The sequence below is a fragment of the Paenalcaligenes hermetiae genome (assembly GCF_039543645.1).
GTDB classification, from domain to species: Bacteria; Pseudomonadota; Gammaproteobacteria; order Burkholderiales; family Burkholderiaceae_B; genus Paenalcaligenes; species Paenalcaligenes hermetiae.
In genome coordinates this window covers 288,358-401,984 of record NZ_BAABKD010000002.1, presented here as the reverse complement: position 1 = coordinate 401,984, position 113,627 = coordinate 288,358, and the positions used below count along the sequence as shown (strand labels likewise).

The window sequence follows — 113,627 nt, the reverse complement described above, 5'->3', positions numbered from 1 at the left end:
TCTGGGTGTTCGCGTCGCCATGCCAGTTTTACGAATTCGTTATCACTGGAGCCGCCTAAAACTACTGCGTCCCGCTTTTGAAACTCGGGGCCTAGTGCATTAAAACGCGTGATTTCGGTTGGGCATACCGTAGTAAAATCTTTAGGATAAAAGTAAACGATTTTCCATTTGTCTGGAAACGAGCTTTCTGTGATGTCCTCGAAAGCGGAGATCCCGTTTTCTTGGGGGTCATTAAACCCTGGTTTAACCCCTATGACTTTAAAAGGCTCGATTTTATCGCCAACGGTTTTCATATGTATCCTTTATACTCTAAACATAGAGTAGATTCTACGCGAATCACACCGTTTTTCTAGCACTTTCACGGACTTTTAGCTTAGGGATTTCGATACGTGCTGTTAGACCTTGGCCTGGAGGCGAGCGTAGCTCTAAACGCCCCCCAATGGGCTGTAAAAGACGTTCTACAATTGCTAAGCCCAAGCCTGCACCATTGACACCTGTACGGGCAAGCTCACCACGAGAAAAAGGACGTAGTAGACGCTGCACTTCGTGTTCCTCGATGCCTTTGCCTTGGTCTTGGACTTTAATTTCTATCATGTTGCCTTTGGAGTGTGCGCTCAGATGAATATAAGCTCGGTCGTCGGTTGGACTACGTCCATAGCGTCGTGCATTTTCAATGAGGTTGCTTACAATACGTTTTAAATCATTGGCGTCTATACGAGCAAAAAGGTGGGGCACAATATCTGCTGTTAGCTGTCCACCAAGACTTTCTGTATGGCTGCGCTCACGATCAAAAAGGTCTGTTAGGACCTGACTGATATTGATCCCTTCATCTGGGGCTTTGGCGGCTGGGCGAGCATATTCCATTAATTGCGCAATACTGCGATCTATTTGAGCTAAGTCTTCATCAATAGCTTGGCGTGTCTCCTCGCTAACATTTGAGAGTTCGATCTCTAAGCGCATGCGGGCTAGAGGGGTTCGTAAGTCGTGAGAAATCCCCGCAAGCATGATTTCCCGATCTGCTTCGGCCTGTCGGATATCACGGGTCATGCGATTAAAAGCCACATTCATGTTACGGATTTCTGCTGGGCCTTTTTCGGGTAAAGGGGATGGCGTTTCGCCACGAGCGAGTTGTTGGGTGACTTGTGCTAGTTGAGCAAGGGGACGGTTTACAAAACGTACGCTGACGGCAGCGCCTAAAAAAGATAAAAGCAATGCTGAGAGAATCCATCCTATCCACTCTGCGCCTGCTATCAGACTTAGCTGTTCTCGGTCAAAGACCAACCAGTATTCATCTCCCTCTAGATCGAAAGAGACCCAGATGCCAGGCGCTTCATTAACGGACCACATAATTAGTGTTTGGCTACCTAAGCCATTACGTACCTCTTCTGAAACACGTTGCCAATAAGGTGATCGTAGAATAGGCTCGAGGATGTCTTCTTCTTCGCGGGGTTGTACGCGTAGGCCTTCTTGGGTGGCAAGATCTAGTAGTAACGCTGGACGCTGCTCTAGTGGGGCGTAGGTTAGCGCAGAGCGCGTAATACTAACAGAGGTAATAACGCGGTGTGCCATCTGTACTGCGCGTGGACCGGACTCCATGGAGAAAAAAGTTTGAAGCCAGATACCAAAGCTGACGCCCATTAGCCCTAAGAGTAAGAAAAAGGTGCGACTAAAAAGCCCCATTTTAAAAGGGGGCTTTTTAGAGACTGTAGAGATTGTTTTGGCGGTTTTCATGCCATGATCATACCGTTAATGGCCACCATCTGGTACAAAAACATAGCCTAAACCCCACACTGTTTGAATAAAAACAGGCTTAGATGGGTTGGGTTCGATCAGTTTACGTAAACGAGAAATTTGTACATCCAAGCTGCGGTCAAAAGCTTCGTATTCGCGACCACGTGCTAATTCCATTAGTTTGTCGCGAGACAAAGGAATTTTTGGATGGCGCGCAAAGACTTTTAAGACAGAGAACTCGCCCGTGGTAATGGGCACCACTTCTTCGCCTTTTAGTAAGGTGCGAGTCGATAGGTTTAGGGTGTAAGGCCCAAACTCAATGGACTCATTTTCCTGACTAGGGGCGCCGGGGTGTTCTTCTGTGCCGCGGCGACGTAAAATGGCATTGACTCGCGCTAAGAGCTCGCGCGGGTTAAATGGCTTAACTAAATAGTCGTCTGCACCCATTTCTAAGCCAACAATGCGGTCGATTTCCTCGGCCTTTGCCGTTAGCATAATAATAGGTGTGTTATCGTGACCACCACGTAAACGACGACAAATTGATAGTCCATCTTCGCCTGGCAGCATTAAATCAAGGACCAGTAAATCAAAGTGTTCGCGTTGCCAGAGTTTGGACATCTCTTTGCCATCTTCTGCAACAAAGACATTAAAGCCTTGTTCTGAAAGATAGCGACGCAATAAATCGCGTAAACGTGGGTCGTCATCGACGACGAGTATTTTTCTGGTAAGGGGCTGATTTTGTGTGTTCATGATTAAAATGTAACAGGCAAAAAGGTGGTCGTACAGGCTCGTAGAAAAATTTTACATTTGATGCTTTTTTCTGGATGGACACCCTGTAAAAAACACATATAGATACAATCTGTTACCTTTTTGGTGTAAAAAATACGGTCATTGCTTGACGCAAAAGCGTACGATAGGTGCTTTTTTATCTGGATGCGAGCAGCATTTGTTGGGATGGAAATAGGATGAAAGTAAATATTCTAGCTCTCGATAGTGCGAGTGCAGTCTGTGGTGTGGCTTTGCTTTGTGTCCATCAGAGTCAGCGTCAGCATTATGTTGTAGAGCATCATGGTAGTACAGAGCATGCAGAGCGTATGTTGCCGCTTATTGATCAGGTGTTAACGCAAGCTAATCTAAAGCGAGCGGATCTGGATCTGATTGCTTTTGCGCAAGGGCCTGGGGGGTTTACTGGCTTACGTGTGGCGTGCGGTGTTGCTCAAGGCTTGGCTTATGGGCTGGGCTTAAAAGTAGCAGCGGTGCCTTCATTATTGGGCGTAGCAGCTCAACAGGCGCAGCATGATATAGAAACCATTGAAATTGTTGTGGCGGATGCGCGTATGCTGGAGCTATATGTGGGGGCATATCAACAAACCACCACAGGCGCTTGGTATGCTCTACATAAGCCCATGTTAATTCATCATTCTCAAGTTTTGCAGTATATCCAACACCTTTTAGCGCAACAACAAAGCTTTAAAAAACCGAGTGTTTTACGTGTGTCGGGTGATGGCTTAGTGGCTTTTCCTGATTTGTTAGCCTCTTTACAGGCTTTACCTGTACACCTAGGTGGCACTGAGCTGCCTAAAGCAACGACGATTGCGGACTTAGCCTGGTTGCAATACCAACACCAGCAGTTGATTGAGCCTGCGTTGGCAGCACCGCTTTATGTGCGCAATCGCGTCGCATTTACGACGGCGGAGCGAGAAACCGGTTTAGGTGGTAATCCTAGCTCGACGTGGCAAGCCACGCATATCCGCCCGGCAGTAGCGACGGACTTAGCCGAAGTAGCAGCTCTAGAGGCGGAGTTACAGTTTGCGCCTTGGTCGCAATCAGCTTTAGAAAGTAGTATGGCGAGTGGGCATGTGCTATGGGTGGCTTTACAGGCAGATAAGGTCGTGGCTTATGCGATGATGATGCCAGCGCAAGAGGATTGGGAGCTCTTGCTTATTGGGGTGGCGCCTGTCGCCCAACGGCAGGGGGTTGCTCAACAGCTTCTTTGTTATGCAGAACAACACGCACGAGCCCAAGGTGCGAAAAAAATACATCTTGAGGTGCGAGCGTCGAATCAGCCTGCTATTGCCTTGTACGAAGGGGCAGGTTATGTTCAGGTGGGTATCAGAAAAAATTATTACGCATTGCCTGAGCAGCAGCGCGAAGACGCGGTGCTCTATACAAAAATACTGGCTTAATTACCTATGCCCATGCCTTCTCTTCAATTATCTGCTTTACAAACAAGTTGGCTCCAAGAAATTGGTGTTGCCTCTCCGTTTCTAGCGCCTTATCGTAAATCAGTGTCGGCACCCGCCCAGATGAAATCCGTCTCGGCACCTGTGATGACTTCTTCTTCGGTTGTACCTATTCAGGCGAAAGAAGCTTTAGCTCAAGCCAAGGCCTTATTGACGCCGGAGACGACACCGTCTGCTCTCCCTAAGGTGACGCAGGATACGGTGTTAACGAAACGCGTGGGGGCGACCACGGATGTATCCCAAATCGATGTAGAGCAAATGGGCTGGGAGCAATTGCACGCTTATGTGCAGCAGTGTCAACAGTGTGCTTTGCATGAGCAGCGACAACAAGTGGTTGTGGGGGCAGGGCAGCAACAACAACCGGATTGGTTGGTGATTAGTTCTGCTCCGAGTAGCTACGAAGAGCTAGCAGGCTTACCGATGCAGGGTAAAAGTGGGGAGTTATTTGCAGCACAAATGCAAAGCATTGGTATTGTGCCTTTTGAGCAGATGTACATGACGCAGTTATTAAAGTGTCGCTCTGTTGGTCAGTCGCAAACGGAATACATACAGGCCTGTTTTGGTGTGTTGTTGCGGCAAATAAAGCTTTTACAACCAAAGCGTTTATTGTTATTGGGATCGAAGGCCACGGCGATATTTTTACAAGGGGATTTTGAGGCTTTGCGTGGGGAAGTTCACCATTGGAAAAGTCCCGAAGGTATGACGCTGCCTACAATTGTGAGTTATCACCCTGCATCTATTTTATTACGCCCACAGTTAAAAGCCCGCGCGTGGGCAGATTTGCTACTATGTAAGCGCTTAATGACAACATAAAACACAGGAATGAGGAGACAAGATGGCCCATTATTCTCCGCAACTACCCACCATTGCGCTTCATTTAATCTAACTGGGCACCCAGCCATATCCATACCTTATGGGCGAGTTGGGGAAAATTTGCCCATAGGGTTACAATTGGTTGGAGCACAGCTCAATGAACGTTTGTTATTACAGGTGGCGTATGCTTATGAATCGGCTTATCTAAACGATTTTTATATGCAGCGTAAGCAGTTAGCACTCTTGTAATGCTTTGCCGTGACCCTCTTCGCCAATACACTGTGAAAGAAGGGGGTCGCGTTTATGATTTTGTTTATTCCAGTAAATAAACACCAGCATCATAGTAGCCACGAGTAACCCAAAAATCATAATGATGACATTAATGGGTAAGCGTAACCACAACAGTAAGCTATAAAGGCTTAACATAAAAAGAATATTCAGCTGTTCGTTAAAATTCTGCACAGCAATCGAGTGCCCAGCAGACAAAAGCACATGACCGCGATGCTGTAAAAGAGCATTCATGGGAACAACAAAAAAGCCAGAAGTAGCGCCAATTAAAAGTAATAAGCTATGCACGGCCCACGTGCTTTTGACAAAAGGCATCAGTAGCACCACTAGCCCCATAGCTACCCCCATAGGCAATACAGATAAGGCTTTTTTCAGAGGAACTTTACCGGCTAAATAGGCGCCTACAATTGTTCCTAGGGCTGCGACCCCCATTAAAATTGAGGCTTGATCTAAACGGTAGCCGAGCTGTTGCGCGCCCCACTCAATAACGATGAATTGCAAGGTGGCACCAGCACCCCAAAAAAGGGTGGTGACAGCAAGCGAAATTTGGCCTAGCTTGTCTTGCCAAAGCACACAGACATAGCCTTTAAAATCATGAATCAAGGCAAAAGGATTGGTTTTTTGCTGGGGGTAGTGAACATGGGTTTTAGGAATGAGTAAATTGCAGGCTGCCGCCGCAAGATAAATAAAACCAATGATTAAAATGGCGGCCTCGGTTCGATTGGTTGCCATTTGATTGATACCGGGCGTGTTTTGGAGGGTGGGGCTAATATCGGGGTGGATTAAAACGCCGCCTAATACCGTCCCTACAATGATAGAAAGCACGGTTAGACCCTCGATCCAGCTGTTGCCTTTGACTAAGAGTTCAGGTTTGAGCATCTCGGTGACAATACCGTATTTAGCCGGTGAGTAGGCCGCGGCACCAATGCCGACCAGTGTGTAGGCAAAAAAGATGTAAAACAGTTGCATGTCTTGGCTGCTAGCCAAAGTATGCAAATTAAACATCAAGGCGCAGCCGATAAATTTGATGCCATTGGTGATAAACATCACACGCCCTTTAGGGAATGCATCGGCAAAAGCGCCTACAAACGCCGCTAAGGCGACATAGGCCAAAGCAAACCACCATTTCATAAGGGGAACCATCCAATCGGGCCCGCTTAGGTCGGCGATTAAAGCGATGGCGGCGATCAATAATGCGTTATCAGCAACAGAAGACAGCGCTTGCGCTGCCATAACTAGATAGAAACCTTTATTCAAAACGTATCTCGATGAAGAGGTGGGATGAAAATCCCCACGTAGGTGATTTTGATTGGATGTAACTCAGTATAGCCTTATGTTATTTTTCTGGCTAAAGGAACACGTTTGCGAAGCGACTGCGTTATCATACGAAAGCTGTAACTATTTTGCCTAGTGGGTTTTTAGTGCGTCTAACACAAATTAAATTATCGGGTTTTAAGTCGTTTGTCGATACGACGGTGATTCCTACCCCAAGCCAGTTAGTGGGGGTCGTAGGGCCAAATGGCTGTGGTAAGTCAAATATTATTGATGCAGTACGTTGGGTGCTGGGGGAAAGCCGTGCCTCGGAGCTACGTGGTGGCTCCATGCAGGATGTAATTTTTAATGGTTCGGATCAGCGTAAGCCTGCAGCACGTGCTTCGGTAGAGCTAACTTTTGATAATGCCGAAGGGCGCATTACGGGGCAGTGGGGTGCTTATACCGAGATAGCGGTACGTAGAGAGCTGACTCGCGATGGAACCAGCGGTTATTTTATTAACGGCCAGCAAGTACGTCGTCGAGACATCAATGATATGTTTCTTGGTACGGGGCTAGGGGCGCGTGGTTATGCCATTATTGGTCAGGGAATGATTAACCGGCTTATTGAAGCCAAGCCAGAGGAGCTACGTGTTTATTTAGAGGAAGCAGCGGGCGTTTCCCGTTATAAAGAGCGACGTAAAGAAACCGAGAGTCGGCTACGTGATACGCGGGAAAATCTGACGCGTTTAGAGGATATTTTGCAGGAGCTTGAGCAGCAGTTAATACGCCTAGAAGCTCAAGCCGAAGTGGCTAAAACATATCAGGCGCTGCAAGCCGAAGGCGAAAAAAAGCAACATGTGCTGTGGTGGCTGAAAGAAAACCAAGCTCGTGAGGAGCAAAAGCGACATTTTTTAGCTATAGAGCAGGCTCAAAACGAAGTGGAAGCAGCCATGGCGACGATGCGCAATACCGAGGCTCGCATTGAGCAATTGCGACAACAGCATTTTGATGCCACAGAGCAGGTACAAAAAGCGCAAGGGGGCCTGTATCAGATCAACGCAACAGTGAGCCGAATTGAAGCCGATATTCAACACGCGAATACGGCGCAAACGCGTATGGAGCAACGCCAGCAACAACTTGAGCAGCAAAAAAAAGAATGGGAGCAGCTGCATCAGGACAGCGCGGCCGAGCTAGAGCAAAAGCAGCTGGAGCTTGAAGAGTTGGCAGGGCAAATAGAAGAAAGCTTGATGCGTATTGAACAGATGCAAGAGCAGCTAGAGCCAGCAGAACAACAGCAGCATCAACTTCAAGCCAAGCGTGACCAGTTGGTGCAGCAACAACAAGAGGCGAAGCATCAGGTAGCGTTAGCAGAACAAAGGCGACAGTCATTGCAACAACAGCAAGAGCAATTATTGCATCGCCAGCGACGTTATCAGGAGGAGTGGCAGCAGCTGCATCAGGCCCAGCCGCAGGAGATCGAGAGGCTGCATGAGCAAGCGACTGCGGCGGAGCAAAAAGCCCATGCCTCCCAGCGGCAGTTACAAGAACTAGAGCAGGCTTTAGATGTTGCACGCGAGCAGCAGCAACAAAAGCAAAAATTATTGCATGAGCAGCAACAGCTATTGACACAAATTGAAGCGCAACTGACTGCTTTAGAAAGCGTGCAGCAGCAAGTGCAGCGACAAGAGGAACTAGAAGGGTGGTTAAGTACTCATGGTTTCGCTCGCAAGTCACGTTTGTGGCAGATGTTGCAAGTAGAGCCAGGGTGGGAGCAAGCGGTCGAGGCTGTGCTTGGTCAGCGTTTACAAGCTTTGGTGTTAAAAGACTGGAGCGAGTTAACATCTATGCAGGCTAGTCCGCCGGCGCGTGTTGGGTTTAGTAAGGCTGAGCAGGAGCTATCCTTGTCACCGGCAACGAATGCCGTGGACTTTGCTGAGCCTTTATTTAATAAGATTCGACTTAAAGATTCAGCTTGGGAGACCACCCTAGCAGCGATGCTAGCTCATGTGTATAGTGTTCCTACTTTTTCTGAGGCTTTGGCTCAGCGAGCAAAACTACCTGCCGAAGCGATGTTGGTGACTCCCGAAGGGCATATCGTCCAAGCCTATCAGGTTTTATTGTACGCTGCCGACTCAGAGCAGGCCGGTGTGCTCGCTAGACAGCAGCTGATCGAGGAGCAAAAGAAAGCAGCGAAAGCACAGCGCTTACATGTAGATGTGGCACAAACACAATTTGAGCAGGCTCAACAACACGTGGAGCAAACGCGTTTAGTGGTGCAACAACAGATAGAGCAGGTGCAAACGAGCACGCAACAAATGCATGAGCAGCGTTTTGTTTATCAGCAGGCGTTGCAGCTCCAGCAGCAAGCACAACAACGCAAGCAACAGTTAAAGCAAGAGATCGAAGAAATAACAGAGCAGTTGGATACCTACCGGTTACAGAGCGAGGAGATTGCTTTACAGCAAGAAGAGCTCGCATGGCAAATCGAAGAGCTCAATGAGCACATCGAGCAGTATCAGGAGAAGTTAACGGATATTGACGATATCTGTCAGCAATTACGACAGCAGTTGCGTGAAATCGAACAGCAACATCAGCGCTTACAATATAATAAAAGCTTAATAGAGGTTCGTGTTGATGAGCTTTTACGTAGTCAGCAGCAAGCATTCGATTTGGCTCAGCGTACGCAAATGGAGCTTGCTGGTTTAGAGAGTGAATACGAGCATATCGATGTGGATGAACTACATGCGATGTTGCAAGAGGCTTTAGAACAGCGCGTAGAGCAAGAGGATCAGGTACAGCAGCAGCAAAAACATTTAGCAGAGCTTGCGATGCAGCTGCAAGACTTAGAGCAAAATCGCCATCAGACTGGGGATGGAATCGAGCCTTTACGTCAACGAGTCATTGAGCTGCAGCTTGCAGAGCAAGCGGCTCGTATGACCGTAGAGCAATATGCTGAGCAGCTAAACGCTCAGCAGGTGGACCGGCAGGATTTAGCGGCTTTTATGCAAGACCAACCGGAAAGTTGGCATAAAGTCACTTGGCTACAGACAGAAGTGCAGCGCGTGAACCGAGCGATCACAGCACTGGGGGCGGTTAACTTGGCAGCCCTAGAGGAGCTCCGTTTGGCTCAAGAGCGCCAACAGTATCTCCAGTCGCAACATGATGATCTGACCCAAGCCATAGAAACCCTAGAAAATGCGATTCGAAAAATTGATAGAGAAACGCGAGCATTACTACAAAGTACTTTTAACGAAGTTAATCAGCATTTTGGTAATCTATTTCCACAACTTTTTGGTGGGGGGGAAGCCAAACTGATGATGACAGGGGATGAAATTCTTGATGCAGGTGTTCAAGTCATGGCTCAGCCACCGGGTAAGCGTAATAGTACAATCCAACTGTTATCGGGTGGAGAAAAAGCATTGACAGCAACGGCTTTGGTTTTTGCTTTTTTTAAACTAAACCCCGCACCATTTTGTTTGCTGGATGAGGTCGACGCGCCTTTAGATGATGCCAACACAGAGCGCTATGCCAATTTAGTTCAGAGTATGAGTGATCAAACACAGTTTTTATTTATTTCTCACAATAAAATTGCTATGCAAATGGCCAAGCAACTGGTTGGAGTGACCATGCAAGAACAGGGGGTTTCCCGTATTGTTGCTGTAGATATGGCTGCTGCAGTCGAAATGGCGCAATAATATTGTCATAATATCGTTAATATGTTTAGCCTAAAAAAGGGTCGGGTCGCATAATGAGTGATTTGCAAATAGGGTTGGTGGCGCTGGGGGCGGTACTGATTTTGCTGGTCGTAGTGTTCAACTGGTGGCAAGATCGACGTATCCGCCGCAAAATGCAGGGGAAATTTCCCGAAGTACCTGCTGATCCACTGATGGCACAGCTAGAAGCGGATAAGGAGCGGCGTGAGCCAACGGTACGTATAGCGGAAACATTAGCCGAGGATAAAGCGGAACCGGCTATTCCGGCCGAAGAGATAGATCCCACTACAGAAGCTGTGATCGATGTGCATTTTCCCCAGCCCGTGCCAGGGGGTGAGCTCATCGATTTGTTGCGGGCTTATTTACGTGTGGATACGAAGCCCGTACGACTATTTGCTACAGCGGTTAATGGTGAGCATCATGCTTACCCTCATGATCAAGAAGCCTATACTTCGATACAGCTGGTTGTTTTATTGGCGAACCGTCGTGGTCCTCTTACGGATATTGATTGGTCTCGGTTATGGATGGCGGCCCAAAATTTAGCTCAACAGCTAGATGGCACAGTAGATGGGCCGGAGCAGGCTGAAGTCGTGGCACAAGCACAGCAGTTAGATCAGCTGTGTGCGAGCCTAGATGCTCAGGTGGGTTTAAGTTTGCGCTTGGCAGAGCCCACCCCTACGGAAACCGTGCGCCAAGTTGTAGTGAGTGCTGGTTTTATGGAGTATGGCCAGCAACTGGCATGGTTAGCAAGCTCAGGCTTGCCGCGTTTTACCTTATTGTTTAATGGTAAGCCTGCTTTAGCTATGTTGTCAGCTTCGGTTGAGCGTTTGGATTTTCTATTGGACTTACCAAATAGTCCTAAAGATGAGCAGGCTTTCAGTCGTATGGCGACAGTAGGGCGGGATTTGGCAGCTCGTTTAGGTGGTGAGCTGGTCGATGATCAGGGACAGCTGTTAACGGATCATTTTGATGATGAAATTGATCAACAGCTTTATCAAATGTATGAACAAATTGAGCAAGCTGGTTTTTATGCCGGCGAGCCACGTACACAGCGGGTTTTTGCGTGAAGCAGCGTTTAGAAGCATTAAAAAAAGAACTGCATTATCATAACTATCGGTACTATGTGTTGGATGACCCGCTCATTGCGGATGCGCAATATGACGCTTTGTTGCGTGAGCTCCAGCAACTGGAAGCGGAGCATCCGGAGTGGGTGACAGCCGATTCGCCTACACAGCGTGTAGGGGCTACACCTTCTAGCGCTTTTAGCCCTGTTGCTCATGCGGTACCCATGTTGTCATTAGGGAATGCTTTTGCTGAGGACGAGTTAATCGCCTTTGATAAGCGGGTTACAGACAGTCTAAAACAGCAGGGGTTATTAAAAGCCACCGAATCCTTATCCTATAACGCAGAATATAAATTTGATGGTTTAGCGGTTAGCTTGCGTTATGAAAAGGGTGTGCTTGTGCGAGCTGCTACACGAGGTGATGGCTATACCGGTGAGGATATTACGGCTAATGTACGTACGATTAAATCCATTCCTTTGCAGTTGCAAGGGGAGCCCAGCACTTGGCCTTTGGTGCTAGAGGTACGTGGCGAGGTCTTAATGCACCATGCGGATTTTATCGTATTAAACCAGCAGCAGCACCAGCGAGGGGAAAAACCTTTTGCTAATCCACGCAATGCGGCAGCGGGCAGCTTGCGCCAACTTGATCCGAAAATCACAGCACAACGCCCTTTGCGCTTTTATGCTTATGGCTGGGGGGCGATAGAAATGCCATCGGGAACTCAAGCGGATCTGTTTGCTGGGGACACGGACCAAGCTGAGCCTTTTTCGACCCAGTCTGACATGTTAGATTGGCTGCAGCAGTTTGGTTTCCCTGTGGATTCGCATCGAGCGGTGTTACAGGGGGTGCAGGCTTTAATGGATTTTTATCAACGAACCATGGCCGAGCGCGAAGCCTTACCGTATGAAATTGATGGCGTGGTGTATAAGGTAAACCATTTAGCCTGGCAGCGCGCTTTAGGCTTTGTGGCACGAGCCCCGCGCTTTGCAATTGCGCATAAATTTCCAGCTCAGGAAACCACGACGAAGCTACTCGCTATCGAGGTACAAGTTGGGAGAACGGGTGCCATAACACCGGTTGCTCGCTTAGAGCCAGTCGAAGTAGGCGGGGTTACTGTTACCAATGCGACCTTGCATAATGAAGACGAGATTCGACGTAAGGATGTGCGTATCGGTGATACCGTAATTGTACGTCGTGCTGGGGATGTGATTCCCGAGGTAGTGGCTCCGGTATTAGATTTACGGCCAGCGCATACACAGCAGTTTGTGTTCCCTACAGAATGCCCCGTCTGCGGTTCTGCGATTGAGCGCCCCGAAGACGAGGCCATTGCTCGTTGTACGGGGGGGCTGGTCTGTGCGGCGCAACGTAAGCAGAGCTTGGAGCATGCGGCCAGTCGTAAGGCGCTGGATATCGAAGGCCTCGGCACTAAGCTCATAGAGCAACTGGTCGATAGTGGTCGTGTGAAAAACCTAGCAGATTTATTTACTTTACAAACCCTGGAGCTGGCGGCTTATCCGCGTATGGGGGCGAAGTCGGCTGCAAATGTGGTTCAGGCGATTGCTGCGGCTAAAACCCCGCCTTTAGCGCGTTTGATTTATGCATTGGGAATTCGGCATGTTGGTGAAGCCACAGCCAAAGCGCTGGCTGAGCATTTTGGAACACTCTCGCATCTTATGCAGGCAACGCAAGAGCAACTGCTACAGGTTAATGATGTAGGGCCGGTTGTGGCGGCATCTATTGCTCATTTTTTTGCCGAACCGCATAACATTCAGGTCCTAGAGCAGCTACAACAGGTTGGGGTACAGCCTCAGTCTCCGGCACAGACAGCAGTGACGACTGCTAGTGCGATTGCCGGTAAAACCTTTGTATTAACGGGAACTTTGCCTAACTGGACACGTGACGAGGCCAAAGCACAAATTGAAGCAGCTGGTGGTAAAGTCACAGGTTCTGTTTCAAAAAAGACGGATTATGTGGTGGCAGGAGCAGAAGCAGGATCGAAGCTAACGCGCGCCGAGCAGTTAGGTATTACGATTTTAGACGAAGCGGGCTTGCAGCAGCTACTGGTCTCTTGATATATGCTCTGTAAGTAAAAAAAGCCCCAACGGGTAAACTGGTTGGGGCTTTTTTGTGGGTTTAATTGATTTTTGCTTTTTTCATCAACGACTCTTGGTACTCGGTCAATTGTTTTTGACGGAGCATCTCCTCGAGTTGTGGTTTGACTTCTTCAAAGCTAGGGAAGCTCATATCACGCACATCGTTGACTTGGATAATGTGCCAACCAAACTGAGATTGAACGGGAGCGGCGCTGAGCTCGCCTTTTTTCTGCTTTTCTACTGCTTGTGCAAATTCGGCCACATAGATGGTATTAGGTGCCCACCCAAGGTCTCCGCCCTGAGCGCCGCTACCGGAATCAATGGATTTTTGTTTGGCGGCGTCGGCAAAGCTGATTTTTTTCGCTTTAATATCGGCTAATAGCTGTTTGGCTTCGGCTTCGTCTTCGACCAGAATATGGCTTACTTTATATTCCTTTTTGCCAGCCTCGGCCTTTTTTAGCTGTTCGTATTCGTCTTTTAGGGCTTTGTCACTTAAGGGGTTTTTTTCAATATAGTCGTTGAGTAAAGCACGCACTAAAATCCCTTGGCGAGCGAGCTCTAGTTCTTGGGCGACTTCAGATTTTTTGTTGAGACCAAGTTTTTCTGCTTCTTGAACAGCGACAAGGCGAATGGTCATTTCTTCTTTAACCTGATTGCGTAGCTCTGGGCTGTCTTGCGCCCCTTGTTTGACAAGTAGGCTAACGAACTCGTCCAGTTGTTGTTGGGTAATGGCTTGGCCATTGACGGTAGCGACGTTCTGAGCAGCCAACGGTGCAGCTAACGCACAGCTTAGGGTTAGTACAGCAAGTCTTTTCATGAAAAATCCTTTTTTATTTCAGTTCGATAGCAAGAGCATGGATAGGGTGAGGGATTAGGTCTTGGACATGCTCGTAAATCAGGCGGTGTTTGGCCAAGGTTGTGAGCCCCTCAAATTGGTCAGAAGCAATAATTAAGCGAAAATGGCTTGCCCCGTCTTTAGCGCCGGCGTGCCCAGCGTGCAAGTGAGATTCATCGATAATTTCAAAATGGGTTGGGTTTAGCGCTTGTAAGCGTTCAGTAACTAAGCGAATGCGATCTAAAGTAGACATAGTCGTTGTGAATTTTACTGGTCAGAGGTGTCTTTAAGGTATTTACCTAACCACAAGGATTGTAAAATAACAAAAATAATCAAAAGCACTAAAGAGCCAAACACCTTAAAGCTCACCCATTGGGATTCGGTAAAATACCCCGAAAAAGCAATGAATAGATTTAATGCACCTGATAGGATAAAAAAACCAGCCCAGCTGTAATTTAGTTTATTCCAAGCAGCCTCTGGCAAAACCAGCTGTTCTCCCATTAGCTTACGCATGAGATTGCGGCCCAAAAAAAGCTGGCTACCTAATAAAATCCCAGCAAATAGCCAGTAAAGCACAGTAGGTTTCCATTTAATAAATGCATCGTTTTGGAAAAATAGCGTTGCTGAGCCAAAGACCACAATCACCCCTAAGTTGATCCAGTGTGTGGTTTCGATGATTTTTTTTCGGATTTTTAGCCAGAGAATTTGGCCTACAGATGCGACCATAGCCACAGCGGTAGCGGTATAAATGTCAAAATAGCGGAACGCAATAAAAAATAAAACGAGAGGGAAAAGGTCAAAAAACAGTTTTTTCATGCGGGTTCAAATTGAAGAGCAACTGAGTTAATACAGTAACGCAAACCAGTAGGAGCTGGGCCGTCAGGGAAAACGTGCCCCAAGTGTGCATCACAGATATTACATAGAATTTCGGTGCGCACCATACCATGACTGTAGTCGGCTTCTTCGCGTACATTATCTGGGTTAAGGGGAGCAAAATAACTGGGCCAGCCACAACCAGCATCAAATTTAGTATCTGAGGCAAACAATGGGGTTTGACAGCATACGCAACGATAAATTCCCTTTTCGTTGTGATCGTTATATTTACCACTAAAAGGGCGTTCAGTCCCGCTTTGGCGCGTGACGTAAAAAGCCTCGGGGCTGAGCTGTGCTTGCCATTCTGCTAAGGTTTTTTGCACTTTTTTCATCATAGGGAGCCATCAAAAATGGAGAAACTAACAGTGTAGCCTTGTTCGCGATCAACGCAAATAGTTAGAAAACCTAAAAACAGGGTAAGCCCTAAAAGACGAGTAGGTACGTAATTTTAGATAATAGCCCCCTTTACCTTGCGGAATTCATTTAGGCTTCGGCAATTTAAGGTTAATACCTATATGGTTTTTACCTTCAATTTGATACGTTTACGCTGTATCTGTTGTAAAAAATGTATAACAAATGAGCTGTTTTAACACTGCAGCTCAACCCTTCTTTCGGAGACAAACTATGCAGCTATCCCCTTCTTTAAAGCGTACGGTTTTAGCTGGAGCGCTGGCTTTGACGTTGCCGATGAGCGTACTGGCCCAGATCAAAGTCGGCGTCACTGTTGCTTCTACCGGTCCTGCTGCTTCACTAGGTATCCCTGAGCGTAACACAGTGGCGTTATTGCCCACTGAAATCGCCGGACAAAAAGTGGAGTACTTGGTGTTGGATGATGCCACGGATACCACAGTTGCTGTACGTAATATGCGTAAATTAATCACCGAAGACAAAGTCGATGTGGTGATTGGCACCTCTGTGACCCCAGGCTCTTTGGCCATGGTGGACGTGGCCGGTGAGACTAAAACTCCTATGATCAGTGTGGCAGCGAACGCACGCATTGTAGAGCCTGTCGAAGGGGCGCGCGAGTGGGTATTTAAAACCCCTCAAAATGATCAGTTGATGGCTGCGGCTTTAGCTGACGCTATGGAAAAGCAAGGTGTTAAAACACTGGGCTTTATTGGTTTTAATGATGCGTATGGGGATGGCTGGTTAGATGTAATGAAAGCAGCTGCTGAAGCCAAAGGCATCAAAATGGTAGCAACAGAGCGCTATAGCCGTAGTGATACCTCTGTTACCGGCCAAGTATTGAAACTGACCTCGGCTAATCCAGATGGCATTTTAATTGCTGGCGCTGGAACACCGGTCGCTTTGCCACAGGGCGAATTAAAGAACCGTGGTTATAAAGGCATTATTTATCAAACACACGGGGCCGCAAATAACGACGTACTACGTGTGTGTGGAAAGGACTGTGAGGGCATGTTCTTACCGGCTGGACCCTTGCTCGTAGCGGATCAGCTGCCCGATGACAACCCAGTTAAAGCCTCGGCATTGGAATATAAAAACCTCTACGAGGCTAAGTATGGCGAAGGCTCTATCAATACCTTCGGTGGTCATATGTGGGATGCCGCCCTTCTAGTGCAAGATGCGATTCCTCGCGCTTTAGAAACCGGCGCTAAACCAGGTACCCCCGAATTCCGTGCGGCCATGCGTGATGCCATTGAGCAGACCAAGGACTTACCTGCCTCTCAAGGTGTATTTACGATGTCTGATAAGGATCATGCGGGGATGGATGAGCGTGCTCGTGTGATTGTTAAGGTCGAAAACGGTAAATGGACCTACCAACCTGACCTGTAATGATAAGAACGAACGGGGCGATGCCTAGCTCGCCCCTCTAACTGCTGGTTGATAAGGTGGCTAGCCTTTCTTTTTATGTTGTGGTGGTAGATCCGATATGGATTCAACAATTGTTTTGATTCTGTTGCAGGACGGCTTGCTAAACGGGGCGATTTATGCCTTGTTGGGCCTAGCATTAGTGCTGATTTTTGCCGTAACGCGCGTTATTTTTATTCCTCAGGGCGAGTTTGTCACTTTTGGTGCGCTAACACTGGCTTTCTTGGTCAATGGTCGTGTACCGGGGACATTGTATTTACTGCTCATTGCGGGGAGCTTGGTTTTTCTTTTAGAGTGTGTCTCCGCTATACGTAATAAGCTATATGCTGGATTATGGCGCACGGCGTTATGGGCCTTAGTGTTGCCGATCGCCCTTTACTTAATGTTGCCCTTAGTCATGCATCAAGATACCCCTCTATGGGTCAGTGTTTTGTTTTCCATGGCATTGGTCGTACCGTTAGGGCCTATGATTTATCGCTTGGTTTACCAACGGGTAGCCGAAGCCAGTGTATTGGTGCTACTGATTACTTCTGTAGCGGTGCATTTTGCTTTGACCGGCTTGGGTTTGGTTTTCTTTGGAGCAGAAGGCTGGCGTACTCCTCCCTTTATGACGGGGCAGGTTAATTTGTTAGGCATGGCCTGGTCTGCACAAACACTCTTTGTCCTAGTGGCCGCTGCTGTATTGATTGGCGCACTGTGGTTGTTTTTTGGGGGCACGCTATATGGGCGAGCGTTACGCGCTACAGCGGTGAATCGTCGTGGTGCGCGCTTAGTGGGGATTAGTACCATCATGTCTGGGCGTATTACGTTTACGCTGGCTGCGGCGATCGGTACCTTATCCGGGATGCTAATTGCTCCTGTTACCACTATCTATTATGACACTGGGTTTTTAATCGGGCTTAAAGGTTTTGTGGCGGCGATTGTAGGTGGTCTCGCTAGCTATCCCTTAACTGCGGCTGGAGCGATTTTTGTCGGGATTTTAGAAGCCTTTTCCTCTTTCTGGGCAAGCTCTTACAAAGAGGTCATTGTGTTTACATTGATTATTCCCGTATTGCTGTGGCGCTCTTTTGGCGCACGTCATATTGATGATGAGGATTAAGGACATGAATCGCTTGCTTTTAGTTGTTGTGGTGGGCGGGTTGGCCTTATTGCCACAGCTGCATGTAGTACCTGAGTTTTGGATTACGCAGTTAAATTACATTGGGCTCAGTAGTCTTGTAGTGCTGGGTCTGGTGTTACTTACTGGGGTGGGGGGCTTAACTTCTTTTGGGCAGGCCGCATTTGTGGGTATTGGTGCGTATACCACCGCATGGTTAACCACGCGATTGGGTTGGTCACCATGGCTGACGCTATTTATGGCGTTGGCGTTAACCTTTATTTTTTCGTCTTTAATCGGCGCGATCACCCTACGTTTGTCCGGACACTACTTGCCCTTAGGGACGATTGCTTGGTCGCTATCCTTGTATTACTTGTTTGGTAATCTCGGGTTTTTAGGCCAGCATGATGGGATTTCTGGTATTGCACCTTTGTCAATTTTTGGCATTTCTCTAGGGATAGGGCGCAATATGTATTATCTCATTTGGCTATTTGTTTTAGGTAGCCTATGGCTGACATATAACCTATTGCACTCACGCCCTGGTCGCGCTATTCGTGCTTTAAAAAACGGTAGCAGCATGGCGGAGTCTTTTGGCGTCAATATGGCTAACTACAAAGTGATTATCTTTGTGTATGCCGCTCTATTAGCTTGTGTGTCGGGTTGGTTGTATGCACACTTGCAGCGTGCAGTGAGCCCAAGTCCTTTTGGTTTGAACTACAGCATTGAATACTTATTTATGGCTGTGGTTGGTGGCGCTGGTAGCGTGTGGGGGGCGGTAGTGGGATCGGCGTTAATTTTAACGTTAAAAGATCAGCTGCAGAATTTGCTTCCCCGTATTTTTGATACCAATGCGAACTTTGAGCTCATTGTATTTGGTCTATTAATGATCTTTATCTTGCAATATGCAGGCAATGGGATTTGGCCATTATTGGAGCGGATGTGGACGGCCGTAACAGGGGGGGAAAAACAACGACGAATGGAACCTCCAGCTCAGGCGGCGACCTTAGAGCAACGTCCTCGCCCTGAAAAAGGCAGCTTAGTTTTAGAACTAGACAAAGCGCGCAAAGAGTTTGGTGGTTTGGTCGCGGTAAATGACATCAGTTTTAAGCTGCATGCAGGTGAAATCATGGGTTTAATTGGGCCTAACGGTGCAGGTAAATCCACGACCTTTAACCTAATTACTGGGGTATTGCCTTTAACAAGCGGTGATATTCGCTTCCAAGGTCAGCGGATTGATAATTTACGTGCTCGAGATATTGCCCGTCTTGGTATTGGGCGTACGTTCCAGCATGTACAGCTGATTCCTACCATGACGGTATTAGAAAACGTAGCCTTAGGGGCGCATTTACGTCGTGATGTGGGGGTGGTTTCTGCGGCTTTGCATACAGATCGTCGCAGCGAAGCGGAACTGCTGCACGAGGCCGCTGTACAGTTAGAGCGCGTAGGCTTAGGCGACTATCTCTATGAGGAGGCCGGAAACTTAGCGCTTGGACAACAGCGCATTTTAGAGATTGCTCGTGCTTTGGCCGCTGACCCTGTGTTGTTGCTTCTTGATGAGCCCGCCGCTGGCTTGCGCTATAAAGAAAAGCAAGAACTAGCACAGGTGCTAAACCAGCTCAGTGCCGAAGGCATGAGTATTTTGCTGGTTGAGCATGATATGGATTTTGTGATGAACTTGACGGATCACTTGGTGGTGATGGATTTTGGTACCAAGCTAGCCGAAGGTAAGCCCGCAGAGATTCAACAAAACCCAGCGGTGTTACAAGCCTATTTGGGCGGTATTGATGATGATTTTGATGAAGACGAGTTGGCGGGTGTAGCCCCCACAAAGGAGGCGGTATGATGGAGCCACTTTTAGCCGTAAAAAACTTACATGCCCAATATGGCAAAGTGAGCGCATTAAATAATGCCAATATCGAGGTCAAGCCCGGTAGCATTGTTACCGTCATTGGTGGGAATGGGGCGGGGAAATCAACCATGCTTAACGCCATCATGGGTAATTTGCCCGCTACGGGTCGTAGTGATGGCGAGGTGATCTATGATCGGCGCTCGGTCAGTAGCTGGCAGGTGGAGCGTCGTGTGGCCGAGGGTTTATGCTTGGTCCCTGAAAGCCGTGAGCTTTTTGCGAGCATGTCTGTTGAGGACAACCTATTATTAGGTGGCTTTAGATTGTATCGACAGCGTGTAAGCGGCTGGCGCGACACCATGGACGAGGTTTATGAGTTGTTTCCACGTTTAAAAGAGCGTCGACAGCAACAGGCAGGAACCTTATCGGGGGGGGAGCGTCAAATGCTTGCGGTTGGGCGTGCGTTGATGTCCAGACCTAAGGTTTTGATGCTTGATGAGCCCAGCCTAGGCTTGGCCCCGCGTGTGGTGCGTGAGATCTTTTTAATTATTGCGCGTTTACGTCGTACGGGTGTGTCTATTTTATTGGTAGAGCAAAATGCCCGAGCGGCTTTACAGGTAGCCGATTATGGTTATGTGTTAGAAACTGGGGAAATCATTTTAGAGGGTGCTGCGGCGGACTTAAGTGACAACCCCCGCGTGATTGAAAGTTATCTAGGTCTAGGCAATAAAGACCAAGATTAAATGGCTTTCTTTGTTATGTTGTAGCACGGTGCTTAGCGCGCCGTGCTTTTTTTACGCTGAAATAGGCGGGGTTTGGTGATGGACTTGCGCCAACTGAGCGGTGGCGTTTTGAATGTAATACATTTTGTCGGCCACGGTAGCTGCAAAGGGGCGATTTGACTCATTTAAAATGAGGGTATAGCCACGTTGTTTGAGTTGTTGTAGTAGCGTCATGGCGAGAGGGTGAATGGCAGGGCAAAAATCATGGTACAAGTCATGGAGCACAATAATATCTACGCCGGTGCGCAGTAGGCGTGCCAAAGCCAGCAACTGCTGTTCACCTGGACTCAGTTGCGTGCAGGGTGCATCCTTGTGCTGTTTGAGTGTGGGAAATAGTTCGTAGATCTCGGCTAAGGACAAGCCCCCTCCTAAGCTATGATCGGCTAGGGGAAGTAGTAGGTTTTCTTCGCAACTTAACCCAAAAATCAACCCATTTTCTTTAGAGGATAGTGCCATGCCTAGATGGGGCACATGCTGAGCAGACAGATGGATGGCTTCGGTTTGATGAATACGAATAGAGCCTGTGCGGTTGGGGTTATGACCTAAAAGACTATCCAATAAAGAGAGCTGGCTTTGTTTGCAGTTTGAAACCAAAGCGATAAGCTCCCCTTGTTTGGCGCATAAATTTAAATTTTGAATAATAGGGGTCTGATGATGCCAAGCGTGCAGATCACGGATTTCTAGCGCGGTTTTACCCATAACCATTTCCTTAAAAAGGATTAGAGGCTGTATATGGCGACATTATGCAGCGCAACAAATAAAACAGCTATGGGGGTTTGTCTTAGCTGGGGTTAGCGCGTAGTTTTCTCTTTATATTCGCATAGATCTGCTATACCGCACTCAGGGCATTTAGGTTTGCGTGCTACACAGACATAACGACCATGTAATATAAGCCAGTGGTGCGCATCGAGTAAAAACTCTTTTGGCACTAGTCGCATTAACTTGTCCTCTACTTCGCGCACATTTTTGCCTTTGGCTATGCCGGTGCGATTAGAAACACGAAAAATATGGGTGTCCACAGCCATAGCGTATTGCCCAAAAGCAGTATTAAGAACCACGTTTGCAGTTTTACGCCCTACGCCGGGTAGCGATTCTAGCTCCTCGCGTGTATTGGGAACCTCGCCATTGTAGTGCTCAAGTAAAATTTCACAGGTACGAATGACATTTTTTGCTTTGGTTTTATAAAGCCCTATACTTTTAATGCACTCAGTCAGGCCCTCTAAGCCTAATTCTAAAATACCTTCTGGTGTGCCGTGAGTGGGGAAAAAACGCCGCGTAGCGATGTTCACGGATACATCAGTGGCTTGAGCAGAAAGAATCACCGCGATCAGCAGCTGAAAAGTGGTTTCATATTCCAGCTCTGTGGTCGGGTGAGGGTTAGCTGCTTGAAAGCGTTTAAAAATTTCTGTACGGATTTCGCGATTCATAATTAAGCCGTATTAAGAAGATTGGCGCCGTGCACGAGCTTTGGCGAGCACATCGGCCAAAGTGGCTTTTTTATAGCTTTCTGATTCGGCCAAGGGACTGATTTTTGGTTTGTTAGCTAGAACTTTGGCGGCCACTTGGATCGTTTCGCCATGCTTCTGTTGTAAGCGTTGTTGACGCTGCTGAAAATGAGCACGTGCTTGTTGTGCGCGGGTGCTATCCCAGACACGTTCTGTAGGAACCATATGAATGCAGTCTACGGGGCAAGGAGCAACGCAAAGATCACAGCCCGTGCAGCGGTCGGTAATTACTGTGTGCATGAGCTTATTGGCACCGATAATAGCATCTACAGGACAGGCCTGAATGCAGAGGGTACATCCAATACAATGTGCTTCGTCAATGATAGCAACCGTAGGCTGGGTAAAGCTACCACATTCAGGATCTAAGTCTTGAATGGGTTGCTGGGTGAGTTGAGCTAATGCCTGAATGCCTTCGGGCCCACCTGGCGGGCAACGGTTAATGGCTTCATTATCTAAGGCGATAGCTTGGGCGTAAGGCAAACAGGCATCATAGCCGCAACGAGTGCATTGTGTTTGCGGCAGTATGGCATCAATGCGTTGAATGAGTTCAGAGCTGTCCATAAATAAAAAAGGGGGGCGTTGCCCCCTTGGTATGGTTTAGGCGTGTTGGTAAATAAAGTCTTTGACCAAAGGGTAAATTTGATTGCGCCAACGGCGACCAGAAAAAATCCCGTAGTGGCCACTACCTAAGGCGATATGATGCTGTTTTTTGTCTTCAGCAAGATTCGCACATAAATGATGTGCTGCGCGGGTTTGATTTAGGCCTGATATATCATCAAGCTCCCCTTCGATAGTAAAAAGAGCCGTTTTTGTGATGGCGGCGGGATTTACCAGTTCACCGTCTATCTCCCAGGTGCCTTTTGGTAGAGCGTGCTCTTGGAAGACGATTTTAATGGTGTCTAAGTAGAATTCTGCCGGCATATCAAGGACGGCATTATATTCATCATAGAAACGTCGGTGAGCCTCCGCGTTGTCATCTTGTCCTTTTACTAAATGATTATAAAACTCATAGTGTGAGGACATATGGCGGTCAGGGTTCATCGCGACAAAGCCAATGTATTGTAAAAAGCCCGGATAAACACGACGACCTGAGCCTGGATAGCGAGCGGGGACACGGTGAATTAAGTTATTTTCAAACCAGCTATATGGTTTAGTGGTGGCTAGACGATTGACTTGAGTAGGAGATTCTCGTGTGTCAATAGGGCCTCCCATTAAAACTAAGCTCTTAGGGATATAAGGGTTCTGACGGGCAGACATCAACGATACCGCCGCCAATACCGGCACAGTAGGCTGGCACACAGCAACTACGTGGACATCCTTACCTAAAAACTCAAGAAACTGCTCTACATAACGCACATAGTCATTAAGATGAAAAGGGCCAGCGGATAAGGGCACCATGCGTGCATCTATCCAGTCAGTAATATAAACATTGTGATCTATGAGCATGCTACGTACGGTGTCTCGTAGCAGGGTTGCATGGTGACCAGAGAGTGGCGCCACAATTAAAACCGTTGGTTCTTTAGTGGTTAGGTTTTTACGTTCAAAGTGCACCAGATTACAAAAAGGTAACGAGTGTGCGACCCGGGTTTGAATTTCGATGGTTTTGCCATCTTTTTCAATGGAGTGGATATCCCACTGGGGTTTTTCATATTCTTTTCCCAAACGGTGCAATAGCTCGTAGCCTGCCGCCAATTGTTTGGAAACGGGCGTGTAGGCCCATGGGCTATAAGGATGGGTAAAAAGCTGTGCACTGGAGCCGGAAAAAGCGGCCAGTGGTGCAAGAAACGAACGTTGGAGCTCGTGTATGTCATACAGCATGGTTGCGCCCTTGTATAGAAGAAAGAGGTTAGCGCTCTAAGTATTGCAATTTATCTGCTACCCCATTCCAATCGTCCGCATCAGGTAAGGGGTCTTTAGAACGATTAATCATGCCAAATATTGGGGTAAGCTCGGCATTAAGCTCGATGAAATGAACCTGGTCTGCAGGGACATCTTCTTCGGCAAAAATGGCATTGGCTGGGCACTCGGGAATACAGACCGCACAGTCGATACACTCATCGGGGTCGATAACGAGAAAATTTGGCCCTTCGCGAAAGCAGTCAACCGGGCAAACATCCACGCAATCAGTAAATTTACATTTAATACAGTTTTCGGTGACGACGTGTGTCATGAGAGGCTCCAGCGTAATTCAATACAAAACGATAACAAGAGAAATAGAAAGTAGCATACATTAAACAGGCAAGGCTATGGCCAGTTTAAAAGGATGCCAAAGAGGGCTATTTTAGCCAAAATACAGAGGGATACGAAATAAAGGCAATAAGATTAGAGTGTTAATCTCGTCACATGTTCCCTATATCTGACGAGTTTACTGCTATTCAGGTAAGGTGGATAAAACAACATATAATAAAAGCTACCGGATAGGGTAGTCATTTTTTGGACTGGCAGCGCAATGATCATTACTTCTTTACTTGATACTGACCTTTATAAATTTTCTATGATGCAAGTGGTGCTGCATCACTTTCCTGCTGCGCAGGTGCAATATCGTTACCAATGCCGCACACCAAATATTGACTTGCATCCTTACATCGATGAAATCCGCGACGAGGTCAAAGCGCTTTGTCAGTTGCGGTTTACAGAAGACGAGCTCAACTATTTGCGTCAGCTTCGTTTTATCAAAAGTGATTTTGTGGACTTTTTGGGGTTGTTCCATTTACCGGAGCGTTGTATCTCCATCGAGTATGGCGATAAGCCCGGAGAGCTTGCAATCGAGGTTGAAGGTCCTTGGCTACATACTATTTTATTTGAAATCCCCGTTCTGGCCATTATTAACGAGGTCTATTTTCGTAACACGCAGCCTGAGCCGGACTGGGCAGAAGGGCGTCGTCGTCTTCAAGAGAAAATGCGTTGGGTTACTGAAGACCCCGAGCTAACGGATTTTAAAGTGGCGGAATATGGTACACGCCGTCGTTTCTCCAAAAAATGGCATAACGAAGTGGTCGTCACCATGAAAGAGCAAATGGGTAATCACTTTGCGGGCACAAGTAATGTCTGGCTAGCAAAACAACACGAAGTACTGCCTTTAGGGACGATGGCACATGAATATTTACAAGCCTGCCAAGCGCTGGGGCCTCGCTTACGCGACTCCCAAGTTTTTGCGTTTGAGACGTGGGCTAAAGAATACCGAGGGGATTTGGGCATTGCTTTATCTGATGTCTATGGCTTAGATGCCTTTTTAGCCGATTTTGATATGTATTTTTGCAAGTTATTTGATGGAGCAAGACATGACTCGGGAGACCCCTTTGTTTGGGGGGAACGTCTCTTAGCTCATTACCAGCAAAATCGCGTCGACCCCCGTACAAAAACGTTAATTTTTTCCGATGGTTTGACGATCCCTAAAGCGATAGAGCTGGCAAAGCATTTTGCGGGTCGCTGCAAGGTATCTTTTGGCATTGGCACGAATCTTACCAATGACTTGGGCTACGAGCCTTTACAAGTGGTGATGAAGATGGTGCGTTGTAATGGGCAACCGGTAGCTAAGGTCTCCGACACACCAGGAAAAACCATGTGTGATGACCCAGCGTACTTGGCTTATTTGCGTCAGGTCTTTCATCTGCCTGAGCATGTTGAATCGGAATAATCGCCTAGTCCAGCGCTAAGGTTAGTTGGGCTGCTAGCACGCCTCCTAGCTCCTCAGCTTGATGTAGCTGTTCTGGTGAGAGTTGTTTAGGCGCCCAAATGCTTTCTGCGGTATCCGCACCGGTCAATACAATAAGTGGTGCTTGTACAAGCTGGAGCCGCCAACCTGTGCAAATACGTTGGACTTGCTTGGCGGCACCTTGGCCATCTGTACCAGCGCTAATAATCGTGCCATATGGCCGGCCGTTGATCTGGTTTAAAAGCGCATAATAATGCCGATCAAAAAACGCTTTCATTTCTCCGCTAAGACTAGCTAGGTTTTCTGGAGCACAGAACAAAAAAGCATCGGCAGCGAGCAGCTGAGGTGCTGTGGCTTGCTCAGCCGGAATACAATTTACACCAATACGAGTATGGCTTTGTAATTGCTCTAAGGCCTTTTTCGCACCCTGATGCGCAGAAAAGGCCAGTTGTTTGCTGGCAGTAGTGCGAGAATGCCATACAATAAGTAAGTTTGCAGTAGTATCCAGCATATTGATATGTGCTTTGGTAATTACCTGCTAGGTAGTATAACTGTTGTACCGATTTCTTTTTCTATAGCGCTGTTATGTCTAGTTTTATTCCTGCTCAACCTCAATCAGCAATGACGACGCAAAGCCCGTTTACAGCGGACTGGCTCGCGCGTATGAGCGCTGATCTGCCACGCTCTCAACAAGAGAAATTAGCCTTGGCAGTGCGTCATGTAGAGCCGTTGATCCATGGGTTAACTACCCCAGCAGGAGAGCCTTTGGATTCGCATTCTGCAGCTGTCTTAGAAATATTGCAAAATCTGAACGCGGATGCTTCAACGCGAATTTGTGCTTTATTGGCTGTGCTAGATCAAAAAGATCAGGTTAAGCACGAGGAGCTAAAAAAAGAATTTGGTGATCAGGTAGCCACCATGGTGGGGGGAGCGCGAGCTCTCTATCATATTGGGGCGCTTGCAGCTAAGGCCCATGATCAAGCCGCTACGGGCACAGATCAAAAAGAAATGAAGCGTAAAATGCTTTTAGCGATGGCTGTTGATTTGCGCATTGTCCTTGTCCGGCTAGCCTCGCGGTTGCAGTCGTTGCGCTGGTTTGTGCACAGTAAAACGGTATGTCCTTATGACTATGCTAAAGAAACCATGGAGCTATATACGCCACTAGCAAATCGGCTTGGGATTTGGCAGCTAAAGTGGGAAATGGAGGATCTGGCTTTTCGTTTTTTGCAGCCGGATACTTATAAAAAAATTGCGAAACAGCTAGAGGAAAAGCGTGCGGAGCGAGAGGCTTTTATTGCGCATATCGTAGAGCGTTTAATACAAGCCTTAAGTGAAATTGGAGTAGATGCCCAGGTCAATGGCAGGCCTAAACACATCTATAGCATTTATAACAAAATGCGCAATAAAAACCTGCGTTTTGATCAGTTGTATGATATTCGAGCTCTACGCGTTATTGTAAAAGACGAGCGCAGCTGCTATAGCACCTTGGCGTTGATTCATGCAATGTGGACACCTGTAGCCAACGAGTTTGATGATTATATTTCTCGCCCAAAACCCAATGGTTATCGCTCATTGCATACTGTCGTGGCGGATGACCAAGGGCGCACCTTTGAGATTCAAATACGTACCGAGGAAATGCACCACTATGCCGAGTTTGGTATGGCGGCACATTGGCATTATAAAGAATCTGGTGCTAAGGGCGGGCAAACCAAAGTCTCCGAAGAGGAACAAAAAATAGCATGGATGCGTCAGTTACTGGCTTGGGACCATGAGGAATCCCAGGCGCAAGCGGATCATCCAGAGAGCACACCAGAGCATATTTATGTTTTAACACCGCAAGCACGGGTGATTGAGCTACCTTATGGAGCGACGCCGGTCGACTTTGCTTATTATTTACATACGGATTTAGGGCATCGTTGCCGGGGCGCTAAAGTAGACGGGCAAATGGTGCCACTGCTGACTAAGCTAAAGACAGGCCAAACTGTAGAGATCATTACGACAAAATCAGGTGGGCCGTCGCGTGATTGGTTAAATCCCCAGCTTGGCTTTTTAGCAAGCCCGCGCTCTCGCGCCAAGGTACGAGCCTGGTTTAATGCGGTTGAGCTACAGCAGCGGATTAGCCAAGGCCAAACTATGGTAGAAAAAGAGCTGCAGCGCATTGGTCGAACTGCGGTCAACCTGGAGCAGCTTGCACAGAAATTAGGTTTTGCTCGAGCCGATGATTTGTATATCGCAGTAGCTAAAGATGAATTTAGCTTGCGCCAAATCGAAAACAGCTTTAAAGCTCCTGTTGCCACCGAGACTGAGCCCCAAACAAAGGTGTTTGATGCTAACCGGAGTAGCGTTACGCGCACGGGTCGTAGTGGTGTGCTGGTGGTAGGTGTAGACTCACTAATGACACAACTAGCGCGTTGTTGTCGTCCTGCTCCACCGGATGGTATTAGTGGCTATATTACTAAAGGGCGTGGGGTCTCTATTCATCGTAGTGATTGCAAATCCTATGCTGGGCTAATCGCTGCTCAACCTGAGCGCGCGATTGAGGTGGATTGGGGAGATACGGGCGAAGCGTTATATCCTATTGATTTATTAATCATCGCTTCAGAGCGACCTAACTTGTTGCGTGATATCTCCGAAGTTTTTGCACGATTACGTGTTAATGTAGTGGGAGTGAATACCCAAAGTCGGCGTTCTTTAACCCAAATCGTTTTCACCATCGAGGTGCAGCACGGTGATCAAATCCAACGTACCATTAGCGCTCTTCAGGAAATTCCTGGTGTGCAAGCGCAACGCTGTTGATAGGTGCTAATTCTAATTCGCCTCCACTCGTGCTTTGCCCTGAAACTGGTAAAATGCTTTTTTTACACGATCGTCGTGACATGATTACATACAGAGAGTAATAGCCTTGACAACCTATAACTACCCCGATCAACAAGGCCATTTTGGGCCGTTTGGTGGATCTTTTGTAGCGGAAACCCTTGTTCATGCCTTGGACGAATTACGGGCTGCTTACGACAAATATCGTAATGATCCGGATTTTCTTCAAGAGTTTCATTATGAGCTAAAGCATTTTGTAGGTCGCCCATCTCCTATCTATCATGCTAAGCGATGGTCGGAAAAACTCGGGGGCGCGCAGATTTGGTTTAAACGCGAAGACCTAAACCATACGGGGGCACACAAGGTCAATAATTGCATCGGACAGATCTTATTAGCGAAACGTATGGGTAAACCCCGTATTATTGCTGAAACCGGTGCTGGCCAGCATGGTGTTGCCACGGCAACGGTTGCCGCTCGCTATGGTATGCAGTGTGTGGTTTATATGGGCAGCGAGGACGTAAAAAGACAGGCCTCGAATGTCTATCGTATGAAACTGTTAGGGGCCGAAGTCATACCGGTTTCCTCTGGTTCGCGTACCCTTAAAGATGCGCTGAATGAAGCCATGCGTGACTGGGTGACGAATATTGAAAACACGTTTTATATTATTGGTACCGTGGCGGGTCCACACCCTTATCCAGCTATGGTGCGAGATTTTCAGTCCGTTATTGGTAACGAGTGTTTGGAGCAAATGCCGGCTGAAATCGGTCGGCAGCCTGACTATATTGTGGCAGCCGTTGGGGGCGGCTCAAATGCTATGGGCATTTTCTACCCTTACTTAGATCAAGCGGATGTCAAGCTGATCGGGGTCGAAGCAGGCGGCGAAGGGCTGACCACTTTAAAACACTCTGCTTCTTTGAATGCGGGGCAGGTAGGGGTGTTACACGGTAACCGTACATACGTACTACAGGACGAGGCCGGTCAGGTTCAGGCCACGCATTCCATATCTGCTGGGTTGGATTATCCCGGTGTTGGTCCCGAACATGCTTGGTTAAAAGATTCACATCGTGCGCAATATGAAATCATTAACGATGATGAAGCACTACAAGCATTCCACGATTGTTGTCGTATCGAAGGAATCATGCCTGCCTTAGAGTCGTCACATGCGATTGCACAAGCCGTTAAGATGGCTCCTTCCTTGCCAAAAGATAAGGTGATTTTGGTGAACCTGTCAGGGCGTGGCGATAAAGATATGCATACTGTAGCCGAGTATAGTGGTATTAGCCTTTAACTTATGGGTGTTTTTTATGTCAAATCAATCCAATCCACGCTTAAAGGCTGTGTTTGAGCGCCTAAACGGGCGTGCGGCTTTAATTCCTTATATTACGACTGGTGACCCGGCTGTTGAGGCGACCGTGCCTTTGATGCATGCTTTGGTTCAAGCCGGAGCCGATGTGATCGAGCTTGGGGTGCCCTTTTCTGATCCGATGGCAGATGGTCCAGTGATCCAGCGGGCGGCAGAGCGTGCCGTTGCTCGTGGCGTCTCGTTGAGAACGGTTTTAGATATCGTTAAAAGCTTTCGTGAAGACGATAGCACGACGCCGGTGGTGTTGATGGGATATGCGAACCCAATCGAAGCCATGGGGCAACAGGAGTTTGTGCAAGCTGCGGCCCAAGCAGGGGTAGATGGGGTTTTAACCGTAGATTACCCGCCTGAGGAGTGCGAGTCATTTGCACAGGATTTATCCTCTCATCATATCGACCCTATCTTTTTGTTAGCACCTACGTCTACAGATCAACGTATCCAACGTATTGCTGACATCGCTCGTGGTTATGTTTATTATGTGTCCTTAAAAGGTGTGACCGGCTCGTCCTCATTAGATGTCGAGGACGTCACAAAGCAACTACAGCGTATTCGTCAATATGTCACAATTCCCGTAGGGGTTGGTTTTGGTATTCGTGATGCCCAAAGCGCAAAGCAGGTCGGGCAGCATGCGGATGCCGTGGTGATAGGTAGCAAGCTGATCGAAACCATGGAAAATCATGTGAATGAGCACGACGGTGATATTCCGGGTGCTATTCAAGCAGCGGCGGACTGGTTGGCTACGGTACACCAAGCCCTAACGGATTAGTTTTCTTTTTAATCATAATTAGGTGCTTATGATCAGCACCTAATTCTTTACGGTCTAACCTGATTTAGATCAGATGAACAGGATTACCCAATGAGCTGGATCCAAAAATTATTGCCTCCTCGAATTAACCGCAATCATGGTGCGAGCAAACGTGTGCCTGAAGGGTTATGGGTTAAATGCCCGTCATGTGAGTCGGTGCTATATAAAGAGGACCTACAAAATACGTTAAATGTTTGTCCTAAGTGTAATCACCATTTACGTCTTAAAGCCCGTGCGCGTATTGATGCGTTATTAGACGCTGATCACCGTGTTGAAATTGGTGCGGCGATTCGTCCGCTGGACCCACTTAAGTTCCGTGATACAAAAAAATACCCAGACCGGGTAGCGCAAGCTGTAAAAGATACGGGCGAATCCGAGGCGATGGTGGTCATGGCAGGTACGATTTTATCGATGCCAGCCGTGGTAGCTTGCTTTGAGTTTGAGTTCATGGGTGGTTCCATGGGTTCTGTAGTGGGAGAGCGTTTTGTACGAGGAGTACAAGAAGCGATTCGCACACGCTCGGCATTTATTTGTGTGGCGGCCTCGGGTGGTGCGCGCATGCAGGAAAGTTTGTTTTCTCTGATGCAAATGGCAAAAACCAATGCCATGTTGGTCCAGTTAGCCGAGGCAGGTTTACCATTTATTAGTGTATTAACTGATCCCACAATGGGTGGTGTGTCAGCAAGCTTTGCGTTTATGGGCGATGTGGTCATTGCTGAGCCCAATGCGCTGATTGGTTTTGCTGGGCCACGTGTGATTGAGCAAACAGTACGAGAAAAATTACCAGAAGGCTTCCAACGAGCGGAGTTTCTGCTCGAAAAAGGCGCCATTGATATGGTGGTGGATCGCCGTGAGATGCGCCAAGAGTTGGCTGCTTTGATGGCGATTTTAATGCGCCAGCCGGCAGAGGCTGTGCAGCCGCGCTAAAGCTACCAGTGAGGACGAGCGGCTTATATTAGACTCAGATCACGACCTCATTAATAAAAAGGACTGTGTTCGTATTAAACGAACCAGTCCTTTTTTGTATTTATATACCGCTAAAAATAAGCGATTGAAAAAAGAGTAATACGAAAACGCTGCCCTCTGTAAAAAGAGGGCAGCTAAATAGATTACAGCTTCGTTTCAATCTGTTCTAAGACTTCATTTTCCACCTGCGGGCTCGCTTTGCGTGGACGGCCTAGGGGGATGCTTTCGATTGCAGTGCTTAGGTCTGCTGTGGCGCCTGCGCGCGTCTGCACTAATTCTAGGCCGGCTTGCTCTAGCATAGGTTGCAGTAGATCCGGATTAAAAACAGCCTGTGAGGGGAGAGCAGGTGATACTGATACGGTCTCTACCTCGGTAATGTTGGAGGCTGTTTCCTCTGGTTCTGGGTTTTCACCTGTTTCAACCTGTACGAGTGGCTCGTGGTTGATGGGCTCTGCCCAGCGTGAGCGCGCAGCACGTCCAGCGGTTTGCTCGGGCTCGGGCGTGGTTTGCTCCGCAGGAGTGGCACTAGTTTGTACTAGCTCCAAACCAGCTTGAGCTAAATGAGCTTGAAGTTGATCCACGGAGGGTAAGAAATGTTCTTCTATCACCTCTGTGGCGGGTTTTATGGGCTCAGCAACAGGAGGTTCGCTCACTTCGATAGAAGGGCTAGACGTGGACTCCTGAGCTTCAGTCACAGACAGGTCAGGGGTAGGATCTGTTGCTGCTGGACTAGCCTGCTCAGCGCTAGATGTTTTTTCCGCCGTATGCTCAGGCTCTGGGCTCGTTGAGGTTGGCTCAGCTGCGTTGGTTTCTTGTTCCAACACACTGGCATCAAAGCGTGGCGTTTCGTGGGTAATGATTTTAGGGCTGTCTAAGTCGCCTTCTTCATCCTCCACGGTGACAGTGCTGATTTGTTCCGCTTCATTGGGGCGACGGCTACGACGATTACGACGTCGTCGGCTACGACGTCGCTCATTAGGCTGCTCATCATCAGCAGAGCTGATGGGCTGATCAGTATTGGTTACTTGCTCGGCCACGGCCTGATCTTTTGTGTCGCTAACCGGTGGAGCTATGCTAGCATCGGCTTTTGGCTCAGCTGTAGCAGCTGGGTCGATTGTTACAGAGTCGTCCTGCTGTTGCTGCTGTTGCGCTATATCCTCGTGAGTCGCTGTTTCACGACGACGATTACGTGGACTACGGCGGCGACGACGATTTGGTTGCTCTTGAGTTGACTCATTGTCTGTTGCAGGAGCAACGGCAGAGCTCGCGGCTGTTACTGTGGTAGCAGGTGTCCCTTTTGCTTGTTGGCGTCGTACACGCGCGTTGCGTGCTGTTTCTACGACGGCAGCTTTGGGGTCTGTAGGATCTGGGCGTCGCTCTTTTTTGTTGCGGTTTTGGCGCTCGTTAGGTGTGCGACGGTCCTGTTTTTGGCGCGCAGACCGCTTTTGAGGGGTTGAGGGTTGATTTTCTGGGGCCTTGTCCTCGTTGGCCGCTGGGGTAGCAACAAGGGATTTAAACCACGCCCCTAGACGGGAGAAAAAGCTAACGGTTGGCGCTTTGTCTCCATTGGAGCCGGGGGCGGGTTGTGCAGGAGTAATACCTTTCACAATGGCCTCGGGGCGTGTTTTGATTTCGTGGGTGCGATGAGGGGTTAACGTGGTTTCCTCTTCCACTTTGACTTGTTGATAGCTAGAGCGCAAGTCTTCTAGACGAGGGTCGTCGTGGCGTAAGCGCTCAATAATATGGTGTGGGGTCTCTAGGCCTTTATTTGGGATAAGGGTCAAATTGACATTGAGGCGAGACTCGATTTTGGTAATGTCATTACGCTTTTCATTCAAGAGATACGTAGCGACATCTACTGGCAACTGCGCATGGATAGCTGCTGTGCCTTCTTTCATGGCTTCTTCTTGGAGCAAGCGTAAGACATGAAGAGCGCTGGACTCGGCATCACGAATAACACCAGTACCAGTACAGCGTGGGCAGGTCACGTGAGAGCCTTCATTGAGCGCAGGGCGTAAACGTTGGCGTGACAGCTCCATTAAACCAAAACGGGAAATCTTACCCATCTGCACGCGCGCTCGATCCACATGCAGTGCATCACGTAAACGTTGCTCTACAGCACGCTGGTTTTTATTGTCCTCCATATCAATGAAGTCAATAACAATCAGACCACCTAAGTCACGTAAACGTAACTGACGGGCGACCTCATCGGCGGCTTCTAAGTTCGTACGCAGGGCGGTTTCTTCAATATCAGCACCACGTGTAGAGCGAGCTGAGTTGACATCAATAGCGACTAAGGCTTCGGTATGGTCAATGACGACGGCTCCGCCAGAGGGGAGCTGAACCGTGCGGGAGTAAGCCGTTTCAATTTGGTTTTCGATTTGGAAGCGCGAAAATAGTGGGATATCATCGCGATACATTTTGACCCGATTGACGTTGTCAGGCATGACCACATTCATAAAAGCTGTGGCTTGCTCGTAAATGTCATCGGTGTCGATAAGAATTTCGCCAATATCTAGCGAGAAGTAGTCGCGAATAGCCCGAATAACTAGACTGGATTCAAGATAAATTAGGATGGGAGCAGGGTTTTCTTTAGCAGCACCATCAATGGCGGACCAAAGCTGCAAAAGATAATTCAGGTCCCATTGGAGCTCTTCGACGCTGCGTCCAATCCCTGCTGTACGCGCAATGATGCTCATACCCTGAGGGACATTAAGCTGATCCATGGCTTCACGTAACTCTTGGCGCTCCTCGCCTTCGACACGGCGCGATACGCCACCGCCTCGAGGGTTATTAGGCATCAGCACCAAATAACGTCCAGCTAAAGAAATAAACGTGGTTAAGGCAGCGCCTTTGTTGCCACGTTCTTCTTTTTCAACTTGGATGATGAGTTCTTGGCCTTCGACCAAAGCATCTTGGATACGAGCATTCCGAACATCAACACCGTCTTTGAAGTATGAGCGTGCCACTTCCTTAAATGGCAAAAAGCCATGGCGCTCTTCGCCATAGCTTACAAAACATGCTTCTAAACCCGGTTCAATGCGGGTGATGACTCCCTTGTAAATGTTGCCTTTACGCTGTTCGCGTCCGGCAGATTCAATGTCGAGGTCGATAAGTTTTTGACCATCGACAATCGCAACACGTAGTTCTTCTTGGTGTGTTGCATTAAACAACATGCGTTTCATGAGTGTTATTCTCCGTTGTCATTGCGCGCAGACAATCGGCGCGCGACCGCGGGTCACTCGGTGTGGGACACTGCTTTGGCTGCAAGAAGTGGGCAAGGCTTACATGATGCCCACGCTTTGTCGAATGGGCACAGTGCGCATGGTAGAGCGCAGTTCAGTCAGCAGACGGGTCATATTCACAATAGTGTTATAGACGATTCAATATATTGCTGGAACCACCGTTGTATGGTTTATATACAACGGGTGCTAAATTCTGTATACAGCGACAACTTGGCAGATAACTCAGTGCCGCACGCGGGTGACAACACAAAAGAGAATGCGGGGCAATGTTAACCGCGTCTTTGTTTTTGTGTGGTCCCGGCGACCTTATGACCCCGGAAACTGTGCACAATACGTATTACAATAAATACTTTTACGGCTAGCGGAGACGCACCTTGCATCTCTACGTCTAGCGGTGTCACAGTTCCCATAGGCTGAGGCGATTATATGCCTCTTTTAAGTATGAGAAAACCATTAGCAGCGAAAAAGACCATACCGCAAGTGCGGTTTATTGAAATAAGTGCCGAATGGGCCGGACAACGTTTGGATAATTTTTTAGTACGAGAATGCAAAGGCGTACCAAAAAGCCACATCTATAAAGCCATTCGTAGCGGACAAGTCCGTGTCAATAAAGGACGCACTAAAAATGAATACCGGCTCCAAGTCGGTGATCTGGTAAGGATCCCTCCCATGCGTATGCCAGATCCAGAAGCGGCACCAGTGGTTCCCGCTGCGCAGTTTCCCATCGTCTTTGAGGACGACTACCTCCTTATTATAAACAAACCCGAAGGGATTGCAGTGCATGGGGGCAGCGGTGTGGCATTTGGAGTGATTGAACAGCTGCGCGCCGCGCGCCCTGAGGCCAAATTATTAGAGCTAGGACATCGCTTGGATCGGGATACTTCAGGCTTATTAATAGTTGCCAAGCGCCGTAAAGCACTAGTAGCGATTCATGATATGTTTAGACAGGGGCATATTGATAAATATTATCAGGCCTTGGTGGAGGGTGATTGGGTTAATGATAAACAGCATATTAAAGCGCCGCTTTTACGTTGGTTGACGGTCTCTGGTGAGCGCCGGGTGCGAGTAGACCCCAGTGGCAAAGCGGCGCATACCATTGTGCGCTTGCTACAACGTTTTGGGCAATACAGTCTGATCGAAGCAGAGCTGAAAACAGGGCGCACCCACCAGATTCGTGTGCATTTAGCGCATACAGGCTTTGCGATAGTCGGCGATGATAAGTACGGCTCAGACCAGGTTCGTGCCGATTTTGCTCAACGTGGTTTTAAGCGCATGTTTTTACATGCGTCGCGCTTGATCATGCCGCACCCTGTGACGGGGGAGCGCTTACACATCCACGCCCCTTTGCCCGCTGCATTTAATCAGGCTATTCAATTCTTGGAGAAATCACATTGAAACACTATGATGCCGTTATTTTTGATTGGGACGGTACGTTAATGGATTCCACGCACTCAATTATCGAGTCGATACAGTTAGCGAGTGCAGATTTAGGTTTGCCTGTGCCTCCAGCGATGAGAGCGAGCTGGATTATTGGCTTATCTCTAGAAACAGGGTTATATAAAGCCGTTCCTGAGTTGACCGCTGAGCTTATGCCACGGTTTTTAGAGCGTTATCGTCACCATTTTTTTCAGCGTGACACATCCATTAAAATGTTTGATGGGGCTGTTGCTATGCTGGATAGTTTACGCGAGCGAACCGTACCGATTAGCGTGGCAACAGGGAAAAGTCGAGTTGGATTAGATCGGGTTCTTAAAGCGGTCAACTTGACGCATTATTTCAATACCACACGTTGTGCGGATGAAACCCAAAGTAAGCCGGATCCACAAATGTTGCACGAAATCATGTGGGAATTAGATCTAACACCAGAAAATGTGTTGATGGTGGGCGATACCACGCATGATATTTATATGGCGCATCACGCCGGTATGGACAGTTTGGCTGTGACCTATGGGGCGCATGATGTGCCCACCTTAGAAAAATCCAACCCTACGCATATGGTTGAGTCGGTAGCAGAAATGCAGGATTGGATCTTGTGCCGTTTAAAATAAACCGCTCATCATAACAGGGCCTTTAGGCCCTTTTTTTATAGGGCTAGTTTTTTAGCGATGTGTTGGGCGCAAGCGATCACAGCTTGGGCGGCAAGCTCGGTATTGAGCCCCTCCATAGCGACAACGCCTACACTGCTTTCGGGAATTAAAGCGGGGGATGGGCGGGGGATGGGGGCGAGTTTCCTCGCTGGACGCCGGGTGCGCACATTGATCTGATTTTTGCAGATTACAGCCGTAAATATTCATTATGTGGTGACCGAAATTAGTCTTATCACCCCACCCGTTGGGATGAATGTATTTGTATTAAGTGCGGTACTAAAAGACGTCAAAACCGGTACGATATTTAAAGGGATCCTACCTTTTTGGGCTTTTGATATGTTGCGGCTGTTATTAATAGTCAGCCTCCCACCTTTAGCGCTGTACTTACCACAACTGCTTTATCATTAAGAGAGAGCACAGCGTGGTCACTCGCGTAGTGCTTTCAAAATACCAAGGGTTTGGGCGTCGGGGAGACCATCATAGCGACTGGGTCTATAGTGCATTTGAAAAGCAGCTAAAACATTTTGCGAGGCCCGATCCCATTGGCCATGCTCTGGCACGGCATAACCCGCTTTTTTTAATAGCTGTTGTATTTCCAAATACGAGGGTAAGCCATTATCTAAATAGTATTGTTGCCATTGTAAAGCTTGTTGTGCGTTATACCAGCGCCCGATGCCATGAGCAGCTAATTGCTCCCAGGGGAAAAGTGGGCCTGGGTCGATTTTACGCTGTGGGGCAATATCACTATGACCAACAATATTAGCGGGGGTGATGCCGTGGCGCTGAATAATATCTTGAGCAAGAGTGATCAGTAGCTCAATTTGTGCTGCCGTATAAGGTGTCCATTGGTCTTCAGCTTGCTTGCCTGCATTGACGATTTCGATGCCTATAGAGCTCGTGTTTAAGTCCTTATAGTGATACCACTGGCTGACTCCAGCATGCCAAGCGCGCTGGCTTTCATCGACTAGACGGTAGAGACGGGGTGGGGTCTCATCTGTGATGAGATAGTGACTACTTACGTTTTTTTGACTGAGTACACGGAGCGAGGTAGGGGTATCAGCTGATGTATAGTGCAGCACAAGATGGCGAACACGACTATTTTGCCCAATCGCTTCTATATCTGTGATGACAGGATGGCCACCAATGCGAGGGGCGGTGCTGCAAGCCGTTAAAATGAATGGGATAGCAAGAAGGGCTAAACGGAAGTAATTACGCATAAGCCTGAAATAAAAATAAAGTTGGTAGTTTATTAAGCTCAGGGGGAGGCTGGTTACGCCATTGGCTTACCGTATAGGTTTTAACCCATTCCTCTTCGGTGGTTAACGCTCTTGCTACACAGAGCCGGGTTGAGGGCTCAAGGGTTCTCACCAAGGCATCAAATAAAGCGGGGTTGCGATAGGGGGTTTCGATAAAAATCTGGGATTGCTGGTGTTTTTTAGACTGTTGCTCCCAGAGTTTTAGGGTGCGGACTTGCTCATCTGACTGCTTAGGCACATAGCCATGGAAGCAGAAATTTTGTCCATCCAAGCCGCTGGCCATCAGGCCAAGCAAAATAGAAGAGGGCCCGACATGGGCTTTGACTTGAAAACCTAGCTCATGAGCCATAGTCACCACAACAGCACCGGGGTCGGCAACCGCAGGACAGCCAGCTTCAGACATCAGCCCTATGCCCTCGGAAGCAGCCGGGCTTTGTAGCCATTGTTGTATTTGCTTTTTTGGTGTGCCCCGTTTATCTAGTTGGTAGAGCGTGATGTCTTGGATAGCATGTTCAGTGCCCATTTGTTTTAAAAAAGCACGCGCGGTTTTTGCATTTTCTACAATAAAACAGCGTAACTGGCTGGCTTGTCGTTGCACAGAAGCAGGGAGCCAATGAGCATTATCGCTTTGGCCAAGTGGCACAGGGATTAAGTGTAAGGTTTTAGACATGAGCTAAGGATACTGGGGCGGTGAGGGGGTTAATGCCAAAAGCGCGTAATAAGCGGCACAGTTCGATCATGGGCAGGCCAATAATGGCAGTTGGATCATCGGACTGCATGGATTGCATCAGCGCGATGCCTAGGCTCTCTGCTTTGGCACTACCCGCAGTGTCGTAGGGCTTCTCGCGCAGTAGATAGCTTTGGATTTCTGCTAGGCTCAGCTCGCGAAAATGGCACGTGGTAAGCACGTTGACGGTGTGGAACTGTGTGTTTTGTGCCACGCATAAGGCTGTATGAAAAACCACTTTTTGGCCACTGAGCTGCTGGAGTTGTTTGGTCGCTTGCTCATGGGATCCTGGTTTACCTAAACAGAAATGCCCCAGCGCTGCCACCTGATCCGAGCCGATTACAATGGCTTCAGGGTGAGCTCGAGCTATTTTCAAGGCTTTTGCTTGAGCTAAGCGTTGTGCGAGCTGATCGGGGGTTTCATCAGGAAGCGGGCTTTCGTCCACATCCGGAGAAATCACATCGAAGGGGAGTTGAAGTCGTTCGAGTAAAGCCCGGCGATAAACCGAGCCCGATGCCAGAATAAGACGCATAATGATTTTGTGGTGTAAAATGGGTGAATTGTTTGACGAGCTTGCCGTCAACGCGTTATTATCACTCTTTTTCTTCGTTATTGGAAACATCTGCCTTGCAGCAAACACAATATCTCATAGATACTGCCGTGTTTACACGTAACGGTCAGACTATACAGGCGCAAAGCCCAATTTCTGATTTTGTTCGTGCGCTAGAAGGCTTACCGGCACAACACGATCAATTGTTACAGTGGTCTATTCAGGGCTTAACAGATCGTGCGGGACAATCTTTTCTTCGGGTTCAGCTCAAAGGCAGTGTGGTGTTAAACTGTCAGCGCTGCTTAAAAGACTTTGACTATGCCATCCAGGCAGACACAACGGTGTTGGTGGTCGAAGACAAGGCCGAGCTGGACGTAGATATTGATGATCCCGATACGCCCGAACGCATTTTGGCATCACGTCAACTGAATGCGTTGGAGCTCATCGAGGACGAACTGATTCTCAGTCTGCCCTACGTGCCGCGCCATACCGAATGCCCCGATTTACCGGAAGCATTACAACACCAAAGCGAAGAGGCCGAAGACGAAAAACCCAATCCTTTTGCCGTCCTCAGCCAATTAAAAAAATCGTAACTTTATTTTTTCATTTACGGGGCTGGTCATTGTTGATCTGCTCTGTGTACAGGAGTCATCATGGCTGTTCAGCAAAATAAAAAGAGCCCGTCTCGTCGTGGCATGCGTCGTTCTCACGATGCCTTAACCGGTCCTGCTACCGCAATCGAGCCAACCACTGGCGAATTGCACTTGCGTCACCATATCAGCCCTAACGGTGTTTACCGCGGTCGCAAAGTGCTACAAACAAAAAACGACGATTAATTTACGTAATCAGTCTTCGTTTGTTGCGCCGTAGCATTTCTCATGTCAAAACAATCCGTTCGTATCGCCATTGACTGTATGGGCGGGGATATCGGCTTAGCCGTCACTATTCCCGCTGCGATACAGTTTGCCTCGCAATATGATGATGTGTATTGCTTATTAGTGGGCGATGGGGCTCGTATAGCTGAAGCCTTAGCTAGCCATGGCTCCATAAGTCGTGACTGGTATCAAATCGTACACGCCTCAGAGATCGTTACTATGGACGATGCGGTAGAGGTCGCGTTACGGCGCAAAAAAGATTCTTCTATGCGTGTAGCAGCGCAGCTCGTCAAAGACGGGCAGGCTGATGCATGTATCTCTGCCGGAAACACCGGCGCGTGGATGGCGATTTCTCGCTATGTGTTGAAAACACTCGATGGAATCAGTCGTCCTGCCATTGCTACCTCTATCCCCAACCAAAAGGGCGGTGCTACTCTCATGCTCGACTTAGGAGCAAATGTAGACTGCACAGCAGAGCATTTGTTGCAGTTTGCCATGATGGGTTCAGCATTAGCTTCGATTGTGGATAAACATCCTAGTCCTTCCATCGGTTTGCTTAATATCGGCGAAGAAGTCATCAAAGGCAACGAGGTCGTAAAACAGGCTTCAGAGCTCCTGCGTCATAGCGGTTTGAACTTCTATGGTAACGTAGAGGGCGATGACATCTGTAAAGGTACTGTGGATGTCATTGTATGTGACGGTTTTGTCGGCAATGTGGTTTTGAAATCCCTAGAAGGGCTAGCCAAAATGGTCGCCTCGATGTTACGAGAAGAATTCACGCGCAACAGTTTATCTATGGCGGCCGGCTTAGTGGCAAAACCCGTTTTAAATCGCTTAGGCGACCGTGTCGATAACCGTCGTTATAACGGAGCCGCTTTGCTCGGCTTGCGTGGGATTGTAATAAAAAGCCACGGCTCAGCGGATGCTTATGCGTTTGGATATGCTTTGCAGCGCGCTCGTGATGCCTCGAAACATGGTTTGCTAGCAGGTATCAACGAGGCCATTCAAAATCTACGGCTTCGCCTCGAGGCCCAAAACGACGAGACGGTTGCTGTCGATCCGCACCCTGAATCCGCGCTCTAAGCATCTTCAAGGACTACTTGCTATGCCATATACCAAAATAATCGGGACAGGGGCTTATTTACCCCCTCGTGTTGTCTCTAATGATGATCTTGCTGCGCAGCTAGCCCAGCAGGGGGTGGAGACCTCGGACGCGTGGATTACAGAACGTACGGGTATTCGTCAGCGTCACTTAGCGGATCGTGGTGTCACTTCTAGTCAGCTGGCGACGCATGCAGCGCGAGCAGCGATTAACGATGCCGGTATCCATGCCGCAGAGGTAGACTTAATCATTGTTGCTACTTCAACCCCAGATCATATTTTCCCTAGTACGGCATGTTTGGTTCAGAGCCAATTAGGTATATCTGGTGGGGCAGCTTTTGATGTACAGGCGGTTTGTAGTGGTTTTGTATATGCGTTAACAACAGCGGATGCTCTGATTAAAGCTGGGGTGGCGAAAACAGCATTAGTCATTGGTGCCGAGGTGTTTTCCAGCATATTGGACTGGAAAGACCGAGGCACATGCGTGCTTTTTGGCGATGGTGCGGGGGCGGTGGTGCTTACCCAGTCATCAGAGCCGGGCTTATTAGCTGCTAAGCTTAATGCCGATGGGAGCCAAAACCATATTCTTTGTACGGCGGGTAATGTTTCTTATGGTGAAGTCATAGGAGACCCTTTTTTACGTATGGATGGCCAAGCCGTATTCAAGTTTGCGGTGAATGCACTGACTAAGTCAGCGCAAGAGGTAGCCGAGCAAGCCGGTTTGACCTTAGAGCAAATCGACTGGATGGTGCCGCACCAAGCGAATGTGCGCATTATTAACTTCATTGGGCGCAAATTAGGTATGCCCTCTGAAAAAGTGGTCATAACTCTAGATAAACATGCCAATACTTCAGCAGCCAGTGTGCCGCTGGCCTTAGATGCCGCACGTAAAGATGGGCGCATTCAAGCGGGTCAGGTGGTGCTGATGCAGGGGGTAGGTGGTGGTTTTACTTGGGGTTCTATCCTAGCGCGCATGTAGTTTTTTTGTGTTAGGCTTGACGGCAACTTCATTCATTCACAATAACACTATGAAAATCGCATTTGTTTTCCCAGGACAAGGTTCGCAAACGGTAGGCATGCTCGATGCATGGGCAGACCATACCGTAGTGCAGCAGGCCATTACAACCGCCAATCAGGCTTTAGGGCAGGATTTAGGCGCTTTAATTGCTCAGGGTCCCGACACAGATTTAAATCTTACAACAAATACTCAGCCTGCCATGCTTCTGGCTGCAGTAGCTATGTTTAGGGCATGGATAGAGGCTGGTGGGGCTTTGCCGGACATGGTAGCAGGGCACAGCTTAGGGGAATACTCTGCGCTAACCGCGGCTGGCGTGTTTGATTTAGCCGATGCGGTTAAGCTTGTTCGTATTCGTGCTAATGCTATGCAGGACGCTGTACCCGTAGGGGTTGGGGCAATGGCTGCGGTTTTGAATCTTGATGATCAACAAATTCAAGACGTATGTTCGCTGGCAGCCCAAGGCCAAGTCGTAGAGCCAGTTAACTTTAATGCACCTGGGCAGATTGTGATTGCAGGGCACAAAGAGGCCGTTGAGCGTGCTTGCGAAATCGCAAAGTCTGCGGGAGCAAGGCGTGCTATGTTATTGCCTGTGTCTGCCCCCTTTCATTCCAGCTTAATCGAGCCAGCGTCAAAAATACTTGAGCAAGCCCTAGATCAAATTCAAATGCATAGTCCTCGTATACCGGTCATCAATAACGTGGATGTAGAGATGCCCGTAGAGATCGATGCGATTAAGTCGGCTTTAGTGCGCCAAGCATGGCAACCTGTACGCTGGGTGCAAACCATTCAGAAAATGCGTGATCAGGGAGTGACTCATATTGTAGAATGTGGTCCCGGCAAGGTGCTATCTGGGCTAATTAAGCGCATAGACAAAGAAATTCAGGTGTTCTCTATTCAGGACCCCGCCTCACTTGAACAGACATTTAATCAGTTAAACGCATAATATGACAACTACCCCATTAGCCGGAAAAATTGCTTTAGTGACAGGGGCCTCCCGTGGTATCGGTCAAGCCATTGCTTTGGAGCTGCAGTCGCTAGGTGCTCAGGTTATTGGCACAGCGACCACGCAGGCTGGTGCTGATGCAATTACCGCTTATTTAAACAGTGAAACAGGGCGCGGTGTACAGCTTGACGTAAACGATGACCAAGCTTGTGATGACTTAATTGCCCAATTGTCTAAAGAGGGTGGTCCTCATATACTGGTAAACAATGCAGGGATCACTCGTGATAACCTTGCTATGCGTCTCAAAGACGACGATTTTGATGCGGTACTTAACACTAACCTACGGGCTGTATTCCGCTTAAGTCGTGCGGTTATTCGTCCTATGATGAAAGCCCGCTGGGGTCGTATAATAAACATCAGCTCAGTGGTTGGCTATAGCGGCAACCCTGGGCAAGCCAACTACGCGGCGGCTAAAGCTGGTGTAGCTGGGATGTCGCGTGCTCTGGCGCGTGAATTGGGCAGTCGCAATATTACGGTCAACTGTGTTGCTCCGGGTTTTATCGATACCGATATGACGCGTGCACTTTCAGAGGACCAACAAGCCGCTTTACTTACCCAAATCCCCCTAGGGCGTTTGGGGCAAAGCCAAGATATTGCGAATGCTGTAGCCTTTTTGGCTGGTCCTCAAGCCGATTACATTACAGGGACTACCTTGCATGTTAATGGTGGTATGTATATGTAAAGGGCTTGGCGAAAAGCTCATCTAAGGTTAAATTACGTACTTTACTATTTTTTAAGGGGCATATCAGTTTGCCTTTGAACTCAAAGACAACCGATATTGCCGTTTTTGGTCATAGCCTGCACCCTTTGTGTTTGTTTGGCTATAATTTGTGGGAATTAACCCCCAATTTGGAGAATCTGCATGGAAAGCATCGAACAGCGCGTCAAGAAGATCGTCGCTGAACAACTTGGCGTCAACGAAGCCGAGATCAAGAACGAATCTTCTTTTCTTGACGACCTCGGTGCCGACTCGCTCGACATGGTCGAGCTCGTGATGGCGCTCGAAGACGAATTCGAAACCGAAATCCCAGACGAAGAAGCTGAGAAAATCACGACGGTTCAGCAAGCTGTTAACTATATTAACGCTAACAGCGAGCAGTAATTTCAAACCTGGGTGTGGGCAGGCTTAGTTTCTGCTTGGCTTGCCCCTTAGCTCAAGGCGGTTTACAGAGAATGATACACTAGCCCCTTTACCTATCTTTAGGAGCATAGCGTGGGTCATTCGCTACGAACCGCTTTTTTTGTATTTAGGAGTCATCCGTGAAACGACGTGTCGTAATTACCGGTCTGGGTATTGTTTCCCCTGTAGGCAACGATATTTCCACCGCATGGGATAACATCGTTAATGGGCGTTCAGGCATCGGGCGTATTACGCGTTTTGATCCCTCGGCTCTCACAGCCCAAATTGCGGGTGAGGTTAAAGATTTTGATGTCACGCAGTACATCTCAGCGAAAGAAGCCAAACAAATGGATACTTTTATCCATTATGGTATTGCTGCTGGGGTACAGGCGTGGCGTGATGCTGGCCTAGAAGTCACCGAGGACAACGCCGACCGTATTGGTGTGATTGTTGGCTCGGGGATTGGCGGTTTACCTCGTATCGAGGCCACACAATCCGATTACCTCGAACGTGGCCCGCGCCGTATATCCCCTTTCTTTGTGCCAGGTTCTTTGGTGAACTTGGTGTCAGGGCAGCTTTCTATTCTTTTAGGGCTAAAAGGTCCTAGCTATGCCGTAGTGTCAGCATGTACCACTGGCTTACATTCTATTGGTGATGCAGCGCGCTTGATTGAATACGGCGATGCCGATGTGATGGTAGCTGGGGGGGCTGAGGCGACCGTATCCCCACTGGGAATTGGTGGTTTTGCTGCCATGCGTGCGCTGTCTACGCGCAACGATGACCCAGAAACGGCTTCGCGTCCTTGGGATACCGATCGAGACGGTTTTGTAATGGGCGAGGGCGCTGGGGTCTTGGTGCTCGAGGAATACGAGCATGCGAAAAAGCGTGGCGCTCGCATCTATGGTGAGTTCGTTGGCTATGGCATGAGCTCGGATGCGCATCATATTACAATGCCTGATAGCGATGGCCCACGCCGTGGTATGCTGAATGCCTTACGTAATGGTGGGATTAATGTGGACGAAGTCGATTATATTAACGCCCACGGAACCTCTACCCCACTTGGTGATATCAATGAAACCGTAGCGATTAAACTCGCTCTGGGTGATCACGCCAAAAATGTGATTGTTAACTCCACCAAATCGATGACTGGGCATTTGCTCGGCGCAGCGGGTGGGATCGAAGCTGTTTTCACAACACTGGCTTTATACAATCAGGTTTCCCCCCCTACCATTAATATTTTTAATCAGGATCCTGAGTGCGATTTGGACTATTGCGCCAATCAAGCACGAGAGACCAAAATCAATGTGGCCGTCTCCAATTCGTTTGGGTTTGGAGGCACAAACGGCACCATGGTGGTGCGTCGTCTGGATTAAGCCATGCGCTTATTATCCCAGCACAGCTTCACGGGTATTTCTTTACGCGTGATCGTGCTGGGATTGCTCTTTTATGGGCTAGTGCTCACTGTTTGTGGTTGGCTTTGGTTGCGCTGGGGTTATGCTTGGTGGCTGTATGCAATAGTTGCCGCATGGGTGTTGAGCGCAGGTGCTTATCTTTTGTGGCGCCAACAGCATGCACTCACTTTACAAAATCTAGATCCTTCTCTGGCATTTCTTCTTTCTTCAAATAGCCCTATTGTTGTGACGCACGTCTGGTATAGTCCAGTTGTAGTTCGATTTCAATATAGGTATCGGACCTTTCCGCACAAGACACACTACTTCACGCTTTGGCGTAGTGCTGTAACCCCAGAAATATGGAGGCAAGCGCATATCCATTTACGCTATTATCAGCTTCTTAATCAACAGGCCTCTTTGGCAGATCCTATATGAGTCATGATGTAGATAAAGATTTGGTCCATCAGGTACAGCAAGGCAATAAGCGTGCTTTTGATTTGCTTGTTTTAAAATACCAACGACGTATTATGCGCTTGCTTGCTCGTATGATTAGTGATCCTGCCGAGGTCGAGGATGTGGCACAAGAAACCTTTATTAAAGCGTATCGTGCTCTACCGCAGTTCAGAGGGGATAGTAATTTTTATACATGGTTATATCGTATTGCGATTAACTCCGCACGCAATTGGCAGGTAGCTAATGGCAGGCGCCCCCTGTTACTCAACGAATATCAGAACGAGGATGGGGAAACTTTTAGTGCTTTAGACACTCTAACTGATATCAATACCCCTGAGTCAGAATTAGTTAGCCGTCAGGTAGCGAGCGCAGTGAAAACAGCAATTAACGAGTTAGCACCTGAATTACGTACGGCTATATTATTGCGTGAAATCGAAGGTCTCAGCTACGAGGATATCGCACAGACGATGGATTGTCCTATTGGTACGGTGCGCTCACGCATTTTTCGGGCGCGTGAAGCGATTGCAGAGAAACTACGCAAGGTTCGAGAAGGGACTAACTAAGGAAACAGCATGCAGGCGAAAAAACACCACAACCAAGATGAGTTTAAGCAATATAGTTTGGAGGAGTCGGTCTCGTTGTGGATGGACGGGGAGCTGCCCTCCGATGTTGACCAGCTGGATTCTCCTTATGGACGCCAGCTTTGGGAAAATTACCATTTAATTGGTGATGTGTTGCGCAGTGAGGATTTAGCCGTAGAGCCTTCTGATTTGTTTTATGCGCGCGTAGCGAAAGCAATTGATGAGGAACCGATTGTATTTGCGCCTAACGCCCTAAAAATCACAAAATGGAAACGTTGGGGCTTGCCTGCAGCGGCCATTAGTGCGGCGCTGGTGGCTTCTTTGTGGGTCCTACAACCCGAACCCATCGACGAGGTAACGCCGGTGTTAGCGAGTGCAGATGAGCTGTGGGCTGATTATATTGATGCACATCGCTCATTAGCAGGAGCCGGGCCGGCGAGTTATGTATCGTATTCGGTAGGGCAGTAGCATGAAAGTATTTTTAGCTTGCCTAGGAGGGGTACTGTTAGCGTTAACGGCGCAGGCAGAGCCAGTGTCGGTGAGCGATATTTTACGACAGGTCCAGCAAGCCGCTCGCCAGCTTGATTATTCGGGTGTCATTAGTTACAGCAATCCCTCTGGTACGGAGTCTATGCATTTGGTGCATGTGATTGATGGCACGGGTGAACATGAGCGCTTAACAGTCTTAGACGGGATTGAGCGTGAGTTTATTCGGGTGAATGATGTAACGCAGTGTTTAATTCCCGAGCAAAAAACCATTATTCTCGAAAAACCTAAAAATGACCGTTTTCCTGCGTTGCTCACAGCAGAGTCCGCGTCAATCGAAGACTTTTACCAATTTCAAAAAGGCGATATTCAACGAGTCGCAGGGCGTGAGTGCCAAGATTACTTGTTAATACCGGTTGATCAATGGCGGTATGGGTATCGGTTTTGCGTAGATAAAACGCATCATTTGCTCTTGAAATCTCAGACCATTGCCACCCATATAAATAACAAAGTCATCAATCAAGTCAGTTTTGCGAGTGTGCAGATTGGTCAAAATGTCGAGGTAGATGCACTGCAGTCCTCTTGGAAGTACAATGACTGGAAAGTGATTGCTGCTCATATGGAGAAAACCGATCTGATGGCTCAGGGTTGGCGTATTCCTTATCCGGCAGGTTTTGAGCCGGTAACGCAAATTACACGTTTTATCCGTAGTGAGCGTCAGGTGGCTCAGCTTGTGTTGTCTGATGGGTTAGCGTCTATTTCTGTTTTTATTGAGCCTGTAGATGCATTTAGTCAGCGACTGAAAGCCGATCCGGGCTCCCGTAAAGGTAGTATTCATTTGTATAGAAAACGGATTGGTGATTTTTGGTTAACTGCCACGGGCGAGGTCCCTTTAGAAACTTTACATTATCTCGGGAACAATACTGAATTTGTTCCAGTTGCTAAATAAAAACAACTCACGGAGTGCATCTAATGCAAATTCGCACTAAACGTTTATCGCGTGTTTTAAGCAGTTTATGCGTGGCTGTAACACTGGGCTTGGGTATGCAGACACCAGCGATGGCACAAGCGGCGGCCCCAGCTGTGGTGTTACCTGATTTTAGTCAGATCGTAGAAAAAACAGAAAAATCTGTTGTAAATATCCGTACTACAGAAAGCATTCCAGTGCGTTCCCCTATGGGTAGTGGGGATCCATATGATTTATTTCGCTGGTTCTTTGGGCCAGACTTTATGCCAGCGCCTAGTAACCCTCATCGTCGAGCCCCACAAGCCGAAGAGCGTGTGGTGCCACGAGGGGTCGGTTCTGGCTTTGTCATTTCCGCAGATGGTTATATATTGACGAATAATCATGTGATTGCGGATGCCAAAGACATTTTTGTCACGTTGGTGGATGGCAAAGAGTACAAAGCAAAGGTTATTGGCGCCGATGAACGTACGGATATTGCTTTAATCAAAGTTGATGCTAAAAATCTATCGCCACTTAAAATTGGTAGCCCCTCTAATTTAAAAAAAGGGCAATGGGTGATGGCAATTGGATCGCCTTTTGGTTTGGATTCCACTGTTACAGTAGGGGTGGTGAGTGCTATTAATCGAGATACCGGGGATTATCTGCCTTTTATTCAAACCGATGTGGCGGTGAATCCTGGAAACTCCGGCGGACCGCTATTAAATTTATCAGGAGAAGTGGTTGGGGTTAACTCCCAGATCATTTCACGTAGTGGCGGCTTTATGGGGATTTCTTTAGCTATCCCTATTGATGAGGCCATGAATGTCGTGGATCAGTTAAAATCCCACGGTAAGGTCACTCGCGGTAGAATAGGGGTGCAAATCACGGATGTAAGTGAAGACGTGGCTAAAGCCTTAGGTTTACCCGATAATAAAGGGGCCTTAGTTAGCAATATCGAAGAAAACGGGCCTGCCGCCAAAGCCGGTATTCGTAATGGTGATGTGATCTTGCGTTTTGGTGACAAAGAGATCAAACAAATGAGCGATTTACCGCGCATTGTTGGTGCGGCAAAACCAGGCTCTAAGGTTGATGTCGAGGTCTGGCGCAAAGGAAAATCCATTACCCTAAAAACCGAAGTTGGCGAGCTCACCACAGGTACTAGCGTTGCTAAAGCCCCAGAAGCAAAAACGGATGTTGATCGCTTGGGACTGGTAGTTGAAAACTTATCTGATGCAGATAAACAACGCTTAGGGGTAGATTCGGGTATCAAGGTAAAAGCGGCGAGTGCGCCGGCTGCCCAATCCGGTATTGCCGAAGGTGATATTATTTTACAAATTAATAATCACGATGATTTAGATGCCAGCAGTTATCAACGCATTGTAAAATCGTTATCAGCAGGAAAAAACGCGGCACTTTTAGTTGTTCGTGGTAATAATGCCCAATGGGTATTGGTAAAACCAACCAAATAACCCGTACAAAAAGGCTAAATCACAATTTAGCCTTCTAGGGGCGCCCAGAGCGCCCCTTTTTTGTATTTTCAGCTGGCTCCGATTAACCGGTTGTTTTTTTATTTAGGTCTATGGATCTTATCCGCAACTTTTCTATTATCGCTCATATTGACCATGGTAAATCTACCCTGGCCGACCGCCTAATTCAGCGCTGTGGGGGGCTAGAGGATCGTGAAATGTCCACTCAGGTTTTAGACTCGATGGATATTGAGCGTGAACGTGGGATTACGATTAAAGCACAAACCGCTGCCCTTAAATATAAGGCCAAAGATGGTAAAGAGTATCGTATCAATCTTATCGATACTCCTGGGCACGTGGACTTCTCTTATGAGGTGAGTCGTTCACTGCAAGCGTGTGAGGGCGCGTTATTGGTGGTGGATGCATCACAAGGGGTAGAAGCTCAAACGGTTGCGACCTGCTATACCGCATTGGAACAAGACTTAGAAGTCATCCCCGTATTAAATAAAATTGATTTACCATCGGCCGATCCAGATGCAGCTCGCCAAGAAATTGAAGACGTGATTGGTATTGATGCCTCTGAAGCCATCGAGGCGAGTGCTAAAACAGGTCAGGGCATTGATGATATTTTGGAAGCCATTGTGACGCATATCCCTGCTCCTGAAGGAGATCCCGATGCGCCGTTACAAGCATTGATTATTGACTCATGGTTTGATAACTATGTGGGCGTGGTCATGTTGGTGCGTATTGTCAATGGCGTACTGAAACACCGCGATAAAATCCAACTCATGTCGAATCACTCACAGCATATTTGTGAGCAAATCGGTATGTTTACGCCAAAATCCACTCCTGTCGAGCAATTGGCTGCAGGAGAGGTCGGCTTTGTCGTCACTGGGATTAAAGAGCTAGAGCAGGCCAAGGTAGGGGATACGATTACGCACAGTGGTAATAAAGCGGCTGATACTCCTTTACCAGGCTTTAAAGAGGTCAAACCACAGGTTTTTGCAGGGGTGTACCCTGTTGAAAGTAGTGAGTACGATCAGTTGCGTGACTCCCTAGAGAAACTAAAGCTCAATGATGCCTCATTGATGTTTGAGCCCGAGGTTTCTCAAGCGCTAGGTTTTGGTTTTCGTTGCGGATTTTTGGGACTGCTGCATTTAGAAATCGTGCAAGAGCGCTTAGAGCGTGAGTTCGATATGGATATCATCACCACCGCGCCTTCGGTGGTTTATGAGGTACAGCGCAATGATGGCGAAGTGCTCATGATTGATAGCCCTTCACGGATGCCCGAGGTAGGCCAAATCGCTGAAATACGTGAACCCATTGTTGAGGTCACTCTCTTGATGCCGCAAGAATATGTGGGGCCCGTGATGACGCTTTGCAACCAAAAGCGTGGGGTGCAGCTTAATATGACCTACTTAGGGCGTCAGGTCAGTTTGGTCTATGAGATCCCTTTAGCTGAGATTGTGTTGGATTTCTTTGACCGTTTAAAATCGGTGTCGCGTGGCTATGCATCGATGGATTATGAATTCCTTGAGTATCGTGCTGCGGATGTAGTCAAAGTGGATCTGTTAATTAACGGGGACCGTGTCGATGCTCTATCGATGATTGTGCACCGTCAAAGTGCACGTTATCGTGGGCGCGAGGTGGTGTCTAAGATGCGTGGCCTCATTCCACGTCAGATGTTTGATATTGCGATTCAAGCCGCTATTGGGGCCGAGGTAATTGCTCGTGAAAACGTTAAAGCCTTGCGTAAAAACGTACTCGCCAAGTGTTATGGTGGTGATATTTCACGTAAGAAAAAGCTGCTTGAAAAACAAAAAGAAGGTAAAAAACGCATGAAGCAAGTCGGTAATGTGGAGATTCCACAAGAGGCTTTCTTAGCGATTTTACAAGTCGAAGACAATTAATAAACGGTGCCACTTATGCGTTGGGACTTTTCCCTCATTTTATTTATTTTGTTGGTGATTACTGGAATTGTTTGGTTCTGGGATCGATATTCATTAGCTGCAAAGCGGCGTCAGCGCGCTGAGGCGGCCGCTGCGAATGTCCCTTATGTGCCGGGGCTCAGCACGGAGCAGCAGCAACAACTTAAAGAGGAAGCCCGCGCAAAAGCTGGCAAAATGCCTTGGTGGGTAGAGTACGGGGTGAGCTTTTTCCCCGTTATTCTCTTTGTCTTTGTATTACGCTCTTTTATCTTTGAGCCGTTTCGCATTCCCTCAGGTTCGATGCTTCCTACTTTACAAAGCGGGGATTTTATTTTAGTTAATAAGTATCAATACGGTATACGTATACCTGTCATAAACAAAAAGGTGATTCCTTTGTCAGATCCCAAAGCAGGGGATGTACTGGTATTTCGTTATCCTGTTGATACCAGTATTGACTATATTAAGCGTGTAGTAGGTGTGCCTGGAGATGTAGTGCGCTACGAGGGCAATCAGCTGTATGTGAACGATCAAGCGGTTAATTTAACGCCGTCTGGGCAGTATTTTGAGCCGGATCGCCATAACTATGTTGCTCAGTATACGGAGCAGCTGGGTTCTCAGCCCCATCAGGTTCTAGTCAATACACAGCAAAACCAAGACTACATGCCTATCGTACGTTTTCCTTATCTAGATAACTGTGACTACGGGCGCCAAGCAATACAGTGTGTCGTGCCTGAAGGCCATTATTTTGTCATGGGGGATAATCGTGACAATAGTTTAGATAGTCGATATTGGGGTTTTGTTCCAGATGAAAATGTAGTGGGTCGCGCGTTTTTTATCTGGATGAATTTTAGCGAACCCGGTCGTATAGGACGATTCCACTAATGGCAGCACGGTTATCTCGTTTAGAAGACGCCATCGATTATCATTTTACTACTCCTGCTCTGTTAGAGCAGGCGGTGACGCATCGTAGTCATAATGCCAAGCACAATGAGCGTTTAGAATTCCTTGGGGATTCGGTACTGAATTTTGTGGTGGCTTCTTTGTTGTATAAGCAGTTTGATCGTATCGATGAAGGTGATTTGTCGCGGATACGAGCCAATTTAGTCAAGCAATCAACTCTGGCAGAAATTGCCCAAAAATTAAACTTATCGGATTTTTTACGTCTGGGCGAAGGCGAACTGAAAAGTGGTGGATTTAGACGGCCATCTATTTTATCGGATGCGCTGGAGGCTGTTTTTGGCGCAGTTTACTTAGATGGCGGGTTTGAGGCGGCTGCCTATGTGATCAGTCGTCAGTATGAGCCAATTTTGTTAACTGTTGACCCTAAAACACTAGGTAAAGATCCTAAAACCTTGCTCCAAGAAATGCTTCAAGGGCGCCGTTTGGATTTGCCGGTGTATTTAGTGGTAGCAACACATGGTGCTGCACATAGTCAGGTGTTTGATGTTGAGTGCCGCATCGATAAACTCGATATTGTGGTGCAAGCCAGTGGCAATAGTCGCCGTGCTGCTGAACAAGCCGCCGCCTTACAAGCGATTGAGCGTGTAGAAGCTATTGAGCCTTTAAAAACCTCGCGCTCTGCCCGCCGACGTCATTGATCATTTAATTACTATGACTTTTACTACTGATTATAAATGTGGATTTGTGACCATTGTCGGGCGTCCGAATGTGGGAAAATCTACGTTAACCAACGCCTTGGTTGGCGCTAAAATTTCTATTGTGTCACGCAAAGCGCAGACGACACGACATCGGATTAATAGTGTATTAACACGAGAAAACGAGCAGTTTGTTTTTGTTGACACACCGGGTTTTCAGACGCGCCATGGCGGGTTGATGAACCGCATGATGAATCGAGTGGTGACCCAGTCTTTAACCGATGTGGATGTGGTGCTACATGTGGTCGAGGCCGGTAAATGGAACGCGGGTGACGAACAGCTGCTCCCGCTTTTTCCTAAAGATGCCAACGTGATACTCGTGATCAATAAGGTAGACCTGCTGAAAAATAAAACTGACTTATTACCTTATATTGCGCAATGCGCAGAAAAATACCCCTATGCGGCGGTGATACCTATTAGTGCAGAGCGGCATATCCAGTTAGATGCTTTGCTAGATGAGGTGGCTAAATACCTACCCGAGAATGAGCCCATGTTCGAAGAGGACATGATTACAGATCGGTCCATGCGTTTTATTGCCGCCGAGCTATTGCGTGAGAAAATCTTCCGTTTAGTGGGCGATGAGTTGCCTTATGGCTGCGCGGTGATGATCGAACAGTGGGAGGAAAATGAGCAGGGGGCGCGGATTTCGGCCTGTGTGTTAGTAGAGCGTGAAAGCCACCGTCCTATTTTGCTAGGCGCAAATGGGATGCACATGAAGCGTATTGCTTCGGAGGCACGTCAAGATATTAAAAACCTTTTAGACAAACCGGTGTTTTTGGATGTCTATGTCAAAGTACGCAGAGGCTGGACAGAGCGAGAGGCAACTCTACGTGAACTAGGGCATGAGTAAAAGGCAGCGAGTTAACGAAGCCGCCAGTTATCTTTTACATGCGACGCCCTGGAAAGAAAGCTCGCTCATTGCTCAAATGTTCAGTCGTGATTATGGGATCGTATCACTGGTGGCTAAAGGTGCTAAGAGACCTTATTCGGCGCTAAAGCCAGTATTATTAAATTTTCAACCACTGCTTTTGTCTTGGAGCGGTAGTAACGAGGTAAAAACCCTAACGCGAGCCGAATTAGCTGGCTTACACCCTATATCGGGGCGCGCGTTGATGTCAGCGTGGTATATGAATGAGCTTATATTACGCCTTTTACCCAAAGAAGACCCCCACCCAAACTTGTTTGATCAGTATCGACAAGCGCTAACACAGTTGGCTCAGGGGCAACTTACCGCTGCGACGATTTTACGCGAGTTTGAGTGGGTGCTTTTACAAGAAACCGGCTATGGGCTTGATGAAGCCATGCCGGATTTTTTCGATCTGGAGCAGGAGCCCGTGCTTCGACAACGCTTACGCGAACGGATTGATTATCTGCTGGGTAGACCCTTGCGTACGCGCACTGTGCTAATGGAGTTACAAGAATATGGGCGCGGTTAGTCCTTTGCATGGGATGGTGGTGCTAGATACATGCATATTGATTTCAAATGTATTGCGTTATCTGTGTTTTGCTCTTGCTGAGCAGGGGTTATATCAGCCAATTTGGAGCGCCAAAATTCGAGATGAGTGGTTACGTAATGCTTCACGCCTATGGTCAGTACCGGTTGAGCAACTAGCGTTGGATTGGGATGAGTGGGAGCATCAGTATCCGCTTGCGGATCAAGGCATAGTGAAGGCGTGGGAGCTGGGGTTGCAATATAGTGACCCTAAAGATTGGCATGTGATTGCAGCGGCACGTGCAGCACAAGCTCGTTTTAAAACGCGTTATGTGCATGTGCTCACGCGTAATAGCAAAGATTTTAATCGTAGTGAATTACGCCGGCTGGCCTTAAGTCGTTGGGAACCAGATGGTTTTTTATGTGTGCTGTGGGATGAGGGGGGCGCGGACTGGAGTAAGCTGTTGGAGGCTATGCCTGCTGCGGTGACGGCGCCGGATAAACCATTGCTTTCAGTGACAGCGTTACTCAAGCGCGAGCGTTTGTTTAATTTGGCCAAACGCTATGAAAGCAGAGAAAACACGTGATGTGGATAGGATAATTTTTAAGTAGACGGAGCCATTATGGGGCAGGGTATTGCTTTTTCAGTCAGCGCTTCTTTTTTGTTTGCGGTTATTTATTATTATGCCACCGTGCTTGAGCCGCTAACAGGGGGGGAGGTCTTTGCGTGGCGTATTGTATTAGGGATTCCTGCGCTGGCTTTAGTGATCACACAGCTAAAACGCTGGGATGAGGTCAAAGCAGTCACACACCAAGTGCTTACTGATTTTCGGTTTTTTTTATGGCTGCTATTGAGCGCGGTGTTGTTTGGTACACAAACGTGGCTATTTGTTTGGGCCCCCTTACATCAAAAGGCGTTGGACGTTTCTTTAGGCTATTTTCTATTGCCTTTGATTATGGTGCTGGTGGGACGGATTTTTTATCAGGAAAAGCTAAGCGCATGGCAGTGGTTAGCGGTGGCGTGTGCTGCTGCTGGGGTATTGCATGAGTTTTGGCGTGTGTACTCATTTTCGTGGGCAACGGCATTGGTGGCATTTGGTTATCCACCGTATTTTATGTTGCGGCGTTATTTGCGGATAGGGGCTTTAACCTCGCTTTGGTTTGATTTTCTCTTTCTACTCCTTCCCGCATTCTATGTATTGTTGTCTCAAGAAGTGACGTTGGCACAACGATTTTTGGAGCAGCCGCGCTTTTTTTGGCAAGTACCATTATTTGGTCTGATTAGCTCCATTGCTTTAGTTGGCTATCTAAGCGCAAGTCGTTTGCTGCCTTTAGGGGTTTTTGGTTTATTAGGGTATGTAGAGCCGATCTTGTTATTTTGGGTGGCTTTTTTGCTTTTGGATGAGCCAATCGCTGCGCAAGAGTGGTGGACCTATATTCCGATTTGGACGGCGGTGGCGCTGATGACGGCTGAAGGGGTTTGGCGGGTTTACCAAGACAGTCGGGCAGGAAGATTAAAATAAAAAATATCGCAGCGTGATGCTGCGATATGGAGAAGTGAAAATTTAGTCGCGATCGCCGCCTAACACACCTAATAACATCAATAGGTTACTAAAAATATTATAAAGGCTGAGATACACGGCAAGGGTGGCGCTAATGTAGTTGGTTTCGCCACCGTTAATGATACGCTGCAAATCGACCAGTAGAAAAGCAGAGAAAATACCGATCGCCATCACAGATAGGGTGAGCATCAAGGCTGGGATCTGTAAAAAGATATTGGCCAGTGATGCCACAATGAGAATAACAGCACCGATAAACAGGAATTTTTGCATACCGCTAAAATCACGTTTTGTGGTGCTAGCAATAACTGACATGGTGCCAAATACTGCGGCGGTTCCACCAAAGGCCAACATAATGAGTTGACCGCCATTGCCCATACCCAGCACAAACCCGAGTAGGCGAGAGAGCATGATCCCCATAAAAAAGGTAAATGCTAAAAGTAGCCCCACACCGGTGGCACGGTTTTTATTGCGTTCAATTAAAAACATCATGCCAAAAGCACCCGCTAAAAAGACAATAGCGCTTAAGCCAGGGCTAGAGCCAAAGACTTGGGTAATACCTGTTTTTAGGCCTAGCCAGGCACCTAAGACGGTAGGGATCATGGAGATCGCTAATAATAGGTAGGTATTGCGTAAGACGCGATGACGTACAGCTAACTGTTGGGTTTGACCCAAGCTAGAGGGAGAAAGATCAGGACGAGATGTATTCATAAACGTTCCTTTACCGCAAAATAGATAATAGCTAAAGAATAGCTGACAAATAGCTGACGAATCAAGTCTAAGTCGCCTATGAGTAATTGAGCTTATGCCCGCGTACGTCGTAGTTTAGCTGCTGATATTGACGCCATCGTTGCCGTGCAGCTTGCCTGTCTTTTTCATTTTCAGAAACGATCTCTAATATACGCTGAAAGGGCGTAGGTAGAGGCGGACAAGAGGGAGCGAGATTCAGTAGCCATGCTGCGTCAGCAGGGCTTTGTGGATGGGGTTGTGGCGGTTGAGTACTTAACCAAATAGGGGTTTGTGGGGCAAGAGGATCATCCACAAAGACATGGGGAATAAAGGCGGTGGGCTCAAACCCCCACAACATACGATCAAAGCGTTGTAGTTCGCGTAGTTCGGGATGGTAGATAATCAGTTTGCGCCCAGCTAAATAGTGTTTGCGCACCACATCGCAAGCGGTGCGCAAACGGTTGGGCGCGCCGAAAGCAAAATCGACGCGAGTTGTCATGGTTTAAGCATTTACGGTTTGGTTAATTAGGTACTGGACAAGCAAGGGCACAGGACGGCCTGTTGCGCCTTTGTTTGCTCCACTATTCCAAGCGGTACCAGCAATATCTAAATGCGCCCAAGCGTAGTTTTCGGTAAAGCGAGCCAAAAAGCATGCCGCTGTAATTGAACCCGCACCGGGGGTGCCAATGTTTGCAATATCAGCAAAATTAGATTTCAGTTTGGCTTGGTACTCGTCAGAAATAGGTAGCTGCCACACGCTATCGTTAGATTGCTGGCTTGCCTCTTTAAGCTGTTCAGCAAGCGCATCATCGTTACTGAAAAGACCGCTATTGATATCGCCCAGAGCCACAACGCAAGCACCGGTCAAGGTGGCAATATTGATCACAGAAGCGGGTTTAAAGCGCTCGGCATAGGTTAAGGCATCACATAGTACGAGACGTCCTTCGGCATCGGTGTTGAGAATCTCAATGGTTTTGCCAGCCATGGAGGTGACGACATCACCGGGCTTGTTGGCTTTGCCGCTAGGTAGGTTTTCGCACGCCGCAATAATACCAATGATTTCACGGTTGAGTCCTAGTTCGGCCACAGCACGCATGGAGCCCAACACACTGGCTGCGCCCCCCATGTCGTATTTCATTTCGTCCATGTTGGCGGCAGGTTTTAAGGAAATCCCGCCCGCATCAAAAGTTAAGCCCTTGCCGACTAAGACCAAAGGGGCTTCATCGGTGCTGTTTGCTGGACTGTGTTTTATCACAATAAAAACGGGGGGTTCATCGGAGCCTTTAGCCACCGATAAGAAAGCACCCATTTTTAAGGCTTCTATCTGTTTGCGTTCTAAGACTTCGACTTTGATCGAGTCAAACTCATCGGCGAGTTTTTTCGCGGTATTGGCCAAATAGGTGGGGGTACAGATATTGGGTGGTAGATCCGCCAATAGGCGAGTGAGGCTCACCCCATTCGCTATGGCTTGGCCTTGGCTCAGGCCGGTTTGTGCTTCGGCTGCCTGCGTTGGCGCGCACCAAAGCGAAAACTGAGCAATAGCTTGGCTTTGGTTCTTTTTTGATAAGGTGGCATCGTAGTGGTAGTTAGCGGCCCCAACAGCTTGTGCCGCGGCTCGGGCGCGGTCTGTTAGGGTGTTGTCTGTTGTATCAATGCTGGCAAGGGTGGAGACCGCCTCGGTAAGCGAAGCCGATTTACAATAGTTGGCAAAGGTGTTTTCGGCAGCAGCATGCGCTTTGGCGTTATACTTTTTTTGTTCTCCTAAGCCAATTAAAACGACACGCTTGGCTTGTACACCAGGCAACTGGCGTAAAACCAAATGGGTTTTAGCATCGGCTTTGAATTCATGAGCGAGTACTTCACGCAGTGCCCCTGCGCTGGCTTGGTCGATTTGCTCGGCGGCTGGGCTTAATTTTTGCTCTTTAAATACACCTACCGCCAGGGCTTCTGTTTGAATTTGGGCTAAATCTGTTGTTGTTTGTGTGCTAAATTCCATAATCATTCCCTAAAAAATTGGCGAATTGCCACGATACCTGTCTATTGTCTCATATATGTCTTTATTTAAACGCACCGTTATTTCTGAAATACTCAGTCATGCTGGGGTTGTTTTGTCTACACTGCTTATTGTATGGCTAAGTGTATTGCTCGTGCGCTTATTGGGCGAGGCCGCAGGTGGAAGCATCGGGCCCGAGGTTGTATTGAGCTTAGCCGTCTTTTCGAGTTTAACGGCTTTACCGGTTATTTTAACGGTTTCTTTATTCATTGCAGTGCTAAGCACGGTCACCCGCAGCTATCGAGAATCGGAGATGGTGGTGTGGTTTACTAGTGGCTTATCTCTGCGGGATTGGGTGCGTCCGGTTTTATTTTGTGTGGTGCCGGTGGCGTTGCTTATTTTGTTGCTGACATTTTATGCCTCACCTTGGGCATATCGTCAAATGTCAGAGTATAGACAACGCTATGAGTTACGTTCCGACTTAAGCAAGGTTACCGTCGGGCAGTTTATTGAAACTGAAAATGGGCAACGGGTGTTTTTTACCGAGTCCCCTGAGTCTGCCGATGATGAGCTCGGCAAAGTCGTGGCTCGAGTCATCGATGAAAATGGTTGGGTGAGTGTTATCACCGCAGATAGCGCGCATGTAGAAACACAAGCCAATGAAGATCGGTTTTTGGTGTTAAGTCAAGGTCAGCGTTATGATGTGCGTCCCGACGATGCACAATTACGGCTCGTGCATTTTGAGAACTATGGGGTACGCTTGGAAAGCAAAGACGATCAAAGCCACCCCGATGCCATTCGCGCTAAAGCAGAACAACAGATCAAAGGTCGACCAACCGAGCAGTTAATACAGGATCAAACAGATAAAGCTCGGGCACAGATTATGTGGCGTTTAGCGATGCCGTTGGCTATTTTAAACTTATGTTTGTTAGCTATACCGCTAGGCGCGGTTAATCCACGTTTAGGTAAATCGGGTGATGTATTATTTGCTGGGCTGATTGGTCTGTTGTATATGAATCTGATCAATTTATCCCGAGGCTGGATTGCGAATGGGGTGCTCGATATGTGGCTTGGTGGGCTAGGCGTGCATGCGGTATTTTTTGGTTTTATGCTGTGGATGTTTTGGTTACGTTTACGAATAAAAGCACCTAAAAATACAGTGAAATCTAGTTAAAAAAACAGTAAGCATATAGCTAAATTGCATAAAGTTTTATATCTATATTCTATATAATAAGATGATAACTAGGGGGATTTGATATGAATCTACAGCAATTTCGCTTTGTGCGCGAAACCATTCGGCAAAACTTTAATTTAACCGATGCCGCTCGATCGTTGTTTACCTCTCAGCCTGGTGTCTCTAAAGCCATTATCGAGCTAGAGGATGAGTTAGGGATACAAATTTTTGAGCGCCATGGTAAACGTCTTAAAGGCTTGACTAAGCCTGGGGCAGCTGTGGCTGAAGTCATTGATCGTATTATGCGCGAAGTGGATAACTTGCGTCGTGTGAGTGATGATTTTGCGCGCCATGACGAAGGCGCTTTAGTTATTGGCTGTACCCATGCGCAAGCGCGTTATTTATTGCCCAAAGTCATTCCGGCGTTTCGAGAGCGTTTCCCTAAAGTTCATATGTCCTTAGCCGAGGGTAGTCCCCCGGTTCTAGCACAAATGGTTTTGCATGAAAAAGCGGATCTAGCTATTGCGACGGAAACCTTATCTCAAACCCCAGGTCTGATCACGTTACCTGTCTATTCTTGGCAGCATACGGTGGTGGTGCGACCAGATCATCCTTTAGCTGACTTGCCTTCTAATCGTGCCGAAGCATTAAGCCTAACCGAGCTGGCTAAATACCCCATTGTTACCTATGACCATGCTTTTTCCGGTAGAACGGCGATTGATGAGGCGTTTGCTAACGAGGGCCTAACCCCGGACATTGTATTAGAAGCCATTGATGCGGATGTGATCAAAACATATGTTGATGTGGGGTTGGGTATTGGTATTATTGCTGGAATGGCATTTGACCCGCGCCGTGATAAAGGCTTGGTGGGGCTGCCGGCTGGCCACTTGTTTGGTACACATCAGACAAGAGTCGCCGTTAAAGAGGGCATGTTTATCCGCGATTATTTGTATGTATTGCTGGAAATGCTTAACCCAGACTTAGGGCGCGATGTGATTGAAGCCGCGCTTAACGAAAATAATTAATAACAATTTAGAGCACAGCCCAATCAGCGCTGTGCTTTTTTATGCTGATTTGGTCTACGCTTATTCGTATAAGATCGTTTGACAATCTAAATGAGAATGATTATCATTTAGTTGAAATCAACCAGTGGAGACTTTGTTATGTCACAACGTATCAGTGCTGTTATTGTAGGAGCAGATCGTCTGGGGAATATTCCAGCGTTGTTAAATACACATAACATAAAAATAAAACAACATATTAGCGGCAGAGAACCCTCACACCAGAAAAAAAACTTGGCTTTGCCCTCGGGTACAGAGCTATTGATTTTGTTGACTGATTTTCTTGGACATAATGTGATGAAGGCATTTCGATCTGCGGCTCAACGGGGTGGGGTAAAGGTGGTTGCGTGTCGTCGGTCTATATGCAGTGTAAAGGCAGCATTAACTCAAGAGGGATTCTGTGAGGATTGTCCCTATAAACAGTAAGCTCAAATCATAAAAAAAGCCGCTCAAATTTGAGCGGCTTTTTTATTATTTTGCGCTGGCTAAGCGACGAGCGCCGTTATAGCGTTTTTTCCAGTAATTGATATTCATGTCCTCGATACGAACTACGGAGCCGGTGCTGGGAGCATGTACAAACTTGTTGTCGCCTAAATATATACCAACATGGGAGAAACGTTGGCCACTGGTATTGAAAAAGACCAAATCTCCTTTTTGTAGCTCATGGCGTTTGATGCTTTGACCAAGACGTGCCATTTCGGCCGAGCGGCGAGGAAGTTTCAAACCTAAGGATTTTTCTGCTACATAGCTGACCAAACCGCTGCAATCAAAACCACTGGATGGGGCGCTGCCACCAAAACGGTATTTCACACCTAAATAATTTAATGCGGTAGATGCAAGACCGTGATTGCCTTTGGGGCTGTGATCGGCAGCAGTATGAGCACTATAGGTGGTGATGACATCGGTTTTACCACGGTTAGCGAGGTAAGCGCCGAGCGGGTCGGATTGGGTTTCGTAGGCGTATTCTTGGTTGAGTTGATCAAGAAGAGCTTGAGCATCGGCGGTGTCGGGGCCTTGGGTTGTGGCACAACCAGTTAAAAATGCTATAGCACATGCGATCCCAATACGCGCGGGCGAGAGTAAACGTGATAATGAGGACATAATTTGTTATTTGTTATGGCTTGCTAATGTGGGTGAGATCACAACTAAGATAACAGGAGATGATGACAAAATCGGGTAACTATCCCCTGAAATCTAGCAAATTGAACAACATCAAGCTAGAAGTTTACCTAAGCTGTTAAGGAAGGTAAACCGTAAAAGCCCGCGCTGTATAAGAGCACAGTGGTTTAAGATGGCATGGGGATCATATTAAAAAATGGTTTTTAGCAGAGATAGATTGCTATAGGTATTTTTTTAATAAAAATCACGATTTCATAGATATAAAAATGGTTATGGGGTAAGAATTAGGAAGGTTGCAACAAAATAATGTGAATGGTATCAAAAAGTGATGTTGTTTTTTTGCAGCCATTAGATAATGGAGAAGAAAAAACCCCACTATGAAGTGGGGCAGGAAGTGAGTTATTTACATACCTGAGTAGACAGGACCTTCCCCTCCCTGAGGGGATATCCACACAATATTCTGAGTAGGGTCTTTGATATCACAGGTTTTGCAATGCACGCAGTTCTGTGCATTGATTTGTAGCTGGTCGGCACCAGTATCGTCTTTAATGAACTCATAGACACCGGCAGGACAATAACGGCTTTCTGGGCCGGCGTATTCAGCTAAGTTAACACGTACCGGAACACTGGAGTCTTTAAGGGTAAGATGGATAGGTTCATCTTCTTCGTGGTTCGTGTTGGACAAATAAACGGAGCTCAGCCGGTCAAAGGTTAAGACGCCGTCGGGTTTAGGATAATCGATGGGGGCACACATAGCCGCAGGCTGTAGGTAAGCATAGTCAGGCTTGGTGTTTTTAAGTGACCAAGGCATTTTACCTTTAAAAATCAATTGCTCTATACCTGTCATTAAGGTGCCAACAGTACGTCCTTTTTTGAACCACTGCTTAAAATTACGAGCCTTGTTTAATTCATCATATAGCCAAGAGCGTTCAAAAGCATGGGGGTAGGCATTGAGCTCATCCTGTTGGCGACCAGAGCGGATCGCTTCAAAGGCGGCTTCTGCTGCTAACATGCCGCTTTTAATCGCAGCGTGGCTCCCCTTAATGCGGGAAGCATTTAAAAACCCAGCTTCACAGCCAACCATAGCGCCACCTGGAAATACGAACTTAGGCAAAGCCAATAGCCCACCCGCGGTTAAAGAGCGGGCACCGTAAGCGATCCGTTTGGCGCCCTCAAACGTGGGGCGAATGGCGGGGTGAGTTTTATAACGCTGAAACTCTTCAAATGGGGATAACCACGGGTTGGCATAATCCAAGCCCACTACTAAACCTACGGCTACTAGGTTGTTATCTAAGTGGTATAAGAATGCGCCACCATAGGTGTCGGGGTCTAATGGCCAGCCGGCAGTGTGCATGACTAAACCGGGTTGAGCGCGTGAAGGATCAATTTCCCAGAGCTCTTTGATACCAATGGCGTAGCTTTGGGCGTTTCTCCCTGCATCGAGTTTGTATTTTTCGATAAGTTGCCGACCTAAGTGACCGCGAGAGCCTTCTGCAAAAATAGTGTATTTAGCCAAAAGCTCCATACCCGGCTGGTAGTCGGGCTTATGAGAGCCATCGCGGGCAACCCCCATATCTCCCGTGACAATGCCTCGTACCGCGCCATCATCGGTGTAGAGCACTTCAGCGGCAGCAAATCCTGGGAAAATGTCGACTTCTAGAGCCTCGGCTTGCTCTGCTAACCATTGAGCAACCTCGCCTAAGCGGACCACATAATTGCCTTCGTTTTTAAAACAGTCCGGTAACATCCATAAGGGAGTGCTACGAGCCTTGTCCTCGCTAAGGAAAAGAAACTGATCTTCGGTGACCGCTACGTGTAGCGGTGCGTTCTTCTCTTGCCAGTCGGGGATAAGTTCTGTCAAAGCGCGTGGGTCCATGACGGCGCCAGATAAAATATGGGCTCCTACCTCTGCTCCTTTTTCTAGCACACAGACGCTTAATTCTTGATTTTGCTCTGCGGCAAGTTGCTTTAGACGTATGGCGGTAGCAAGCCCCCCTGGCCCAGCCCCCACGATGACCACATCGTATTCCATCGATTCGCGTTCAGACATGGATAGTTTCTCCGTGATAGTTGTTGATTAGGCAGCGGCAATGAGGCTGCATAAGGAGTGAATGCTCTTAATTGTATGGCAGATCGGATTAAGGGATAGAAAATTGAGGGAATTCCCTTGTTATTTCCCCACTCAAACCTACGAGAGATCGCTATACTTATAACTAATCAGTTGTCTTTGCTCTTCTGTTGTAGCAGGAACAAAATAAGAAAACAATAATGACTCATGACGTATACTTTACGTTAACGTCAATTTTTATAGGAGCTGTCACTATGGATAAGGTATATGCCAGTGCGACCGAGGCCCTCAAAGACCTCGTGGCAGATGGACAAACCATTGGGGTTGGAGGTTTTGGGCTATGTGGTATTCCAGAGGCTCTGATCGCGGCACTGCGTGATTCGGGTGTAAAAGATTTGACGTGTGTTAGTAATAATGCTGGGGTAGATGGGTTTGGCTTAGGCTTATTGCTGGAAACCCGCCAGATTAAAAAAATGATTTCTTCCTATGTGGGGGAAAACAAAGAGTTTGAACGGCAATACCTTGCTGGCGAGCTTGAGTTAGAGTTTACCCCTCAGGGTACCTTAGCCGAACGCCTACGTGCTGGCGGAGCGGGTATTCCTGCTTTTTTTACGGCCACTGGGGTCGGAACCATTGTGGCAGAGGGCAAAGAGGTGCGCGAATTTGATGGTCAACAATACATCATGGAACGTGCTATTGTGCCGGATGTTTCTTTAGTTAAAGCACATATTGCCGATCGTAGCGGTAACCTGATTTTCCGTAAAACGGCTCGTAACTTTAACCCTAATATTGCGCAGGCTGGCAAGGTGACAGTGGTAGAAGTAGAGAAAATCGTGGAGGTGGGCGAATTAGATCCCGATCAGATTCATTTACCCGGTATTTTTGTTCACCGTATTGTTTTGAACGAAAACCCAGAAAAACGCATTGAGCAGCGTACCACACGATAGGAGGTAATCATGGCTTGGACTCGAGATCAAATGGCAGCCCGTGCGGCACAAGAACTACAAGATGGTTTTTACGTTAACCTGGGGATTGGTATGCCGACCATGGTAGCTAACCACGTGCCCGAGGGCATGCAGGTCTGGTTACAATCCGAAAACGGATTATTAGGTATTGGGCCTTTTCCGCGCGAGGACGAGGTAGATGCAGACCTAATCAACGCAGGCAAGCAAACTGTTACCACCTTGCCAGGCTCGTCTTTCTTTTCTTCGGCTGACTCCTTCGGCATGATTCGAGGTGGTAAAATTAATCTAGCCATCTTGGGGGCGATGCAGGTTTCTGAAAAAGGGGACCTTGCGAACTGGATGATCCCCGGCAAAATGGTTAAAGGCATGGGCGGGGCCATGGATTTGGTCGCTGGAGTGGGGCGAGTGGTGATTTTAATGGACCACGTGGCGCGTGCTAAAGACGGTACCGAATCCTTAAAAATCTTGCCCGAGTGTACTTTACCTTTAACCGGGGTGGGAGTAGTCGATTTAATTATTACTGATCTAGGGGTGATAGAGGTCACACCGAATGGATTAAAATTACTGGAGCTGGCCGATGGCGTGACGCTAGAGGAAATCCAATCCAAAACGGGTGTCCCTTTAGATGTGTCTGCAGTGGCCTAGATTGTTAATATAATCATGAAACAGGCACGCTGGGTCGTGCCTGTTTTCTTTTGGGGTAGTCAATGTCGGTTTATGATTCTCGTCTTCAGCAGTTGCGTCAGGCTATGCAACAAGCTGGAATTGATATCTATGTAATATTAAGCTCAGATCCGCACTTATCTGAATATCTGCCCGAATATTATCAAGCTCGTGCATGGTTAAGCGGCTTTACTGGCTCGGCAGGGTCGTTGGTGATTACAGCGGATTTTGCAGGGTTATGGACAGATAGCCGTTATTGGGTACAGGCGCAGCAAGATCTGGCGGGCACGGCGTTTATTTTGATGCCCTGGGGCGATCCACAAACCCCAGATATGCTGGAGTGGGTGGCGCAAACGGCACAAGCTGGGCAGGTCATAGGCATAGATAGTCAGGTGATGCCACAAAGCCAGTTTGCCCAATGGCAAAATATGGCGCAAGCCCATCAGTTATCCATACAGGGGCAATGGGATTTAATGACGTCGATTTGGGTGGATCGTCCCGCCTTGCCCCAAGCTCCTATTTATGTGCATGAGCCCCCGTTTGCGCTACGTGATGTAAAGCAAAATATTCAACTAGTGCGTCAAGCAATGGCCGAGCAGCAGGTGCAGTCTCATTTGCTATCGAGCTTAGATGATGTGGCGTGGTTACTTAATTTACGTGGGCAGGATGTGCAATACAACCCCGTTTTTTTAGCCCATGTGTTATTTACTGAAGAGGCTGTGACCCTATTTGTTGATATGGCCAAAGTGTCTGCTAAAGTAGCTCAGCATCTATATCAACATCAGGTTGATGTTCAGCCTTATACGTACCTAGCACAAGCATTAGCCGCTTTACCTGAGCACAGTCGTTTATTAGTTGATCCTAATACTGTCACCGCAGGGGTGTTGCAGCATGCAGCCCAAACGCAGTGGGTGTTCGCGCCTAATCCTTCTACTGGAATAAAAGCGTGTAAAACCCCTGCTGAGCTTGAGCATGTACGTCAGGTGATGGCGTATGATGGCGCTGCGTTATGTGCGTTTTTTGCGTGGTTTGAGGACACCGTCAAGCAGCGGCCTATAGCGGAAACGGAAATCCACGAACAAATTACAGCGGCACGTGCGCAACAGCCACATTTTGTTAGCCCTAGTTTTGGCACGATTGCTGCTTTTGGTGCAAATGCAGCTATGCCGCATTATCAAGCCACAGAGCAAGCACATGACATGATCACTGGGAATGGTCTGTTATTGATTGACTCTGGGGGGCAGTACTTGGGGGGAACAACTGATATTACGCGTGTTGTGCCTGTGGGTACGCCCACTCCAGAACAAAAGCGGGATTACACCTTAGTGTTAAAGGGGATGATTGCTTTATCCCAAGCCGTTTTTGCCAAAGGGGTTACTGGTCAGCAGCTTGATGTGATCGCGCGGATGCCATTATGGCAGGCAGGGGTGGATTTTGGTCATGGTACAGGTCATGGCGTGGGTTATTTTATGAATGTTCACGAGGGTCCCCAATCCATTTCTTGGCGGCGCCGGGCTGATGCCACTCCTGTGCCGATGCAACCCGGTATGATAACCTCTAATGAGCCCGGCCTTTATCGTGCCCAACAGTGGGGGATACGGATTGAAAACCTGATCGCTTGTGTGGAAAAAGAGCAAAACGACTTTGGTCATTTTTATGCTTTTGAGAGCCTAACACTTTGTCCCATTGATGTGCGTTGCATTGAGACCACGCTATTAAATTCTGCGGAAATCGATTGGTTAAATGCTTACCATAAACAGGTCTATGAGCGCTTGAAACCGTTGGTTTCCGGCTCGGCCTTACAGTGGTTAGAGCAAAACACTCAACCTTTAGCAACAACAAATTGTTCCAACTAAGGCGCGGTAAACGGTATAATTCAAATTTCCAGTTCTTGCCTGATTTGCATCAGGATTGTTATTCACAATGACCACCAAATACGTATTTGTCACCGGAGGTGTTGTATCCTCCCTAGGTAAAGGTATTGCAGCGGCCTCTTTAGCTGCCATCCTTGAGTCACGCGGATTACGTGTGACCATGCTCAAGCTTGATCCCTACATCAACGTTGATCCAGGTACCATGAGCCCATTTCAACACGGTGAGGTTTTTGTTACCGAAGACGGAGCAGAAACGGATTTAGACTTAGGGCACTATGAGCGTTTTATTTCAACGCGCATGCGTAAAGTTAATAACTTTACTACAGGCCAAATTTACGAATCGGTATTACGCAAAGAGCGACGCGGGGATTACCAAGGTAAAACCGTCCAAGTCATTCCTCACATTACAAACGAAATCCAAGACTTTATTGCGCGTGGCGCTAAAGCAGCTTACAACGGCGAAGCCGATGTGGCGATTGTGGAGATCGGTGGTACGGTAGGGGATATCGAATCCTTGCCCTTTCTAGAGGCAATTCGTCAAATGAGCTTGCGTTTAGGGCGTAATAATACCGCTTTGGTGCATTTGACCTTGGTGCCGTTTATTCCTTCTGCAGGGGAACTAAAAACCAAGCCCACTCAGCATTCGGTACAGAAGCTGCGTGAAATCGGTTTATACCCAGATGCGTTATTGTGTCGGGCAGATCGTGAAATTCCTGATGAGGAGCGCGCTAAGATCTCTTTATTTTCTAATGTACCGCTGGATGCGGTCATTTCGGTTAAAGACGCTGAAACGATTTATGAGATCCCTGCCATGTTACACAGTCAGGGGCTAGACAATTTAGTTTGTGACGCGTTGTCCTTGTCGCCACCTCCTGCTGATTTGACGATGTGGGATAATTTGGTTCATGCGCTGAAAAACCCAGAGCATGCAGTACGTATTGCCATGGTAGGTAAATACGTCGAGTTAACGGAGTCGTACAAATCTTTATCCGAAGCACTGACACACGCAGGTATTCATACGCGTACAGACGTACAAATTGAATATATCGATTCGGAAGATATCGAAAAGTCGGGGACAGGCGCATTGGATGGATTTGATGCTATTTTGGTGCCCGGGGGCTTTGGTAAGCGTGGTACCGAGGGCAAGATTCAAGCAATCCGTTATGCACGTGAAAACAAAATCCCTTATTTGGGCATTTGTTTAGGGATGCAACTAGCAGTAGTAGAGTTTGCACGTCACGTGGCGGGTTTAGGCGGCGCAAACAGTACCGAGTTTGATCCATCTGCGGCTCATCCAGTTGTGGCCTTAATCACCGAATGGAAAGATCGCGAAGGTCGTGTTGAGCATCGTTCGGGTGATGAGGATTTAGGTGGCACAATGCGCAAAGGGGCTCAAGAATGCCCTGTTAAAGAGGGTACTCGTGCTTATGAGATCTATGGCCCGTGCGTTAATGAACGTCATCGCCATCGTTTTGAGGTCAACAATGTATATGTGCCGCGCCTCGAAGAATCCGGCTTAGTGATTAGTGCTCGGACTCCTACCGAAAGCCTACCCGAAATCATGGAGCTGCCCGAGGCTAAGCACCCATGGTTTATGGGGGTGCAGTTTCATCCAGAGTTCACTTCCACACCGCGTGATGGGCACCCTTTATTTATTAGCTATATACAAGCGGCTTTAGCCCACAAAGCACAGTCTAAATAAATAAAATGCACCGCTTTGGCGGTGCATGTTTTTGTGAGAATGCCAATGGAGTTATGTGGTTTTCAGGTTGGGATCGACCAACCCTTTTTCTTAATAGCTGGCCCTTGTGTGATTGAATCGCGTCAGATGGCTTTTGACACGGCGGGGTATTTAAAAGAAATCACCGATGAGCTTGGCATCCCTTTTATTTATAAAAGTTCTTTTGATAAAGCCAACCGTAGCTCCGTCGCCTCGTACCGCGGTCCTGGCATACTCGAAGGTCTGCAGATTTTAGTCGATGTGCGGGAACATTTTGGGGTGCCAGTGCTAACTGATGTCCATGAAAAAGAGCAGGTGGATGATGTAGCGGCGGTGGTGGATGTATTGCAAACTCCTGCGTTTTTATGTCGTCAAACGGACTTTATTCAGGCTTGTGCTGCAACCCTAAAACCTGTCAATATCAAAAAAGGGCAGTTTTTAGCGCCTCAGGATATGAAAAATGTGGTGGATAAAGCCCGAGCCGCTGCGCTTGATGCGGGCGGAGACGGGGATACCATTATGGTTTGTGAGCGTGGGGCTTCTTTTGGTTATAACAACCTAGTGTCGGACATGCGTTCACTGGCTATTATGCGGGAAACCGGCTGCCCCGTTGTGTTTGATGCGACGCATTCTGTACAGTTGCCGGGAGGACAGGGGGATCGGTCGGGGGGGCAGAGTGAGTTCGTGCCGGTGTTGGCTCGAGCCGCAGTGGCTGCTGGTGTAGCAGGGGTTTTTATGGAAACCCATCCGAACCCAGCACAAGCCTTATCTGATGGGCCGAATGCTGTTCCCTTACAGCGTATGCATGCTTTATTAAGCCATCTTAAAGCCATTGATCAGGTGGTAAAAGCCCCAGGCGTATTGGATTAAGCCACCTATTATTGGACATAGGTTGTACAATAGGGGCGATTTTTTATTGCAGAAAAAAGGTTTTAGCCCTTTATTTCTATTATTGATTAGCGTTATTGCTTCCATAGCAAGGACTACATTTCATGAGTGCTATTGTAGATATTATTGGTCGTGAGATTCTTGACTCGCGTGGTAACCCTACCGTTGAATGTGATGTGCTATTAGAGTCAGGTGCGATGGGGCGTGCCTCGGTACCTTCAGGTGCTTCCACTGGCATGCGTGAGGCCTTAGAACTACGTGATGGGGACAAATCCCGTTACTTAGGCAAAGGGGTGCTGCGTGCTGTAGAAAATATTAATACAGAAATTGCTGAAGCCTTAATTGGTTTAGATGCCCAAGAGCAGCATTTCATTGATCAGACCTTGATCGATTTAGATGGCACCGAAGATAAAAGTCGTTTGGGTGCAAACGCCATGTTGGCCGCCAGTATGGCTGTAGCGCGTGCAGCAGCAGATGATTCAGGTCTATCGCTGTATCGCTATTTTGGTGGTAGTGGCGCCATGCAAATGCCTGTGCCGATGATGAACGTGATCAACGGTGGGGCGCATGCCAATAATACCCTTGATTTACAAGAGTTCATGATCATGCCTATTGGCGCTAAAAGCTTCCGTGAAGCCTTGCGCATGGGGGCAGAGGTCTTTCACGCGTTAAAAGACTTAATTCATGCTCAGGGCATGTCCACAGCGGTAGGTGATGAGGGTGGTTTTGCGCCAAACGTGGAAAATCATGAAGCCGCTATTCAGCTAATTCTACAAGCTATTGATAAAGCCGGTTACGAGGCAGGTACACAAATTGCCTTGGCTTTAGACTGCGCAAGTTCCGAGTTTTATCGTGATGGTTTATACCATTTAGCTGGAGAGGGTGGCATTAGTTTAAACGCTTCCCAGCTGGTTGATTTGCTTGAAAGCTGGTGTGACAAATACCCCATCGTTTCTATTGAAGACGGCATGGCCGAAGACGACTGGGAAGGCTGGAAAATTCTTACTGATCGCTTAGGAAAAAAAGTACAGCTAGTCGGTGATGATTTATTTGTGACCAACACCAAAATCCTACGTGAAGGGATTGATCGTGGTATTGCTAACTCCATTTTGATTAAGATTAATCAGATTGGCACGTTGACAGAAACCTTTGCTGCCATTGAGCTGGCTAAGCGCTATGGTTATACCGCTGTGATTTCTCATCGTTCTGGGGAAACAGAAGACGCTACGATTGCCGATATTGCGGTAGCTACGAATGCCATGCAGATTAAAACCGGTTCGTTATCGCGCTCGGATCGCATGGCTAAATACAACCAGCTTTTGCGCATTGAAGAAGAGCTAACCGGTGTGGCGTCCTATCCTGGACGTGATGCTTTTTATAACTTGCGTTAACGCTCCACGAGGTTAAAGGGTTTGGTATTCAGCCAAACCCTTTATTATTTTTGTTATGCGTTTTATTTTTATTTTCTTAGTTGCGCTATTGGCTTTTTTTAATTACGAGCTGTGGTTCGGGAATAATGGCGTAGATAGAATTAAAGAATTACAAGAAAAAATACAAGTGCAGCAAGAGCTCAACGAGGCTGCTTTAGCTCGTAATAATGCGATGGCGGCAGAAGTGCACGATCTACGAGAGGGAACACAAGCGGTAGAGGAATTGGCACGTTTTGAGCAGGGAATGATTAAGCAAGGCGAGATTTTTGTGCAAATCATGTCGCCGAATACACCCTAGGGGGGTGCCTCGCAACAAAAGCTCCCATGACACTGCCAAGAGGGAGCGGTTTGCTCGTTGCTAGGCGGCAGCCAAGATCCTAAGGATGATGGGCTGCTGTAGGTGGGCATAGATGGTAAAGGTACAGTGTGAGGGGTTGTAGTCTGCGATGTTGAGTTTGATACTTGTGCCGATGCTGTGGCTTGGGTTGTATCGGATTGCATCGCGATGCGGATCTCGGTTTGAATAGGGATGAGCCCCTGTTGATAATAACTTTGATTGCTTGAAGAGTGAGCTAAGGCAAGGCGAACAAAGTGTCTAAGGACTGGGCTAAGGGGGCGATGCCCATAGGTAAGACGTAATACTAATGTGTTTTGATCAAAAATACGTGTATTACCCTGTTGATATTGTAATGCTTGATAGTTGAAAGACGCTGGGGTTGGAGCAAGAGTATAAGTGTAAATCTCCCAGTGCTCAGAAGGAGAAAAAGCCCAAGCAGGATGTTGCTGTAAGTGGTGTTTAAAAAGGGGGGTAATATGCTGGGGGTGAGCCGCTAATGTGGCTAATGAGCGCCCAGTATCTAAAAGAGCTGTATTAAGATATTGCCGTAAAAGCAGCCAGTGAGCGCTTTCTAGACCGGCTATAGCAAGAAAGCATAATAGTAATAAAGTAGCTGTGCTTTCAATAAGTGTAGCGCCAGATTGCATAGCAAGCGATATAAAATGGTTGTCGATACATGCAGTATGACAAGTCGCTAAGGCATAGACAATCTGTGGAGAATACGTAGAAATATCCCGCCATATAGGCGGGATTTTTAATTAATGCAGCGTGTTTTTGGTTTCTGGTTGGTCGCTTTGGGCAATAAATAATCGCGCACAATCCACAGGATCAAATTGGTAAGGTTTGCCACAAAAATGACAAGAGACTTCGATATGCTCTTGTTCGCTAAGAATTTGTTCAATTTCGGCAGTGCCTAACATGCGTAACATATCGGCGACGCGTTCACGTGTACAGGGGCAATGCCACTGTACGGGTATGGGGTCCAGTTTGAGTAGATCTTCTTGCCAAAAGAGGCGATGGATGAGTTCGTGAGCGGGTAGCTGTAAAAGCTCATCATTTTTAACGGTAGCGACAAGCTGCTTAGCGCGATCCCAACTGGGTTCCTCGGGCGCTTCGGTGCCTTCGATATGGCCACCTGTGCCAGGTAAGCGCTGTAGTAATAAGCCGTTGGCTTTGGTGCCGTCGGCAGCGAGAAAAATGCGTGTATCTAGTTGTTCGGAGTGCTGCATATAGTTTTCCAGCACTTCGGCAAAATTATCTCCATGCAGTGGCACGATACCCTGATAAGGTTTTAGGTCAGTGTGAGGTTTTGGTTCTAACACCACCATAAAGCGACCGTTATCGTAGGTATTGAGTAAATTTTGTAGATTTCCGTTTTCAGGAATAGCTACCCCTTCGCGTAAGCTGACAGTGGCGCGGATATGAAAGTCGGATGTGCACTCGACCACCATCAGAGCGATAGGGCCATCGCCTTGGGCTTGTAAGACCAGCGAACCATCAAGTTTTAGGTTGCCAGCTAACAAAACCGCTGCTGCCGCAAGCTCACCTAAGAGATTGCGTACACTGTCAGGGTAATTTTGATGGGCTAATCCGGTTTGCCAAGCTGTACTGAGCTCAACCGTTTGCGCACGTGTTAGCTGATCAGCAAATACGTATTTATTTAATTGATCTGTCATAGTTTTGAAAGAAAAATGCGGGTTATGGTTGTAGATGGGGACGAATATCTACAATTCGAGTGCCCGCGATACGATCATGTAAAAATTGCTGGTCTTTATCGAACCATGTCCAAATAAAAATAGTGAACGGGGCAAAGACGATAAGAAGATTGGTGGAATAGTAACCGGTATAAGCCGCCATAATTTTGACTGCCAAAGCGAAAAGCAGTGGCAGGATCCACATAAGCACATAACGATAGAGCGCTTGGAACCAGCTTGGCTTGGTGCCATCAGGCATTTGTAAACGTAAATGCCATGTTTTCATGGGCAAGGTTTGGCCTGTGCGTCGCCATGCCAATAGAAAATACAGGCCGATGGCCATAAATAAAATGACTTGCCTTGCGGCACGCAAATGTAAGGCGTGACGGCTTTGAGTTAGGTAGTCAAAAACCAGTAATACCCCAAAAATGAGGCCAAAAAGCAAAACGCCCTCGTACATCATGCACGAAAAGCGACGCCAGCGGGATGGGGTAGGTAAAGAGAAAGAGGCTTCAGCAGACATAGTGGGAATTATAATCGAAGTCACTATGTTTTAGGTACAGGAGACGGCAGAACCTAGGCGCTGAAGCCTAAAACGGAGAGGTGTTAAGCGAATAAACGTTGCAGGAGACGTTTTAGGCTTTGTAGAGGACGAAGACGATTTTGTTGTTCTAAAGCCTGTTGAATTAAGCGACGTTCAAGGTCGTCGGATAAAGGTAGATCCTGCGTTTGCTGATAAAACATGATTTTTACACAAATGAAGTTAGGGTTAACCCTATTATAAGGGTTAACCCTAGTGATTTCAATGTGAGTGTGGCTTATCGGTTACTGGCGGGCACCATTTGGAAGGTAAATAAACGGCAGTCTAGTGGCCCGTTATACAGTGGATAACGTCGATTGGGTTTTAAGCGTAGCTTAGATGGAATATCGAGATCACTGGTAATGAGATTGACGCTCCAGCCGGCAAAATTCCGTTTTAAGTGGGTCGCCCATTGTTCCCAGAATTCGGTATCGGTTTCATCCAAGCGTTCCCCATAGGGGGGGTTGGTAACGATCCATCCTTGAGCCGCTACGGGTTGGATCGCTAAGGCATTGCCTGTTTCAAAACGGATGGTGTTGGGGTGTAAATGAGCGCGTGCCAAGTTGGCTTGAGCTGCTTCGATGGCGGCAGGGTTAATATCACAGCCAACTAATGGGATTTCGATTTCAGCAGCAATATTCGCGCGTGCTTCGGCTTTCAGGTCTTGCCAAGCTTTAGCATCGTGGTCGCGCAAGCGCTCAAAATGAAAGGGCCGCCAAATGCCGGGGGGCGCACCAAGCGCAATCCAAGCGGCTTCGATAAGAATAGTACCGCTACCGCAAAATGGATCAATCAGGGGGGCGTTGGGGTCCCAGTCTGATAAAGCGAGTAAACCTGCCGCTAGGTTTTCGCGCAAAGGAGCGTCCCCTTTATGGTGACGCCAGCCACGTTTAAATAAGGATTCGCCACTGCTATCAATGTATAAAGTGGCTGAGTCTTCGTTTAAGAACGCATGGACTTTGGCATCGGGACGGACTGTGTCGATATCCGGACGCGCTCCTTCGCGGTCACGTAAGCGATCACAAATCGCGTCTTTTACTCGTAGGTTGGCAAATTGTAGGCTTTGAAAGGGGCTACGTATGGCCGAGGTATCAACACGTAAAGTGTGTTGTGGTCCAAACCAGTTTTCCCAAGGCGTTTGGTAGGCAAGCTCGTAAAGCTCATCTTCATTTTGAATTTTGGCATAGCTCATTTGCACTAAAATACGCGTTGCCAGTCGGGAATAGAGGTTAGCGCGTAACACATCCTGCCAGTCAGCAACGAAATGGCAGCCGGCTCGTCCTTGGCTGACTTGATCAAAGCCTAATGCTTGCAGCTCTACCGCTAAGGCTTCCTCTAGGCCCTGCGGACAGGGGGCAAACACAGGAAAACGTCCGTGGCGCTCAGCACTAAAGCGGGCTTGGATTTCAGGGCCTTGGACTGGAACGGGCTTGCGGGGCGCTGGAGGCGCTGGCCGCGTTGGTGCGTAGCCGGTAGGAGGCTTTGCCCGCTTGGTAATTCGGGCAGAGCGCTGAGGTGTTTGGGCTGCAGGGGCGGCTGGTGTAGTGGGGGTGTCTTCTTGGCGTAAACGCTGCATTTGCTGTGCTTGCCGTGCGCGAGCACCGGAACGCACACGCCGGTCTTCATTACTAGACTGTGGTTTTTTTTTCAGCGTGAGCGTTTTTTTTGGGGTGGAAGTCATAGGGATTAAAAAGGTTTAAGAACCACAAGGATGAGGACAAGAAAGAGCATAAGCACGGGGATTTCGTTAAACCAACGGTAATACACATGAGAGCGCTGATTTTCCCCTGCTTTAAAACGTTGTAATAGGCGGCCACAGTACCAGTGATAAAGAGCAAGCCCAGCAACAAGTGTGATTTTGGCATGGATCCAGCCCATGCCTTTACCTATACCAAAATACAAATACAGCCCAAAACCAGTGAGAATAGTCAATATGGCTAAAGGCAGCATAAAACGGTAAAGGCGGTGCGCCATACCAGTTAGCACGTGCATCGTGGCCGTATCCTGTGGTTGTGCCATATTGACATAGATGCGGGGCAAGTAGAACAGCCCCGCAAACCAAGCGGTCACGAGTAGAATATGTAGAGCTTTAAGCCACAAAAATGCCATTAGTTTTGTCCACGTAGTTGACCATTACCTGTAAGCACCCATTTTTGGGTGGTGAGCCCCTCAAGGCCGACGGGGCCGCGTGCATGCAAACGGTTGGTAGAGATGCCGATTTCTGCGCCTAAACCGTATTCAAAACCATCAGCAAAGCAAGTGGGTAGGTTGACATAAACGGAGCTGGAGTCGACCTCGCGTTGAAAGCGACGTGCAGCCTCTAGGTTTTCGGTCACAATGGATTCCGTGTGTTCGGAACTGTACTGAGCGATGTGATCCATGGCCTGATCGATGGAGCTCACAATGCGTATAGCTAAGATGGGAGCCAAGTATTCCGTTTCCCAATCTGCTTCGGTTGCAGGCAGAATGCCGCTAACCAGCGCTTGTGTTTTTTCACAGCCGCGTAGCTCTACCCCTTTATCTTGAAGGGCTTGGGCTAAATCTGGCAATACGGCTGGTGCAATTTCGCTATGTACCAAGAGCGTTTCCATGGTGCCGCAAATACCGTAGCGATAGGTTTTGGCATTGATCGCAATACGCTGTGCTTTTTCTACATGCGCATCTTTATCAATGTAAAGATGGCAGTTACCATCGAGGTGCTTGATGAGGGGTACTTTGGCTTCTGCGCTTAAGCGTGCAATAAGGCCTTTGCCCCCGCGCGGCACAATCACATCCACATAGTCGGTCATTGTAATTAAGTGGCCTACGGCACCGCGATCGGTTGTGCCGATGACTTGTACAGTATGCTCTGGTAACCCCGCTGCAATAAGGCCTTGACGAATAATTGCCCCGAGTGCTTGATTAGAATGAAAGGCCTCGCTACCACCGCGAAGAATGGTGGCATTTCCAGACTTTAGACAGAGCGCAGCGGCGTCAATCGTCACGTTTGGGCGGGATTCATAAATAATACCAATCACCCCTAAAGGCACCCGCATTTGAGCGACATCCATGCCATTAGGACGTTTGATAGTGGGGCCTAGGGAACCAACGGGATCAGGCATGGCGGCGATTTGGCGTAAGCCCGTTGCCATGGTATTTAGAGCGTGATCCGACAGTTTTAGCCTATCTACAAGAGCGGTCTCTAAACCATTTTTTTCGGCGGCTTCGATATCTTTGGCATTCTCTGCTTGTAGTTGAGATCGATTCGCCTCGATTAAATCAGCCATAGCAAGTAAGGCTTTTGATTTTTGTGCATCCGAGGCATTACGGATGGTTTTGGCTGCGGTGCGTGCCTGTTGGCCAATACGCAGCATATCTTGGGCCAAAGCGTCAAGGTTTTGTTCTGTCATAGCAGTACACCAGTAAATCAGTCGAATAAAATCGCCGTAGCGCGTTTAAGCGGCCAGAGCAATACGTAAACATAGGCGCGCGGCTTCTTCCCAGGGGTCTTGAATTTGACCGGGAGCAGGGACACCTTTAATAAGTCGATCCAAATCGTGAGCATGCCGTACCGCCGCTGGCCAAATAGAGGCGGGCAGGCGTTGTACGCATTGTCGCAGCTGTTGCTCACGTTGTCCAAAAATCCGATTTTGTTTAAAAAAGGATTGGGGGTTAGCCCCGCTTTGTTGTAAGGCGGCCAAAGCCGCAAGGAGGCGGATCTCGTCACCAATTGCCCATAAAATCAAGGGCAAGGCCTCGCCTTCGCCACGTAAACCATGCAAAATGGTGAGCGCTCTTTTTGCATGGCCTGCGAGCATGGCATCACGCAGGTCAAAGATATTATATCGAGCTACGTTTAAAACGGCAGCCTGTACTTGTTCGAGACTGAGCTCACCACTAGGGTAGAGGAGCTCCATTTTTTTGAGCTCTTGGTGGGCGGCGAGTAAATTGCCTTCCACTTGGTCGGCGAGCCAATACAGTGCATCTTTATGTAAAGATTGCTTTTGCTGTTGTGCGCGTTGCTGGAGCCATTGCGGTAGTTGGTTTTTATGGATGGAGGGCACCTCAATCCATTGCGCGTATTGTTGTAGTTGCTTAACCCATTTGCTATTACGAGTAGCTCGGTCTAGACGTGGGAGCTGAAACAAAAGGACTTGGTCATCGCTTTGGGATTGTTCGCAAAGGCGTCCGATGGCTTCAGCACCAGTACGACCGGGTTTGCCTGTAGCAAGGCTAATATCGATAAAGCGTTTATCACCAAATAAAGAGAGTGCTTGAGTATTTTCAAAAATGGTAGCCCAGTCGCTGCGCGCATCCATGACATAGCGATGGCGTTCGGTGTAGCCTTGTTGTTGAGCAGCAGCCCGAATGGCATCACACTGCTCAATATGAAGAAGTATCTCGTCACCACTTACTACATAAATGGGTTTGAGAGGTTGAAGCGCAGAGCCACGAGACATAGTCGCTTAATCAAAAGAGGTTGCTGAGGCGGGCGGGTTAGCGTCTGGTAACAAGGGTAAGGAGTCCTGTTGCTGGCTACGCATATAAGCATGTTTGACTTCGTCAGCACTCAAGCGTCGCATCATTTGTTCTACTAATGATAATTCCATATGTTGAAAAACGCTTTGAATTTCCATGCGAGTGGCATGAACGGCGTTAGGATTATTAGGAATTTCTCGAATCGCTGTGAGTGTAGTGGGTGATATTAGCTCATGCCCGTTTTGATCGATAAGAGTGAACTCGATGGATAAGAGGAGCTCGTAATTTTCCACATTTCCGTTAGGATCTAAGGAAAGCTCTCGTTGATAGCGATTTTGATTGATTGCCAGAAGCTGGGCAGAGGCCTGTTCTGGACTGTTAGTCCAGCGTAGTTGTGGTGAATTAGCTGACACCATACGCCGTAATTGCGCGCCAAAAGCCGAGTTTTCCGCGATATTGGTGTAGAGAGAGTGAAATGGCAGCGCTTGGGCTTGTTTGAGTTTGAAGCCACAGGCGCTGACCAGCAGGCTGAGCGCCAACAAGACAAGTGCGAAGCGTGCGAAAGCTGAGATAGAAGTCGAGTTGGCGTTCATAATGGACTACCCTACAACAATGTTAACGAGGCGGCCTGGAACCACAATAATACGTTTAGGCGCTTTGCCTTCGAGGTAGCGCTGAGCGGCTTCATGAGCGACCGCAGCTTGCTCAATGGCCGTTTTGTCGGCATCTGCGGGAACGGTCAGGCTGCCACGTAGTTTGCCGTTGACCTGTAGGGTCAGCGTGATTTCATCGGCCACCAAAGCAGCTTCGTCGACCTCTGGCCATGGCGCATCAAGCAAGTCGCCAAAGTGCTCATGATAGCCAAGATCGGTCCAGAGTTTCCACGTAATGTGAGGTACTACAGGGTACAGTACGCGTAATAGGATTGAAAAGCACTCCGCTAATGTCGCATGATGGGCGGCGTTGGCTTCAAGCTGGGCATGATCTAGGGTGTTGAGCATTTTCATGGCCCCAGATACAACGGTATTGTACTGAATACGCTGGTAGTCGTAATCCGCTTGTTTTAGGATAGCGTGAATTTCACGGCGTAGGTCTTTGGCTTTAGTATCTAGATCGGCGGGTATGGCTTGGCCAGCGCCTTGCTTTAGTGCCTCTTGGTGTTTATAAGCAAAATTCCATAAGCGGCGTAAATAGCGATTTGCACCATCAATGCCTGACTCAGCCCACTCTAGGGTTTGCTCTGGTGGGCTAGCAAACATGATAAACAATCGAGCGGTATCGGCCCCCATCTCGTCAATAAGATGTTGGGGGTCTACACCGTTATTTTTTGACTTGGACATGGTGCCGATGCCATCGTAATTGACTTCGGAGCCGTCCGATTTTAGGCGTGCGCCAATAATGTTGCCCTTGTCGTCATAGATGTTGTCGACTTGATCTGGACCAAAGTATTCAATACCCCCTTGAGGTGTACGACGAGTATAAATATGGTTTAGAACCATACCTTGAGTAAGTAAGCGGGTAAAAGGCTCATCAAACTTTACTAACCCAAGATCACGCATGACTTTGGTCCAGAATCGAGCATAGAGCAGGTGTAAGACCGCGTGCTCAATCCCACCAATGTACTGATCCATAGGCATCCAGTACTCGTTACGCGCATCGACCATGGCCTCGTTGTTATTAGAGGAGGCATAACGCATAAAATACCAGGATGAATCGACAAAAGTATCCATGGTGTCGGTTTCTCGGCGAGCGTCTTTGCCGCAAGAGGGGCACTGGCATCGCAAGAAGTCTTCGTCTTTATTAAGTGGGTTGCCGCTACCATCTGGGATTAAGTGTTCAGGCAAGACTACAGGTAGGTCTTTTTCTGGAACGGGTACAGGGCCGCAGTCCTCGCAGTGAATAATGGGGATAGGTGTACCCCAGTAGCGTTGACGGGAAATGCCCCAGTCGCGTAAGCGGTAAGTGGTTTTTTTCTCGCCTAAGCCTTGTTGCTTAAGGTAGTCGGCGATACGGTCGATGGCCTCTGTGCTGCTTAGCCCAGAGTAGTCACCGGAGTTAACGGTTACACCGTTGTCTTTATCGGCATACCAGTCTTGCCATTTGGTGTCAGAGAAAACCTGGTCACCGACTTGAATGACTTGCTGTATAGGAAGCTGGTATTTGAGTGCAAAGGCAAAGTCACGCTCATCATGAGCAGGCACACCCATTACAGCGCCATCGCCATAGCTCATGAGTACATAGTTACCGACCCAAACAGGAATTGCTTGTTGGGTGATGGGGTGGGTGACAAATAAGCCGGTGGGCATCCCCTCTTTGTCACGAGTAGCAATATCGGCTTCGCTTTGACCGCCAAGTTTGCATTTTTCAATGAAAGCAGCCAGTTCAGGGTTGGATTGAGCCGCTTGGGTTGCGATTGGGTGCTCGGGCGCGACAGCGCAGAAGGTAACCCCCATGATGGTGTCAGCGCGGGTGGTGAACACATACATGCGACCGTCTTGGATAAGTTGACCAGCGTCGTCGCGAATGGTGTGTGTAAAAGCAAAGCGTACCCCAAAGCTTTTGCCAATCCAGTTTTCTTGCATGGTACGCACACGCTCAGGCCAGCCGTCGAGCTGTTGCGTATGCTCCAGAAGCTCGTCGGCGTATTTGGTGATGGCTAAGTAATAGCCAGGGATCTCGCGTTTTTCGACCAAAGCACCAGAGCGCCAGCCGCGTCCATCGATCACCTGTTCGTTGGCCAGCACGGTTTGATCGACAGGATCCCAGTTAACGACTTGGGTTTTACGATAGGCAATCCCCGCCTCGAGCATTTTTAAAAATAGCCACTGGTTCCATTTGTAGTAGTCTGGGTCGCAGGCACACATTTCGCGCGACCAGTCGATAGCCAACCCCATCGCATTCATTTGTTTTTTCATGTAGGCGATGTTGTCGTAAGTCCATTTTGCTGGGGGAACCTGTGATTTGATTGCCGCGTTCTCTGCGGGCATGCCAAAAGCATCCCATCCCATGGGCATCAGAACGTTATAGCCACGCAGTCGTAGTTGACGTGCCATGACGTCGTTAATGGTGTAGTTACGCACGTGACCCATATGCAGCTTGCCGCTAGGATAGGGGAGCATAGAACATGCGTAAAACTTGGGTTTTAGGCTGCCGTCCGGATTGGTAGCGTTTTCTACTACGCGGTAGGCATCACGTTCCTGCCAGTTTTGTTGGGCAGCACGTTCGACTTCGTGTGGATGATAACTTTCCTGCATGAGATATGAGAGACCAAATAAGGAATGAATAAAGAATAACCCTTACATTATACGGGGCAAAAAAAGTTGCGCCAGTAGGTAGGAACAAATTCCTGACCACAAAAAAGCCCTGCGTGAGCAGGGCTTTATGGCGTTAGTACACTAAAGTGAATAGTGATTAACGTAAACGAGTTTCTTTGTACTCGACGTGTTTGCGTGCCACAGGGTCAAATTTTTTGATGACCATTTTTTCGGGCGTATTGCGCTTGTTTTTAGTCGTGGTGTAGAAGTGACCAGTACCAGCGGAAGATTCGAGTTTAATTTTCTCGCGTATACCTTTAGCCATGATGTAAATCCTTTTAAGTAGCTGTGAGAAATAAGCGAGCGATTAAACGCGTTCGCCGCGAGCGCGCATATCGGCTAAAACAGCATCAATGCCATTTTTGTCGATGAGACGCAAAGCCTGGGTGGATACACGTAGACGTACCCAGCGGTTTTCGCTTTCTACCCAGAAACGACGAGATTGTAGATTAGGCAAAAAACGACGTTTGGTTTTGTTGTTTGCGTGAGAAACATTGTTGCCCACCATTGGGCGTTTTCCGGTAACTCGGCATACGCGTGCCATGGTTATACCCCTTTAGAGTCTAAATCGGCTTCCGCGCTTGCAGTAAAATGGGTTACTACGGGCGCATTAAAGCACAACACTAAATAATGAAATTAAGCCATTCACTATTTAGGCTATAGTAGTTCATAAAACAAAGTATTCTAATATAGAAAACCAGCGTAAATCAAGTACTAGCTTGATTGTTGTAGTGCTCTGCGACCAGAAAACCACGAAATACTGACGCAGCCCGCAAGGACAGCAACAAGCGGTATAGCAGAGAGGTCTTGCCATAGACTGACGCTAAGACCAGCGAGAGCACCACAAAGCATTTGAAGTGTACCCATTAGGGCAGAGGCCACCCCAAGACGGTGACCCTGTTCGGATAAGGCAAGGGCGGCAGCATTGGGGTTAATAAAGCCTTGGCAGGCCATAAAACCCATGAGCATCGCCATGACGCCATAGACATTGATTATACCGAAAAGCGTAAACATTAACCCAGTTAATACAATAGCAAGCTGTAGGTTTTGAGCGACAGATAGCAGTTGTTGGGGGGTAAAGCGGTTAAGTAAACGGGCGCCAATTTGGGAGGATAATATCAAGCAAAATGCATTGAGCCCAAATAAAAAGCCAAACCAGTGGGTAGGAACTTCAAAAACACTAATAAATGTACGAGGGGAGCCACTGATGTAGGCAAACATACCAGCAGAACCAAAAGCGGCAGCTAAAGAGTAAAAGAAAAAGCCACGATGTAAAAATAATGCTTTGTAGTTATGAGCAATGGTGCTTACACGCAACGGGTTAACGTTTTCTGGGGCTAAGGTCTCGCGCATAAAAAAGGCTGTGCTTAGCAAGAGTAAAACGCCGCAGAGTGTAATAACGTAAAAAATGACCCGCCAATGTGCAACAACCAAGATTTGGCCACCAATAATGGGTGCTAGGATGGGGGTGGCGCCCATAATTAACATGATGAGTGAAAGCGCTTTAGCGGCATTACGTGTATCAAGTTGATCCCGAATGACAGCACGAGGAATAACAGCACCGGCAGCTCCTCCAAAAGCTTGAGCGATACGCCACCACATGAGATGCTCAATATCATGACTAAAAGACACCGCAAAGGAGGCAATGCTAAAAAGAGTAAGTCCAAAAATCAGTGGGAGCTTACGCCCAAAGCGATCTGCAATCGGGCCATAAAAAAGCTGGGCTAATGCCATGCCTAGTAAATAACTGGCTAATGTACGTTCCACATTCCCTTCTGTGGTGTGTAAGTCACTGGCAATAGCCGGGAATGCAGGTAAATACATATCAATAGCCAAAGGGGCAAGAGCGGTCAATAAGCCCATGAGCACCAGCCAGGCTGGGAATTGACGTGTAAGGTGGCGAGAGGAGGTGTCAGGCATAATAGAGACAGTATAAGCAACCAGTAAGAGTTCGACATAGTAGCACGCAGTATGAATCAATACGGGGATTCCTGACAGTGTGTACGGCCATGGAACCCCATTTTATACAACATCATGGAGGTAGAAAAATGAGCGTTAATGCAGCGATCCAGTCCGTGATCGATCGTTTACCTATTCCAACTTTGTTGGTGTTACCTGATGGTTCTAAAGTTGGCCATTCGGATCCAAGGCTAACTGTACATGCTAAAACCACGGGGGCTCTGGCGCATTTGGCAGCAGGTCAGGTAGGCTTACTTGGAGAGGATTATGTGGCTGGGGATTTCGATTTCTCTGGTTCGATGCGTGATTTAATGCAGGCTGCGGCGGCGATTTTACCTGATACGCCGATTAATCAGGCAAAAGCGGGAGCGTTTACACAACTGATCCACCGCTTGCGATCAGTGTGGCGTCACTCTATTGAGCGTGATGCAAAGCAAATTGAATTTCATTATGATTTATCTGATGATTTTTATGCGTTGTGGTTAGATCCTTTACGTGTGTATTCATGCGCTTATTATGCGGAGCCGGATTTTTCATTAGCGCAAGCGCAAGAAGCTAAGCTGGATCTGATTTGTCGTAAGTTAAATTTGCAGCCGGGTGAGCGTTTTTTAGATATGGGGGCCGGTTGGGGCGGGTTGTTGTTGTGGGCAGCAGAGCATTATGGGGTACAAGCTACCGGTATCACCTTGTCACGCAATCAGCATGCTTATGTGAATCAGCTGATAGAGCAAAAAGGCTTAAGCGGACGTGTACGTATGGAGCTTTTGGATTATCGTCGGCTCCCCACGAATCAGCCTTTTGACAAAATGGCTTCTGTTGGAATGTTTGAGCATGTAGGGCGAGCTCAACTCACAGATTATTTTGCTCGTATTCGTGGTTTATTACGCCCAGGTGGTTTAGTTATGAACCATGGTATTACCTCGGGGGGCGTGGATCATACCCAGCTCGGAGCGGGTATGGGCGAGTTCATCGAAAAATATATTTTTCCGGGCGGTGAGCTGACCCATATTAGCCATGTCTTGCGCCATTTGGCTGAAGGGGGGCTAGAAGCGTTAGATATAGAAAATTTGCGCCCACATTATGCTCGCACACTGTGGGCATGGAGTGATGCGTTAGAGCAAAATTTAGATGAGGCCAAACGGGTTTTAGAAGGTGAGCAGGGGCAGCGCTCATTGCGAGCGTATCGGGTGTACTTGGCCGGATGTGCGATGGGCTTTGAGCATGGTTGGATTTCTTTGCATCAGGTATTGGCCCAACCTAGCCAAGGGGGGCGCTCCGATGAGTTGGACTATCCTCAAGACCAGAGCTACCCATGGCGTAGGGCTTATATCTATGGTTCGCGCTAAAAAGCTTGTGTATCAAGGAGCCGGAACATTTCATTACGATCCCCACCACGACGGCCGCGCCAGATTTCGGTGGTAGGGAATGGGAAGATGTCTTGCTCGCTAGCGCTTAGCTTTGGTGAGGTTTGCTGCAAAATATAACGGCACTTTGAGTTAAAACTGAAGTTAAGCGCATCAAACACATAAAAAGAGGCGCGCTGACCTAAGCCTAGATTGACGGTGCGCACACAGCTGTTGGGCGTTAAGGCATGGATTTGTTGAGCAAGCTGGTGGGAAACGTGGCGGTAGCTACGCGCATAATCCAGTGCGGGCATCCAAAGCGTTACAAGCAACAGCCAAGCCGTAATTAGGCCGCCAGCTGAAAGTACCGTACCTCGCCAAAGGGCTGGGGGATGGGTGCGTAAGCGCCAAAGCACTAGCATTAGCCAAGCCAAGCTGCCGATGATAGCGACCACAAGTGCGGGCCAAGCGATGCTGGTGTCAAACCCTTGGGTTTGGCGCGCAATGCTGTGGGCTATTTTTGGGGGCCAACCTGTATGTAAAGCAATCCAACCTAACCAGATCGTGGCAGTAATTAATGAGAAACACATGACTGCAAACCAGTCAAAACTATTGATCGCCCCCCGACGTAAAGTAGGTAAAGAAAACGCGGCAAGCGTGGCGCTTGGGATGACTAGCCAAGTATACTCGGGTTCAAACGCTTGTTGCGCAAAGAGTAAATAGCATAAAGGCCCAATAGCTAAGCTCAGAGGGATAGCAATATGCGCAAAGCGTAACCACGCACGCCACTGCCATACAGCGATTAAGGCAAGCGGCCAAGTTGGCCATAAGAACCAGAGCAAATCACGCCCAGAGCGTAAGATAGAAGAGGGATCTGGCCAATGGAGCTGAGCCTGATGCCAGAGCCACCATTGTTGCCACCAATAGTTAGACTGCTGGGCAGGTAATATCCATAAACTACAGAGTAGTGCTGTCCCGAAGATAACCCAGAGGAGCTGTTTGGCATAAGGTCGTAAGCTTACACATAGAACGAAGGCGAGAATAATGCCAAAACCTAAGCTAAAAGCAGCCCCTAAACCCTGATTGAGCAAGGTGCCGGCTAGGGCTAGGGTGAGAAGAATAGTGGCCGTGCGTGGGCGTTTGCTGTATAAGCTAAGCGCATATAGCGCACTGGAGTAGAGCGCTAGACTTAATGGTACGGCAGAGGTTTCATGCAGGCGCCAAAGAATACCAATGGTGGCCACGCACAGAAGAAGCGCGGCATCGGCGATCATGCGCCCATAATCAATGGGAGAGGGCTCACCACCAAATGGCAAAGGTAAAGGCTGTGCGGCTTTTTGTTTAGCTAGTCTAAAGACACCTTGCCATAAGGTGGTGATGAGTATTAAAAAATAGAGTAAATTGGGCAGGCGTGATGCCAAGATGTTAGCGTCTAGTTCTGAGCTAAACCATTGAAAAAAGGGGCTAAGTAAATAGATACTTAGGGCTCCTAGCCAAATATGTAGTGGTCCGCCTTCGGCGTAGGCAAGTTCGCCGATTTGAGGCGTGATGATGGCTTGCCAGCTGGGTTGCTGTAGGGCAGAGAGCATGGCTGCTAAGCCAATAACATCATCACTTTTCCAAGGGTCACGGAAAAATAAGCCAGCTAGAATATATATTAAGCCTACAACCCATAGTAGCGCGCGCGGCAACTTGCTGGCAGCAGGGGTGGTAAGGCGAGCGGGGGTAGAGGTAGGAGTAGTATTCAACACAACATGATAATAAAGCTAACACAAGAGCCATATCTTAAAGCATATTGGGTTGAATAGCGAAATGGGGTGGGCATAAAAAAAGCAGCTGAGTTCAGCTGCTTTTTTGGATGGAGCAATTACGCTTTTTGGCGTGTACCTGCAGTACGAGCGAAACGTGCGCGGAATTTTTCAACACGACCTGTTTCGACGATGCGAGTTTGTGCGCCCGTGTAGAAGGGGTGGGATTCAGCGGTTACGTCACATTTGAAAAGAGGGTAAGTTTTACCGTCGAGCTCGATAGTTTCGCGAGTGTTAACGGTAGAACGTGTGATAAATGTGTTACCAGTTTGCTGGTCCAAGAACACCACTTCGCGGTATTCGGGATGGATGCCTACTTTCATGATGTTATCCTGTTGTTTAAAGCGGACCGCCAACAGATGGAATAACAACAATCTGCCACGTATCCTGTAAAACCAAAGATTTTATCATTTAGAAAGGATTTTGCAAAGCCTATTTGTACGTAATTAAAGGCGGTCAAGGGTTTTGTTGTGGAAAAGCGAATGGCTTAGAGTACACCCTGCTCTGCTAGAGAGGCGGCGTGGCCAGCTGTAACAATCAGGTGGTCGATGAGCCGAATATCGACTAAAGAGAGTGCTTTTTGTAAGTGCTGAGTAAGAGCAATATCAGCGGCACTCGCTGTGCGTACGCCAGAGGGATGATTATGTGCCAAGATAAGCGCAGCAGCATGGTGCTTGAGGGCCGATTTCACAATTTCCCTTGGGTACACGGAGGCTTGAGATAATGTGCCTCTTGAAACCTCTTCACTGGTAATCAGGTGAAGTTGATTGTCTAGGTACAAGGCGATGCAGTGCTCTATCGTTAGGTGTCCTAGGCGAGCGATGCAATAATCTTTAACCAAGCTAGGTTGGTTCATGACAGGCCCTTGTTTTAGACTTTGCTGAAGAGCGCGTCGATTGATTTCACCTATTGCTTGTAATTCGCAGGCTTTAGCGACGCCTATGCCCTTTTGTTGTAAAAGGGATTGGGTTTCTGCTGCTAAAAGTCCGCGTAAACCACCAAGTTGCTCTAAAAGCTGTTGTGCTAAAGCCAATACTGACAATTGAGGAGTGCCAGTGCGTAAAATGATGGCTAATAACTCAGCATCGCTTAGCGCCTGAGGACCGGACTGCAATAAACGTTCACGAGGCCGCACATCATTTAGGGATTTACTGTTATAAGTCATAGTAAGCATTAAAATAAGCCAATGAAATTAGGATTTAATGACTTATTAGGGTGACAGACCTTGAGCGCGAATAACCATGAAGTACCGCCAATTGTCCATGCGGATTCTTACTTAACTTTGCACTATTGCATTCAGATTTTCTCGGGGCCGGCCGGTGGAACAATCTTTGCGAATACCTTTGACGGCAAGCCCGCCACCTTACAGATGGGGGTCGGGCAGTGGGCGCCAGGTTTGGAGCAGGCCCTATTAGGTAAAAAAGAGGGTGAGACATTTGGCTGTGTTTTAGAGCCAGAGCAAGCGTATGGCGAGCGCAATCCTGCTTTAGTGCAGTGGGTAAGCAAAAGCATGTTAGAAGACTTAACAGATCCCGAATCGAATTATCAGCCCGGGGATATGGTGGAGTTTTTAGCTCCAACCGGAATACGTTACGCTGGTGTGCTAAAACAGTGGGGTGAGCACGAAGCCCTATTTGATTTTAATCATCCCTTAGCCGGCGCTCAAATTCGTTTGGACGTACAGATTTTAGGAATACTATGAAGCCTCAGATTGAATCATTAGAAAATATGGAAATTATGCTGGCCCAGCCCCGTGGCTTTTGTGCTGGTGTAGATAGAGCTATTGATATTGTAGAGCGTGCTTTAGAACTACATGGCAAGCCAATTTATGTACGTCACGAAATTGTACATAATCGCTATGTTGTTGAAAATTTGCGCAATAAAGGGGCGATTTTTATTAAAGAGCTTGACGAGGCACCAGCAGGAGCCATTGTGGTATTTTCAGCTCACGGGGTATCGCTAGCGGTCCGAGAGGAAGCCGCACGTCGTGGCCTAACCGTATTTGATGCTACCTGTCCTTTGGTGACCAAAGTCCACCGCGAGGTCTCAAAGATGCGAGCAGATGGTCGAGAGATCATTATGATCGGTCATAAAGGTCACCCTGAGGTAGAAGGCACATTAGGGCAGGCGACCGAGGGCATGTTTTTAGTGGAAACCGTAGAGGACGTGCACAATTTACAGGTCTCAGATCCAGATAATTTGGCTTTTGTGACGCAGACCACGCTATCGGTTGATGATGCGGCTGAAGTTGCCAATGCTTTACGTCAGCGTTTTCCTAATATTGTTGAGCCCAAAAAGAGCGACATTTGCTATGCCACACAGAACCGACAAGATGCAGTGAAATTTATGGCGCCACAGGCAGACGTGGTGCTGGTCGTAGGAAGTGTTAATAGTTCAAACTCGAATCGCTTGCGCGAGGTTGCCGAACGCATGGGGACTCCCGCTTATCTGCTGGACGATCCGGAGATGATTCAGCCCGAGTGGCTAGAAAACCGTCCGCGTGTGGGCATTACGGCAGGTGCTTCGGCACCAGAGGAGCTAGTGCAGCAGGTTATTGGGCGTATTAAAGCCCTGGGTGCGGTATCGGTACGTAATCTTGATGGTGTAGAAGAAAGCATTGCTTTTCCTTTGCCGCGAGAACTATCAAGAAAAACTCAAAATGTCCCTTCAGTTTAAAAGGGGCCATGAAAGCGCGCGCTCATAGCGCGCTTTTTTATGGAGACAAAGATGCGAGTAGGTTTTGTAGGCTTGGGCCGTATGGGGTTGCCTATGTGTCAGCGGCTTTTGCAAGCAGGTCATACGCTCACTGTATGGAATCGTAGTTCAGAAAAAGCCCATGATTTAATTAAACAAGGTGCACAGCTAGCAACGACTCCTGCGCAGTTAGCTGCGCAATCCGATATTATTTTAATGTGCTTATTTGATGCTGCCGCTATTGAGACGGTTATGTATGGTGAGCAAGGGTTAGCGTCAGTCACGAGTGCAAACAAAATTATCGTGGATCATGCTACGGTTTCCCCACAACAAACTAAACAGCTGGCCGCGCGCTTGCCTCAAGGGTGGATATGGCTAGATGCCCCTGTTTCAGGTGGAACGGCGGGGGCGGAAGCCGGAACTTTGGCGGTGATGGTCGGTGGGGAAGCATCAGCGTTACAACAGGTACGGCCTTACTTGCAGGCCTATGCGGCGCGTATTACCCATATGGGTGCAGTGGGGGCAGGGCAGGTGACAAAACTATGCAATCAAACTATTGTTACGGCCACCATTGCAGCGATTGCCGAAGCAGTATGCTTAGCCCAAGAAGCACATATTGATAGCAAGCAGCTAGCAACTGCGCTGGCCGGAGGGTGGGCTGATTCGACGCTCTTGCCTATTTTTGTAGAGCGTATGCATAATCTACCGAGCGAGGCGACAGCTACAGTGCAAACAATGCTAAAAGATTTAACAGCGATTACCGATTTAGCTACTCTGCAGCAGACAGCAATGCCGGTGAGTCACACGGTATATCAGCTTTATCAGCTGGCTGCCAAACAAGGTCTGGCGCATGCCGATGTGTCGCATATTATTCAAACACTTCAAGGAAAACAATGAAAGCAACGCATAAGATCGTAGCTGGGGTGGCGCTGCTCGCCGCAGTATATGCTGGGTCAGCATGGTATTTAGGGAAAAAAGCAGAGGCTGAAATTTCTCATCAGATAGAGCAGTTAAACGCTGCTGTGGCAACACATTTAGCCGTGAACTTAGAGGAAAGCCAAGCCAAGCTGCGGGTAGTGAGTTATGATCGCCACTGGTTTAGCGCCAAAATTAATTATGAATTGGTTGTGCAGGATGCAGAGCATAAGCATCAAATTTTATTCCAAGACCATTTGCGGCATGGACCTTTGCCCTTGACTGCATTGGGGCATGGGCATTGGCGCCCCATGTTAGCCTATAGTGAGCTCACTTTATTGCCGACGGATACGGTACAGATGTGGTTTGAGGCTGCACAAAATCAAGCACCTTTGGTGGCAAAAACTGTAATTGGGCTAGATGGTGCAACGCAGAGCCAGTTGGATTTTGCGGCTTTGGACTATAGTGATGCGGCGGGGAATAAATTGACAGCCACCGCGGCCCAAGCACAAATCCAGTATCAGTCCCAAAAAGAACAGTTACAGGTTCAGGCTGATTTGCCCAGTCTTAGCTGGTTAGAGGGTGAAGATAAAACACAAATACAGCTGTTGGGAACGACGCTGGAAAGCAATTTAAGTGGCTTTTCTTCTGCTCAGCAGGCTTCTGCTCGTATTCAAAGCACACAGCTACGTATGGATTGGGGACAGAGTACACAGGTGGTGGTGGATAATCTGCAAATGATTTCAGATTATGCATTGCATAATGAGCTCTTGGATAGTGCTGTGCAGTACGACTTGGGGCAGATTTATATTGATGACCATGACTTAGGGCAAGTCGTGTTGGCTGTGGATGTGAAGCGTTTGGATTATCAGGTATTAAATGCCCTAAGCCAGCACCCTGATTTAGAGCAAATGGACGAAGAGGCGATACGGCCCTATGCACAAAAGCTCTTAGCCCATCGGCCCGAGGTAAACCTAAATCAATTAACACTCAGTAATCCAGCTGGTACCAGTGAGCTGGTTTTACGCATGCATTTAGCTCCAACCGCACTGGACGAGGATGTGAGCTCAGGGATCGATCTTGCGCATTATGTTGATTCGTTGCAGATGCAGTTGCAAACATCTCGCTCCATGATTCAGGGGTATTTTGCCGAGGAGTCGATTTTGAGTAGCTTAGCAGATATGCTCATAGCACGTTCTGCCGAACAACTGCAAGAGGTGGACCTAGTTGAATACGATGGGGATGCATTGCGTTTTGCTTTACAGTTTGATGCACAGAGCAATCAGCTACTGTTAAATCAAAAGCCGATTACAGCCGAAGAGCTAGCGTATTTGATTATTGCGATGCAAATGGGGGGCTTATTTTAGGCCTGCGTTTAATAGCAATTGATAGGTTTGGTGCAAGTCTAAACCCATGACGCCGCTGTAACTACCTGTTAAATGGGTGACAAAGGCGGCGGCCATACCTTGGATGCCGTAAGCACCCGCTTTGCCCAGAGGCTCTTGGCTCTGACAATATATGTCTATTTCCGCTGGGCTTAGAGGTTTAAAACGAATGGTGCTGGTCGAGAGCGCTTTATAGTGATTTTCCCCTACGCTTAAGCACATGGCCGTGTGGACATGGTGTTCTTGCCCAGATAATAATTGGAGAAACGCTTTCGCCTCTTGCAGGTTTTTGGGCTTAGCCAGAATCTGCCCCTGTAGTTCGACCGTTGTATCAGCGCAAAGAATGGGCCAGGGATAGAGTTGTGGTTGCTGAGCATGCCATTGTTTGGCATGCTCAAGCTTTTCATACGCCGTGCGCTGTACATAGTCAATGGCAGATTCATTTGCATGAATGGGCTCATCCTCGCCAGCGGGAGCGGGCACGATTAAGACTTCGTGAGTGATATCGATTTGCTTAAGTAGCTCATGCCGACGCGGGCTTGCCGAAGCTAAATAAATAGGCTGTTGTATCAACATGATGGTACTTGAAGTATATGTAGGCTATTTGTGCCACCGGCTGTATCCAGTTGGCCTTTGGTTAGGATGACCCAGTCTCCGGGTTGTACTGCCCCTTGTTTGCAGAGTTCTTGCATGGCTGCCGGGGCAATATCGGCATCGTTATATTGGCTGGCATCAAACGCTACACTATATACCCCCCGAAATAAGGCCGCACGGCGCTGGGTGCTAGCATGGCGTGTAAAACAAAAAATGGGTACAGAGGATTTGATGCGTGACATGATCAGGGGGGTGCGGCCGCTTTCGCTTAAGCTGATAATGGCTTTGATACCAGGGTAGTGGTTAGCTGCATACATAGCAGAAAGCGCAATGGTGTCGTCACAACGAGCAAAATGTTCCCCTAGTCGGTGTTTAGAGATACCGCTGGTAGGCTCGGCCTCAGCGCCAACACAAATGCGCGCCATGGCGGTAATAGCCTCTACTGGATATTGGCCGGTGGCGCTTTCGCCCGATAGCATCACGGCATCCGTATAGTCTAATACCGCATTTGCCACGTCAGAGACCTCTGCGCGCGTTGGTACGGGACTATGGGTCATGGACTCCATCATTTGTGTTGCGGTTATCACAATTTTATTTAAACGACGCGCATGTTGGATAATCCGTTTTTGAATGCCTACTAATCTTGCATCGCCGATTTCTACACCTAAATCACCGCGCGCTACCATGACGCCGTCGCTAGCTGAAATAATATCATCAAGCGCTTCATCATCAGCAACAGCTTCGGCACGCTCGATTTTTGCAATTAACCAAGCATCGGAGCCAGCCGCTTGTAGAAGTGATCGAGCTTGCTGCATGTCGGTGCCATAGCGAGGGAAAGACACCGCGACATAATCGAGTGCTAATTCGGCAGCAAGCTGGATATCTTCTCGGTCTTTGGGCGTAAGACTCGGTGCGGCGATGCCACCGCCACGACGATTGATGCCTTTGTTGTTAGAGAGCTCGCCCCCGTTGATCACTCGTGTTTGCACCTGATGCTCATCGACCTGCTCGACTTGCAGCACGATCTTGCCATCATCTAAGAGTAGCTCGTCTCCAGGATGGCAAGCTTGGATAAGGGGTGGGTATTCGACCGCTACTATAGTGTTGGTCCCGGCATCGATCGGATGCGTGGTCGATAAAGTGAAGGATTGCCCAGCTTTTAGCTGTACGCTTTGGTCGGCAAAACGTGCAATACGGATTTTAGGGCCTTGTAAATCCCCCATAATGGCCACGAAGCGACCGTGCTTAGCGGCAATTTTTCGTACGAGCTCAGCTTTTTCACGGTGGCTATCTGCACTTCCGTGGGAAAAATTGAGACGGGCAACATCTAAGCCTGCAAGAATGAGTTTTTCAATGGCTTGTTCATGATCACTAGCAGGACCAAGGGTAGCAACAATTTTAGTGCGTCTTTTTGCCATGGAGTTAGTTCCGGTGATAGGGGTGATGATGGTTAATCGACCAAGCACGATAGAGCTGCTCAGCCAGCAAAACACGCACCATGGGGTGCGGCAAGGTTAAATCCGATAAGCGAATTTTTTGAGCACAGCGTTGTTTAAGGTTGGCATCGAGGCCATCTGGCCCCCCAATAATAATTGCAATATCTTGACTTTGATCGCGCCAGCGTTGGAGCTGCTCTGCTAACTGCATAGTGGTAAGGGCTCGACCGCGTTCATCTAAGGCGACGACGTGGGCATGAGTTGGAATGGCTTGCTCAATACGCTTGGCTTCGGCAGCCATCATTTGCTCGACGGTTTTACCCGTCGTACGTGGTTCCGGTTTGATTTCTTTGAGCTCTAGGGCGTAATCCGCGGGAAGACGTTGACTATAGTCTTGCCATGCGGTGGTAACCCAGTCAGGCATGCGTTGACCAACGGCAATAATAGTGATTTTCATTACAGTAAACGCCCCTAAGGGCGTTGAGTTAGTCATCCGATAGGTTAGGCATTTGATCGACCTTAAGGTCCAACTCAATGGGATCCTCACCCCAAATTTCTTCTAGGTTGTAGTAATCGCGTATTGCCGGTTGCATAGCATGGATAACCACGTCACCTAGATCGACTAAAACCCATTCTCCTGTGTCTGCTCCTTCGTAGGCCAGCACAGATAAACCAGCTTGTTTGGCGGCAGCAATCACGCTTTCAGCTAAGGCTTTTGTTTGGCGATTGGAGTTTCCGCTAGCAATCACAACACGATCAAATAAACCGGTGAGTTTAGAGGTGTTAAAAGCTTTAATGTCTTTGGCTTTGACGTCTTCGAGGGCATCGACCACAAGACGGAGTTGATCTTCTATGTTCATAAGTGTTTTCATGGCTGATAAAGTTGGTGTTGAGTCAGGTAGTGCAAAACGCTGTCTGGCACTAGTTGCGCCACGGACTGATCTTGATGTAGCCGTTCTCGTATCAGCGTAGCGGAAATTGGGCTGGGTTTAAAGTCTATATAGTGAATGTTTTTATTGTGTTCGGTTAAGTAGTGAGACAATTGCTCTGGCGGGGTGAGCGCACTACCCGGGCGCTGCGCTACAGCAAGATCCACATGTTGCAAAATATCTTGCCAACGATGCCAGCTGGTAAAGTTTTGGAGTTGGTCTGCACCCAGCAACCAGAAATAGTGAGCCGAAGCAGGAAGGGTTGCCACCGTATCGTATGTGTACGTTGGCCCACCCCGTTGGATTTCGGTTGTATTGACTCTAAATGTCGGGTAAGGCTGGGTGGCAAGCTCGAGCATCGCTACACGATGTGTGCTATTTGCGCCGAGCTGTGATTTTTGCCAAGGCTGGGCGGCGGGGATGAATTGGACCTCGTCCAAGCGTAGCTGCTGTTGCGCAGCTTGAGCTAAAGCCAGATGCGCAACATGTACCGGATCAAAACTCCCGCCTAAGAGTCCGATGCGTTTTTTAGCCATTCGCGTGGTTTTAAATAGTCGTACAGTTTAGCCTCAGGGCTATTGGGCTCAGGGTTCCAACAATAACGCCAAGCGGCCATCGGAGGCATAGAAAGAAGAATGGACTCAGTGCGCCCGCCAGATTGCAGACCAAATAAGGTGCCGCGATCAAAGACCAGATTGAATTCCACATAGCGGCCTCGGCGATATGCTTGGAAATCGCGCTCGCGCTCGCCGTATTCCAGATGACGACGTGCTTCAACGATAGGCATATAAGCTTTGGTGAAATGGTCACCGACTGAACGGATTAAAGCGAAGCTTTGTTCAAAGTCAGGGGTATTTAAATCATCAAAGAAAATACCACCGATCCCTCGGGTTTCTTGGCGATGTTTTAAATAAAAGTAATCATCACACCATTTTTTATAAGCGGGGTATTTATCTGGGCCAAAAGGGGCCAGTGAGTCTGCGCAAGTTTGATGAAAATGTACTACGTCTTCTAAAAAGGGATAGTACGGGGTGAGATCCATGCCGCCACCAAACCAAAACACAGGCTCCTGCGTCTCGTTGGTAGAGTGTGCTACAAACATGCGCACATTCATATGGGTAGTGGGGATATAGGGGTTGCGTGGGTGAATCACCAAAGATACCCCCATGGCTTCCCAAGGGCGACCGGCTAGTTCAGGTCGCTGTGCGCTAGCAGAAGGAGGAAGCTGAGAGCCTTTTACATGGCTAAATAGGACGGCGGCGCGCTCAAAAAGCTGCCCATTTTCTAGATAGCGAGAAATGCCACCACCGCCTTCTTCGCGTTCCCAGCGATCGGTAACAAAAGAAGCCCCATCCGCCGCTTCGAGTTGACGGATGATGGCCTCTTGTAACCCTGTTAGATAGTCATAAACCGGTTGTACAGAGAAACTTGTCATAATTATTCGTTGGTTGGTAAAGCGCGCCAGCCAATATCACTGCGGAACTGTTTACCATCAAAATGAATGTCAGATATTGTGGCGTAAGCGGTTTGTTGTGCACGCCGAATGGAGTCGCCCAGTGCCGTGACACACAATACGCGCCCACCTGAGGTTTTTAGTACCCCATTATCTAAGGTAGTACCCGCATGAAAGACCATGCAGCTATCTGAATCGGCCGGTAAAGCTTGGATCGTATCACCAAGACGGGGGGATTCTGGGTAGTTAGCCGCGGCCATGACGACGCCGATAGCGGTACGTCGATCCCAGTCGATATGGGCTTGATCCAGTTTGCCTGCTAAAGCAAGCTCAAAGACCTCTGTTAGGTCGTTTTTGATACGCATCATAATGGGTTGCGTTTCGGGATCACCAAGGCGACAGTTGTACTCCAGTACTTTAAGAGGGCGTGTGGCATCTGGACCATCGCCAATCATTAGCCCTGCATATAAAAAGCCAGTATAAGGAATGCCTTCTTTAGCCATACCCTGTAGCGTGGGATGAATGACTTCGCGCATAATGCGATTGTGCAAGGTGGGGCTGACGATGGGGGCAGGTGAATAGGCGCCCATACCACCTGTGTTTGGGCCTTGGTCGTTATCTTTAAGGCGTTTGTGGTCTTGGCTGGTGGCCATGGGTAAGACATGCTTGCCATCGGCCATCACAATAAAGCTAGCCTCTTCACCAGTAAGAAACTCTTCGATAACGACGCGTGCCCCCGCCGAGCCAAAAACGCCTCCGCCAAGCATATCTTCAACCGCAGCTAAGGCCTCGGCTTCGGTCATGGCGACAATTACCCCTTTACCAGCGGCAAGACCGTCTGCTTTGACCACGATAGGAGCACCCTGTTCACGGATATAAGCTTTAGCCTGCTCTAAATCGGTAAATGTGGCATAGGCTGCTGTGGGAATCTGGTGACGCTGCATGAAGTCTTTAGCGTACTCCTTAGAGCTTTCTAGTTGTGCAGCGGCTTGGGTAGGACCAAAGATTTTGAGTCCAGCAGCACGAAACGCATCAACTACTCCAGCGGCTAAGGGGGCTTCGGGGCCGACGACAGCAAAGGCGATCTGATTGTCTTGGGCAAACTGAACCAGCTCGGCAACCTCGGTGATTGCTATGTTTTGCATGCGCTCACCAAGGGCGGTGCCGCCGTTGCCAGGAGCAACAAAAACGCATTGTACGCGTTGTGATTGAGTGAGGCGCCATGCCAAGGCATGTTCACGGCCGCCACCGCCGATAACTAATAGCTTCATAATGGAATAAAGAGGGTAGTAGATTGATCAGTCAATATTATTCGGTTTCGTCCATCACAGCTGTGGTGTAGACCTCTTGGACATCGTCAAGAGACTCTAAAGCATCAAGCAGCTTGCGCATCATGATGGCATCTTCGCCTTCGAGCTCGGTTTCGTTTTCTGCTTTCATGGTGACCTCGGCGACCTCTGGTGTTAGCCCCGCTGCGGCAAATGCATCTTTTACGGCACTGAAATCAGAGGGGGCACAGATGACCTCGATCAAGCCCTCTTCGTCGGTAATTACGTCCTCGGCACCGGCCTCTAGGGCTGCCTCCATCACGGCCTCCTCGCTGGTGCCAGGGGCAAAGATAAACTGTCCACAATGTTTAAACTGGAAAACAACGGAGCCATCTACCCCTAGGTTGCCACCATGTTTGTTAAAAGCGTGACGGACCTCGGGAGCTGTACGGTTACGGTTATCGGTTAAACAATCCACAATGACGGCAGCGCCGCCTACACCATAACCCTCGTAACGTACTTCTTCGTAGTTGCCTTCATCGGCACCACCTGCGCCGCGCTGGATGGCGCGGTTAACGTTGTCTTTAGGCATGTTGGCGGCAGTGGCCTTATCCATGGCTAAACGTAAGCGTGGATTCGACTCGGGGTCAGGGCCTGCCTCGCGTGCCGCGACCGTAATTTCGCGGATGATTTTAGTCCAGATTTTCGCGCGCTTTGCGTCTTGACGTCCTTTGCGATGTTGGATATTAGCCCATTTACTGTGACCAGCCATAACAAGTACCAAAAGTAAAAGTGGATAGAAAAGTGTTAAGCGCGGTAAGGGAATCCGTGCTTAAGCCCGAGTGTGGACTACACTGATAAAAGCGGTGTAGTAAATATGATCTTATTGTATAACGAGATGGATAAAATCCATTATGGTAACACTTTAAGGAGGTTATATGCCTAGCGTAGTCGTGGCAGTGGGTCGATCTGAGTCCAACCAACGATGGGTAGAGGTTTTTCAACAGCTGCAGCCAGACTGGTCGTTTTTCGCTTGGGAGCCACAAGCAGATCAAGCACCAGCTGATTTTGCCGTGGTCTGGCGGCCTTCGGTACAACTGTTTCAGGACCAACCCAGTTTACAAGCCATATTTAACATTGGCGCTGGCGTGGATGGTATTGATTTTAGCCAAATTCCAGACTCTGTGCCCGTTTATCGCGTTGAGGATGCGGGTATGGCAGTGCAAATGGCTGAATATGCGGTCTATGGCATGTTGCTTGCGACACAACGCTTTGCGCCTTATGTAGAGCAGCAGGCTCAGCAACAATGGTTACAACAAGAGCCTATTTATAGAAAACAATGGCCTGTGGGCGTAATGGGTTATGGACAAATTGGGCGTCAGGTCGCACAAGTACTACATCAGCTGGGCTATCCCGTATCTGTGTGGACACGTACGGCTCGCGCTGCAAAGTCAGAAATCCAGTTTTTTGCAGGGCAGGAGCAGTTTTCAGCCTTTTTACAACAAAGCCGTGTGTTGATAAATGTGCTGCCATTGACACCACAGACGCGCGGTATTATTAATCAGGCGGCGTTGGCGCAGTTACAGCCCCAAGGCTTTGTGATCAATATGGCGCGAGGCCCTCATATTGTAGAACAAGACCTGATTCATATGCTTGAATCAGGGCATGTAACGGGTGCTTTGCTCGATGTGTTTGATATAGAACCATTGCCGCAGACACATCCTTTTTGGCGACACCCCCGTATTCATGTCACACCTCATATTTCTGGTGTGTCACTGCGTGAGCCCACAGCACAACAGATCCATCAAAAAATGCAAGCCCTTTTGCAAAATCAGCCAGTCAGTGGTTTAGTGGATAGAAGTCGTATGTATTAATCGCCAATAGACAGCATCAGGAGAAAACGATGACGAGCACGATGAAAGCAATTCGTATTGAAAAAAACGGTGGCCCTGAAGTCATGCAATGGGTGGATGTACCCGTACCAACCCCCAAAGCAGATGAAGTCGTGGTGCGGAATAAAGCGGTGGGCTTGAACTTTATTGATATTTATTATAGAGACGGGCTTTACCCTGGGGAACTACCGCATGGATTGGGTTTTGAGGGGGCCGGCGTGGTAGAGGCCGTAGGAGCGGATGTGACCCATGTGCAGGTGGGGGAGCGTGTGGCATATGGACAGGGGCCATTAGGCGCTTATGCACAAATGCATTGCTTGCCTGCTGATCGAGTGGTGAAGTTACCAGATGAGATCAGCTTCGAAGAGGGGGCGGCCATGATGCTCAAAGGCTTAACCGTGCAGTATTTGTTTAGACAAACTTATCGCTTAGAACCGGGGCAGACCATTTTATTTCATGCAGCGGCTGGGGGCGTGGGTTTAATTGCTTGCCAATGGGCCAAAGCGCTAGGTGTAAAACTGATTGGCACCACATCCAGTGCGGAAAAAGCCGCCTTAGCTAAAGCGCATGGGGCGTGGGAAGTGATTAACTATAAAACCGAGGATGTGGTTGAGCGGGTGCGTGAGCTCACCCAAGGGGAAATGCTACCAGTGGTCTATGATGGGGTAGGGGCGGCCACGTGGGAGCGCTCATTAGATTGTCTACAGCCACGCGGTTTAATGGTGAGTTATGGCAATGCTTCGGGGCCTGTTACTGGGGTGAATTTAGGGATTCTGGCACAAAAAGGATCATTGTATGTGACGCGTCCAATGGTTGGAACCTATGTGGCAACCCAAGAAAGCATGCAGTCCGCGGCAACGGAGCTGTTTGATCTAGTGGTAGCGGGGCAGATTAAAATTAATATTGGACAGCGTTTTGCACTACAAGAGGTTGCTAAAGCGCATGAGGCATTGGCCGCAGGCAAAACCACAGGAGCAACCATATTAACTTTGGACTAAAAGCAAAAAACCCATTCCAAGGAATGGGTTTTTTCTTGATGCCAAGCTTTTTGCTTAAAGAGGCTTAGGAGTGTTTTAGATGATACTGCTGTACACGTTGAACCTCGTTTTTTGAGCCTAAGATAACGCCTACGCGCTGATGCAAAGCATTGGGCTCAATTTCTAAAATGCGCTGCTCGCCATCGATAGCGGCACCACCCGCTTGCTCTACTAAAAAGCTCATGGGGTTTGCTTCATACATAAGACGTAGTTTACCGTGACGCACGGATTCGCGTTGGTCACGTGGATACATAAAAATCCCGCCACGGCACATAATACGATGCACATCTGCCACCATCGAAGCTATCCAACGCATATTGTAATTTTTACCCAGAGGCCCTTCTTTGCCTTTTAAGCAGTCCTCGATGTAATGACGAATAGCAGGTTCCCAGTAACGCTGATTTGACATATTAATAGCAAACTCGGCGGTCTCTTCGGGGATGCGAATGGCAGGGTGGGTTAGCACCCAAGAGCCGGTTTCTTTATCCAGAGTAAAGCCGACTACACCTGCTCCAACCGTTAAAATCAGCATGGTTTGTGGACCATAAACCGCATAACCGGCAGCGACTTGTTTGACTCCAGGTTGAAGAAAGTCAGCCTCTTGTACATCGCGAGTGTTCGCTTCTTCGGGGAGCTGTAGCACGGAAAAAATCGTACCAATAGAAACGTTGACATCGATGTTTGAAGACCCATCTAAAGGATCGAATAACAATAGGTTTTTTCCTTTAGGAAAATGGGCGGGGATACGGTGCAGAGTATCCATTTCCTCGGAGGCCATGGCGGCAAGGTTTCCCCCCCACTCATTGGCTTCGAGCAAAATTTCGTTCGAAATCACATCCAGTTTTTTTTGGACTTCGCCCTGAACGTTTTCGCTCTCTAGGCTCCCTAACACACCACCAAGCGCTCCTTTGCTGACAGCATGACTGATGGCTTTACAAGCACGGGCAACGGTTTCCAATAACAAGCGGACGTCAGCGGTGACGACACCATGTTGACGTTGTTGCTCCACAAGATAATGAGTGAGGTTTTTTTTCAAATACATAGTCTTATTCAATAGTAAGTGCTTTACGCACGATTTCGCTCACATTAGTTGAGAGCGGCTGGTGGGCGGCGATGGATTGTAGGCGTTGTTTTAGTTGGCTGCGTAGGGGCTCCACATATTGAGCCCAATTATCAAAGACACGACATAAGCGAGCGGCGATCTCGGGGTTGAGCGCATCTAAAGCCAGAACCTGCTGTTGCCAAAAATCATAACCGGCTTCGGTGTGTATAGCTGTTATGTTATGAGTGCAAAACTGGAAAATCAAGGCACGTGCGCGATTCGGATTACGCAAATGAAACGCTGGGTGTTGGCTCAAGGCCTGCGCTTGTGCCACATCAAAATAGGGGGCTGTGGCTTGGACGCCAAACCAGCGGTCGATCACTAAGGCATTGTGCTGCCACTGCTCATAAAATTGGAGCAGTTGCTGCTGGCGTAACGCTGGTGGGGCATAGTGAACTAGCACATTAAAGGCTCCCCATTGATCGGTCATATTATTTGCTTTTTGATATTGCTCTTGAGCGAGGGCGAAGGCATCAGGATGCTGAGCTAAAACAAGCTGCTTGAGAACAAGGTTGCGTAAGGCGCGTAAGCCGGCATCGCTTGCACAAGGACGATACTGAGTGGGTAGGCGTTGTGTGAGCTGCTGGTATAACGTTAACCATGTCTGCTGAAAATGTTGTGCCAGTTGCTGTTCAATGTGACGATGCTTTTGAGTCAGAGCATGCGGATCCATGGGGCGTTGCTGTGCCAGTAGCTGGCGCACCGATGGGAGGGCTAAAGCACGGCTTAGGTAGGCTGGGGAGAGCTGTTTATCTTGCAGTAGTTGTTCCCAAACCGTAATTAAGACCTGTAAATCGGCTTGTGTCGCGGAGGGCGCACATAAGGTTTGCTGCGCAAGCTCTTGGATTGCTTGCCAGCGGGCAAAAGCATTATCGTCCGCTTTGGCAAGGGTCATGAGATCCGAGGTGGAGTAGGTGTAGTCCACTTGTATCGGTGCGGAAAAATCACGCAAGAGCGATAAAATGGGGCGAGCACTGACCTGTTCAAAATGAAACTGTTGTTGTTCCTGATCCAGACGCAAAAGAAACTCATGCTGGCGTTGCCCTTCGTGCTCTACGACTAAGGGGGTGCCATTGGGTTGCAAAAAGCCTAGCTTAAAAGGGATAAGTAATGGGGCTTTAGGGCGAATAGGTTGTTCGAGTAGTTCGATACCTACGGGTGGGTTTTGTTGTGTGAGCGTTAAGCAGGCGCGTTGTTGGGCCGCATCATAATGTAAATGAACGCTGACTTTAGGCGTGCCGGCTTGCTCGTACCAGCCACGAAAGGCAGCCAATGTTAAACCCGGAAATTGTGCTTGGTACTGCTCATCCATGACCTGCATAAAATCATCGCAAGTAATAGCTTGACCATCAAATCGATCAAAATAGGTGCGCAGAGCCGCTTGGAATCCTGTTTCACCCAGCAGTGTATGAAACATGCGAATAATTTCTGCCCCTTTTTCATAAATCGTAGCGGTATAGAAATTACTGATTTCTTCGTAACTGTTCGGGCGAATGGGGTGCGCCATAGGGCCGGCGTCTTCGGGGAACTGAGCAAGCCGCAATAGGCTGACATCGTCAATACGCTTTACCGCCTGTGCGCTTAGGGCTGCGGCACCGGTTAAACCATGGGCCATGCGGTCTGCACTAAATGCTTGCTCCCGAAAAACGGTGAGGCCTTCTTTTAAGGATAACTGGAACCAGTCTCGGCACGTTACACGGTTACCTGTCCAATTATGGAAATATTCATGGCCGATGACGGCTTCGATATCTTGGTAGCTTTGATCAGTTGTGGTTTCTGGTTGAGCGAGTACGTAGGCCGCATTAAAAACATTGAGCCCTTTATTTTCCATGGCACCCATATTAAAGTCTGCCGCAGAAACCACCATATAGCGATCCAAGTCTAGCTCTAGGCCAAAGCGTTGCTCATCCCAACGTAAGGCTTGAATTAAACTTTGCATTGCCCATTCGGTTTTGTCATAGTCGCCTTTATCACTATATAGTTGCAGGGTGACAGAGCGCCCCGATTGGGTTTGAATCACTTGTTCTCGACAATCAAAATCGCCCGCTACAATTGCAAATAAATAAGAGGGTTTAGCGAAAGGGTCCTCCCAGAGTGCACGATGCTGGTTATTGGCAAGGTCTTCTTGTTCGATGAGATTACCGTTAGATAATAAATAAGGAAACTGGCTTTTGTCCCCTACAAGCTCGACCGTATAGCGACTCAGCACATCGGGGCGGTCGGCAAACCAAGTAATACGTCTAAAACCCTCGGCCTCACATTGCGTAAAAAGCTGTTGTCCTGATTGATATAACCCCATGAGCGTCGTATTTTTTGCCGGCTCACAGATGCTTTCAATTTCGATTTGGTGTGAGGCTTGTGTTAAGGGAATACGCAGCGCATGATGATCAAGATCATATTGCTCGGGCTTGAGGGGTTGCCCATCTACCCAAATACCTAGTAACTGGATGTCTTCGCCATCTAAACATAATGGCGTGCCCGGTTGCTCTGTTTGTACTGTGAACCGACTACGCACCGTGGTTTTTGCTAAGCCCAGATCAAAGCGTAACCAAAGATGTGGAATATGGTAGGGATAAGGGCGGTATGCATCACGAAAAATGGTTTGATTCATAGTCAAGTATTAGGTAGAAAAAATAAAAAACGGTAGTATGAGTATTGTAGTCCCTTCGCTCAATTAAAGGAGTAACGATGCTGAGTCGTTTTATTGTATTTCGTAGATGGCGTTGGCGTTTGATGATGCTCTTAGCAACACTGGTATTGCTGGGTGGGTGTGCGAATACTTGGTCGGCTAAAGTCACGACGTTTCAGCAGTGGCCAGCAGACGCTTTTACTGCGCGCTATTTTATTGAACCCCCCAGGGATGATAGAAGTGTCTTAATATTTCAAAGTGTTGCGGATAACGTACGTGTAGCTTTAGGTGCCGTAGGCTTAGTAGAAGGGGATAATACCAGTCGCTTAGTAGTACAGCTGGATTATGACAACCCGATGCAACAGGAGTGGGTGGAGCGTTATGCTGATCCTTTTTATGATGGCGTCTATCCTTATGGCTCTGTGTGGGGTGGTTTTGGCCATTTTGGTGGTTTTGGTGGGGGAGTGGTGTTTGGGCCGCGTCTGGTTACGGTGCCCACGAATATATATGCTAATACTTTAGAGGTTACGATTCGAGATAAGGCAAATCATTTGGCTGAGATATATCGTGTTCGCGTTATAAACAAAAGCAATAGTGATGATTTAATCCAGGTGATGCCTTATTTAGCCAAAGCGGCATTTACGGATTTTCCGGGGCTCAATGGGAAAACTCAATATATAAAGATAAAGCGCAATCATAATTAGATTGCGCTTATAAGAGGTTATTAAAGAATCTTATTAATCTTTAATTAAAAACTGCTCACGGCTCTGACCGTTTTGCTCAGCATCGGTGATCCAGCGTGGGGGGCGACCGCGACCAGTCCACGTGTCACCTGTTTGTGGGTTGCGATAGCGCGCCGGAGCCTTACTAGCCGTTATTGCACGTTTTTGACGACGCTCAAAGGCTTGAGCTATTTCTTCGGGAGTGATCTCGTATTCTTGCATGGAGCGTACGATGGAGTTGATCACGGGTCGACGCTGACGAGAGTGCAGGGTACGCATTTTGCGTTGGAGCTTTTGAATTTGCTTTTCGATTTCCTGCTTTTCAGTAAGAAAGGATTCTTGAGGCATTAGTTTTCCTGTGTCAGTTATATCATTATTAAAAAATAAATTGGCTTTATCGCCATAATGCGTATTTTAACGCTATTTCTATAAACATGAAAATATATATAATTTTTTAATTTTTTGCAAAGTGTTTATATCGAGTCAATCATGAGCCAGCATACCCCCTCTTCATTTGCCGTTGCCGCGATACAGATGGTTTCCTCTGCAGATTTGATGGATAATTTGCAGCAGGCGCACTATTGGATTAAACAAGCTGTACAAGCCGGTGCAAAAATCGTGGCATTACCCGAATATTTTTGTTTTTTGGGATTACGTGACCAAGATAAAAATGCCTATGCTGAAGACTTTGGTTCAGGGCCGATTCAGCAGTTTTTGGCCCAGGCAGCAAAACAACATGGTATTTATTTAATTGGTGGAACGTTGCCTTTGCGCTCAGAAGAGGCGGGGCGATTTTATAATAGTTGCTTGGTTTATGACCCAGCAGGGCAGTGCATTGGTCGCTACGATAAGATTCATCTTTTTAGTTTTAGGCGCGGCGAGGAAAGCTATGATGAAGCGAAAGCCATTGTGCCTGGAGAAATTGCCCCCACTGTAATACCTACCCCTTATGGAAACATTGGGCTGGGAATCTGCTACGATCTACGTTTTCCTGAACTATTTCGGGCAATGGGGGCGATTGATATGTTGGTATTGCCCTCGGCTTTTACCTATACCACTGGCCAAGCCCACTGGGATATTTTATTGCGGGCACGAGCAATAGAAAATCAATGCTACGTGCTGGCTCCCGCACAAGGGGGGCGCCATCAAAACGGGCGTCGTACTTGGGGGCATACTATGCTGATTGATCCGTGGGGTGAAAAACTGGGCGTATGGGAAACCGAAGCAGGTTTTATTTGTCACTCCATTAACCGAGAACGCATCCAAGAAATACGTCAAAACTTGCCCGCTTTACAGCATCGGCAAGTCGCTTTATTGAAAGAAAAGGACATTACATGACATCACAGTTGGCGATCGATACGCTAGCTACGGCAAAATCGGTGTTGTTAACACCTTGGGGGTTAACAGAGCAAGACTTACAACAGAGCTTGTCTGAAATTTTTGCGCATCGCGTGGACTATGCCGATTTATATTTTCAGTATTCCCGAAGCGAGGGCTGGAGCCTTGAAGAAGGGATTGTTAAAACGGGCAGCTTTAACATAGAACAAGGGGTTGGTGTTCGCGCTATCAGTGGAGAAAAAACAGCATTCTCTTACTCGGATACGCTGAGTAAAGATGCTTTGCTTGGCGCTGCTCATGCTGTACGTACGATTGCGCGCCAAGGGCAGCAGGGCAGCGTGCCAGCATTGCTGGCGCGTACTGTGGATCGCCCCCTTTTGTATGTACCGAATGATCCAGTCGATAGTTTGACCGCTCCAGAAAAAGTTGCGCTTTTAGAAAAAGTAGAAAAAATGGCTCGCGCCAAAGATCCACAGGTGGTGCAAGTGATGGCGAGCTTAGGGGCGACATGTGACACAGTGCTCATTGTGGGCAGCGATGGACGTTTAGCAGCGGATATCCGTCCTCTGGTTCGTTTATCAGTGACGGTAATTGCTGAGCGTCATGGTCGTCGTGAAAGCGGGAGCTTTGGTGGGGGTGGTCGCTTTGATCTAGGGTATTTTGATGAAGCGATTTTGCAGCATTATGTCGATGAGGCGGTAAATCAGGCTTTGGTTAACCTAGATGCGGAACCTGCCCCAGCAGGAGAAATGCCAGTGGTGCTAGGAGCGGGCTGGCCGGGGATTTTATTGCACGAGGCGGTAGGACATGGCCTAGAAGGAGACTTTAACCGCAAAGGGTCGAGCGTGTTTTCTGGGCGCATAGGGGAGCAGGTAGCATCTAAGGGCGTTACGGTAATTGATGATGGAACCTTGGCAGATCGTCGTGGCTCATTAAACATCGATGACGAGGGCAACCCCACTCAGCATAATGTGTTGATTGAGGACGGTATTTTAACAGGCTATATGCAAGATCAGCTCAATGCGGGTTTGATGGGTATGCCTGTAACTGGGAATGGGCGCCGAGAATCATACGCCTATCTGCCTATGCCACGCATGACTAATACCTATATGTTAAACGGTACTTATCATCCCGATGAGCTCATTGCCTCGGTGGACAAAGGGATTTATGCGGCCAATTTTGGTGGTGGTCAAGTAGATATTACCAGTGGTAAGTTTGTGTTCTCCGCCTCTGAGGCATGGCTAATTGAAAATGGAAAACTCGTGCATCCCGTCAAAGGCGCGACGTTAATTGGTTCTGGTATCGAAGCCATGAATCAAGTTTCCATGATTGCAAATAATATGTGTTTAGACTCTGGGGTGGGCACATGTGGTAAAGATGGGCAGAGCGTTCCAGTGGGCGTGGGCATGCCTTCTATCCGCATTGATGGCTTAACCGTAGGGGGGACGGCTTAACAAGTACGAGTTCTTTTTTATTGAGACCGCTTACAGAGCGGTCTTTTTTTGTTTGACTTAAATGATTTCAATAGATATGATTTGAGTTGAAATCATTTTCTTTGTTGTGGATATGAACGATAAATGAAAACCCAAGACCAATACGACCTACGCATTTTGCGGGCGCTACGCCGCATCACTCGTTCTATTGCTTTGCATTCGCGTCAGCTTTCTGCGGGCAGCAATATTACGGCACCGCAATTGGTGTGCTTACGCACGGTGATAGAAAAAGGTCCATTAACCGCAACGGCAATCAGTCGAGAAATGCATGTGAGCCCAAGCACTGTCGTAGGGATTTTGGATCGTCTTGAGGATAAACAGTTAGTTAACCGAGAGCGCAGTCGCGAGGATCGTCGTATTGTGTTTGTGAGTGCGACCGATGCGGGTCGCACACTAGCACAGCAAACGCCGTCGCCATTGCAGCAAAAGCTTAGCGAGGCTTTGCAACAGTTGCCTGAGTCGGAGCAGTTGCAAATCACTACCGCGTTAGAGCGGGTCGTGGCCTTGCTGGACTCCGAGACGGAAATCGTCACCGAGCCAAGCGACTCCGCGCTATTAGATTTGCCTGTGGGAGCCGTGCCTCCTGAATCAGGCCTAGTGGTTTAATGATTATTTCTGACCCCCTTATATCTAGTGACCCTGATGACAGCCCTATTCAGTTTAGGGCGCCTACTTCGGAGGACGGCATTGCTATTCAGCAACTAATTGAGCACTGTCCTCCCTTGGATAGAAATTCCACTTACTTATATCTATTATTGTGTACGCATTTTGCTGAAAGCTGTGTGGTAGCGTATGACAAGCAAAAGCTAATCGGCTTTATTTCTGCATATGGATTACCACAAGACTCTGATACGCTTTTTATTTGGCAGGTAGCTGTAGCAAAATCTGCGCGAGGCAAGCAGTTAGCTTCGCGTATGTTAGAACATTTATTACAGCGGCCGCATTTAGCACATATTCGTTATTTGCAAACGACGGTGGACCCAGAGAATCTGGCGTCACGCCGCGTTTTTGAGAAAATTGCTCAGCACTATCATACGTCTATAGACGAAACCCCATTTTTTGAATCCCACCATTTTATCGAACCGCAAGAAGAGCCTTTGTTACATATTGGCCCCTTGCGGTAATTTTTTGTACGTCAAGAGGAGATAATCATGTCGGACTTACATATATTTGACCGTATGGAGTCGGAGGTGCGTGGCTACATACGGTCCTTTCCCGTTTTGTTTACGCACGCCAAAGGGTCGCTGCTATACGATGAACAAGGTAAGCGCTATATCGATTTTTTTAGTGGCGCCGGCAGCTTAAATTATGGCCATAATAATGCAATCTTAAAAGAGGCTTTGTTGGAGTATATGCAAGAGGACGGAGTCGTGCATGGCTTGGACATGGCCACCACTGCAAAAAAGTCCTTTTTAGAAGCCTTTGATCAATATGTACTGGCTCCTCGTAATTGGAATTACACCTTGCAGTTCACCGGTCCTACTGGCACAAATGCTGTAGAGGCCGCTTTAAAAATCGCACGACAAGTAACTGGGCGGCAAAATGTAATTTCATTTACACATGGTTTTCATGGAGTGAGCTGCGGAGCATTAGCGGCCACAGCGAATCAAAAATTTCGGCAAGCGGCAGGGATTAGCTTACAGAACACAACGTTTATGCCTTATGACGGTTATTTAGGGCCAGATATTGACACCATTGGTTATTTAGAGCGTTTGCTCGAAGACCCGAGTAGTGGCTTAGAAAAGCCTGCAGCGGTGATTGTAGAAACCATTCAAGGCGAAGGTGGGGTGAATGTAGCAAGCCCGCGTTGGCTTCGTGCTTTGCAGCAGGTATGTCGTCAACATGGCATTTTAGTCATTGTGGATGATATTCAAGTGGGTTGCGGGCGTACTGGTGATTTTTTTAGTTTTGAAAAAGCGGGCATTCAGCCCGATATCATTACGTTATCTAAATCCATTTCTGGGTACGGTTTGCCTATGTCTCTGGTTTTAATGAAACCGGAATTAGATGTATGGCAGCCTAGTGCGCATAATGGCACGTTTAGAGGTAATAATTTGGCGTTTGTGACAGCAACGCACGCCCTAAAGCAATATTGGGCGGATCAAGCTTTTAGTGAGCAAATTAAACAAAAAGAGCAGTTCGTGCGCGATTGGTTAGAGAACATAGTGCATAGTTATCCAGGCTCAGGGCTCAGTGTACGCGGTCGAGGGCTAATTCAAGGTCTTGTGACTCCTGCAGGCTCTGACTTAGCAGCAGAGATTGCTCAAACGTGTTTTGAGGCGGGGCTGATTATAGAAACCTCAGGAGCACAAGATGAGGTGGTGAAATTTCTTCCCGCACTAACGATTAGCCAAACACTTTTAGAAGAGGGCTTAAACCGCTTGGAAAAGAGTGTTGCTACGGTTATGGCTCAAGCCCCTCGCACTGCACAGATTGTTAAACTAGGAGCGCACTCATGATAGTTCGTCATGTAAACGATGTTATTGGCACAGAAAACGAGGTTCGTACTGATACTTGGATAAGTCGTCGAGTTTTGCTTAAAAAAGATGGAATGGGCTTTTCATTTCATGAAACCATTATTTTGCCTGGTACCGAGACGCATATTCATTATAAAAATCATCTCGAGGCGGTTTGGTGTGTTGAGGGTGATGGTGAAATAGAAACCATCGCTGATGGCAAAAAATACGCATTAGGTCCAGGGGTTGTGTATGCACTTAATGAGCATGATGAGCATTATTTACGTGGTGGAAAAATGCCATTGCGGGTGATTTGTGTGTTTAACCCACCTGTCAGTGGGCAAGAAGTTCATGATGCTGATGGCGTTTATCCGGCAGACTTGGATTAAGAGGGGGAAAGAACATGGGCGTTTTTGACCCTTATCCGTCACGCTTATCAACGCCACAAGGGCTTGTAGCGCGACAGGAGCCTGTGGTTTATGGACAGGAGCCAATGGAAGCAGGGCTGACGCCAGAACAGTGGCAAAGCTATGCCGATAATGGCTTTTTAGTTATTCCTCACTATTTTTCAGGTGAAGAAACTGCTCATTATAAGCAGGCCTTACAGGCTTTATTAGCTGATAAAGAGCTTGCACAAGCACCCAATGCGATTACGGAGCCGGACAGTGGAGCTATTCGCTCATTGTTTGCCTTTCATCAGCAGCCAGGGGTATTAGCGCAACTAGTGCAAGATCCGCGTTTATTGAGTGTGGCTCAGGCGATCTTAGGCTCACCGGTTTATTTGCATCAAACGCGTGCAAACGTTAAACCCGGATTTGTGGGGAAACCTTTTTATTGGCATTCGGATTTTGAAACTTGGCATGTGGAAGATGGTATGCCACGGATGAGGGCGGTTAGCTGCTCAATCTTATTAACAGACAATGCGGCATATAATGGTCCTTTGATGCTCATACCTGGATCACACCGGTATTTTGTGCCCTGCTTAGGCCAAACGCCGGAACAGCATCATCAACAATCATTAAAACGCCAGCAGTATGGTGTGCCGAGTCAGGAGCATCTCAGCCAGCTCGTGGAACAGGGCGGGATTCACACGGTTGAGGCGCCTGCCGGATCGGTGGTATTTTTTGATTGTAATACTCTACATGCCTCCACCGAAAATATCAGTCCTATGGCACGATCGAATCTGTTTATGGTTTACAACAGTGTGAAAAATCCTTTACAGGCCCCTAAATACGGGTTGGCTCCTCGACCTGATTTTTTGGCGCATCGACAGTCTTTTAAGGCGGTCGGTTAATGGAGGGATCATAGGTTAAGCAAAGCCCCCAAGGTCCAATATGGGCTTTGGGGGCAATTAATTTATGAGCAATGGTTTGGGTTTAGCTTAATGATTGATTTTGCATGAAATTAGCTAAAAAATCACGGGTACGAGCTTGTTTAGGGGCTGCAAATAATTCCTGCGGGGGCGCTTCTTCTACCATTTTTCCCCGATCAAAAAAGCAGACGCGGTCTGAAATGTCTTTGGCAAATTGCATTTCATGAGTGACTAGCAATAAGGTCAAATCTTGCTGGTTGCTCAGTTGTTCAATGACTTGTAGCACTTCTCCCACCAGCTCTGGGTCTAGGGCGGAGGTTGGCTCATCGAATAAAAGAATTTTAGGGCGCATCGCTAAAGCACGTGCAATGGCCACTCGCTGCTGTTGCCCTCCAGAGAGCTGACTTGGAAACTTGTCTTTATGATCCATCAGACCAACAAGCTCAAGGTATGCAAGCGCCCGTTCTTTTGCCTCTTGCTTTGAAAGGCCTAATACATGCATGGGTGCTTCAGTAATATTACGAAGTACACTCATGTGGGGAAATAGATTGAATTGCTGAAAGACCATGCCCATCTTTTTACGCATTTGGCGCAGATGGGCTTCTGAGGCGGGGACTAGCTGCTCCGCTTGGTACTCATGCCAAAGCGGCTCATTATCTACATAGACGGTTCCCGCATTGATGTTCTCTAAGGTCATTAAAATCCGCAATACTGTGGATTTTCCAGAGCCGGAAGGGCCGATAATAGTGACTTTTTCACCTTTACGTACACAGAAATCCAGTTGATCTAGTACGACTTGATCGCCAAATTTCTTTGTGACTTGATGAAATGCTATGCTGTTGTTTGAGTTAGTCATGACTAAGATGAACCCCCTCTTTAGGTAGGCGCTGATCTAACCAGCGGATGCCCGCGGCGGCAATGAGGGTCATGATCAAATAAATCAGCCCCACCAGCGATAGAGGGATAAGATAATTAAAGCTGCGATCACCAATGATTTTGGCCACATTGAGCAGCTCTAGGACGGCGACTACGGAAAGCACGGGGACGTCTTTCATAATAGAGACCAAATAATTGCCTAAAGCGGGGATGATTCTTGGGATCGCCTGAGGAATAATAATGAAAAAAAACAAACGAAAAGGGCTAAGGTCTAGCGCTCGAGCCGCTTCGATTTGTCCTTTAGGAATGGAGTCGATACCTGCCCGATAAACTTCCGAGGTATAGGCGCTATATTGTAGGCCTAATGCTAACGCCCCTGTTAAAAATGCGGGTAAGACAAGACCATAGTCGGGAAGCACATAATATAAGAAAAAAAGTTGAACCAATAAGGGTGTATCTCGGATAAACTCG

General features: G+C 48.0%; 116 protein-coding genes (2 of these 116 only partly in view). 63 read left to right on the top strand and 53 right to left on the bottom strand.

The window, feature by feature from the left end; all coding sequences use genetic code 11:
* The 3 genes in view from ABD980_RS03570 to ompR are tightly spaced (at most 43 nt apart) and all read right to left on the bottom strand, a layout consistent with a single transcriptional unit that may run on beyond the window.
* Positions 1–293: the 5' portion of a peroxiredoxin gene (locus ABD980_RS03570; protein WP_260649860.1), read on the bottom strand. It extends 259 nt beyond the left edge of the window; the window shows 293 of its 552 coding nt (coding positions 1–293); the start codon lies at positions 291–293; its stop codon lies beyond the left edge, outside the window.
* Between the two features lie 43 nt (positions 294–336).
* A complete protein-coding gene (locus tag ABD980_RS03565; RefSeq protein WP_345369627.1) occupies positions 337–1,731 on the bottom strand; it encodes a sensor histidine kinase in 1,395 nt (464 codons plus the stop codon).
* Positions 1,732–1,746: 15 nt separating this feature from the next.
* Entirely contained in the window at positions 1,747–2,481 is a 735-nt protein-coding gene (gene ompR, locus ABD980_RS03560) for an osmolarity response regulator transcription factor OmpR (RefSeq protein ID WP_260649858.1), read from the bottom strand.
* Positions 2,482–2,696: 215 nt separating this feature from the next.
* Between ompR and tsaB the strand changes: the two genes are divergently transcribed.
* Genes tsaB through ABD980_RS03545 form a run of 3 tightly spaced genes read left to right on the top strand, consistent with a single transcriptional unit; the run spans position 2,697 to position 5,036 of the window.
* Positions 2,697–3,917: a tRNA (adenosine(37)-N6)-threonylcarbamoyltransferase complex dimerization subunit type 1 TsaB gene (gene tsaB / locus ABD980_RS03555; RefSeq protein WP_345369624.1), complete on the top strand. Its 1,221-nt coding sequence runs from the start codon at positions 2,697–2,699 to the stop codon at positions 3,915–3,917.
* A 12-nt stretch (positions 3,918–3,929) separates the two neighbouring features.
* Positions 3,930–4,787 (top strand): uracil-DNA glycosylase, encoded by an 858-nt coding sequence (locus ABD980_RS03550; protein ID WP_345369621.1) that lies wholly within the window; start codon positions 3,930–3,932, stop codon positions 4,785–4,787.
* A 9-nt stretch (positions 4,788–4,796) separates the two neighbouring features.
* Positions 4,797–5,036, top strand: a complete 240-nt coding sequence (locus ABD980_RS03545) for an amidase family protein (protein ID WP_345369619.1) — start codon at positions 4,797–4,799, stop codon at positions 5,034–5,036.
* Here ABD980_RS03545 and lplT read toward each other — a convergent pair.
* On the bottom strand, positions 5,022–6,332 hold the full coding sequence (gene lplT, locus ABD980_RS03540; protein WP_345369617.1) for a lysophospholipid transporter LplT: 1,311 nt from the start codon (positions 6,330–6,332) through the stop codon (positions 5,022–5,024). The two genes, ABD980_RS03545 and lplT, sit on opposite strands and share 15 nt — an antisense overlap.
* A gap of 164 nt (positions 6,333–6,496) precedes the next feature.
* Here lplT and smc point away from each other — a divergent pair, with 164 nt between their 5' ends.
* Genes smc through ligA form a run of 3 tightly spaced genes read left to right on the top strand, consistent with a single transcriptional unit; the run spans position 6,497 to position 13,178 of the window.
* Positions 6,497–10,024: a chromosome segregation protein SMC gene (smc, locus tag ABD980_RS03535; protein ID WP_345369666.1), complete on the top strand. Its 3,528-nt coding sequence runs from the start codon at positions 6,497–6,499 to the stop codon at positions 10,022–10,024.
* A 53-nt stretch (positions 10,025–10,077) separates the two neighbouring features.
* Entirely contained in the window at positions 10,078–11,109 is a 1,032-nt protein-coding gene (locus ABD980_RS03530; protein WP_345369616.1) for a cell division protein ZipA C-terminal FtsZ-binding domain-containing protein, read from the top strand.
* A complete protein-coding gene (ligA, locus tag ABD980_RS03525) occupies positions 11,106–13,178 on the top strand; it encodes an NAD-dependent DNA ligase LigA (protein WP_345369614.1) in 2,073 nt (690 codons plus the stop codon). The genes ABD980_RS03530 and ligA overlap by 4 nt, the downstream gene beginning before the upstream one ends.
* Positions 13,179–13,239: 61 nt before the next feature.
* Here the strand turns inward: ligA and ABD980_RS03520 are convergent, their stop codons facing one another.
* The 4 genes from ABD980_RS03520 to msrB are packed head-to-tail and all read right to left on the bottom strand — an operon-like array spanning position 13,240 to position 15,239.
* Positions 13,240–14,016, bottom strand: coding sequence for a peptidylprolyl isomerase (locus ABD980_RS03520; protein ID WP_260649850.1), 777 nt, complete (start codon positions 14,014–14,016; stop codon positions 13,240–13,242).
* A gap of 13 nt (positions 14,017–14,029) precedes the next feature.
* Entirely contained in the window at positions 14,030–14,287 is a 258-nt protein-coding gene (locus tag ABD980_RS03515) for a BolA family protein (protein ID WP_300648836.1), read from the bottom strand.
* Positions 14,288–14,301: 14 nt separating this feature from the next.
* A complete protein-coding gene (locus ABD980_RS03510; protein ID WP_260649848.1) occupies positions 14,302–14,850 on the bottom strand; it encodes a septation protein A in 549 nt (182 codons plus the stop codon).
* Positions 14,847–15,239 carry a peptide-methionine (R)-S-oxide reductase MsrB gene (gene msrB / locus ABD980_RS03505; RefSeq protein ID WP_260649975.1) on the bottom strand — a complete coding sequence of 131 codons (393 nt, stop codon included), beginning with the start codon at positions 15,237–15,239 and terminating at the stop codon, positions 14,847–14,849. Before msrB ends, ABD980_RS03510 begins: the two co-directional genes overlap by 4 nt.
* Positions 15,240–15,531: 292 nt before the next feature.
* Here msrB and ABD980_RS03500 point away from each other — a divergent pair, with 292 nt between their 5' ends.
* The 4 genes from ABD980_RS03500 (at position 15,532) to ABD980_RS03485 (ending at position 20,422) form a co-directional block, all read left to right on the top strand.
* Positions 15,532–16,701: an ABC transporter substrate-binding protein gene (locus ABD980_RS03500; protein WP_300648839.1), complete on the top strand. Its 1,170-nt coding sequence runs from the start codon at positions 15,532–15,534 to the stop codon at positions 16,699–16,701.
* Between the two features lie 97 nt (positions 16,702–16,798).
* Positions 16,799–17,836 carry a branched-chain amino acid ABC transporter permease gene (locus ABD980_RS03495; RefSeq protein ID WP_300648841.1) on the top strand — a complete coding sequence of 346 codons (1,038 nt, stop codon included), beginning with the start codon at positions 16,799–16,801 and terminating at the stop codon, positions 17,834–17,836.
* 4 nt (positions 17,837–17,840) lie between these two features.
* The gene (locus ABD980_RS03490; RefSeq protein WP_345369610.1) at positions 17,841–19,676 is read left to right on the top strand and encodes a branched-chain amino acid ABC transporter ATP-binding protein/permease; all 1,836 of its coding nucleotides are present in this window, start codon (positions 17,841–17,843) and stop codon (positions 19,674–19,676) included.
* On the top strand, positions 19,676–20,422 hold the full coding sequence (locus tag ABD980_RS03485; protein ID WP_345369663.1) for an ABC transporter ATP-binding protein: 747 nt from the start codon (positions 19,676–19,678) through the stop codon (positions 20,420–20,422). The genes ABD980_RS03490 and ABD980_RS03485 overlap by 1 nt, the downstream gene beginning before the upstream one ends.
* 51 nt (positions 20,423–20,473) lie before the next feature.
* Here the strand turns inward: ABD980_RS03485 and ABD980_RS03480 are convergent, their stop codons facing one another.
* The 5 genes from ABD980_RS03480 to fdxA all read right to left on the bottom strand — a co-directional run bounded on the left by ABD980_RS03480 (position 20,474) and on the right by fdxA (position 24,136).
* Positions 20,474–21,160: an ATP-binding cassette domain-containing protein gene (locus ABD980_RS03480; RefSeq protein ID WP_345369608.1), complete on the bottom strand. Its 687-nt coding sequence runs from the start codon at positions 21,158–21,160 to the stop codon at positions 20,474–20,476.
* Between the two features lie 92 nt (positions 21,161–21,252).
* Positions 21,253–21,888 carry an endonuclease III gene (gene nth / locus ABD980_RS03475; RefSeq protein ID WP_345369606.1) on the bottom strand — a complete coding sequence of 212 codons (636 nt, stop codon included), beginning with the start codon at positions 21,886–21,888 and terminating at the stop codon, positions 21,253–21,255.
* 12 nt (positions 21,889–21,900) lie between these two features.
* Complete coding sequence (locus ABD980_RS03470; RefSeq protein WP_345369604.1) at positions 21,901–22,527, bottom strand: RnfABCDGE type electron transport complex subunit B; 627 nt, start codon at positions 22,525–22,527, stop codon at positions 21,901–21,903.
* A 36-nt stretch (positions 22,528–22,563) separates the two neighbouring features.
* Positions 22,564–23,784 carry a polyhydroxyalkanoate depolymerase gene (locus ABD980_RS03465; RefSeq protein ID WP_345369602.1) on the bottom strand — a complete coding sequence of 407 codons (1,221 nt, stop codon included), beginning with the start codon at positions 23,782–23,784 and terminating at the stop codon, positions 22,564–22,566.
* Positions 23,785–23,812: 28 nt separating this feature from the next.
* Positions 23,813–24,136 carry a ferredoxin FdxA gene (gene fdxA, locus ABD980_RS03460; RefSeq protein ID WP_260649840.1) on the bottom strand — a complete coding sequence of 108 codons (324 nt, stop codon included), beginning with the start codon at positions 24,134–24,136 and terminating at the stop codon, positions 23,813–23,815.
* A gap of 279 nt (positions 24,137–24,415) precedes the next feature.
* Between fdxA and pncB the strand changes: the two genes are divergently transcribed.
* Positions 24,416–25,603, top strand: a complete 1,188-nt coding sequence (gene pncB / locus ABD980_RS03455) for a nicotinate phosphoribosyltransferase (protein WP_260649839.1) — start codon at positions 24,416–24,418, stop codon at positions 25,601–25,603.
* A gap of 4 nt (positions 25,604–25,607) precedes the next feature.
* Here pncB and ABD980_RS03450 read toward each other — a convergent pair whose 3' ends face one another.
* A complete protein-coding gene (locus ABD980_RS03450) occupies positions 25,608–26,132 on the bottom strand; it encodes a flavodoxin family protein (RefSeq protein ID WP_345369598.1) in 525 nt (174 codons plus the stop codon).
* 74 nt (positions 26,133–26,206) lie between these two features.
* Between ABD980_RS03450 and ABD980_RS03445 the strand changes: the two genes are divergently transcribed.
* From ABD980_RS03445 to accD, 4 genes are all read left to right on the top strand, one after another.
* The gene (locus tag ABD980_RS03445) at positions 26,207–28,417 is read left to right on the top strand and encodes a RelA/SpoT family protein (RefSeq protein ID WP_345369596.1); all 2,211 of its coding nucleotides are present in this window, start codon (positions 26,207–26,209) and stop codon (positions 28,415–28,417) included.
* A gap of 106 nt (positions 28,418–28,523) precedes the next feature.
* Positions 28,524–29,723, top strand: a complete 1,200-nt coding sequence (gene trpB, locus ABD980_RS03440) for a tryptophan synthase subunit beta (protein WP_260649835.1) — start codon at positions 28,524–28,526, stop codon at positions 29,721–29,723.
* Positions 29,724–29,739: 16 nt separating this feature from the next.
* Entirely contained in the window at positions 29,740–30,564 is an 825-nt protein-coding gene (gene trpA, locus ABD980_RS03435) for a tryptophan synthase subunit alpha (RefSeq protein WP_260649834.1), read from the top strand.
* 90 nt (positions 30,565–30,654) lie between these two features.
* Positions 30,655–31,530, top strand: a complete 876-nt coding sequence (accD, locus tag ABD980_RS03430) for an acetyl-CoA carboxylase, carboxyltransferase subunit beta (RefSeq protein ID WP_345369593.1) — start codon at positions 30,655–30,657, stop codon at positions 31,528–31,530.
* 182 nt (positions 31,531–31,712) lie between these two features.
* Here accD and ABD980_RS03425 read toward each other — a convergent pair whose 3' ends face one another.
* Complete coding sequence (locus ABD980_RS03425) at positions 31,713–34,754, bottom strand: Rne/Rng family ribonuclease (protein WP_345369591.1); 3,042 nt, start codon at positions 34,752–34,754, stop codon at positions 31,713–31,715.
* Positions 34,755–35,240: 486 nt separating this feature from the next.
* Between ABD980_RS03425 and ABD980_RS03420 the strand changes: the two genes are divergently transcribed.
* Together ABD980_RS03420 and ABD980_RS03415 are read left to right on the top strand one after the other, a co-directional pair.
* Positions 35,241–36,209, top strand: a complete 969-nt coding sequence (locus ABD980_RS03420) for an RluA family pseudouridine synthase (RefSeq protein WP_345369589.1) — start codon at positions 35,241–35,243, stop codon at positions 36,207–36,209.
* Entirely contained in the window at positions 36,206–36,862 is a 657-nt protein-coding gene (locus tag ABD980_RS03415; RefSeq protein ID WP_345369587.1) for an HAD family hydrolase, read from the top strand. Before ABD980_RS03420 ends, ABD980_RS03415 begins: the two co-directional genes overlap by 4 nt.
* 35 nt (positions 36,863–36,897) lie before the next feature.
* Here ABD980_RS03415 and ABD980_RS03410 read toward each other — a convergent pair whose 3' ends face one another.
* Positions 36,898–37,068, bottom strand: coding sequence for a hypothetical protein (locus ABD980_RS03410; RefSeq protein ID WP_260649826.1), 171 nt, complete (start codon positions 37,066–37,068; stop codon positions 36,898–36,900).
* 82 nt (positions 37,069–37,150) lie between these two features.
* Here ABD980_RS03410 and ABD980_RS03405 point away from each other — a divergent pair, with 82 nt between their 5' ends.
* Positions 37,151–37,309: a hypothetical protein gene (locus tag ABD980_RS03405; RefSeq protein ID WP_377536179.1), complete on the top strand. Its 159-nt coding sequence runs from the start codon at positions 37,151–37,153 to the stop codon at positions 37,307–37,309.
* Positions 37,310–37,326: 17 nt separating this feature from the next.
* Here ABD980_RS03405 and ABD980_RS03400 read toward each other — a convergent pair whose 3' ends face one another.
* Genes ABD980_RS03400 through ABD980_RS03390 form a run of 3 tightly spaced genes read right to left on the bottom strand, consistent with a single transcriptional unit; the run spans position 37,327 to position 39,416 of the window.
* Positions 37,327–38,118, bottom strand: coding sequence for an N-acetylmuramoyl-L-alanine amidase (locus ABD980_RS03400; protein WP_300647962.1), 792 nt, complete (start codon positions 38,116–38,118; stop codon positions 37,327–37,329).
* Positions 38,111–38,827 (bottom strand): SAM-dependent methyltransferase, encoded by a 717-nt coding sequence (locus ABD980_RS03395; protein WP_260649822.1) that lies wholly within the window; start codon positions 38,825–38,827, stop codon positions 38,111–38,113. The genes ABD980_RS03400 and ABD980_RS03395 overlap by 8 nt, the downstream gene beginning before the upstream one ends.
* Complete coding sequence (locus ABD980_RS03390; RefSeq protein ID WP_300647965.1) at positions 38,820–39,416, bottom strand: Maf family nucleotide pyrophosphatase; 597 nt, start codon at positions 39,414–39,416, stop codon at positions 38,820–38,822. Before ABD980_RS03390 ends, ABD980_RS03395 begins: the two co-directional genes overlap by 8 nt.
* A gap of 95 nt (positions 39,417–39,511) precedes the next feature.
* Between ABD980_RS03390 and ABD980_RS03385 the strand changes: the two genes are divergently transcribed.
* The 20 genes from ABD980_RS03385 (at position 39,512) to rarD (ending at position 56,412) form a co-directional block, all read left to right on the top strand.
* Positions 39,512–40,027: a YceD family protein gene (locus ABD980_RS03385; protein WP_345369582.1), complete on the top strand. Its 516-nt coding sequence runs from the start codon at positions 39,512–39,514 to the stop codon at positions 40,025–40,027.
* Between the two features lie 60 nt (positions 40,028–40,087).
* Positions 40,088–40,270: a 50S ribosomal protein L32 gene (gene rpmF, locus ABD980_RS03380; RefSeq protein WP_077733664.1), complete on the top strand. Its 183-nt coding sequence runs from the start codon at positions 40,088–40,090 to the stop codon at positions 40,268–40,270.
* Between the two features lie 42 nt (positions 40,271–40,312).
* On the top strand, positions 40,313–41,392 hold the full coding sequence (gene plsX, locus ABD980_RS03375; RefSeq protein WP_345369579.1) for a phosphate acyltransferase PlsX: 1,080 nt from the start codon (positions 40,313–40,315) through the stop codon (positions 41,390–41,392).
* Between the two features lie 22 nt (positions 41,393–41,414).
* Entirely contained in the window at positions 41,415–42,389 is a 975-nt protein-coding gene (locus tag ABD980_RS03370; RefSeq protein ID WP_300647973.1) for a beta-ketoacyl-ACP synthase III, read from the top strand.
* A gap of 49 nt (positions 42,390–42,438) precedes the next feature.
* Complete coding sequence (fabD, locus tag ABD980_RS03365) at positions 42,439–43,371, top strand: ACP S-malonyltransferase (RefSeq protein ID WP_300647975.1); 933 nt, start codon at positions 42,439–42,441, stop codon at positions 43,369–43,371.
* A 1-nt stretch (position 43,372) separates the two neighbouring features.
* Positions 43,373–44,113, top strand: coding sequence for a 3-oxoacyl-ACP reductase FabG (gene fabG / locus ABD980_RS03360; protein ID WP_260649809.1), 741 nt, complete (start codon positions 43,373–43,375; stop codon positions 44,111–44,113).
* A 180-nt stretch (positions 44,114–44,293) separates the two neighbouring features.
* Entirely contained in the window at positions 44,294–44,533 is a 240-nt protein-coding gene (gene acpP / locus ABD980_RS03355; protein WP_077733660.1) for an acyl carrier protein, read from the top strand.
* Positions 44,534–44,691: 158 nt separating this feature from the next.
* Positions 44,692–45,924: a beta-ketoacyl-ACP synthase II gene (gene fabF, locus ABD980_RS03350; protein WP_260649807.1), complete on the top strand. Its 1,233-nt coding sequence runs from the start codon at positions 44,692–44,694 to the stop codon at positions 45,922–45,924.
* A 3-nt stretch (positions 45,925–45,927) separates the two neighbouring features.
* Positions 45,928–46,377, top strand: a complete 450-nt coding sequence (locus ABD980_RS03345) for a hypothetical protein (RefSeq protein WP_300647979.1) — start codon at positions 45,928–45,930, stop codon at positions 46,375–46,377.
* A complete protein-coding gene (gene rpoE / locus ABD980_RS03340; RefSeq protein ID WP_300647981.1) occupies positions 46,374–46,958 on the top strand; it encodes an RNA polymerase sigma factor RpoE in 585 nt (194 codons plus the stop codon). The genes ABD980_RS03345 and rpoE overlap by 4 nt, the downstream gene beginning before the upstream one ends.
* A gap of 9 nt (positions 46,959–46,967) precedes the next feature.
* Positions 46,968–47,444 carry a sigma-E factor negative regulatory protein gene (locus ABD980_RS03335; RefSeq protein WP_300647983.1) on the top strand — a complete coding sequence of 159 codons (477 nt, stop codon included), beginning with the start codon at positions 46,968–46,970 and terminating at the stop codon, positions 47,442–47,444.
* A 1-nt stretch (position 47,445) separates the two neighbouring features.
* A complete protein-coding gene (locus ABD980_RS03330; protein ID WP_260649800.1) occupies positions 47,446–48,411 on the top strand; it encodes a MucB/RseB C-terminal domain-containing protein in 966 nt (321 codons plus the stop codon).
* Positions 48,412–48,434: 23 nt separating this feature from the next.
* Positions 48,435–49,877, top strand: a complete 1,443-nt coding sequence (locus ABD980_RS03325; RefSeq protein WP_345369572.1) for a DegQ family serine endoprotease — start codon at positions 48,435–48,437, stop codon at positions 49,875–49,877.
* Between the two features lie 110 nt (positions 49,878–49,987).
* Positions 49,988–51,784, top strand: a complete 1,797-nt coding sequence (gene lepA / locus ABD980_RS03320) for a translation elongation factor 4 (protein WP_260649797.1) — start codon at positions 49,988–49,990, stop codon at positions 51,782–51,784.
* Positions 51,785–51,799: 15 nt separating this feature from the next.
* A complete protein-coding gene (gene lepB / locus ABD980_RS03315; protein WP_260649796.1) occupies positions 51,800–52,684 on the top strand; it encodes a signal peptidase I in 885 nt (294 codons plus the stop codon).
* A complete protein-coding gene (gene rnc, locus ABD980_RS03310; RefSeq protein WP_345369569.1) occupies positions 52,684–53,400 on the top strand; it encodes a ribonuclease III in 717 nt (238 codons plus the stop codon). The genes lepB and rnc overlap by 1 nt, the downstream gene beginning before the upstream one ends.
* Positions 53,401–53,413: 13 nt before the next feature.
* A complete protein-coding gene (gene era / locus ABD980_RS03305) occupies positions 53,414–54,307 on the top strand; it encodes a GTPase Era (RefSeq protein ID WP_300647999.1) in 894 nt (297 codons plus the stop codon).
* Positions 54,300–54,893, top strand: coding sequence for a DNA repair protein RecO (recO, locus tag ABD980_RS03300; protein ID WP_260649790.1), 594 nt, complete (start codon positions 54,300–54,302; stop codon positions 54,891–54,893). Before era ends, recO begins: the two co-directional genes overlap by 8 nt.
* On the top strand, positions 54,880–55,476 hold the full coding sequence (locus ABD980_RS03295) for a PIN domain-containing protein (protein WP_345369564.1): 597 nt from the start codon (positions 54,880–54,882) through the stop codon (positions 55,474–55,476). The genes recO and ABD980_RS03295 overlap by 14 nt, the downstream gene beginning before the upstream one ends.
* A gap of 36 nt (positions 55,477–55,512) precedes the next feature.
* Positions 55,513–56,412, top strand: coding sequence for an EamA family transporter RarD (rarD, locus tag ABD980_RS03290; RefSeq protein ID WP_260649786.1), 900 nt, complete (start codon positions 55,513–55,515; stop codon positions 56,410–56,412).
* 42 nt (positions 56,413–56,454) lie between these two features.
* On the opposite strand, the gene ABD980_RS03285 is transcribed toward rarD, so the two are convergent.
* The 3 genes from ABD980_RS03285 to ABD980_RS03275 all read right to left on the bottom strand — a co-directional run bounded on the left by ABD980_RS03285 (position 56,455) and on the right by ABD980_RS03275 (position 59,173).
* Positions 56,455–57,159 (bottom strand): Bax inhibitor-1/YccA family protein, encoded by a 705-nt coding sequence (locus ABD980_RS03285; RefSeq protein ID WP_260649785.1) that lies wholly within the window; start codon positions 57,157–57,159, stop codon positions 56,455–56,457.
* Positions 57,160–57,235: 76 nt separating this feature from the next.
* Positions 57,236–57,676, bottom strand: a complete 441-nt coding sequence (locus ABD980_RS03280) for a DNA polymerase III subunit chi (RefSeq protein WP_300647549.1) — start codon at positions 57,674–57,676, stop codon at positions 57,236–57,238.
* A gap of 3 nt (positions 57,677–57,679) precedes the next feature.
* A complete protein-coding gene (locus ABD980_RS03275) occupies positions 57,680–59,173 on the bottom strand; it encodes a leucyl aminopeptidase (protein ID WP_345369560.1) in 1,494 nt (497 codons plus the stop codon).
* Between the two features lie 55 nt (positions 59,174–59,228).
* On the opposite strand from ABD980_RS03275, the gene lptF reads away from it, so the two are divergent.
* The 3 genes from lptF (at position 59,229) to ABD980_RS03260 (ending at position 61,831) form a co-directional block, all read left to right on the top strand.
* A complete protein-coding gene (lptF, locus tag ABD980_RS03270; protein WP_345369558.1) occupies positions 59,229–60,344 on the top strand; it encodes an LPS export ABC transporter permease LptF in 1,116 nt (371 codons plus the stop codon).
* 83 nt (positions 60,345–60,427) lie between these two features.
* Entirely contained in the window at positions 60,428–61,369 is a 942-nt protein-coding gene (locus ABD980_RS03265) for a CysB family HTH-type transcriptional regulator (protein ID WP_300647546.1), read from the top strand.
* Between the two features lie 138 nt (positions 61,370–61,507).
* A complete protein-coding gene (locus tag ABD980_RS03260; protein ID WP_345369556.1) occupies positions 61,508–61,831 on the top strand; it encodes a DUF2325 domain-containing protein in 324 nt (107 codons plus the stop codon).
* 45 nt (positions 61,832–61,876) lie between these two features.
* Here ABD980_RS03260 and ABD980_RS03255 read toward each other — a convergent pair whose 3' ends face one another.
* Together ABD980_RS03255 and ABD980_RS03250 are read right to left on the bottom strand one after the other, a co-directional pair.
* Positions 61,877–62,506: a C40 family peptidase gene (locus ABD980_RS03255; protein ID WP_345369555.1), complete on the bottom strand. Its 630-nt coding sequence runs from the start codon at positions 62,504–62,506 to the stop codon at positions 61,877–61,879.
* A 421-nt stretch (positions 62,507–62,927) separates the two neighbouring features.
* Positions 62,928–64,574, bottom strand: a complete 1,647-nt coding sequence (locus ABD980_RS03250) for an electron transfer flavoprotein-ubiquinone oxidoreductase (protein ID WP_345369553.1) — start codon at positions 64,572–64,574, stop codon at positions 62,928–62,930.
* Between the two features lie 272 nt (positions 64,575–64,846).
* Between ABD980_RS03250 and ABD980_RS03245 the strand changes: the two genes are divergently transcribed.
* The 7 genes from ABD980_RS03245 to ftsB all read left to right on the top strand — a co-directional run bounded on the left by ABD980_RS03245 (position 64,847) and on the right by ftsB (position 72,430).
* Entirely contained in the window at positions 64,847–65,539 is a 693-nt protein-coding gene (locus ABD980_RS03245) for a CoA transferase subunit A (RefSeq protein ID WP_260650869.1), read from the top strand.
* Positions 65,540–65,548: 9 nt separating this feature from the next.
* The gene (locus tag ABD980_RS03240; protein ID WP_300647543.1) at positions 65,549–66,202 is read left to right on the top strand and encodes a 3-oxoacid CoA-transferase subunit B; all 654 of its coding nucleotides are present in this window, start codon (positions 65,549–65,551) and stop codon (positions 66,200–66,202) included.
* 62 nt (positions 66,203–66,264) lie between these two features.
* A complete protein-coding gene (locus ABD980_RS03235) occupies positions 66,265–68,076 on the top strand; it encodes an aminopeptidase P family protein (protein ID WP_345369550.1) in 1,812 nt (603 codons plus the stop codon).
* Positions 68,077–68,143: 67 nt separating this feature from the next.
* Positions 68,144–69,796: a CTP synthase gene (gene pyrG, locus ABD980_RS03230; RefSeq protein WP_300647541.1), complete on the top strand. Its 1,653-nt coding sequence runs from the start codon at positions 68,144–68,146 to the stop codon at positions 69,794–69,796.
* Positions 69,797–69,841: 45 nt separating this feature from the next.
* Positions 69,842–70,684, top strand: coding sequence for a 3-deoxy-8-phosphooctulonate synthase (gene kdsA / locus ABD980_RS03225; RefSeq protein WP_345369661.1), 843 nt, complete (start codon positions 69,842–69,844; stop codon positions 70,682–70,684).
* Positions 70,685–70,806: 122 nt separating this feature from the next.
* On the top strand, positions 70,807–72,093 hold the full coding sequence (eno, locus tag ABD980_RS03220; RefSeq protein WP_260650874.1) for a phosphopyruvate hydratase: 1,287 nt from the start codon (positions 70,807–70,809) through the stop codon (positions 72,091–72,093).
* A gap of 55 nt (positions 72,094–72,148) precedes the next feature.
* Entirely contained in the window at positions 72,149–72,430 is a 282-nt protein-coding gene (ftsB, locus tag ABD980_RS03215; protein WP_260650875.1) for a cell division protein FtsB, read from the top strand.
* Here ftsB and ABD980_RS03210 read toward each other — a convergent pair.
* The 13 genes from ABD980_RS03210 to ABD980_RS03150 all read right to left on the bottom strand — a co-directional run bounded on the left by ABD980_RS03210 (position 72,427) and on the right by ABD980_RS03150 (position 84,435).
* A complete protein-coding gene (locus ABD980_RS03210; protein ID WP_300647540.1) occupies positions 72,427–73,116 on the bottom strand; it encodes a TadE/TadG family type IV pilus assembly protein in 690 nt (229 codons plus the stop codon). The two genes, ftsB and ABD980_RS03210, sit on opposite strands and share 4 nt — an antisense overlap.
* A gap of 111 nt (positions 73,117–73,227) precedes the next feature.
* On the bottom strand, positions 73,228–74,145 hold the full coding sequence (hslO, locus tag ABD980_RS03205; protein ID WP_345369546.1) for an Hsp33 family molecular chaperone HslO: 918 nt from the start codon (positions 74,143–74,145) through the stop codon (positions 73,228–73,230).
* A 22-nt stretch (positions 74,146–74,167) separates the two neighbouring features.
* Positions 74,168–74,686, bottom strand: a complete 519-nt coding sequence (locus tag ABD980_RS03200; RefSeq protein WP_345369544.1) for an RDD family protein — start codon at positions 74,684–74,686, stop codon at positions 74,168–74,170.
* A gap of 83 nt (positions 74,687–74,769) precedes the next feature.
* Positions 74,770–74,907 (bottom strand): hypothetical protein, encoded by a 138-nt coding sequence (locus ABD980_RS03195; protein ID WP_260650881.1) that lies wholly within the window; start codon positions 74,905–74,907, stop codon positions 74,770–74,772.
* Between the two features lie 74 nt (positions 74,908–74,981).
* The gene (locus ABD980_RS03190) at positions 74,982–76,424 is read right to left on the bottom strand and encodes a THUMP domain-containing class I SAM-dependent RNA methyltransferase (RefSeq protein ID WP_345369542.1); all 1,443 of its coding nucleotides are present in this window, start codon (positions 76,422–76,424) and stop codon (positions 74,982–74,984) included.
* A 5-nt stretch (positions 76,425–76,429) separates the two neighbouring features.
* Positions 76,430–76,852, bottom strand: a complete 423-nt coding sequence (locus tag ABD980_RS03185; RefSeq protein ID WP_260650883.1) for a HemJ family protein — start codon at positions 76,850–76,852, stop codon at positions 76,430–76,432.
* Complete coding sequence (locus ABD980_RS03180; RefSeq protein WP_300647262.1) at positions 76,852–78,132, bottom strand: glutamate-5-semialdehyde dehydrogenase; 1,281 nt, start codon at positions 78,130–78,132, stop codon at positions 76,852–76,854. Before ABD980_RS03180 ends, ABD980_RS03185 begins: the two co-directional genes overlap by 1 nt.
* A 45-nt stretch (positions 78,133–78,177) precedes the next feature.
* Entirely contained in the window at positions 78,178–79,182 is a 1,005-nt protein-coding gene (holA, locus tag ABD980_RS03175) for a DNA polymerase III subunit delta (protein WP_300647261.1), read from the bottom strand.
* Positions 79,183–79,188: 6 nt separating this feature from the next.
* Complete coding sequence (locus tag ABD980_RS03170) at positions 79,189–79,794, bottom strand: LPS-assembly lipoprotein LptE (RefSeq protein WP_300647260.1); 606 nt, start codon at positions 79,792–79,794, stop codon at positions 79,189–79,191.
* Between the two features lie 6 nt (positions 79,795–79,800).
* A complete protein-coding gene (gene leuS / locus ABD980_RS03165) occupies positions 79,801–82,455 on the bottom strand; it encodes a leucine--tRNA ligase (RefSeq protein WP_345369535.1) in 2,655 nt (884 codons plus the stop codon).
* 157 nt (positions 82,456–82,612) lie between these two features.
* Positions 82,613–82,780 carry a 50S ribosomal protein L33 gene (gene rpmG / locus ABD980_RS03160; RefSeq protein ID WP_077733623.1) on the bottom strand — a complete coding sequence of 56 codons (168 nt, stop codon included), beginning with the start codon at positions 82,778–82,780 and terminating at the stop codon, positions 82,613–82,615.
* 42 nt (positions 82,781–82,822) lie between these two features.
* A complete protein-coding gene (rpmB, locus tag ABD980_RS03155; RefSeq protein ID WP_300647256.1) occupies positions 82,823–83,059 on the bottom strand; it encodes a 50S ribosomal protein L28 in 237 nt (78 codons plus the stop codon).
* A gap of 170 nt (positions 83,060–83,229) precedes the next feature.
* A complete protein-coding gene (locus tag ABD980_RS03150) occupies positions 83,230–84,435 on the bottom strand; it encodes a Bcr/CflA family multidrug efflux MFS transporter (protein WP_345369659.1) in 1,206 nt (401 codons plus the stop codon).
* 128 nt (positions 84,436–84,563) lie between these two features.
* Here ABD980_RS03150 and ABD980_RS03145 point away from each other — a divergent pair, with 128 nt between their 5' ends.
* Entirely contained in the window at positions 84,564–85,820 is a 1,257-nt protein-coding gene (locus ABD980_RS03145) for a class I SAM-dependent methyltransferase (RefSeq protein WP_345369529.1), read from the top strand.
* Here the strand turns inward: ABD980_RS03145 and ABD980_RS03140 are convergent.
* The 3 genes from ABD980_RS03140 to radC all read right to left on the bottom strand — a co-directional run bounded on the left by ABD980_RS03140 (position 85,817) and on the right by radC (position 88,790).
* Positions 85,817–87,565 carry an ArnT family glycosyltransferase gene (locus tag ABD980_RS03140; protein ID WP_377536178.1) on the bottom strand — a complete coding sequence of 583 codons (1,749 nt, stop codon included), beginning with the start codon at positions 87,563–87,565 and terminating at the stop codon, positions 85,817–85,819. The genes ABD980_RS03145 and ABD980_RS03140 overlap by 4 nt on opposite strands.
* A 119-nt stretch (positions 87,566–87,684) precedes the next feature.
* Positions 87,685–87,948: a type B 50S ribosomal protein L31 gene (locus ABD980_RS03135; protein WP_260650891.1), complete on the bottom strand. Its 264-nt coding sequence runs from the start codon at positions 87,946–87,948 to the stop codon at positions 87,685–87,687.
* A 164-nt stretch (positions 87,949–88,112) separates the two neighbouring features.
* Positions 88,113–88,790, bottom strand: a complete 678-nt coding sequence (radC, locus tag ABD980_RS03130; RefSeq protein ID WP_300647252.1) for a RadC family protein — start codon at positions 88,788–88,790, stop codon at positions 88,113–88,115.
* 60 nt (positions 88,791–88,850) lie between these two features.
* On the opposite strand from radC, the gene ABD980_RS03125 reads away from it, so the two are divergent.
* The 4 genes from ABD980_RS03125 to ABD980_RS03110 are packed head-to-tail and all read left to right on the top strand — an operon-like array spanning position 88,851 to position 92,601.
* Positions 88,851–89,327, top strand: coding sequence for an FKBP-type peptidyl-prolyl cis-trans isomerase (locus ABD980_RS03125; RefSeq protein ID WP_260650893.1), 477 nt, complete (start codon positions 88,851–88,853; stop codon positions 89,325–89,327).
* Positions 89,324–90,301, top strand: a complete 978-nt coding sequence (gene ispH / locus ABD980_RS03120; protein ID WP_345369523.1) for a 4-hydroxy-3-methylbut-2-enyl diphosphate reductase — start codon at positions 89,324–89,326, stop codon at positions 90,299–90,301. The genes ABD980_RS03125 and ispH overlap by 4 nt, the downstream gene beginning before the upstream one ends.
* Positions 90,302–90,352: 51 nt before the next feature.
* The gene (locus ABD980_RS03115) at positions 90,353–91,216 is read left to right on the top strand and encodes an NAD(P)-dependent oxidoreductase (protein ID WP_345369521.1); all 864 of its coding nucleotides are present in this window, start codon (positions 90,353–90,355) and stop codon (positions 91,214–91,216) included.
* Positions 91,213–92,601 (top strand): YdgA family protein, encoded by a 1,389-nt coding sequence (locus ABD980_RS03110; protein ID WP_345369519.1) that lies wholly within the window; start codon positions 91,213–91,215, stop codon positions 92,599–92,601. The genes ABD980_RS03115 and ABD980_RS03110 overlap by 4 nt, the downstream gene beginning before the upstream one ends.
* Here the strand turns inward: ABD980_RS03110 and ABD980_RS03105 are convergent.
* The 8 genes from ABD980_RS03105 to ABD980_RS03070 are packed head-to-tail and all read right to left on the bottom strand — an operon-like array spanning position 92,593 to position 99,071.
* On the bottom strand, positions 92,593–93,195 hold the full coding sequence (locus tag ABD980_RS03105) for a Maf family protein (protein ID WP_345369517.1): 603 nt from the start codon (positions 93,193–93,195) through the stop codon (positions 92,593–92,595). The genes ABD980_RS03110 and ABD980_RS03105 overlap by 9 nt on opposite strands.
* The gene (pyk, locus tag ABD980_RS03100; protein WP_345369515.1) at positions 93,189–94,631 is read right to left on the bottom strand and encodes a pyruvate kinase; all 1,443 of its coding nucleotides are present in this window, start codon (positions 94,629–94,631) and stop codon (positions 93,189–93,191) included. Before pyk ends, ABD980_RS03105 begins: the two co-directional genes overlap by 7 nt.
* Before the next feature lie 4 nt (positions 94,632–94,635).
* Positions 94,636–95,106: a 23S rRNA (pseudouridine(1915)-N(3))-methyltransferase RlmH gene (rlmH, locus tag ABD980_RS03095; protein ID WP_345369657.1), complete on the bottom strand. Its 471-nt coding sequence runs from the start codon at positions 95,104–95,106 to the stop codon at positions 94,636–94,638.
* Between the two features lie 28 nt (positions 95,107–95,134).
* The gene (gene rsfS / locus ABD980_RS03090; protein WP_260650901.1) at positions 95,135–95,509 is read right to left on the bottom strand and encodes a ribosome silencing factor; all 375 of its coding nucleotides are present in this window, start codon (positions 95,507–95,509) and stop codon (positions 95,135–95,137) included.
* Positions 95,510–95,517: 8 nt separating this feature from the next.
* Positions 95,518–96,114 (bottom strand): nicotinate (nicotinamide) nucleotide adenylyltransferase, encoded by a 597-nt coding sequence (gene nadD, locus ABD980_RS03085; RefSeq protein WP_345369512.1) that lies wholly within the window; start codon positions 96,112–96,114, stop codon positions 95,518–95,520.
* Positions 96,087–97,013, bottom strand: a complete 927-nt coding sequence (gene hemF / locus ABD980_RS03080; RefSeq protein ID WP_345369510.1) for an oxygen-dependent coproporphyrinogen oxidase — start codon at positions 97,011–97,013, stop codon at positions 96,087–96,089. The genes nadD and hemF overlap by 28 nt, the downstream gene beginning before the upstream one ends.
* 2 nt (positions 97,014–97,015) lie before the next feature.
* Entirely contained in the window at positions 97,016–98,302 is a 1,287-nt protein-coding gene (gene purD / locus ABD980_RS03075; RefSeq protein ID WP_345369508.1) for a phosphoribosylamine--glycine ligase, read from the bottom strand.
* Positions 98,303–98,339: 37 nt separating this feature from the next.
* Complete coding sequence (locus ABD980_RS03070; RefSeq protein ID WP_300647243.1) at positions 98,340–99,071, bottom strand: YebC/PmpR family DNA-binding transcriptional regulator; 732 nt, start codon at positions 99,069–99,071, stop codon at positions 98,340–98,342.
* Positions 99,072–99,237: 166 nt separating this feature from the next.
* On the opposite strand from ABD980_RS03070, the gene ABD980_RS03065 reads away from it, so the two are divergent.
* A complete protein-coding gene (locus ABD980_RS03065) occupies positions 99,238–100,173 on the top strand; it encodes a 2-hydroxyacid dehydrogenase (protein ID WP_345369506.1) in 936 nt (311 codons plus the stop codon).
* Between the two features lie 29 nt (positions 100,174–100,202).
* Entirely contained in the window at positions 100,203–101,189 is a 987-nt protein-coding gene (locus ABD980_RS03060) for a quinone oxidoreductase family protein (RefSeq protein WP_260650907.1), read from the top strand.
* Positions 101,190–101,253: 64 nt separating this feature from the next.
* Here ABD980_RS03060 and ABD980_RS03055 read toward each other — a convergent pair whose 3' ends face one another.
* Together ABD980_RS03055 and pepN are read right to left on the bottom strand one after the other, a co-directional pair.
* Positions 101,254–102,270, bottom strand: a complete 1,017-nt coding sequence (locus ABD980_RS03055) for a class 1 fructose-bisphosphatase (protein ID WP_260650908.1) — start codon at positions 102,268–102,270, stop codon at positions 101,254–101,256.
* A gap of 4 nt (positions 102,271–102,274) precedes the next feature.
* Entirely contained in the window at positions 102,275–104,941 is a 2,667-nt protein-coding gene (gene pepN, locus ABD980_RS03050; protein WP_345369503.1) for an aminopeptidase N, read from the bottom strand.
* A gap of 77 nt (positions 104,942–105,018) precedes the next feature.
* Between pepN and ABD980_RS03045 the strand changes: the two genes are divergently transcribed.
* Entirely contained in the window at positions 105,019–105,663 is a 645-nt protein-coding gene (locus tag ABD980_RS03045) for a DUF4136 domain-containing protein (protein ID WP_345369501.1), read from the top strand.
* 33 nt (positions 105,664–105,696) lie between these two features.
* Here ABD980_RS03045 and ABD980_RS03040 read toward each other — a convergent pair whose 3' ends face one another.
* Positions 105,697–106,029, bottom strand: coding sequence for an H-NS histone family protein (locus ABD980_RS03040; RefSeq protein WP_345369499.1), 333 nt, complete (start codon positions 106,027–106,029; stop codon positions 105,697–105,699).
* Positions 106,030–106,170: 141 nt separating this feature from the next.
* Between ABD980_RS03040 and ABD980_RS03035 the strand changes: the two genes are divergently transcribed.
* The 7 genes from ABD980_RS03035 (at position 106,171) to thpD (ending at position 112,262) form a co-directional block, all read left to right on the top strand.
* Positions 106,171–107,019, top strand: coding sequence for a carbon-nitrogen hydrolase family protein (locus tag ABD980_RS03035; RefSeq protein WP_345369497.1), 849 nt, complete (start codon positions 106,171–106,173; stop codon positions 107,017–107,019).
* Complete coding sequence (gene tldD, locus ABD980_RS03030) at positions 107,016–108,473, top strand: metalloprotease TldD (protein WP_300647236.1); 1,458 nt, start codon at positions 107,016–107,018, stop codon at positions 108,471–108,473. The genes ABD980_RS03035 and tldD overlap by 4 nt, the downstream gene beginning before the upstream one ends.
* Before the next feature lie 123 nt (positions 108,474–108,596).
* Entirely contained in the window at positions 108,597–109,118 is a 522-nt protein-coding gene (locus ABD980_RS03025; protein WP_300647235.1) for a MarR family winged helix-turn-helix transcriptional regulator, read from the top strand.
* On the top strand, positions 109,118–109,636 hold the full coding sequence (gene ectA / locus ABD980_RS03020; RefSeq protein WP_300647234.1) for a diaminobutyrate acetyltransferase: 519 nt from the start codon (positions 109,118–109,120) through the stop codon (positions 109,634–109,636). Before ABD980_RS03025 ends, ectA begins: the two co-directional genes overlap by 1 nt.
* Positions 109,637–109,663: 27 nt before the next feature.
* The gene (gene ectB / locus ABD980_RS03015) at positions 109,664–110,971 is read left to right on the top strand and encodes a diaminobutyrate--2-oxoglutarate transaminase (protein ID WP_345369494.1); all 1,308 of its coding nucleotides are present in this window, start codon (positions 109,664–109,666) and stop codon (positions 110,969–110,971) included.
* On the top strand, positions 110,968–111,357 hold the full coding sequence (locus ABD980_RS03010) for an ectoine synthase (RefSeq protein WP_260650919.1): 390 nt from the start codon (positions 110,968–110,970) through the stop codon (positions 111,355–111,357). The genes ectB and ABD980_RS03010 overlap by 4 nt, the downstream gene beginning before the upstream one ends.
* Positions 111,358–111,371: 14 nt before the next feature.
* Positions 111,372–112,262 carry an ectoine hydroxylase gene (thpD, locus tag ABD980_RS03005; RefSeq protein ID WP_300647232.1) on the top strand — a complete coding sequence of 297 codons (891 nt, stop codon included), beginning with the start codon at positions 111,372–111,374 and terminating at the stop codon, positions 112,260–112,262.
* Positions 112,263–112,344: 82 nt separating this feature from the next.
* On the opposite strand, the gene ehuA is transcribed toward thpD, so the two are convergent.
* Together ehuA and ehuD are read right to left on the bottom strand one after the other, a co-directional pair.
* Positions 112,345–113,136, bottom strand: coding sequence for an ectoine/hydroxyectoine ABC transporter ATP-binding protein EhuA (gene ehuA, locus ABD980_RS03000; RefSeq protein WP_260650921.1), 792 nt, complete (start codon positions 113,134–113,136; stop codon positions 112,345–112,347).
* Positions 113,129–113,627, bottom strand: the 3' portion of a protein-coding gene (ehuD, locus tag ABD980_RS02995) for an ectoine/hydroxyectoine ABC transporter permease subunit EhuD (RefSeq protein WP_300647230.1). Its footprint extends 200 nt past the window's final position; only the last 499 of its 699 coding nucleotides appear in the window; its start codon lies beyond the right edge, outside the window; its stop codon occupies positions 113,129–113,131. The genes ehuA and ehuD overlap by 8 nt, the downstream gene beginning before the upstream one ends.

Coding starts and splice junctions, on each gene's coding strand:
- ABD980_RS03565 (WP_345369627.1), bottom strand. CDS start 1,731: ATGAAAACCGCCAAAACAATCTCTACAGTCTCTAAAAAGCCCCCTTTT.
- ompR (WP_260649858.1), bottom strand. CDS start 2,481: ATGAACACACAAAATCAGCCCCTTACCAGAAAAATACTCGTCGTCGAT.
- tsaB (WP_345369624.1), top strand. CDS start 2,697: ATGAAAGTAAATATTCTAGCTCTCGATAGTGCGAGTGCAGTCTGTGGT.
- ABD980_RS03550 (WP_345369621.1), top strand. CDS start 3,930: ATGCCTTCTCTTCAATTATCTGCTTTACAAACAAGTTGGCTCCAAGAA.
- ABD980_RS03545 (WP_345369619.1), top strand. CDS start 4,797: ATGAGGAGACAAGATGGCCCATTATTCTCCGCAACTACCCACCATTGC.
- ABD980_RS03530 (WP_345369616.1), top strand. CDS start 10,078: ATGAGTGATTTGCAAATAGGGTTGGTGGCGCTGGGGGCGGTACTGATT.
- ABD980_RS03520 (WP_260649850.1), bottom strand. CDS start 14,016: ATGAAAAGACTTGCTGTACTAACCCTAAGCTGTGCGTTAGCTGCACCG.
- ABD980_RS03515 (WP_300648836.1), bottom strand. CDS start 14,287: ATGTCTACTTTAGATCGCATTCGCTTAGTTACTGAACGCTTACAAGCG.
- ABD980_RS03510 (WP_260649848.1), bottom strand. CDS start 14,850: ATGAAAAAACTGTTTTTTGACCTTTTCCCTCTCGTTTTATTTTTTATT.
- msrB (WP_260649975.1), bottom strand. CDS start 15,239: ATGAAAAAAGTGCAAAAAACCTTAGCAGAATGGCAAGCACAGCTCAGC.
- ABD980_RS03500 (WP_300648839.1), top strand. CDS start 15,532: ATGCAGCTATCCCCTTCTTTAAAGCGTACGGTTTTAGCTGGAGCGCTG.
- ABD980_RS03495 (WP_300648841.1), top strand. CDS start 16,799: ATGGATTCAACAATTGTTTTGATTCTGTTGCAGGACGGCTTGCTAAAC.
- ABD980_RS03490 (WP_345369610.1), top strand. CDS start 17,841: ATGAATCGCTTGCTTTTAGTTGTTGTGGTGGGCGGGTTGGCCTTATTG.
- ABD980_RS03485 (WP_345369663.1), top strand. CDS start 19,676: ATGGAGCCACTTTTAGCCGTAAAAAACTTACATGCCCAATATGGCAAA.
- ABD980_RS03480 (WP_345369608.1), bottom strand. CDS start 21,160: ATGGGTAAAACCGCGCTAGAAATCCGTGATCTGCACGCTTGGCATCAT.
- nth (WP_345369606.1), bottom strand. CDS start 21,888: ATGAATCGCGAAATCCGTACAGAAATTTTTAAACGCTTTCAAGCAGCT.
- ABD980_RS03470 (WP_345369604.1), bottom strand. CDS start 22,527: ATGGACAGCTCTGAACTCATTCAACGCATTGATGCCATACTGCCGCAA.
- ABD980_RS03465 (WP_345369602.1), bottom strand. CDS start 23,784: ATGCTGTATGACATACACGAGCTCCAACGTTCGTTTCTTGCACCACTG.
- fdxA (WP_260649840.1), bottom strand. CDS start 24,136: ATGACACACGTCGTCACCGAAAACTGTATTAAATGTAAATTTACTGAT.
- pncB (WP_260649839.1), top strand. CDS start 24,416: ATGATCATTACTTCTTTACTTGATACTGACCTTTATAAATTTTCTATG.
- ABD980_RS03450 (WP_345369598.1), bottom strand. CDS start 26,132: ATGCTGGATACTACTGCAAACTTACTTATTGTATGGCATTCTCGCACT.
- ABD980_RS03445 (WP_345369596.1), top strand. CDS start 26,207: ATGTCTAGTTTTATTCCTGCTCAACCTCAATCAGCAATGACGACGCAA.
- trpA (WP_260649834.1), top strand. CDS start 29,740: ATGTCAAATCAATCCAATCCACGCTTAAAGGCTGTGTTTGAGCGCCTA.
- accD (WP_345369593.1), top strand. CDS start 30,655: ATGAGCTGGATCCAAAAATTATTGCCTCCTCGAATTAACCGCAATCAT.
- ABD980_RS03425 (WP_345369591.1), bottom strand. CDS start 34,754: ATGAAACGCATGTTGTTTAATGCAACACACCAAGAAGAACTACGTGTT.
- ABD980_RS03420 (WP_345369589.1), top strand. CDS start 35,241: ATGCCTCTTTTAAGTATGAGAAAACCATTAGCAGCGAAAAAGACCATA.
- ABD980_RS03405 (WP_377536179.1), top strand. CDS start 37,151: ATGAATGTATTTGTATTAAGTGCGGTACTAAAAGACGTCAAAACCGGT.
- ABD980_RS03400 (WP_300647962.1), bottom strand. CDS start 38,118: ATGCGTAATTACTTCCGTTTAGCCCTTCTTGCTATCCCATTCATTTTA.
- ABD980_RS03395 (WP_260649822.1), bottom strand. CDS start 38,827: ATGTCTAAAACCTTACACTTAATCCCTGTGCCACTTGGCCAAAGCGAT.
- ABD980_RS03390 (WP_300647965.1), bottom strand. CDS start 39,416: ATGCGTCTTATTCTGGCATCGGGCTCGGTTTATCGCCGGGCTTTACTC.
- rpmF (WP_077733664.1), top strand. CDS start 40,088: ATGGCTGTTCAGCAAAATAAAAAGAGCCCGTCTCGTCGTGGCATGCGT.
- plsX (WP_345369579.1), top strand. CDS start 40,313: ATGTCAAAACAATCCGTTCGTATCGCCATTGACTGTATGGGCGGGGAT.
- ABD980_RS03370 (WP_300647973.1), top strand. CDS start 41,415: ATGCCATATACCAAAATAATCGGGACAGGGGCTTATTTACCCCCTCGT.
- fabD (WP_300647975.1), top strand. CDS start 42,439: ATGAAAATCGCATTTGTTTTCCCAGGACAAGGTTCGCAAACGGTAGGC.
- fabG (WP_260649809.1), top strand. CDS start 43,373: ATGACAACTACCCCATTAGCCGGAAAAATTGCTTTAGTGACAGGGGCC.
- acpP (WP_077733660.1), top strand. CDS start 44,294: ATGGAAAGCATCGAACAGCGCGTCAAGAAGATCGTCGCTGAACAACTT.
- ABD980_RS03345 (WP_300647979.1), top strand. CDS start 45,928: ATGCGCTTATTATCCCAGCACAGCTTCACGGGTATTTCTTTACGCGTG.
- rpoE (WP_300647981.1), top strand. CDS start 46,374: ATGAGTCATGATGTAGATAAAGATTTGGTCCATCAGGTACAGCAAGGC.
- ABD980_RS03335 (WP_300647983.1), top strand. CDS start 46,968: ATGCAGGCGAAAAAACACCACAACCAAGATGAGTTTAAGCAATATAGT.
- ABD980_RS03330 (WP_260649800.1), top strand. CDS start 47,446: ATGAAAGTATTTTTAGCTTGCCTAGGAGGGGTACTGTTAGCGTTAACG.
- ABD980_RS03325 (WP_345369572.1), top strand. CDS start 48,435: ATGCAAATTCGCACTAAACGTTTATCGCGTGTTTTAAGCAGTTTATGC.
- lepA (WP_260649797.1), top strand. CDS start 49,988: ATGGATCTTATCCGCAACTTTTCTATTATCGCTCATATTGACCATGGT.
- lepB (WP_260649796.1), top strand. CDS start 51,800: ATGCGTTGGGACTTTTCCCTCATTTTATTTATTTTGTTGGTGATTACT.
- rnc (WP_345369569.1), top strand. CDS start 52,684: ATGGCAGCACGGTTATCTCGTTTAGAAGACGCCATCGATTATCATTTT.
- era (WP_300647999.1), top strand. CDS start 53,414: ATGACTTTTACTACTGATTATAAATGTGGATTTGTGACCATTGTCGGG.
- recO (WP_260649790.1), top strand. CDS start 54,300: ATGAGTAAAAGGCAGCGAGTTAACGAAGCCGCCAGTTATCTTTTACAT.
- ABD980_RS03295 (WP_345369564.1), top strand. CDS start 54,880: ATGGGCGCGGTTAGTCCTTTGCATGGGATGGTGGTGCTAGATACATGC.
- rarD (WP_260649786.1), top strand. CDS start 55,513: ATGGGGCAGGGTATTGCTTTTTCAGTCAGCGCTTCTTTTTTGTTTGCG.
- ABD980_RS03285 (WP_260649785.1), bottom strand. CDS start 57,159: ATGAATACATCTCGTCCTGATCTTTCTCCCTCTAGCTTGGGTCAAACC.
- ABD980_RS03280 (WP_300647549.1), bottom strand. CDS start 57,676: ATGACAACTCGCGTCGATTTTGCTTTCGGCGCGCCCAACCGTTTGCGC.
- ABD980_RS03275 (WP_345369560.1), bottom strand. CDS start 59,173: ATGGAATTTAGCACACAAACAACAACAGATTTAGCCCAAATTCAAACA.
- lptF (WP_345369558.1), top strand. CDS start 59,229: ATGTCTTTATTTAAACGCACCGTTATTTCTGAAATACTCAGTCATGCT.
- ABD980_RS03265 (WP_300647546.1), top strand. CDS start 60,428: ATGAATCTACAGCAATTTCGCTTTGTGCGCGAAACCATTCGGCAAAAC.
- ABD980_RS03260 (WP_345369556.1), top strand. CDS start 61,508: ATGTCACAACGTATCAGTGCTGTTATTGTAGGAGCAGATCGTCTGGGG.
- ABD980_RS03255 (WP_345369555.1), bottom strand. CDS start 62,506: ATGTCCTCATTATCACGTTTACTCTCGCCCGCGCGTATTGGGATCGCA.
- ABD980_RS03250 (WP_345369553.1), bottom strand. CDS start 64,574: ATGTCTGAACGCGAATCGATGGAATACGATGTGGTCATCGTGGGGGCT.
- ABD980_RS03245 (WP_260650869.1), top strand. CDS start 64,847: ATGGATAAGGTATATGCCAGTGCGACCGAGGCCCTCAAAGACCTCGTG.
- ABD980_RS03240 (WP_300647543.1), top strand. CDS start 65,549: ATGGCTTGGACTCGAGATCAAATGGCAGCCCGTGCGGCACAAGAACTA.
- ABD980_RS03235 (WP_345369550.1), top strand. CDS start 66,265: ATGTCGGTTTATGATTCTCGTCTTCAGCAGTTGCGTCAGGCTATGCAA.
- pyrG (WP_300647541.1), top strand. CDS start 68,144: ATGACCACCAAATACGTATTTGTCACCGGAGGTGTTGTATCCTCCCTA.
- kdsA (WP_345369661.1), top strand. CDS start 69,842: ATGGAGTTATGTGGTTTTCAGGTTGGGATCGACCAACCCTTTTTCTTA.
- eno (WP_260650874.1), top strand. CDS start 70,807: ATGAGTGCTATTGTAGATATTATTGGTCGTGAGATTCTTGACTCGCGT.
- ftsB (WP_260650875.1), top strand. CDS start 72,149: ATGCGTTTTATTTTTATTTTCTTAGTTGCGCTATTGGCTTTTTTTAAT.
- ABD980_RS03210 (WP_300647540.1), bottom strand. CDS start 73,116: ATGCAATCTGGCGCTACACTTATTGAAAGCACAGCTACTTTATTACTA.
- hslO (WP_345369546.1), bottom strand. CDS start 74,145: ATGACAGATCAATTAAATAAATACGTATTTGCTGATCAGCTAACACGT.
- ABD980_RS03200 (WP_345369544.1), bottom strand. CDS start 74,686: ATGTCTGCTGAAGCCTCTTTCTCTTTACCTACCCCATCCCGCTGGCGT.
- ABD980_RS03195 (WP_260650881.1), bottom strand. CDS start 74,907: ATGTTTTATCAGCAAACGCAGGATCTACCTTTATCCGACGACCTTGAA.
- ABD980_RS03190 (WP_345369542.1), bottom strand. CDS start 76,424: ATGACTTCCACCCCAAAAAAAACGCTCACGCTGAAAAAAAAACCACAG.
- ABD980_RS03185 (WP_260650883.1), bottom strand. CDS start 76,852: ATGGCATTTTTGTGGCTTAAAGCTCTACATATTCTACTCGTGACCGCT.
- ABD980_RS03180 (WP_300647262.1), bottom strand. CDS start 78,132: ATGACAGAACAAAACCTTGACGCTTTGGCCCAAGATATGCTGCGTATT.
- holA (WP_300647261.1), bottom strand. CDS start 79,182: ATGTCTCGTGGCTCTGCGCTTCAACCTCTCAAACCCATTTATGTAGTA.
- ABD980_RS03170 (WP_300647260.1), bottom strand. CDS start 79,794: ATGAACGCCAACTCGACTTCTATCTCAGCTTTCGCACGCTTCGCACTT.
- leuS (WP_345369535.1), bottom strand. CDS start 82,455: ATGCAGGAAAGTTATCATCCACACGAAGTCGAACGTGCTGCCCAACAA.
- rpmG (WP_077733623.1), bottom strand. CDS start 82,780: ATGGCTAAAGGTATACGCGAGAAAATTAAACTCGAATCTTCCGCTGGT.
- rpmB (WP_300647256.1), bottom strand. CDS start 83,059: ATGGCACGCGTATGCCGAGTTACCGGAAAACGCCCAATGGTGGGCAAC.
- ABD980_RS03150 (WP_345369659.1), bottom strand. CDS start 84,435: ATGCCTGACACCTCCTCTCGCCACCTTACACGTCAATTCCCAGCCTGG.
- ABD980_RS03145 (WP_345369529.1), top strand. CDS start 84,564: ATGAGCGTTAATGCAGCGATCCAGTCCGTGATCGATCGTTTACCTATT.
- ABD980_RS03135 (WP_260650891.1), bottom strand. CDS start 87,948: ATGAAAGTAGGCATCCATCCCGAATACCGCGAAGTGGTGTTCTTGGAC.
- radC (WP_300647252.1), bottom strand. CDS start 88,790: ATGACTTATAACAGTAAATCCCTAAATGATGTGCGGCCTCGTGAACGT.
- ispH (WP_345369523.1), top strand. CDS start 89,324: ATGAAGCCTCAGATTGAATCATTAGAAAATATGGAAATTATGCTGGCC.
- ABD980_RS03115 (WP_345369521.1), top strand. CDS start 90,353: ATGCGAGTAGGTTTTGTAGGCTTGGGCCGTATGGGGTTGCCTATGTGT.
- ABD980_RS03110 (WP_345369519.1), top strand. CDS start 91,213: ATGAAAGCAACGCATAAGATCGTAGCTGGGGTGGCGCTGCTCGCCGCA.
- ABD980_RS03105 (WP_345369517.1), bottom strand. CDS start 93,195: ATGTTGATACAACAGCCTATTTATTTAGCTTCGGCAAGCCCGCGTCGG.
- pyk (WP_345369515.1), bottom strand. CDS start 94,631: ATGGCAAAAAGACGCACTAAAATTGTTGCTACCCTTGGTCCTGCTAGT.
- rlmH (WP_345369657.1), bottom strand. CDS start 95,106: ATGAAAATCACTATTATTGCCGTTGGTCAACGCATGCCTGACTGGGTT.
- rsfS (WP_260650901.1), bottom strand. CDS start 95,509: ATGAACATAGAAGATCAACTCCGTCTTGTGGTCGATGCCCTCGAAGAC.
- nadD (WP_345369512.1), bottom strand. CDS start 96,114: ATGGCTAAAAAACGCATCGGACTCTTAGGCGGGAGTTTTGATCCGGTA.
- hemF (WP_345369510.1), bottom strand. CDS start 97,013: ATGACAAGTTTCTCTGTACAACCGGTTTATGACTATCTAACAGGGTTA.
- purD (WP_345369508.1), bottom strand. CDS start 98,302: ATGAAGCTATTAGTTATCGGCGGTGGCGGCCGTGAACATGCCTTGGCA.
- ABD980_RS03070 (WP_300647243.1), bottom strand. CDS start 99,071: ATGGCTGGTCACAGTAAATGGGCTAATATCCAACATCGCAAAGGACGT.
- ABD980_RS03065 (WP_345369506.1), top strand. CDS start 99,238: ATGCCTAGCGTAGTCGTGGCAGTGGGTCGATCTGAGTCCAACCAACGA.
- ABD980_RS03060 (WP_260650907.1), top strand. CDS start 100,203: ATGACGAGCACGATGAAAGCAATTCGTATTGAAAAAAACGGTGGCCCT.
- ABD980_RS03055 (WP_260650908.1), bottom strand. CDS start 102,270: ATGTATTTGAAAAAAAACCTCACTCATTATCTTGTGGAGCAACAACGT.
- pepN (WP_345369503.1), bottom strand. CDS start 104,941: ATGAATCAAACCATTTTTCGTGATGCATACCGCCCTTATCCCTACCAT.
- ABD980_RS03045 (WP_345369501.1), top strand. CDS start 105,019: ATGCTGAGTCGTTTTATTGTATTTCGTAGATGGCGTTGGCGTTTGATG.
- ABD980_RS03040 (WP_345369499.1), bottom strand. CDS start 106,029: ATGCCTCAAGAATCCTTTCTTACTGAAAAGCAGGAAATCGAAAAGCAA.
- ABD980_RS03035 (WP_345369497.1), top strand. CDS start 106,171: ATGAGCCAGCATACCCCCTCTTCATTTGCCGTTGCCGCGATACAGATG.
- tldD (WP_300647236.1), top strand. CDS start 107,016: ATGACATCACAGTTGGCGATCGATACGCTAGCTACGGCAAAATCGGTG.
- ABD980_RS03025 (WP_300647235.1), top strand. CDS start 108,597: ATGAAAACCCAAGACCAATACGACCTACGCATTTTGCGGGCGCTACGC.
- ectA (WP_300647234.1), top strand. CDS start 109,118: ATGATTATTTCTGACCCCCTTATATCTAGTGACCCTGATGACAGCCCT.
- ectB (WP_345369494.1), top strand. CDS start 109,664: ATGTCGGACTTACATATATTTGACCGTATGGAGTCGGAGGTGCGTGGC.
- ABD980_RS03010 (WP_260650919.1), top strand. CDS start 110,968: ATGATAGTTCGTCATGTAAACGATGTTATTGGCACAGAAAACGAGGTT.
- thpD (WP_300647232.1), top strand. CDS start 111,372: ATGGGCGTTTTTGACCCTTATCCGTCACGCTTATCAACGCCACAAGGG.
- ehuA (WP_260650921.1), bottom strand. CDS start 113,136: ATGACTAACTCAAACAACAGCATAGCATTTCATCAAGTCACAAAGAAA.